This window comes from Arthrobacter sp. Soil_C_60 (assembly GCF_057656375.1).
This window is the reverse complement of the sequence record NZ_JBDGKM010000003.1, coordinates 336,411-449,007: the sequence shown is the minus strand read 5'-3', so window position 1 is coordinate 449,007 and position 112,597 is coordinate 336,411. Positions and strand designations below refer to the sequence as shown.

The 112,597-nt window shown below is 64.0% G+C and carries 106 protein-coding genes, 3 pseudogenes and 1 riboswitch (2 of these 110 only partly in view); of the genes and pseudogenes, 55 read left to right on the top strand and 54 right to left on the bottom strand.

All coding sequences use genetic code 11. The annotated features are described in order from the left end of the window. The 5 genes from AC3A4M_RS08900 to AC3A4M_RS08880 all read right to left on the bottom strand — a co-directional run. Positions 1-500: the 5' portion of a PaaX family transcriptional regulator gene (locus AC3A4M_RS08900; protein WP_498735336.1), read on the bottom strand. 376 nt of this gene lie to the left of the window's left edge; only the first 500 of its 876 coding nucleotides appear in the window; its start codon is at positions 498-500; its stop codon lies beyond the left edge, outside the window. Positions 501-571: 71 nt separating this feature from the next. Beyond that, positions 572-2,311 (bottom strand): thiamine pyrophosphate-binding protein, encoded by a 1,740-nt coding sequence (locus tag AC3A4M_RS08895; protein ID WP_498735334.1) that lies wholly within the window; start codon positions 2,309-2,311, stop codon positions 572-574. Between the two features lie 43 nt (positions 2,312-2,354). Further along, positions 2,355-2,807 (bottom strand): acyl-CoA thioesterase, encoded by a 453-nt coding sequence (locus tag AC3A4M_RS08890; protein WP_498735333.1) that lies wholly within the window; start codon positions 2,805-2,807, stop codon positions 2,355-2,357. Positions 2,808-2,971: 164 nt separating this feature from the next. Then, positions 2,972-4,432: an MFS transporter gene (locus tag AC3A4M_RS08885; RefSeq protein ID WP_498735332.1), complete on the bottom strand. Its 1,461-nt coding sequence runs from the start codon at positions 4,430-4,432 to the stop codon at positions 2,972-2,974. Then, positions 4,429-5,484, bottom strand: a complete 1,056-nt coding sequence (locus AC3A4M_RS08880; protein ID WP_498735330.1) for an MBL fold metallo-hydrolase — start codon at positions 5,482-5,484, stop codon at positions 4,429-4,431. Before AC3A4M_RS08880 ends, AC3A4M_RS08885 begins: the two co-directional genes overlap by 4 nt. A 206-nt stretch (positions 5,485-5,690) precedes the next feature. Between AC3A4M_RS08880 and AC3A4M_RS08875 the strand changes: the two genes are divergently transcribed. Continuing rightward, entirely contained in the window at positions 5,691-6,176 is a 486-nt protein-coding gene (locus AC3A4M_RS08875; protein WP_498735328.1) for a cupin domain-containing protein, read from the top strand. A gap of 69 nt (positions 6,177-6,245) precedes the next feature. Next, positions 6,246-7,019: an alpha/beta hydrolase family protein gene (locus AC3A4M_RS08870; RefSeq protein WP_498735326.1), complete on the top strand. Its 774-nt coding sequence runs from the start codon at positions 6,246-6,248 to the stop codon at positions 7,017-7,019. Here the strand turns inward: AC3A4M_RS08870 and AC3A4M_RS08865 are convergent. Continuing rightward, positions 6,983-7,840, bottom strand: coding sequence for a PaaX family transcriptional regulator (locus tag AC3A4M_RS08865; RefSeq protein WP_498735325.1), 858 nt, complete (start codon positions 7,838-7,840; stop codon positions 6,983-6,985). The two genes, AC3A4M_RS08870 and AC3A4M_RS08865, sit on opposite strands and share 37 nt — an antisense overlap. A gap of 157 nt (positions 7,841-7,997) precedes the next feature. Here AC3A4M_RS08865 and AC3A4M_RS08860 point away from each other — a divergent pair, with 157 nt between their 5' ends. Further along, positions 7,998-8,495: an FAD-dependent oxidoreductase gene (locus AC3A4M_RS08860; protein WP_498735323.1), complete on the top strand. Its 498-nt coding sequence runs from the start codon at positions 7,998-8,000 to the stop codon at positions 8,493-8,495. A 9-nt stretch (positions 8,496-8,504) separates the two neighbouring features. Here AC3A4M_RS08860 and AC3A4M_RS08855 read toward each other — a convergent pair whose 3' ends face one another. Continuing rightward, positions 8,505-8,834, bottom strand: a complete 330-nt coding sequence (locus AC3A4M_RS08855; protein WP_498735321.1) for a HepT-like ribonuclease domain-containing protein — start codon at positions 8,832-8,834, stop codon at positions 8,505-8,507. After that, positions 8,834-9,349, bottom strand: coding sequence for a nucleotidyltransferase family protein (locus AC3A4M_RS08850; RefSeq protein WP_498735320.1), 516 nt, complete (start codon positions 9,347-9,349; stop codon positions 8,834-8,836). The genes AC3A4M_RS08855 and AC3A4M_RS08850 overlap by 1 nt, the downstream gene beginning before the upstream one ends. Positions 9,350-9,548: 199 nt before the next feature. Between AC3A4M_RS08850 and AC3A4M_RS08845 the strand changes: the two genes are divergently transcribed. After that, positions 9,549-10,151: an NADPH-dependent FMN reductase gene (locus AC3A4M_RS08845; protein WP_498735319.1), complete on the top strand. Its 603-nt coding sequence runs from the start codon at positions 9,549-9,551 to the stop codon at positions 10,149-10,151. A 44-nt stretch (positions 10,152-10,195) separates the two neighbouring features. On the opposite strand, the pseudogene AC3A4M_RS08840 reads toward AC3A4M_RS08845, so the two are convergent. Next, positions 10,196-11,561 (bottom strand): annotated as a pseudogene (locus AC3A4M_RS08840) (FAD-binding oxidoreductase). Positions 11,562-11,676: 115 nt separating this feature from the next. Between AC3A4M_RS08840 and AC3A4M_RS08835 the strand changes: the two are divergent. Further along, on the top strand, positions 11,677-12,477 hold the full coding sequence (locus AC3A4M_RS08835; protein ID WP_498735317.1) for a polysaccharide deacetylase family protein: 801 nt from the start codon (positions 11,677-11,679) through the stop codon (positions 12,475-12,477). 34 nt (positions 12,478-12,511) lie between these two features. Here the strand turns inward: AC3A4M_RS08835 and curA are convergent, their stop codons facing one another. Both curA and AC3A4M_RS08825 read right to left on the bottom strand, forming a co-directional pair. Next, positions 12,512-13,546, bottom strand: coding sequence for an NADPH-dependent curcumin/dihydrocurcumin reductase (gene curA, locus AC3A4M_RS08830; protein ID WP_498735316.1), 1,035 nt, complete (start codon positions 13,544-13,546; stop codon positions 12,512-12,514). Between the two features lie 94 nt (positions 13,547-13,640). Then, positions 13,641-14,153, bottom strand: a complete 513-nt coding sequence (locus AC3A4M_RS08825; protein ID WP_498735315.1) for a nucleoside deaminase — start codon at positions 14,151-14,153, stop codon at positions 13,641-13,643. Between the two features lie 54 nt (positions 14,154-14,207). Here AC3A4M_RS08825 and AC3A4M_RS08820 point away from each other — a divergent pair, with 54 nt between their 5' ends. After that, positions 14,208-14,492, top strand: coding sequence for a DUF6221 family protein (locus tag AC3A4M_RS08820; protein WP_498732441.1), 285 nt, complete (start codon positions 14,208-14,210; stop codon positions 14,490-14,492). A gap of 90 nt (positions 14,493-14,582) precedes the next feature. Here AC3A4M_RS08820 and AC3A4M_RS08815 read toward each other — a convergent pair whose 3' ends face one another. The 4 genes from AC3A4M_RS08815 to treS form a co-directional block, all read right to left on the bottom strand. After that, on the bottom strand, positions 14,583-16,043 hold the full coding sequence (locus tag AC3A4M_RS08815) for an amino acid permease (protein ID WP_498735314.1): 1,461 nt from the start codon (positions 16,041-16,043) through the stop codon (positions 14,583-14,585). A 143-nt stretch (positions 16,044-16,186) separates the two neighbouring features. Next, on the bottom strand, positions 16,187-17,518 hold the full coding sequence (gene glyA / locus AC3A4M_RS08810) for a serine hydroxymethyltransferase (protein ID WP_498735313.1): 1,332 nt from the start codon (positions 17,516-17,518) through the stop codon (positions 16,187-16,189). A 147-nt stretch (positions 17,519-17,665) separates the two neighbouring features. Next, positions 17,666-17,763: riboswitch (glycine riboswitch) on the bottom strand. Positions 17,764-17,924: 161 nt separating this feature from the next. Beyond that, positions 17,925-18,827: a hypothetical protein gene (locus AC3A4M_RS08805; protein WP_498735311.1), complete on the bottom strand. Its 903-nt coding sequence runs from the start codon at positions 18,825-18,827 to the stop codon at positions 17,925-17,927. Between the two features lie 120 nt (positions 18,828-18,947). Then, on the bottom strand, positions 18,948-21,341 hold the full coding sequence (treS, locus tag AC3A4M_RS08800; protein ID WP_498735309.1) for a maltose alpha-D-glucosyltransferase: 2,394 nt from the start codon (positions 21,339-21,341) through the stop codon (positions 18,948-18,950). Between the two features lie 243 nt (positions 21,342-21,584). Here treS and AC3A4M_RS08795 point away from each other — a divergent pair, with 243 nt between their 5' ends. The 5 genes from AC3A4M_RS08795 (at position 21,585) to AC3A4M_RS08775 (ending at position 26,070) form a co-directional block, all read left to right on the top strand. Further along, a complete protein-coding gene (locus AC3A4M_RS08795; RefSeq protein WP_498735307.1) occupies positions 21,585-22,367 on the top strand; it encodes an SDR family oxidoreductase in 783 nt (260 codons plus the stop codon). A gap of 80 nt (positions 22,368-22,447) precedes the next feature. Then, entirely contained in the window at positions 22,448-22,861 is a 414-nt protein-coding gene (locus AC3A4M_RS08790; protein ID WP_498735305.1) for a DoxX family protein, read from the top strand. 193 nt (positions 22,862-23,054) lie between these two features. Beyond that, on the top strand, positions 23,055-24,278 hold the full coding sequence (locus AC3A4M_RS08785) for an amidohydrolase (protein ID WP_498735303.1): 1,224 nt from the start codon (positions 23,055-23,057) through the stop codon (positions 24,276-24,278). A gap of 24 nt (positions 24,279-24,302) precedes the next feature. Next, positions 24,303-24,932, top strand: coding sequence for a trimeric intracellular cation channel family protein (locus AC3A4M_RS08780; RefSeq protein ID WP_498735580.1), 630 nt, complete (start codon positions 24,303-24,305; stop codon positions 24,930-24,932). 76 nt (positions 24,933-25,008) lie between these two features. Then, the gene (locus AC3A4M_RS08775) at positions 25,009-26,070 is read left to right on the top strand and encodes a 2,3-butanediol dehydrogenase (RefSeq protein WP_498735301.1); all 1,062 of its coding nucleotides are present in this window, start codon (positions 25,009-25,011) and stop codon (positions 26,068-26,070) included. Positions 26,071-26,149: 79 nt separating this feature from the next. Here AC3A4M_RS08775 and AC3A4M_RS08770 read toward each other — a convergent pair whose 3' ends face one another. The 3 genes from AC3A4M_RS08770 to AC3A4M_RS08760 all read right to left on the bottom strand — a co-directional run bounded on the left by AC3A4M_RS08770 (position 26,150) and on the right by AC3A4M_RS08760 (position 30,151). Then, on the bottom strand, positions 26,150-27,736 hold the full coding sequence (locus AC3A4M_RS08770) for a GMC family oxidoreductase (RefSeq protein ID WP_498735300.1): 1,587 nt from the start codon (positions 27,734-27,736) through the stop codon (positions 26,150-26,152). Further along, entirely contained in the window at positions 27,733-29,172 is a 1,440-nt protein-coding gene (locus AC3A4M_RS08765; protein ID WP_498735298.1) for an aldehyde dehydrogenase family protein, read from the bottom strand. The genes AC3A4M_RS08770 and AC3A4M_RS08765 overlap by 4 nt, the downstream gene beginning before the upstream one ends. 223 nt (positions 29,173-29,395) lie before the next feature. Next, a complete protein-coding gene (locus AC3A4M_RS08760) occupies positions 29,396-30,151 on the bottom strand; it encodes a FadR/GntR family transcriptional regulator (RefSeq protein ID WP_498735296.1) in 756 nt (251 codons plus the stop codon). 65 nt (positions 30,152-30,216) lie between these two features. Between AC3A4M_RS08760 and AC3A4M_RS08755 the strand changes: the two genes are divergently transcribed. From AC3A4M_RS08755 to AC3A4M_RS08745, 3 genes are read left to right on the top strand one after another with little or no spacing between them, the layout of a single operon-like run. Then, on the top strand, positions 30,217-31,140 hold the full coding sequence (locus tag AC3A4M_RS08755) for a carbon-nitrogen hydrolase family protein (RefSeq protein WP_498735294.1): 924 nt from the start codon (positions 30,217-30,219) through the stop codon (positions 31,138-31,140). Beyond that, positions 31,137-32,495 carry an APC family permease gene (locus AC3A4M_RS08750; protein WP_498735292.1) on the top strand — a complete coding sequence of 453 codons (1,359 nt, stop codon included), beginning with the start codon at positions 31,137-31,139 and terminating at the stop codon, positions 32,493-32,495. Before AC3A4M_RS08755 ends, AC3A4M_RS08750 begins: the two co-directional genes overlap by 4 nt. A gap of 36 nt (positions 32,496-32,531) precedes the next feature. Next, positions 32,532-33,338 (top strand): carbon-nitrogen hydrolase family protein, encoded by an 807-nt coding sequence (locus AC3A4M_RS08745; RefSeq protein ID WP_498735290.1) that lies wholly within the window; start codon positions 32,532-32,534, stop codon positions 33,336-33,338. A 15-nt stretch (positions 33,339-33,353) separates the two neighbouring features. Here AC3A4M_RS08745 and AC3A4M_RS08740 read toward each other — a convergent pair whose 3' ends face one another. Further along, positions 33,354-34,343: an NAD(P)/FAD-dependent oxidoreductase gene (locus tag AC3A4M_RS08740; RefSeq protein ID WP_498735288.1), complete on the bottom strand. Its 990-nt coding sequence runs from the start codon at positions 34,341-34,343 to the stop codon at positions 33,354-33,356. Positions 34,344-34,462: 119 nt separating this feature from the next. On the opposite strand from AC3A4M_RS08740, the gene AC3A4M_RS08735 reads away from it, so the two are divergent. Further along, positions 34,463-35,050 (top strand): helix-turn-helix domain-containing protein, encoded by a 588-nt coding sequence (locus AC3A4M_RS08735; RefSeq protein ID WP_498735286.1) that lies wholly within the window; start codon positions 34,463-34,465, stop codon positions 35,048-35,050. Here AC3A4M_RS08735 and AC3A4M_RS08730 read toward each other — a convergent pair. Both AC3A4M_RS08730 and AC3A4M_RS08725 read right to left on the bottom strand, forming a co-directional pair. After that, entirely contained in the window at positions 35,047-35,763 is a 717-nt protein-coding gene (locus AC3A4M_RS08730) for an SOS response-associated peptidase (RefSeq protein WP_074699935.1), read from the bottom strand. The two genes, AC3A4M_RS08735 and AC3A4M_RS08730, sit on opposite strands and share 4 nt — an antisense overlap. A gap of 35 nt (positions 35,764-35,798) precedes the next feature. Beyond that, positions 35,799-37,115: a YjiH family protein gene (locus AC3A4M_RS08725; protein ID WP_498735285.1), complete on the bottom strand. Its 1,317-nt coding sequence runs from the start codon at positions 37,113-37,115 to the stop codon at positions 35,799-35,801. 145 nt (positions 37,116-37,260) lie between these two features. Between AC3A4M_RS08725 and AC3A4M_RS08720 the strand changes: the two genes are divergently transcribed. Beyond that, the gene (locus AC3A4M_RS08720) at positions 37,261-38,052 is read left to right on the top strand and encodes an IclR family transcriptional regulator (RefSeq protein WP_498735283.1); all 792 of its coding nucleotides are present in this window, start codon (positions 37,261-37,263) and stop codon (positions 38,050-38,052) included. Positions 38,053-38,127: 75 nt separating this feature from the next. Here AC3A4M_RS08720 and AC3A4M_RS08715 read toward each other — a convergent pair whose 3' ends face one another. Next, positions 38,128-38,325, bottom strand: coding sequence for a hypothetical protein (locus tag AC3A4M_RS08715; RefSeq protein WP_498735281.1), 198 nt, complete (start codon positions 38,323-38,325; stop codon positions 38,128-38,130). 170 nt (positions 38,326-38,495) lie between these two features. On the opposite strand from AC3A4M_RS08715, the gene AC3A4M_RS08710 reads away from it, so the two are divergent. Both AC3A4M_RS08710 and AC3A4M_RS08705 read left to right on the top strand, forming a co-directional pair. After that, entirely contained in the window at positions 38,496-39,737 is a 1,242-nt protein-coding gene (locus tag AC3A4M_RS08710) for a M14 family zinc carboxypeptidase (RefSeq protein ID WP_498735279.1), read from the top strand. A 156-nt stretch (positions 39,738-39,893) separates the two neighbouring features. Further along, on the top strand, positions 39,894-40,487 hold the full coding sequence (locus tag AC3A4M_RS08705; RefSeq protein ID WP_498735277.1) for a TMEM175 family protein: 594 nt from the start codon (positions 39,894-39,896) through the stop codon (positions 40,485-40,487). A 58-nt stretch (positions 40,488-40,545) separates the two neighbouring features. Here AC3A4M_RS08705 and AC3A4M_RS08700 read toward each other — a convergent pair whose 3' ends face one another. Then, positions 40,546-41,904, bottom strand: coding sequence for an MFS transporter (locus AC3A4M_RS08700; RefSeq protein WP_498735276.1), 1,359 nt, complete (start codon positions 41,902-41,904; stop codon positions 40,546-40,548). Positions 41,905-42,296: 392 nt separating this feature from the next. Here AC3A4M_RS08700 and AC3A4M_RS08695 point away from each other — a divergent pair, with 392 nt between their 5' ends. Beyond that, positions 42,297-43,076, top strand: coding sequence for a VOC family protein (locus tag AC3A4M_RS08695; protein WP_498735275.1), 780 nt, complete (start codon positions 42,297-42,299; stop codon positions 43,074-43,076). Positions 43,077-43,160: 84 nt separating this feature from the next. Here the strand turns inward: AC3A4M_RS08695 and AC3A4M_RS08690 are convergent, their stop codons facing one another. Together AC3A4M_RS08690 and AC3A4M_RS08685 are read right to left on the bottom strand one after the other, a co-directional pair. Next, entirely contained in the window at positions 43,161-44,324 is a 1,164-nt protein-coding gene (locus AC3A4M_RS08690; RefSeq protein ID WP_498735274.1) for a cytochrome P450, read from the bottom strand. A 164-nt stretch (positions 44,325-44,488) separates the two neighbouring features. Continuing rightward, positions 44,489-45,136: a DNA alkylation repair protein gene (locus AC3A4M_RS08685; protein WP_498735272.1), complete on the bottom strand. Its 648-nt coding sequence runs from the start codon at positions 45,134-45,136 to the stop codon at positions 44,489-44,491. 80 nt (positions 45,137-45,216) lie between these two features. Between AC3A4M_RS08685 and AC3A4M_RS08680 the strand changes: the two genes are divergently transcribed. Continuing rightward, on the top strand, positions 45,217-45,972 hold the full coding sequence (locus tag AC3A4M_RS08680; protein ID WP_498735270.1) for a DUF429 domain-containing protein: 756 nt from the start codon (positions 45,217-45,219) through the stop codon (positions 45,970-45,972). Positions 45,973-46,103: 131 nt separating this feature from the next. After that, positions 46,104-46,682: a dihydrofolate reductase family protein gene (locus tag AC3A4M_RS08675; protein WP_498735268.1), complete on the top strand. Its 579-nt coding sequence runs from the start codon at positions 46,104-46,106 to the stop codon at positions 46,680-46,682. 66 nt (positions 46,683-46,748) lie between these two features. Here AC3A4M_RS08675 and AC3A4M_RS08670 read toward each other — a convergent pair whose 3' ends face one another. Continuing rightward, positions 46,749-48,668, bottom strand: coding sequence for an FAD-binding monooxygenase (locus AC3A4M_RS08670; RefSeq protein WP_498735266.1), 1,920 nt, complete (start codon positions 48,666-48,668; stop codon positions 46,749-46,751). A 297-nt stretch (positions 48,669-48,965) separates the two neighbouring features. Here AC3A4M_RS08670 and AC3A4M_RS08665 point away from each other — a divergent pair, with 297 nt between their 5' ends. Further along, complete coding sequence (locus AC3A4M_RS08665) at positions 48,966-50,867, top strand: FAD-binding monooxygenase (RefSeq protein WP_498735265.1); 1,902 nt, start codon at positions 48,966-48,968, stop codon at positions 50,865-50,867. Between the two features lie 105 nt (positions 50,868-50,972). Here AC3A4M_RS08665 and AC3A4M_RS08660 read toward each other — a convergent pair whose 3' ends face one another. The 4 genes from AC3A4M_RS08660 to AC3A4M_RS08645 form a co-directional block, all read right to left on the bottom strand. Then, on the bottom strand, positions 50,973-51,632 hold the full coding sequence (locus AC3A4M_RS08660) for a GntR family transcriptional regulator (RefSeq protein WP_498735263.1): 660 nt from the start codon (positions 51,630-51,632) through the stop codon (positions 50,973-50,975). A gap of 95 nt (positions 51,633-51,727) precedes the next feature. After that, a complete protein-coding gene (locus AC3A4M_RS08655) occupies positions 51,728-52,684 on the bottom strand; it encodes a transketolase family protein (protein ID WP_498735579.1) in 957 nt (318 codons plus the stop codon). A gap of 47 nt (positions 52,685-52,731) precedes the next feature. Beyond that, complete coding sequence (locus AC3A4M_RS08650) at positions 52,732-53,616, bottom strand: transketolase (RefSeq protein ID WP_498735261.1); 885 nt, start codon at positions 53,614-53,616, stop codon at positions 52,732-52,734. Between the two features lie 38 nt (positions 53,617-53,654). Beyond that, positions 53,655-54,995, bottom strand: coding sequence for an MFS transporter (locus AC3A4M_RS08645; protein ID WP_498735260.1), 1,341 nt, complete (start codon positions 54,993-54,995; stop codon positions 53,655-53,657). A gap of 251 nt (positions 54,996-55,246) precedes the next feature. Here AC3A4M_RS08645 and AC3A4M_RS08640 point away from each other — a divergent pair, with 251 nt between their 5' ends. Genes AC3A4M_RS08640 through AC3A4M_RS08625 form a run of 4 tightly spaced genes read left to right on the top strand, consistent with a single transcriptional unit; the run spans position 55,247 to position 59,170 of the window. Beyond that, entirely contained in the window at positions 55,247-56,074 is an 828-nt protein-coding gene (locus AC3A4M_RS08640) for a sugar phosphate isomerase/epimerase family protein (RefSeq protein WP_498735258.1), read from the top strand. 28 nt (positions 56,075-56,102) lie between these two features. Beyond that, positions 56,103-56,876 carry an SDR family NAD(P)-dependent oxidoreductase gene (locus AC3A4M_RS08635; protein ID WP_498735256.1) on the top strand — a complete coding sequence of 258 codons (774 nt, stop codon included), beginning with the start codon at positions 56,103-56,105 and terminating at the stop codon, positions 56,874-56,876. A gap of 51 nt (positions 56,877-56,927) precedes the next feature. Next, on the top strand, positions 56,928-58,682 hold the full coding sequence (locus AC3A4M_RS08630) for a dihydroxyacetone kinase family protein (RefSeq protein ID WP_498735254.1): 1,755 nt from the start codon (positions 56,928-56,930) through the stop codon (positions 58,680-58,682). An 8-nt stretch (positions 58,683-58,690) separates the two neighbouring features. Then, the gene (locus tag AC3A4M_RS08625) at positions 58,691-59,170 is read left to right on the top strand and encodes a ribose-5-phosphate isomerase (RefSeq protein ID WP_498735252.1); all 480 of its coding nucleotides are present in this window, start codon (positions 58,691-58,693) and stop codon (positions 59,168-59,170) included. A 51-nt stretch (positions 59,171-59,221) separates the two neighbouring features. Here AC3A4M_RS08625 and AC3A4M_RS08620 read toward each other — a convergent pair whose 3' ends face one another. The 3 genes from AC3A4M_RS08620 to uriH are packed head-to-tail and all read right to left on the bottom strand — an operon-like array spanning position 59,222 to position 62,645. Continuing rightward, a complete protein-coding gene (locus AC3A4M_RS08620) occupies positions 59,222-60,181 on the bottom strand; it encodes a ribokinase (RefSeq protein WP_498735251.1) in 960 nt (319 codons plus the stop codon). Then, positions 60,178-61,602 (bottom strand): uridine transporter UriT, encoded by a 1,425-nt coding sequence (uriT, locus tag AC3A4M_RS08615; RefSeq protein WP_498735249.1) that lies wholly within the window; start codon positions 61,600-61,602, stop codon positions 60,178-60,180. Before uriT ends, AC3A4M_RS08620 begins: the two co-directional genes overlap by 4 nt. Continuing rightward, complete coding sequence (uriH, locus tag AC3A4M_RS08610; RefSeq protein WP_498735247.1) at positions 61,599-62,645, bottom strand: uridine-preferring nucleoside hydrolase UriH; 1,047 nt, start codon at positions 62,643-62,645, stop codon at positions 61,599-61,601. The genes uriT and uriH overlap by 4 nt, the downstream gene beginning before the upstream one ends. 208 nt (positions 62,646-62,853) lie before the next feature. On the opposite strand from uriH, the gene AC3A4M_RS08605 reads away from it, so the two are divergent. After that, the gene (locus tag AC3A4M_RS08605; protein ID WP_498735578.1) at positions 62,854-63,846 is read left to right on the top strand and encodes a LacI family DNA-binding transcriptional regulator; all 993 of its coding nucleotides are present in this window, start codon (positions 62,854-62,856) and stop codon (positions 63,844-63,846) included. A gap of 78 nt (positions 63,847-63,924) precedes the next feature. Here the strand turns inward: AC3A4M_RS08605 and AC3A4M_RS08600 are convergent, their stop codons facing one another. The 5 genes from AC3A4M_RS08600 to AC3A4M_RS08580 all read right to left on the bottom strand — a co-directional run bounded on the left by AC3A4M_RS08600 (position 63,925) and on the right by AC3A4M_RS08580 (position 68,375). Beyond that, a complete protein-coding gene (locus AC3A4M_RS08600) occupies positions 63,925-64,713 on the bottom strand; it encodes an ABC transporter ATP-binding protein (RefSeq protein WP_498735246.1) in 789 nt (262 codons plus the stop codon). A 5-nt stretch (positions 64,714-64,718) separates the two neighbouring features. After that, positions 64,719-65,495: an ABC transporter permease gene (locus AC3A4M_RS08595; protein WP_498735245.1), complete on the bottom strand. Its 777-nt coding sequence runs from the start codon at positions 65,493-65,495 to the stop codon at positions 64,719-64,721. Then, positions 65,495-66,322 carry an ABC transporter permease gene (locus AC3A4M_RS08590; RefSeq protein ID WP_498735577.1) on the bottom strand — a complete coding sequence of 276 codons (828 nt, stop codon included), beginning with the start codon at positions 66,320-66,322 and terminating at the stop codon, positions 65,495-65,497. Before AC3A4M_RS08590 ends, AC3A4M_RS08595 begins: the two co-directional genes overlap by 1 nt. 2 nt (positions 66,323-66,324) lie before the next feature. Further along, positions 66,325-67,302: an ABC transporter substrate-binding protein gene (locus tag AC3A4M_RS08585; RefSeq protein ID WP_498735243.1), complete on the bottom strand. Its 978-nt coding sequence runs from the start codon at positions 67,300-67,302 to the stop codon at positions 66,325-66,327. 176 nt (positions 67,303-67,478) lie between these two features. Beyond that, the gene (locus AC3A4M_RS08580; protein WP_498735242.1) at positions 67,479-68,375 is read right to left on the bottom strand and encodes a LysR family transcriptional regulator; all 897 of its coding nucleotides are present in this window, start codon (positions 68,373-68,375) and stop codon (positions 67,479-67,481) included. Positions 68,376-68,466: 91 nt separating this feature from the next. On the opposite strand from AC3A4M_RS08580, the gene AC3A4M_RS08575 reads away from it, so the two are divergent. Both AC3A4M_RS08575 and AC3A4M_RS08570 read left to right on the top strand, forming a co-directional pair. Beyond that, the gene (locus AC3A4M_RS08575; RefSeq protein ID WP_498735241.1) at positions 68,467-69,963 is read left to right on the top strand and encodes an aldehyde dehydrogenase family protein; all 1,497 of its coding nucleotides are present in this window, start codon (positions 68,467-68,469) and stop codon (positions 69,961-69,963) included. Between the two features lie 2 nt (positions 69,964-69,965). Next, on the top strand, positions 69,966-71,069 hold the full coding sequence (locus AC3A4M_RS08570; protein WP_498735240.1) for a zinc-binding dehydrogenase: 1,104 nt from the start codon (positions 69,966-69,968) through the stop codon (positions 71,067-71,069). Positions 71,070-71,138: 69 nt separating this feature from the next. On the opposite strand, the gene AC3A4M_RS08565 is transcribed toward AC3A4M_RS08570, so the two are convergent. From AC3A4M_RS08565 to AC3A4M_RS08555, 3 genes are all read right to left on the bottom strand, one after another. Then, positions 71,139-71,810, bottom strand: a complete 672-nt coding sequence (locus AC3A4M_RS08565; RefSeq protein WP_498735239.1) for a DNA alkylation repair protein — start codon at positions 71,808-71,810, stop codon at positions 71,139-71,141. A 116-nt stretch (positions 71,811-71,926) separates the two neighbouring features. Continuing rightward, complete coding sequence (locus AC3A4M_RS08560; protein ID WP_498735238.1) at positions 71,927-72,145, bottom strand: hypothetical protein; 219 nt, start codon at positions 72,143-72,145, stop codon at positions 71,927-71,929. A gap of 111 nt (positions 72,146-72,256) precedes the next feature. Further along, positions 72,257-73,138: a DNA-formamidopyrimidine glycosylase family protein gene (locus AC3A4M_RS08555; protein WP_498735237.1), complete on the bottom strand. Its 882-nt coding sequence runs from the start codon at positions 73,136-73,138 to the stop codon at positions 72,257-72,259. Between the two features lie 91 nt (positions 73,139-73,229). Here AC3A4M_RS08555 and AC3A4M_RS08550 point away from each other — a divergent pair, with 91 nt between their 5' ends. Further along, positions 73,230-74,063, top strand: a complete 834-nt coding sequence (locus AC3A4M_RS08550) for an SDR family NAD(P)-dependent oxidoreductase (RefSeq protein ID WP_498735235.1) — start codon at positions 73,230-73,232, stop codon at positions 74,061-74,063. 128 nt (positions 74,064-74,191) lie between these two features. Here AC3A4M_RS08550 and AC3A4M_RS08545 read toward each other — a convergent pair whose 3' ends face one another. Together AC3A4M_RS08545 and AC3A4M_RS08540 are read right to left on the bottom strand one after the other, a co-directional pair. Beyond that, positions 74,192-74,596 (bottom strand): VOC family protein, encoded by a 405-nt coding sequence (locus AC3A4M_RS08545; protein ID WP_074699991.1) that lies wholly within the window; start codon positions 74,594-74,596, stop codon positions 74,192-74,194. A 9-nt stretch (positions 74,597-74,605) separates the two neighbouring features. After that, positions 74,606-75,046 (bottom strand): helix-turn-helix transcriptional regulator, encoded by a 441-nt coding sequence (locus AC3A4M_RS08540; protein ID WP_498735233.1) that lies wholly within the window; start codon positions 75,044-75,046, stop codon positions 74,606-74,608. Positions 75,047-75,209: 163 nt separating this feature from the next. Here AC3A4M_RS08540 and AC3A4M_RS08535 point away from each other — a divergent pair, with 163 nt between their 5' ends. Beyond that, a complete protein-coding gene (locus AC3A4M_RS08535; RefSeq protein WP_498735576.1) occupies positions 75,210-76,418 on the top strand; it encodes an MFS transporter in 1,209 nt (402 codons plus the stop codon). Between the two features lie 76 nt (positions 76,419-76,494). Here the strand turns inward: AC3A4M_RS08535 and AC3A4M_RS08530 are convergent, their stop codons facing one another. Continuing rightward, positions 76,495-77,469, bottom strand: a complete 975-nt coding sequence (locus tag AC3A4M_RS08530) for a LysR family transcriptional regulator (RefSeq protein WP_498735231.1) — start codon at positions 77,467-77,469, stop codon at positions 76,495-76,497. Positions 77,470-77,615: 146 nt separating this feature from the next. Between AC3A4M_RS08530 and AC3A4M_RS08525 the strand changes: the two genes are divergently transcribed. From AC3A4M_RS08525 to AC3A4M_RS08510, 4 genes are all read left to right on the top strand, one after another. Then, positions 77,616-78,995: an MFS transporter gene (locus tag AC3A4M_RS08525; RefSeq protein ID WP_498735229.1), complete on the top strand. Its 1,380-nt coding sequence runs from the start codon at positions 77,616-77,618 to the stop codon at positions 78,993-78,995. 39 nt (positions 78,996-79,034) lie between these two features. After that, entirely contained in the window at positions 79,035-80,255 is a 1,221-nt protein-coding gene (locus tag AC3A4M_RS08520; RefSeq protein WP_498735227.1) for an FAD-dependent monooxygenase, read from the top strand. Next, positions 80,252-80,872, top strand: coding sequence for an NADPH-dependent F420 reductase (locus AC3A4M_RS08515; RefSeq protein ID WP_498735225.1), 621 nt, complete (start codon positions 80,252-80,254; stop codon positions 80,870-80,872). Before AC3A4M_RS08520 ends, AC3A4M_RS08515 begins: the two co-directional genes overlap by 4 nt. 475 nt (positions 80,873-81,347) lie before the next feature. Beyond that, on the top strand, positions 81,348-81,938 hold the full coding sequence (locus tag AC3A4M_RS08510) for a sunset domain-containing protein (RefSeq protein ID WP_498735223.1): 591 nt from the start codon (positions 81,348-81,350) through the stop codon (positions 81,936-81,938). 81 nt (positions 81,939-82,019) lie between these two features. On the opposite strand, the gene AC3A4M_RS08505 is transcribed toward AC3A4M_RS08510, so the two are convergent. The 3 genes from AC3A4M_RS08505 to AC3A4M_RS08495 all read right to left on the bottom strand — a co-directional run bounded on the left by AC3A4M_RS08505 (position 82,020) and on the right by AC3A4M_RS08495 (position 85,092). Then, the gene (locus AC3A4M_RS08505) at positions 82,020-83,714 is read right to left on the bottom strand and encodes a ribonuclease J (RefSeq protein ID WP_498637128.1); all 1,695 of its coding nucleotides are present in this window, start codon (positions 83,712-83,714) and stop codon (positions 82,020-82,022) included. 356 nt (positions 83,715-84,070) lie between these two features. Then, positions 84,071-84,643, bottom strand: coding sequence for a GIY-YIG nuclease family protein (locus AC3A4M_RS08500; protein WP_498735575.1), 573 nt, complete (start codon positions 84,641-84,643; stop codon positions 84,071-84,073). After that, entirely contained in the window at positions 84,640-85,092 is a 453-nt protein-coding gene (locus AC3A4M_RS08495) for a hypothetical protein (RefSeq protein ID WP_498735221.1), read from the bottom strand. The genes AC3A4M_RS08500 and AC3A4M_RS08495 overlap by 4 nt, the downstream gene beginning before the upstream one ends. Before the next feature lie 332 nt (positions 85,093-85,424). On the opposite strand from AC3A4M_RS08495, the gene AC3A4M_RS08490 reads away from it, so the two are divergent. Genes AC3A4M_RS08490 through AC3A4M_RS08480 form a run of 3 tightly spaced genes read left to right on the top strand, consistent with a single transcriptional unit; the run spans position 85,425 to position 86,690 of the window. Further along, entirely contained in the window at positions 85,425-85,697 is a 273-nt protein-coding gene (locus AC3A4M_RS08490) for a hypothetical protein (RefSeq protein WP_169992651.1), read from the top strand. Between the two features lie 23 nt (positions 85,698-85,720). Further along, positions 85,721-86,377, top strand: coding sequence for a dihydrofolate reductase family protein (locus AC3A4M_RS08485; protein WP_498735220.1), 657 nt, complete (start codon positions 85,721-85,723; stop codon positions 86,375-86,377). Positions 86,378-86,417: 40 nt separating this feature from the next. Beyond that, positions 86,418-86,690 carry an antibiotic biosynthesis monooxygenase family protein gene (locus AC3A4M_RS08480; RefSeq protein WP_498735218.1) on the top strand — a complete coding sequence of 91 codons (273 nt, stop codon included), beginning with the start codon at positions 86,418-86,420 and terminating at the stop codon, positions 86,688-86,690. A gap of 40 nt (positions 86,691-86,730) precedes the next feature. Here the strand turns inward: AC3A4M_RS08480 and AC3A4M_RS08475 are convergent, their stop codons facing one another. Beyond that, positions 86,731-87,390: a GyrI-like domain-containing protein gene (locus tag AC3A4M_RS08475; protein WP_498735217.1), complete on the bottom strand. Its 660-nt coding sequence runs from the start codon at positions 87,388-87,390 to the stop codon at positions 86,731-86,733. A 140-nt stretch (positions 87,391-87,530) separates the two neighbouring features. Between AC3A4M_RS08475 and AC3A4M_RS08470 the strand changes: the two genes are divergently transcribed. Genes AC3A4M_RS08470 through AC3A4M_RS08455 form a run of 4 tightly spaced genes read left to right on the top strand, consistent with a single transcriptional unit; the run spans position 87,531 to position 89,611 of the window. Beyond that, positions 87,531-87,854 carry an ArsR/SmtB family transcription factor gene (locus AC3A4M_RS08470; RefSeq protein ID WP_498735215.1) on the top strand — a complete coding sequence of 108 codons (324 nt, stop codon included), beginning with the start codon at positions 87,531-87,533 and terminating at the stop codon, positions 87,852-87,854. 2 nt (positions 87,855-87,856) lie between these two features. Continuing rightward, complete coding sequence (locus tag AC3A4M_RS08465; protein ID WP_498735214.1) at positions 87,857-88,837, top strand: TIGR03086 family metal-binding protein; 981 nt, start codon at positions 87,857-87,859, stop codon at positions 88,835-88,837. A gap of 20 nt (positions 88,838-88,857) precedes the next feature. Then, positions 88,858-89,229: a DUF1801 domain-containing protein gene (locus AC3A4M_RS08460; protein ID WP_498735213.1), complete on the top strand. Its 372-nt coding sequence runs from the start codon at positions 88,858-88,860 to the stop codon at positions 89,227-89,229. Between the two features lie 13 nt (positions 89,230-89,242). Then, the gene (locus AC3A4M_RS08455) at positions 89,243-89,611 is read left to right on the top strand and encodes a VOC family protein (protein ID WP_498735212.1); all 369 of its coding nucleotides are present in this window, start codon (positions 89,243-89,245) and stop codon (positions 89,609-89,611) included. Between the two features lie 97 nt (positions 89,612-89,708). On the opposite strand, the gene AC3A4M_RS08450 is transcribed toward AC3A4M_RS08455, so the two are convergent. After that, on the bottom strand, positions 89,709-89,837 hold the full coding sequence (locus tag AC3A4M_RS08450; protein WP_498735211.1) for a hypothetical protein: 129 nt from the start codon (positions 89,835-89,837) through the stop codon (positions 89,709-89,711). A 158-nt stretch (positions 89,838-89,995) separates the two neighbouring features. On the opposite strand from AC3A4M_RS08450, the gene AC3A4M_RS08445 reads away from it, so the two are divergent. The 4 genes from AC3A4M_RS08445 (at position 89,996) to AC3A4M_RS08430 (ending at position 96,401) form a co-directional block, all read left to right on the top strand. Continuing rightward, positions 89,996-90,580: a TetR/AcrR family transcriptional regulator gene (locus AC3A4M_RS08445; RefSeq protein ID WP_498735210.1), complete on the top strand. Its 585-nt coding sequence runs from the start codon at positions 89,996-89,998 to the stop codon at positions 90,578-90,580. A gap of 479 nt (positions 90,581-91,059) precedes the next feature. After that, the gene (gene betT / locus AC3A4M_RS08440; protein WP_498735209.1) at positions 91,060-93,267 is read left to right on the top strand and encodes a choline BCCT transporter BetT; all 2,208 of its coding nucleotides are present in this window, start codon (positions 91,060-91,062) and stop codon (positions 93,265-93,267) included. Beyond that, positions 93,264-94,760 (top strand): aldehyde dehydrogenase family protein, encoded by a 1,497-nt coding sequence (locus tag AC3A4M_RS08435; RefSeq protein ID WP_498735207.1) that lies wholly within the window; start codon positions 93,264-93,266, stop codon positions 94,758-94,760. Before betT ends, AC3A4M_RS08435 begins: the two co-directional genes overlap by 4 nt. Continuing rightward, positions 94,761-96,401: a GMC family oxidoreductase gene (locus AC3A4M_RS08430; RefSeq protein ID WP_498735205.1), complete on the top strand. Its 1,641-nt coding sequence runs from the start codon at positions 94,761-94,763 to the stop codon at positions 96,399-96,401. Positions 96,402-96,478: 77 nt separating this feature from the next. On the opposite strand, the gene AC3A4M_RS08425 is transcribed toward AC3A4M_RS08430, so the two are convergent. Further along, positions 96,479-97,255: a type 1 glutamine amidotransferase domain-containing protein gene (locus AC3A4M_RS08425; protein ID WP_498735203.1), complete on the bottom strand. Its 777-nt coding sequence runs from the start codon at positions 97,253-97,255 to the stop codon at positions 96,479-96,481. A gap of 415 nt (positions 97,256-97,670) precedes the next feature. On the opposite strand from AC3A4M_RS08425, the pseudogene AC3A4M_RS08420 reads away from it, so the two are divergent. The 6 genes and pseudogenes from AC3A4M_RS08420 to AC3A4M_RS08395 all read left to right on the top strand — a co-directional run. Next, a pseudogene (locus tag AC3A4M_RS08420) lies at positions 97,671-97,835 on the top strand (GMC oxidoreductase); the annotation flags it as partial. Positions 97,836-97,955: 120 nt separating this feature from the next. Beyond that, positions 97,956-98,738 carry an IclR family transcriptional regulator gene (locus tag AC3A4M_RS08415; protein ID WP_498735201.1) on the top strand — a complete coding sequence of 261 codons (783 nt, stop codon included), beginning with the start codon at positions 97,956-97,958 and terminating at the stop codon, positions 98,736-98,738. 128 nt (positions 98,739-98,866) lie between these two features. Continuing rightward, positions 98,867-100,138: a hydroxyacid-oxoacid transhydrogenase gene (locus AC3A4M_RS08410; RefSeq protein ID WP_498735199.1), complete on the top strand. Its 1,272-nt coding sequence runs from the start codon at positions 98,867-98,869 to the stop codon at positions 100,136-100,138. Then, positions 100,135-101,562: an MFS transporter gene (locus AC3A4M_RS08405; protein WP_498735198.1), complete on the top strand. Its 1,428-nt coding sequence runs from the start codon at positions 100,135-100,137 to the stop codon at positions 101,560-101,562. Before AC3A4M_RS08410 ends, AC3A4M_RS08405 begins: the two co-directional genes overlap by 4 nt. Further along, complete coding sequence (locus tag AC3A4M_RS08400) at positions 101,559-104,450, top strand: FAD-binding and (Fe-S)-binding domain-containing protein (RefSeq protein WP_498735196.1); 2,892 nt, start codon at positions 101,559-101,561, stop codon at positions 104,448-104,450. Before AC3A4M_RS08405 ends, AC3A4M_RS08400 begins: the two co-directional genes overlap by 4 nt. Positions 104,451-104,557: 107 nt before the next feature. After that, positions 104,558-104,871: pseudogene (locus AC3A4M_RS08395) on the top strand (GMC oxidoreductase); the annotation flags it as partial. Between the two features lie 144 nt (positions 104,872-105,015). Here the strand turns inward: AC3A4M_RS08395 and AC3A4M_RS08390 are convergent. Beyond that, entirely contained in the window at positions 105,016-105,717 is a 702-nt protein-coding gene (locus tag AC3A4M_RS08390; RefSeq protein WP_498735194.1) for a hypothetical protein, read from the bottom strand. A 372-nt stretch (positions 105,718-106,089) separates the two neighbouring features. Here AC3A4M_RS08390 and AC3A4M_RS08385 point away from each other — a divergent pair, with 372 nt between their 5' ends. Next, a complete protein-coding gene (locus AC3A4M_RS08385) occupies positions 106,090-106,854 on the top strand; it encodes a DUF6994 family protein (RefSeq protein WP_498735193.1) in 765 nt (254 codons plus the stop codon). Between the two features lie 241 nt (positions 106,855-107,095). Here AC3A4M_RS08385 and AC3A4M_RS08380 read toward each other — a convergent pair whose 3' ends face one another. Both AC3A4M_RS08380 and AC3A4M_RS08375 read right to left on the bottom strand, forming a co-directional pair. Continuing rightward, positions 107,096-107,245 (bottom strand): hypothetical protein, encoded by a 150-nt coding sequence (locus AC3A4M_RS08380; RefSeq protein WP_498735191.1) that lies wholly within the window; start codon positions 107,243-107,245, stop codon positions 107,096-107,098. A 443-nt stretch (positions 107,246-107,688) separates the two neighbouring features. Beyond that, positions 107,689-110,517 carry an FAD-binding and (Fe-S)-binding domain-containing protein gene (locus tag AC3A4M_RS08375; RefSeq protein ID WP_498735189.1) on the bottom strand — a complete coding sequence of 943 codons (2,829 nt, stop codon included), beginning with the start codon at positions 110,515-110,517 and terminating at the stop codon, positions 107,689-107,691. A gap of 171 nt (positions 110,518-110,688) precedes the next feature. Between AC3A4M_RS08375 and AC3A4M_RS08370 the strand changes: the two genes are divergently transcribed. Together AC3A4M_RS08370 and AC3A4M_RS08365 are read left to right on the top strand one after the other, a co-directional pair. Beyond that, positions 110,689-111,009, top strand: coding sequence for a putative quinol monooxygenase (locus AC3A4M_RS08370; protein WP_498735187.1), 321 nt, complete (start codon positions 110,689-110,691; stop codon positions 111,007-111,009). A gap of 127 nt (positions 111,010-111,136) precedes the next feature. Beyond that, the gene (locus AC3A4M_RS08365; RefSeq protein WP_498735185.1) at positions 111,137-111,925 is read left to right on the top strand and encodes an IclR family transcriptional regulator; all 789 of its coding nucleotides are present in this window, start codon (positions 111,137-111,139) and stop codon (positions 111,923-111,925) included. A gap of 58 nt (positions 111,926-111,983) precedes the next feature. Here AC3A4M_RS08365 and AC3A4M_RS08360 read toward each other — a convergent pair whose 3' ends face one another. After that, positions 111,984-112,597, bottom strand: the end of a protein-coding gene (locus tag AC3A4M_RS08360) for a GMC family oxidoreductase (RefSeq protein ID WP_498735183.1). Its footprint extends 973 nt past the window's final position; the window shows 614 of its 1,587 coding nt (coding positions 974-1,587); the start codon falls outside the window, past its right edge — the gene reads right to left on this strand; it ends in the stop codon at positions 111,984-111,986.

Sequence of the window (112,597 nt, the reverse complement as noted above, 5' to 3'; positions counted from 1 at the left end):
TAGTTCCCGGTGAAGAACTCCACGTACTCGGCCAAGTCCCGGGCTGCCAGCCGACGCTTGGCGCCCTCACATACACCGGACGGGGCAATCCACACGCCAGGAGCCATAGCGCCGAAGCCCAGCCTGGTCAGTTCGGTACGCAGCTGGTGCCGGCGATCACGCATCGATTCAGGAACCGAGAAAATCGCCAGCACCCAGTCGCCGTCCGGCGTCCCCCTGTAAGGCGCGAAAATGCGTTCGTCGCCCTCATTCACCATTTCCAGCGAGCGTGGTGACAACTCGTACTTAGCCACGCCGCCGGCTTTGACGCTGTTCAAGACGCCTTTGGCCTTTAGACGTGACACCGCTGAGCGCACGCCGGGAGCGTCATGGCCCAGATCCCCGAGCATGTCGATCAGCACCGAGATGGGCAGAGCCGCTCCGCCTCCCCTCCCGTAGAGGCCGTAAATGGTGAGGATAAGCTGCTGGTGCCGGAGCGGTGGCGCCGGAACGGCAATCATGTCCTGTGTTCTCGTTTCTTGCCTGGATGCCTGCATTTGGGCCTATCTTAAGGGTTGGCGACGGCTGACCGTCAGTGGCCTTTGAACGCTTCGGCAAGCCACCACGCGCCGCCGTCGGAAGCAATACGGGCATCGATGACCAGCGGAGTCTCTCGCCGTCCGGCCAGCCAACCGGAGACAGCCTCCAGATCCCCGACACCCTTCACTACGATTCCTTCGGCGCCGTACCCACGGGCGATCGACGCAATGTCTGTCAGTGGGAACCGCACCACTTCGAGGTCCTCGTCGCTGGCATCAAAATGGTGGACTTCAGCCCCGTAGGCGGAGTCGTTGTAAACGATGACCACCAATGGAATATGTTTCCTGACTGCCGTTTCCAGCTCGGCAATGGACATCAGGAATCCGCCGTCGCCGGTGCCGAGCACCGGCAGCCTGTCCGGCCGCGCGGCAGCAGCGCCGATAGCTGTGTACAACCCCAGGCCGATGGATTGGAACGCCTGAGTAAAGCAAAAACCGAATTCGTCGGGGACGTCCAAGTACGTGCTGGGGTATCCCATGAAATTGCCGGAATCGATGGCCACGATGCGTTCGGTGGGCAGCAGTTTGTCCAACTCCCGGCTCAGGGTCCGTGGGTCGATGGCTTCCGGGGTGGACAGGTCTTCGGTCGCTACCGAGGTCCAACGTGCTTCAGCGGCAATCCGTTGGGCCATCTCCTGGTTACGTTGACCGGGGGTGCTATATCCTGCTGCCTGCAGCTCTGCCTGCACCGCTGCCGCTGTTTCTGCGCAGTCGCCCAGCACACCTAGGTCGATCGTGCGATTAGCTCCAAGGGCGCAGTCTTCCACATCCACCTGGACGACCTTCGCGTCCGCCGAAATCAGTGACCCGTGCCGCATCGTCCACATATTCAAGGCGCAGCCCCAGCCGACAATCAGGTCAGCGCCTGAAATGGTTTCCGCCGTAAACGGCGAAGAGAACCCACCGGAGATGCCAAGGTTGAATGGATCATTCTTGAACAGGCCGTGCGCGACGGCCGAGGTCGCCACGAGCGCACCTGAGATCTCGGCCAGCGCTGCAATCTCCTGGCCTGCGCCGCGGCCGCCTCGACCGGCCACGAAGACCGGTCGCCGGGCCCGTCGGATCAGTTCGGCGAGCCTTGTAACGGCCGTCGCATTCGGCCTGACCGGCTGCGGCGGATCGAGCGGCGATACTTGCCCGCCCGCAGCGACATCGATTCGAACGGACTGGAGGTCGGTAGGCAGCGACAGAACTACAGTGCGCCGCTCATTCACCGCGGTGCGGTAAGCCCGTACCGTGTCTGCGACTGCGCTCTCCGGGGAGTGTATCCGTTCGGGCACGGCGCCAACACTACGAGCCAGGGCGTCCTGATCTATGTTGAAATTCGACCGAGTCGCCGACGCCGCAGTATCGGCTGTAAGCACGATCATCGGCGTGCGGCTTTTGGCCGCCTCCCCAATACCCGTCACCGCGTTGGTCAATCCGCACCCCTGGTGCGTGGAAACGACTCCGACCTTGCCGGACATCCGTCCGTACGCATCCGCCATAGTCGCAGCGCCACCTTCATGCCGCGCCGCTGTGAAGGGAACTCCTGAACGGCGCAGCGCATTCGTGACGACGAAATTGCCACTGCCGACCACCCCGAAGACATGTCCGGCACCGAGCCGGGCCAACGTGGAACCGACAAGTTCGGCCACATTTTCCGGCCGACGCGTCCCTACCTTTTCCTGAACATGTCCCGGCGTATTGCGCGTTACCGTGCCACCAAAATTTTCCTGCGTATGGACAGTCATTTGGTCTCTTTCTGAAGAACTAGAGTGCTTCTGAGGGCGACAATCAATTGGTTGCGGTTAATTGGGTGCGGTCAAAGTCCAACAGGGCGGCACGCATGTGTTCCGGCCACGGCTGCGCTCGCTCCGCCCCCTGAGGGACGAAAACGGTGGTGAACGTTCCATAAGCCGCCAGGCCGCCGTCGGACTTCTCGTGCGGATGGCCGTGCACCTCGAACGCGAACGTCATCGATGTACGGCCAATCCCTTCCAAAGCCAATGTCGCAGTAATGCGCTGGCCGAACCAGAGTTTGGACCGGTAGTTGATGATCTGCTGCACGCGCGGCGCACTCGGAAAGTAGTCTGGAACAGCGAGTTGACGAAACAATTCCGCCTCGGCGGCCTCCACCCAGCGCATCACCGCAGAGTTATGCTGATGCCCAGCGGCATCAGTGTCGACCCACTCCACTGTTCGGTCGATACTCGCGCTCACTACTGGAGTGACTTCTTCGTGGCCCACGGTTCCCTCTCCTGACCGACGTTTCTTTCTACCCACCCATCATATGTCGTAAATTTTACGATCGTCTAGAATAATCAAGAAATTTGGGATCAGAAAAGACTCCGGACATGGCATCGCTGCCCATCAGGCAACGACGCCGATGGGCAGCGACATTCCAATGACTATTAGCCGTTATAGGCGAAGCGCTCCTGGAGGCGCACAGCCGTATGGTCGGGGTTCAGCAACAGGATGCTGATGGCACCGACCACCACCAAGTAGATGCCGATCATCCAGAAGGACGAATTCATCCCCTCGGCCAGGCGGGCAGCCATCTCTGCTGAGTCCGCGACGCCCTTGGGCGCCGGGAGGTAGCCGGCATTGTCCATGAGCATGCCCACCATGGCGGGCGCCACGACGCCGCCCATCGAGGCAAAACCCGTCAGCGTCGCCATGACCGCTGCCCTCTGCTTTGAACACACGGAGAAAGCCAACGCGGTCGGGGCCAGCGGGTAAGTCATGGCAAGGCCGGCACCGACGGTTACTGCGACGACGGCAGCGGCACCGCCAAGATGTGGCAGCAGCAGGAAGCACGCTCCGGAGCACAGCAGAGTGGCGCCGAAGAGCGCTCCGAGAGCCCAACGGACCGTCACGCCCTTCCGCATCAGGAAGCGCGACCCGTACCCGAGCACCAGAAGTGCTACTGCGCCAAAGACCCAAGGGAACGTTGAGACGAGACCGATCATCTCGGGCGACAAAGAGACGACCGACGCCAGGTACTTCGGAGACCAAGTTGTCAGGAAGCCTTGTGCCCAGAAACAGCCGGCTCCGGCCAGAACGGCGGCCACGAACATGCGCGTTCCAAGGACACGGCGGATCGGCACGATCTTAAGCAGGTCCGCCTTATCCGCAATGCTTTCCCCGTGGCGGGGCCGCCCGACCGCTGATCCGGCCTCTTCCTGCTTTGCTTCTTCGACGGAATCGTCCGTTTCGGATTCCGCGGTTTGACGGGAGGTGTGGCTATAAGGTCCCTCACGTCCGATAAACAGCCAGCACAGTGACCACAGGAGGCCGACTATGCCAAGGAACCCAAAGGCCCAACGCCAGCCAAGGGCGGGGTTGGCAATAATCCATGCGAGGACAGGTGCCGCGACGATCGGCCCCAGTGTCGAGCCGATGGCGACCATGCTGCTGGGAAGGCCTCGCTCCTTAGCGGAGAACCAGCCGTGTACGTGCTGCAGGCTGATCGGAGTCGCCGGCCCCTCGGCCGCGCCGAGTAGAATGCGGGTGACCAGCAACACCGCTGCGCCACCTCCAAACAGCATGGGGAACTGCAGTACCGCCCAGGAAACGCCCATGACCAGGAGGATCCACCGGGTGGGCACCTTCCCGGCAAGGAATCCGACAGCGATGGCGGCGATGGCGAACAGGAAGAAAAACGCACTGCCAATGAATCCGAACTCACCGGCAGTGAGTCCGAGATCGCGCATGGCCGGGTCAGCCACCAACCCGATCACGGCCTTGTCGGCAAAGTTGATGATCTGAAAGACCACCAGGGCGCCGGTCACCAGCCAGGCACGGCGGTTCATTTTTCCGTACTTGACCGCGGCGCGAAGGGTATGCGGCGGGATCTGGCTCTGGGTAGTCATGCGGCTGCCTCGGCTTTCTCCAGCGGCGTTTCGTGTTCAGGCACGACCGGAACCAAAAAGCAGTCATTGTCTTCGGCCACATGGACAGGTCCGTCAAAGTCCAGGCTGGCCACCTCCTGCATCTTCTGGACGTCTGCCGCACCCGGCGTATTCGGCACAATATGATGCAGCACCAGTTGCCCGACGCCGGCGGCCTGGGCCACCTTGCCAACCTCATCAAACGACGTATGCGATTCACGCAGATGAATCTCGATCCCATCGCGAGTGGGACCATCCGGGAACGTTGCCAGGATCGCCTGCAGGTCCATGACTTCGTGCAGCAGAAGGTCCGCTCCGCGCGCCAGCCGGATGCAGTTTTCGGAGTATGCCGTATCGCCCGACACCACCACCGACCCGTAAGCGGAATCGATTCTGAAGGCGAAGGCGGGAAAGCAGAGCCGGTGGTCCACGAGGATTGCCGTCACGGTTACCAGCTCATCCCGGTACACCTCGAACGGATCCATCTGCGGATGCCGCGCCTCGACCGGATCCGCATTGGCAGCTGCCGGGATCTCAATATCGTGTGCAGTGACCCAGTGGTGCGGCTCCTCGCGCCCTTCGTCCGCCATTCGAATGCAGATGTCGGAAGCAAATACCTTATCCAACAGGGCATCAACTACTTCGGTTGTTGCGGTCATTGCCCGCCCACCAATCCGAGCGCCGATCTGAACTGCATGCTCAGCATCCAGGGCAGGAACCCGCGCTGGACGTCCGGGGCCAAAGACTTCGATTGGGCGGCTGAACGACTCGCCCGGCACCTGCCATCCTGTCACTAAGAACGAACCTAGATCGTAGATATGGTCTGAATGGTGGTGGGTGAGGAATATCCCCCTCAGGTCCGACCACGCACAACTGGAACGATAATTGCGTATGCTGCCCATGCCGCAGTCGATGACGTAAGCCGCGTCGTCTACCTTGACGACAGTGCTGGTGCCGGCGCGGCTGCCCGAGACAATGGGACCACCTCCGGTTCCCAAAGTGTGGACGGTCATTCCTCGTACTGACTTGCTCATATTTGCCCCTCGTTTCCTCGATGTCGGGCGGTGCCACAGCTGGTCGAAGGAGTGCTGTGGCTTGGCGGATGCTTTGACGTCGGAACTAGCCGACAAGAGCGTGACTCAAATCATATGTAGCGTTTTTTGCGATCGCAATAGCTATTGCATATTGATTTTTCGTCTGCCATGCTGGCGGCACCTCATATTCGACGAAAGGACCGATTGTGGAACTGCAGCAAGACCAGGAAATTATTCTCGGTGACCTGCCCAAGGGCATCACCCTGGCCAGCGAGGCCATGGGAAATAAGACGTGGAACGTACTCGGCCACACATACCTCGCCAAGGTCGAAAGCTCATCAAGCTTCGCGTGGCTGTCTCTCGATCCCTCGGGCACCGGAGTTCCCCCGCATGTCCATCCCACGCAGGATGAGCACATTTTCATCATGGAAGGCGTCTACACGCTATACCTCGACGGAGGGTGGACCACGGCGGGTCCCGGCGACACCGTTCGTATGCCGATGGGCCTGCCCCATGCTTACTACAACAAGGGCGAAACTCCCGGGAAGTCGCTATTCTGGGTCAGTCCGGCCGGCAAGCTGTCCGAGCTCTTCGACGAACTGCATGACCTAACAGATCCGGAAGAAGTAGTCCGCCGTTCCGCCCTCCACGACGTGAACTTCCTGCCGCCGGGCTCAGTTCCCGGTGCTTGATAGCCGAACAGTGTGCTGGCGCAGGGAGTCTCATTCTCCCGGCGCCAGCCCTACGATAAGGAATCTTGCATGTCATCAGGACTTGTTGCTCCTGCGTTGCAGCTGGCGTACGGGCCCCACAATCAACAGACCGTTGAGTGCTGGGATCCTGCCGGTGACGCGCCTCCCCAGGGTGTAGCCGTTCTCGTCCACGGCGGCTATTGGCGTGCGGCGTTCGACGCTTCGCTCATGGCTCCCCTGGCCCTTAACCTGACGCAGAGCGGTTGGGCCGTCGCCAATGTCGAGTACCGCCGGCACGGCAACGGGGGCGGCTGGCCGACGACTGGGGATGATGTCAGGGCTGCCGTTGCTGCCGTCGCCGCCACATCTTGGCGCGAACAATGTGAGGGGCCGGTAATCGGCGTCGGCCATTCTGTCGGCGGGCAATTGGCGTTGCTGGCGGCGGATTTGCTGGACGCAGTCGTCGCTCTGGCCCCGGTCACGGATGCCGCCCGCACTTACCGCGAACGGCTGGGCGAAGATGCCGCAGCAGAATTCTTCGGCGTTTCCCCGCAAGAGGACCCGGCTGTCTACGAATCGGCGTCGCCGCTCAGCCGGCTCCCACTATCAGCTCCGACACTCGTAGTGCACGGAGCCACGGACCAGCGGGTTCCCGTGGGCCACTCGATGGACTTCGTCGCGCGCGCCCAGGAGGCCGGAAGCCACATCGATTTTGAATCTCCGTACGATTTGGACCATTTGGCCGCGATCGACCCCTCCACCCGGTCATGGCGCTCCGTACGCGACTGGATGGCGCACGTCGGTTCTCAGTTTCCTCGCGTACGGACCAGCTCTCTGGCGTAAGCCGCTGCCGGTTCTTCAAGAATTCCGTGCAGTGTCAGGAACGCCTTCTTGGCGCGCGGTGCTTTCCAACCTTCCGGCAGGTATTCCAGAGGAAGGTTCGGATCCTGGTACGGAAACTTCCGCCACATCGTCAGCATGGGAACGTATGTGTGGAAGGCATCCAACCGGTCCTCGATAGAGAACCCTGCGGCGAGACTCACACGGCGCTGCCATTCTTGGACGAGACCCTCATATCGGTCGATGAACTCTGAATACTCCTGATCCAGCGTCTGCAGGTCCCACCATTGTGAAACGTGCTGCCGAATGTCTCCGCCCTTAAGATAGTCACCGGAGAAGTATTCGGTGTAGCCATCCAGCTTCCGGGACGCCAACCGCTCCATTGCCTGCTCCAGCCCAGTGCTTGGCGCGATCGCTACTCCCGCAGCGACAAATCCGAATCCCAGACTGGTCAGTTCGGCCCGCAGTTCATAGCGCCGGTTGCGTTCCGCCTCAGGAACCGAAAAGACCACAAGCGCCCAGGGATCGCCCGGTTTGGAGCGCTCCGGCGCGAAGATCCGCTGATCGTAGGCGTTAAAGATGTCTAGGATATCCCTGGACAGCGCATATCGAGCTACGCCGTCCTCTTTCTGGCTGAGCAGGATGCCCTTGGACTTGAGCCTGGATACTGTAGACCGGGCTGCCTGCTGGTCAATTCCCAATGCGGCGAGCATAGCAATCAAGGTGGAGACACGCAGCGAACCGCCGGCACCTTCAGCATAAAGCCCGTACAACGTCACAATGAGCTGCTGGTGTTGCATGCGTTGGGTGCGGGGCGGCGCCATGGAGAATCTGCTCTATTCACTGTCGATCGGGGACGTACCCATCCTATGAGTACTGCAGGCAAGGTCCCATGCATCTCCCATAGGCTCAGCGCGGATGTCACAAATCAGGACCCGCCGGCGCCCTATGTGTACATCGCCAACAGCAAGGGAGAGAGCGGTGTCTGCATATCAGCGAGTAGTCATTCTCGGAGCCGGTTATGCGGGGGTCACGGCGGCCAATCGCCTGGCCGGCAGTAAGAGCCGAGCCGGCAAGGCGCAGGTGACCGCGGTCAATCCGTACGCGGAGTTTATTGAACGGATCCGGCTGCTGGAGGTGGCTGCCGGAAGCCGGGAGTCGGCAGCAGTGCCGATGGCTTCTTTGCTGAACCCGGCCGCCGCCGTCGTTGTTGGAACAGCAACGCGGATCGATCCGCACGCCCGGCTGGTGCAGTTCGCGGATGGCCGCGAACCGCTGGCATACGATCTGCTGGTTTATGCCGTGGGCAGCGCCGCCACTCACTATGCCTACCGCCGGACCGACCATTACGGCGAAGTCATTGCCTCCCTCTCCACTCCGTGCCTTGAGCGCCCGGAAGAGCACCAGATGGTCCGCTCCGAGCTGGACCCTGAGTTCGGCCTGAGCAGCCAGTACTACACGGACGACGACGGCACGTAGCCCGGTTGTCTATTCCTCCACGTGGAGCCGCAACTCGGGAAAACTCACCGAAACGGTGACCCACAGTGCCTGCTCGTCCACACGATCGTAATGGTGCACCACGAAGTCCCGGTTTCTGGCCGCCTGACGCCAAAGGGGATGGGCGAATCTTGCCTCATCAGCTGCGATGAGCCTTTTCGCTAAGTCTCCAACACGGTTGCATAATGCTTCAAAGGCAAGACGCAGCGCAAGATCTGTATCGTAGGCCGCGCGCCCTCGCGCTACCAGTTCAGCCGCCTGGTCAAGGTTCACGGCCAGATCAGACAGCCACCGTTCCGTCCGGTCCTGGTTCGGGAGCATTACAGTTCCAAAGCTTCAGAAAGGATGTTTTCGTCGCGGACGGGATCCAGCCCTCGCCGCGAGATGACATCGACCGGATGGCCCAGCAGCTCCTCCATGTCCTCGGCGAACTGTGCCAGATCAAAAAGGCTCGCCTCAGGATTGGGCATGACGAGGAGGTCCACATCGCTGTCAGCTCGCTCCTCTCCACGAGCGACTGACCCGAATACCGCGACAGATTCGATACGGCTAATGTTCGCGAGCTTCTTGACCAGCCTCGTCCGCTGTCTCAAGAAGTCGAGGACTCCCAAGGATGCGGTTGCTTGACCAACGCACAGGCTACGGTACTGGCGGATCGGTACGATCGCGGCATCGGCCTTCCGATGTGAACCCACTAAAACGGGTTCAGCCTCGGGATCAAGTCGAAAATGCTTCAGCACTGTTGGGAGTCTCATTCGGGCCTCGGCAACAGTCAGAACTTCCGAAGCCGCCATGTCATCCGGTGTCCCGGCTGCATCTCTGGTTGCATTCGCCATAGCTCAAGAATAGAAGTTGCGGCGAAAGGTGTACATAAATTTGTACATCCACATCGCGTGGCTCTTGCACCAAAAGCTATGGACGATACACACGCGGTGTGTTGGACTGAGGCTGGCGCTCCGCTTTGCCGCCGCGCCGGGATTGTCCATCAGCCGCAACAGGCCGGCTCCGGCCGGCCGCCGTGGAAGGAATGTACTTATGCCCACCTACCAGATCGGTTATTTCGTCGGGAGCCTGGCCAGCGGCTCCATCAACCGCACTCTCTCGAAGGCTCTGATCAAGCTCGCTCCGAAGGACCTGGAATTCAACGAGATTCCCATCAAGGACCTGCCCCTTTACAGCTCGGATTACGACGCCGATTTCCCCGCCGAAGGCCGGGCACTGAAGGAAGCGGTTGAAGCCGCAGACGGAATCCTGTTCATCTCGCCCGAATACAACCGGTCCATCCCCGGTGCGTTGAAGAACGCGATCGACTGGGGCTCGCGTCCGTGGGGAACCAACTCCTTCGCCCGCAAGCCCACCGGCATCATCGGCGCTTCACCGGGCGGCATCGGCACGGCCGTCATGCAGTCAAGCATGCGGAGCGTGCTGAGCTTCCTCGACGCCCCGCAGCTCAACACCCCCGAGGCCTACATCAGTTTCAAGCCGGAAGCATACGGCGACGACGGCGAGGTCAAGGACGAGTCCACGCAGAAATTCCTGCGGCACTACATGGACGAGTACTGCGCCTTCGTCCAGCGTGTCCTCGATGCCAACGCGGCCGGACACATCGGTGACGAGGACGCCGCTTCGCGCAAGTAATGACGTCCAGCCCGCCGTCCCGCCGCGCCTTCGAATCGATTTACTTAGATCGCCTTGCCGGGGTTGAGGATGCCCTGCGGGTCCAGCGCACGACGGATGGCGTGCTGGACCTCAAGCGAGACATCGCCGAGTTCGTCCCGGAGCCAGTCGCGCTTGAGCAGGCCCACGCCGTGCTCGCCGGTCAGTGTTCCGCCCAGGCTTTGGGCCAGCCGGAACATTTCGCCCAGTGCCGCTTTCGGCGGCCCTTCAGTCACTGATTCATGCGGATCCACCACGATAATGGGGTGCAGGTTGCCGTCCGCGGCGTGGGCAATTGTAAAGATGCGCACCCCGGTCCGCCGAGAGATGTCCGCCAGCCCAATGACTGCTTCGGCCAACCGGCCCCGCGGTACACCGATGTCCCCGATGGATACCCGGCCCATCTTTTCGAGCGAAGGAATGGCTTCGCGCCTGGCCGTCAGGAGCGCCTCTGCCTCCGCCGAATCGGCCGCGCGCTCCAGTTCGGCGGCGAAGGGCTCGACGGCGTTGACCAGCACGTCCATCTCGAGGTGGGCGCCGAAGCCGTCCCAGCAGGAAAGCACCGCCGCGGCTGCGGTAGTTGGTTCCCAGCGCGGCGTCGATGGCGGCGAGGGTCGGGCCGTCCACTAGTTCCAGCACCGAAGGCTGGAGCCGCGCGGCGATCACCGCCGAAGCTGCCGCGGCTGCGGCGGCAACGTCGGGGAAGAAGGCGGCCACGGTCGCCGTCGCTATTGGTAGTGGACGCAAGCGGAGCGTCGCTTCAACGACCACGCCGAGAGTGCCCTCCGATCCGATCATCAGTGCGTTCAGGTCGTAGCCGGTGACGCCCTTGATAGTGTCGCGGCCCGTGCGCAGTTCGCGCCCGTCGGCCAGCACCACGCGCAGCCCGAGCACCGATTCGCGGGTCACGCCGTACTTAGCGCAGCGCATGCCGCCCGCGTTGGTGGCGATATTGCCGCCGATCGAACAGATTGCTGTACTGGCCGGGTCCGGCGCGTAGAACAGCCCGTGTTCGGCCACGGCCGTGTTGAGATGAGCGTTCAAGACGCCGGGTTCGACGACGGCGATCTGCTCGACCGGATCGACGCTGAGGATGCGGTTCATCCGCGAGAGATCCAGCACCACCTCCCCCGCGGACGCTGAGGATGCACCCGCCAAACCCGTTCCGGCACCCCGCGGCACCAGCGGAACCTTGTGCGCGGCCGCCAGTTCCACCGCCTGCACAACGTCCGCCACCGATTCGGCAAACACCACCCCGTCCGGCAAGGACGGCGGGACAAAGCCCGAGCGGTCCGTGTTGGCCGCGGCCCTGTCCCCATAGTCCACAGATGCCCTGTGGGCAGCATCCAGGACGGCGGCTGACGCCCCCAGGACCTCGGGAGAAACATCCATTCCCACGAAAACTCCTTCGTTTCCTCCGGCAAGTGATGCCGATCATACTGCATTGACCGCTGACGGGATTTTGCTCGGTTCAAAGTGTTGACCCGGACCGCACCCAGGCGGATACTTGCCTGATCCGGCTGGTCATTGGGGAACGCTGGCCCGGCGTTATGTGCCGCCGGTGGAAAGCGGGTGCGCCATGCAACGCCGCCATCGAATCGCCGCATTGCTGTCCATCGTGGCCTTGAGCCTCGCCGGGCAGATCCTCCCCGGCGCGGCGAACGCCGCTCCGGCATACAACATGCGCAATGGGCCGAATTACACCGAACGGGTGGTGCTGACGTTTGATGATTGCCCACGGACGTTGTCGGCCTACAGATCAGTGCTCAACTACGCGCGACGGGAGAACATCGGGCTGGTGCTGGCACCATCAGGCGATTGCATAACCAGTTTTAGGCGCGAGTACGGAACCGATATTGTGTCGCTGGCCAGGCGCCACGGCCAATACGTCATCAATCACAGCATTAGCCACAGGGATCTCCGGCAGTTCGACTGTGCCGGAGCGGCTGCCGAGCTGCGGGCCCCGGGGGTTGTCACCAACTTTGGCCGGCCGCCGCACGGCGGGCTCAACGAGGCCGTCCTCTGCGGCTACCGCAAAGTCGGCATGCTGCCCTGGCTCTGGACCGGCAGCACCAGGGACTGGACCGGCCTGTCCAGGAGCGAGGTGGTCGATTCCGTCGTCGCCCTTGGCCGAAAGGGCGGCACAATCCTCATGCACATGCAATGGCGGGGCTTCCATCCTAGGGCGCTGGACCGGATGAAGGAGGGATTGGAAGATAAGGGACTCCGAGTTTGCCGGGCCTATGGAGGCGCAACCGGGCGCATCACCACCAGCCCGGCGCTCCTACCGCTACGGTTACCTTGCTGATCGGGCCGAAATCGCTAAGACCAGCAGGGCGTCCTCAGACCCGGATCAGGAGCTTGCCGAAGTTGCGCCCCTCGAGCAGCCCGGCGAAGGCCGACGGCGCGTTCTCCAACCCGTCGACAATGTCCTCGCGGTACTTCATCCTGCCGTCCGCGACCAGCTCAGCCATGTCCCGCTGGAAGTTGTCCCAGTGCTTCGCCCGGAATTCCGTCTGGATGAAACCGCGCACGGTCAGGCTCTGGTTCAGGACGGTGCGCATGAAACCGGGTAGCCGGTCCGGCCCCTCCGGAGCGCCGGTCGCGTTGTACTGCGCAACCATTCCGCACACCGGCATCCGCCCGTACAGGTTCAGCAGCGGCAGCACGGCCTGGAGCACCTTGCCGCCCACATTCTCCCAGTAGACGTCGGTCCCGTCGGGGCAGGCAGCCTTCAGCTCGTCCGCGAAAGAATCCGAGCGGTGGTCCACGGCGGCGTCGAACCCCAGCTCATCAAGCAGGTAGGCGCACTTCTCCGGCCCGCCGGCGATGCCAACCGCACGCGCTCCCGCGGCACGGGCCAACTGCCCGACGGCGGAGCCTACCGGTCCGGCTGCCGCCGCGACCACAAGGGTCTCCCCTGCCCGGATGCGTCCGATTTCCGCCATGCCGGAATAGGCGGTGAAGCCCGGCATCCCCAGCACGCCCAGCGCGGTCGATTCCGGCTGCCCGTTGTCGCTGACCGGACGCGAGTATTTACCAGGAACGACGGCGGCGCTCTGCCAACCGCCGTACGTCGCCACCAGCTGGCCCGGCTTAAAGTCGGGGTCGCGGCTCTCGACGACCTCGGCAACCGTCTCGGCCGGAAGGACGTCGCCCAACGGCGTCGGCGTGGCATAGGACTTCGCCGCGCTCATCCGCCCGCGCATGTAGGGGTCCAGCGAGATGTACCGGTTGCGCACCAGTAACTGCCCGTCGGCGAGCGCGGGAAGCTCTGCGGTTTCCGTCCGGAAAGTCTGATCCGTCGGTACACCATGCGGCCGCTCGGCCAGCACGATTCGGGTGGTGTTCGTCGTGGAGTTCGCAGAAGTAGCCATCAGTTCAGGCTAGGCGGAAGCCGGCGGACTGTCACCACGGCCGATAACGCCCCCACCGCCGCTGCATCTCCTGCCGGCCGGAATGCATCCCCAGTCAGTCGTCAGATTCCGCGTCTGCTGATGCACCTTGCGGGAAGTGGAACTTCCGGTGCAGTGCCTGGACGTCGTCGGCCAGCTCCGTTGCCGGGCCGTCGACCTCCACTCCGGGTGCGACGGCTTGGACGGGCAATGGGTTGACCGGTCCCGGCGCCACATCCCACTCCTTCAGCCAGTTGCCAAGCTGCTCGGAGGAAGCGGCGTAGACAATCCGCCCCAGCCGGACCCAGGCGTGCGCGGCCGAGCACATCGGGCAGTGCTCGCCGGAGGTGTAGACGGTGGCCGCTGCGCGTTCCATGGGGCTCAGGTTGCCGGCGGCCCAGCGCGCAATCTCGAACTCCGGGTGCCGCGTCTGGTCGCCGTCCTTGACCCGGTTGCGATCCTCAAAAAGCACGTGGCCCCCGGCGTCGACGAGAACCGAGCCGAAGGGTTCGTCGCCGTCCTCGAGTGCTTCGCGTGCCAGGTCGACGCATCGACGCAGGTGTTCAAGATCGGTCTCGGTGATAGCCATGGTCTCGATTATGGCCCATGGCCTTTTGCCTATGGAATGGTCCAAGATGGCCACATGGGTGATCTTATCGATTTCCTGCTCGCGAGGATCCAGCAGGACGAGGCTCGGATACGGGCGCTGATGACAGACGTCGGCATGGTGGGACAAACGGTCCTGCGGCACCACCTCGCACAGAATCTGGCCGAGTGCGATGCCAAGCGGCGGATGATCGCCCATGTGAGGGACGTTGACTGGGACCACGAACCGGCCAGCGACTACGACTATATGCTGGCCTTTCTGCAGCACATGGCGCTTCCCTATCAAACCCACACCGGCTACCAGTCCGCCTGGCGGCTCTAGAGAACCGGAACGGCGGCCGGGCAGGTGGATTCACCATGCCCGACCGCCGTCCGATAGCCGCTTTCCGCCGTCGTCGGTTTCCCGCCGTCGTTAGCCGGAAACTGAGGCGGTTTCCTTCGCCTCGGCGTGGTCTGCGATGACGCCTGCCTTGAACGTTTCGTAGCGGGCTGCGTGGAGCGGGTTGCGGCGCAGGATCGCCCACGCTGCGCCCAGAACTGCGAACCAGATGGGCGTAATCAGCAGGGCCAGCAACGTATCCGGTTGTGTGGTCAGCGCCCACAGCACGAAGCCGAAGAATGCGAAGACCACCCACACCATCACCGGGCCGCCGGGCATCTTGAATTTGGAAGCCTGGTGCAGGCCGGGCCGGCGCTTGCGGAAGGCCAGGTAGCTGGCCAGGATGATGGACCAGACGAACATGAAGCATACGGCGGAAACCGTCGTCACCATGCCAAAGGCCTTGCCGACGTCGTCGCCTGCGTAGAGCAGGGCCACGGACGCGAACAGCAGCACGCAGGTCAGGAACAGCGCGTTGCGCGGCACCTTCTGCAACGACAGCTTGCTGAAGATTGACGGAGCATCTCCGTCCTGCGCGAGGCCAAATACCATGCGCGAAGTTGAGTAGATGCCGGAGTTGGCACTCGACATGGCGGAGGTCAGGACCACCAGGTTGATCACGGTCGCTGCCATGCCCAGCCCGGCCAGCGAGAACATTCCGATGAAGGGGCTGTGTCCGGCCTCGAACTGGGTCCAGGGAGTGACTGCCATGAGGATGATGAGTGCGCCTACGTAGAAGAGCAGGATGCGGATCGGAATCGAGTTGATGGCCTTGGGGAGGTTCTTCTCGGGATCTTTGGTCTCGGCAGCGGTGGTGCCCACCAGTTCAATGCCTACGAAGGCGAACACGGCGATCTGGAAGCCGGCCACGAAGCCCATGAACTCGTTGGGGAAGAAGCCGCCGTGGATCCACAGGTTTTCGACAGTGGCCGGGCCGGCCTCGGACTTGAAGCCCGAAAGGATCATGAACAGACCGGTAAGGATCAGTGCCACGATGGCGACGATCTTAATCAGCGCGAACCAGAACTCCGTCTCGCCGAAGGCCTTGACCGTAACCAGGTTCAGCACCAGCAGGATGCCGATGGTGACCACGCCCGGAATCCACAGCGGAATGCCCGGAACCAGTTCGTTGGCGTAGCCTGCGATGGCGATGACGTCGGCAATGCCGGTCACGACCCAGCAGAACCAGTAGGTCCAGCCGGTAAAGAATCCGGCCCAGGGGCCCAGCAGGTCACCCGCAAAATCGCTGAAGGACTTGTAATGCAGATTGGACAGCAGCAGCTCGCCCATCGCCCGCATCACGAAGAACAGCATGAAGCCGATGATCATGTAGACGAAGATGACGGAGGGTCCGGCCGCGGAGATGGTTTTCCCCGAGCCCATGAAGAGCCCCGTGCCGATGGCACCGCCGATCGCGATCAGCTGGATGTGGCGGTTGCTCAGCTGTCTTTCCAGATGGGGTGCCCCGGATGACTGCACTGTTGCATCTTTCATTTACTACTCCTTCAGAGCGAGGATATTTCGCATGGCTGCATGGCCCTGGGTGTGGGTTGCATGCAGGTTCAGACGGCCGGTCGCTTCCCCATGTCGGCGACCGGCCCCTGGGCAGGGGCCCCGCGGTCCCTGCCCAGTCCCGGTTAGGCGCCGGCTGTTGCCAGCGGTGCCACGTTCGGGTACAGCGGGTGCGCGGCGGCCAAGGCCTCCACACGGTGGCGCAGATCGGCGAGGCTTGCCTCGTCCTCAGCGATCAGCGCCTCAGCAATGATGTCAGCTACCTCGATGAAGGCTGCTTCGCCGAAGCCGCGGGTAGCCAGCGCGGGCGTTCCGATCCGCAGGCCGGAGGTGACCATCGGCGGGCGCGGGTCGAAGGGAACAGCGTTGCGGTTGACGGTGATGTCGATGGCCGCGAGGCGGTCCTCGGCTTCCTGGCCGTTCAGTTCGCAGTTGCGCAGGTCGACCAGCACCAGGTGCACGTCGGTGCCGCCGGAAACCACGGAAATCCCCTTGGCGGCGACATCGGGCTGCATCAGGCGTTCGGCCAGGATGCTTGCTCCGGCCAGCACGCGCTCCTGGCGTTCCTTGAACTCCGGCGATGCCGCGATCTTGAAGGCCACGGCCTTGCCGGCGATGACGTGCTCCAGCGGCCCGCCCTGCTGGCCCGGGAAGACTGCCGAGTTGATCTTCTTGGCGACGTCGGCGTCGTTGGTCAGGATGATGCCGCCGCGCGGGCCGGCCAGCGTCTTGTGCGTGGTGGAAGTGACAACGTGGGCGTGCGGCACCGGGCTGGGGTGCAGTCCGGCGGCCACCAGGCCGGCGAAGTGCGCCATATCCACCATGAGGTAGGCACCGACGGCGTCGGCGATCCGGCGGAATTCGGCGAAGTCCAGCTGGCGGGCGTAGGCGGACCAGCCGGCCACGATCAGCTGCGGCTTGTGCTCGTGGGCCAGGCGCTCCACTTCCACCATGTCGATCCGGTGGTCATCTTCGCGGACCTGGTACGGAACCACGTTGTACAGCTTGCCGGAGAAGTTGATCCGCATGCCATGGGTCAGGTGGCCGCCGTGGGCCAGGTTCAGCCCCATGATTGTGTCGCCGGGCTTGATCAGCGCGTGCATGACCGATGCGTTGGCCTGGGCACCGGAGTGCGGCTGGACGTTGGCGTAGGCCGCCCCGAACAGGTCCTTCACGCGGTCGATGGCCAGCTGCTCGATGACGTCGACGTGCTCGCAGCCGCCGTAGTAACGCCGGCCCGGGTAGCCTTCGGCGTACTTGTTGGTCAGCACGGAGCCCTGCGCCTGCATGACTGCGGCGGCGGTGTGGTTCTCCGAGGCGATCATTTCCAGGCCGTCACGCTGGCGGGTGAGTTCGTCGTCGATCTTGGCGGCGACCTCGGGGTCCAGCTCGGACAGCTGGCTATTCAGGCTCGGGGACACGACCTGCTGGAAAGTGGATGGTGACTGGATCGTCATAAGGAACTCCATATTTCAGGCAGCGCACAACACGCCACGATGATTCGGGTTCCTCCCCGCTCTGTCTGGGACCTGAGAGTTTCCGCCGCCCGTGGGGGCCGCTTGCACCGTCGGTGAGCCGGTTGCCCGGCTGCTTTCCAGAGTTGCCTAGCCGCGGCGGTACGTGGGCCTGAGAGATTCCTGGGGAGGAGTTGCTCCTACGGCGCCTGACGAACGTACCGGCAGGACTCTCCCGCCGCAGATCAAAAGCGTTGGGCCACAGCTTCGTGACCCGCCTCACACAGGTTAGCGGCAGGGCAGGAGCTAACGCAACATCATTTCTTAACTGCCTAGTCAGCGGCGGATCCGCTGCAGGCAACGTGCGACGCCGGCACTCACCTGAGTGCCGGCGCCGCCTGGGCAAGCCCTATTGCCCGGTGCCCGTCTGGTCGCCTTCGGTCACGCCGCCGTCCACCGGTGCCGGATCGACGGCGCCGCCGTCAGGGGCGGTTTCCTGCTGGCCCGTGTCCTGCTGGCCGGCGCCCGGGTCGGTGACGACCTCCGGCTCCGCCACTTCGCCGGTTTCGGAGCCTGGCGCCGGAACGGGTTCAGGCACGGTCTCCACCGGCGCAGTACCGTCGTTCTGGCCGGTGGCAGGATCCTCGACTCCCGTCGATCCGTCCGTACCGCCGGAAGTGCCGTCGGTGGTCCCGGTCTGGCCGGCGCCGTCGTCGACCTGCCCGGGCTCAGCATCGCCGGGCTCCGTGGTTTCGCTGCCATCCTCGGCCGGGGCCGCGGTGCCTGTCAGGACGCGGCCCAGGGTGGTCTGCTGCTCGGCGGCCGGGGCGCTGCTGGTCGACGATGCCACCAGCGCCGAAATGGGCTTGCTGGTTCCCAGTTCGACCATCGTGATGCCGGCCATGGCAATCAGGAAGGAGGCTGCGCTGACCACTCCAATCTTGGCCCAGGTCCGGGGCGTGAACCGGCGTGCGGTGAGCTTCGCCTTGAAGTCCGCGACGGCGCTGGAGACACCGGCACGCTCGGTTCCGTCGTCGCTCGCCGGCAGGCCGCCGTTGCGCAGGCCGCGCAGCCGCGGCACGGGCAGGGTCTTCTTGGCCGCGACGGCGGCAGAACTCAGCGTCCTGGCGTAGATGGCTGCCGCTACCGTGGCGATGACCGAACCGAGGGCAGCGCCGATCAGCGTTCCCGCGACACCGAGGAAGGAACCCGCAAAGGCCGAGGTCACGGCGGCCAAGGCGGAGGCAATAGTTTGGGCACCGTTGAGGCCGAGGAGTTTCGGCTTATCTTCGGCGGAGGAGTCTTCAGCCATATTTCACACACACTTCAGGTAGGTAAAGTTACGGAAAGGTAACGCCGGCTCCTCCGATCCGGTTCCCTGCCTACCGCGTTTCTATGTGAGATGCTGGTCACATCCGGTGCGCGTTGACCATCACCCCAGATCAGGGCGTGACAGCGTCCTCCGCGCCTGCGCCGCAGCTTCAGTACCAGCCGTGCCCGCGTCCTCGTCCTGGCCCGCTTCCACCTCAGCCGCAACCTCTGCGGCCGGCTCCTCTTCTTCGGGCAGGGTCACCAGCAGCGCGGTTCCCTGGTACGGCTCCAGCTGGATGTAGAAGCTGTGCAGGTCATCCACGCTCCCCACTTCTTCGCCGCTGAACAGATCGGTCACCAAGGCCCCGGTTTCCAACTGCTCGGAGCGCACCGTGCCGGCCATCTCCTGGTCCGAGAAGTTCAGGACGGTGACTTCGCAATCGCCCGATTCAAGCTGGTGCACCATGACCAGCATGCCCCGGTGCGAGACGTCCGGAACATCGAGCAGCGCACTCTTCGCGATGCCGTACTGCTCCCGGACGGCCAGGATTTTGGCCAGCTGCCGGGCAAACGATGACTCGTCCGCGAGCTGGTCCGGCAACGTCCCGTACAGGCTGACAGCCCTGGGCATGCCGGAGGTCGGGGCCTGCCCGGTATGGTTGACGCCCATCAGGTCATGGGCGCCCCGGTTGATCCAGCGGGTGTCGCCGCGGGACAGCAGCGGAGCTACCTGCGACCGGTCCAGGGTCAGCATGCCGCACAGGTCCCATCCGGAGAGCGCGAAGACGCCCGGCTGCAGCGCGTTGTACATGGCCAGCAGCAGGTGCACCTTGCGGACCTCGATGGTCTGCTCCGGCGTGATGGTGCTCAGGTCCTTGATGCCCAGCACCGCCGTGATCACGCTCGCCGTCGTACAGGCAATGCCGTTGGCCGTAAAGACCAAGTTATAGGGAGCGGCTTCCCCGGTGATGCCGTCCCGCAAGGTCTGCTGCACCTTATGGGCCAGTTCGGCGCCGGTCATTTCCTCGCCGTCGAGCTCATAGATATCGTCTTTATGCTTGGTGGTGAAGTGCACGAGTTCATAGGTCAGCTCGTCATGGTTCTGCAGCGCGTGGACCAGGGAGGCCTGGTCCACACCGATCTCCATGGCCAGGCGCAGGGTCAGCCGGAGGAATTCGGTATCGGCGGTGACCAGGGCGTGGTGGTAGCCGGGGCGGGTGACAAAGTCGTAGGACAGGTCGGGGCCGTTGGCGGACGTGGACTTGATGTCGTCGATGCTCAGGTTCAGTTCCTGGAACGTGAAGCCGCCGACCTTGCGGACCATGCTGCCGATGATCTGGTTCGCGGCCTCGGAAATCGGATGGCCCTCCGACCAGCCCGGCGTTTCCTCGGCACTCTTCTCCACGCCCAGGAAACCGTTGGCGTCCAGCCGCAGGGCGCCGGTACCCAGGTCCACCAGCGAGTGCAGGGCGTCGCCCATCACCAGGCGCATGCCGGAGAAGGTGGGATCCAGCCAGTTGATCGACGGCTGACCCGCCTTGAAGTAGTGCAGGTACACCCACCGCCGCATTTGGCCGGTGGTATCCAAAACCGGGCCGGTGGCGCTCCAGTTGGTCTCCTTGACCCCGGGCTCGTAGAAAATGACCCGCTGCAGCTCGCCGATGATGTAGCCGGCCTTCTGGAGGGCGCGTTCGGTTTCGGCGTCGATGTTGACCGCGTCTTCGCCGTCGGGCACGTCCGGCAGCAGGTGCCAGTCCGACTCGGGGATGTCGATCATGTGGTAAATGCCCGGGTAGTCCCGGAAGTTCATCTCGGCCAGCCGGAAATCCGCACCCTTGCCGGTGTGCCCGGGCACGATGTCATCCACAATCGTTCCGCCGTGGTCATTGGCGACCTGGCACATCTCGCGGAACTCGTCCTCGGTGCCGAACATCGGATCAATCGCCATGCTGATCCGGTCGAAGTGACCGTCCACACTCGGCGTCTGCTCCCAGCCCGAGAGCCCGCCGGCGAGTTTCACCGGCCCGGTATGGATGGCGCTGATTCCGATCTGCTCGAACGCCTCCCACAAGCCGGGGTCCCCCAATGCTCCGAGGAAGGACTGCCCGGGCTTGGTCATGAAGGACAGCGGGTAGGCGGTGAACCACACCGAGGCCCGCTCCACCGCGGCCCGCGGGTTCGGCCAGGCGAAGGGGTTCTGCCACATGCTGGCCTGGCCCGAGAGCTGGCGGCCCAGCACCTTGGCGTCGCCGAGCATGGACTGGTTGCGCAGCCACTCCACGTAAACAGTGTTGCGGGCGTCCGGCTCAAAGGGCGGCTGGCCCGGGTTAAAGTGCCGCCGCCGGGCCTTGGGGCGCAAAGCCCGCGGACGCGCCGGGTAGAACTGCTCATCGAAGTTGATCTCCGGGATGTGCGCCTCGAGCGCTTCCTCCTGCACGGCATCCAGGTCGGCAGCTTCGGAGCCGCCACCAGAGCCGTCGTCAAGGTGTTCCGTCGAAGAAAGCGAATCGACCATCGAGATATCTCCTTGATCATCCTGCAGGCACCGGCCAGTACTGACTTCTTCCACACTGCCAGACGCAGGGAAACCAGACCAGTGCACCTCCGCAATCAGGCGTGCAACGGATAAAACCGCGGCGTGGCGGCGTAATGTCCGCAGAGTCACATCCGGTTCTGGATGATTAGCCACTATTCATGCGTTTGCATAGATAGAAGCCGGCCAAACAGCCGGACCATCAAATGGGAAAGAAGGCAGAACATGCAACGGTTCTCAGGTAAATCCGTCATTATCACCGGCGCCGGATCAGGGCTCGGCCGTGCGGCGGCACTCCAAGTCGCCAAGGAAGAGGGCAAGCTGACCCTGGTGGATCTGAACGAGGCCGGCCTGAAGGAGACCGCGGAAGAGATCCGTCAGGTTGCCCCCGATGCCGAGGTGCTCAACGTTACCGCCAACGTCGCCAACGAGTCCGAGGTCGAGAACTACGTCGCCGAGGCCGTCAAGCGCTTCGGCAGGATCGACGGGTTCTTCAACAACGCCGGCATCGAAGGCAAGCAGAACGCCACCGAGGACTACGGCTCCGACGAGTTCTCCAAGGTCGTCAACATCAACCTCAACGGCGTCTTCTACGGCCTCAAGCACGTCCTGAAGGTCATGAAGGAACAGGGCTCCGGCTCCATCGTGAACACCGCCTCCGTCGGCGGCATCCGCGGCGTCGGCAACCAGTCCGGCTACGCCGCTTCCAAGCACGGCGTCGTTGGGCTCACCCGCAACTCGGGCGTCGAGTACGGCCAGTACGGCGTGCAGATCAACGCCATCGCCCCGGGCGCCATCATGACCCCGATGGTCGAGGGCTCGCTCAAGCAGATCGACCCGGAGAACTGGGAAGAGGTCGGCAAGGGATTCGTCGAGCCCAACCCGATGAAGCGCTTCGGCAAACCCGAAGAGGTAGGCCACCTGGTCGCCTTCCTGCTCTCCGGCGACGCGGCCTTCATCAACGCCGCCGTCATCCCGATTGACGGCGGCCAGTCCTACAAGTACTAACCCAAACCCAGCCGCCGCCGTCGTCGTTGTGAGGAAATAACGACGGCGGCGCCCGGCCGGGCTCAACGTACAGTGAGCAGATGACGCCAACTTCGAAGTCGATGGCGACCACCAAGCTCCCTGCCGGCACGCTCGGCCTGGCCGCGCTGCTTACCGCCAGCGCCGCGAACCACTTCGTCAGGCCCGGTTTCTACTACCCTGTCGTTCCAGCGGCCATCGCTACTGCCTCGGGGCCGCTCACCCGCGATGGCTGGGTTCAGATCAGCGGAGCGCTGGAATTCGCAGCCGCCGCCGGACTGCTGCTCCCGCAGACCAGGCGCATGGCGGGCATCTCCACCGCAGTGATGTTCGCCGGTTTCACCGTCGGACACCTCAGCGCCCTGAAGCACGCGTTCGGGCCGACGGGCACCAAGCGGGCACGCATCATCCATAGCCTCCGGCTGCCGTTGCAGGTTCCACTCGTGGTTTGGGCGTGGCGCACGCGGCAGGTCTGATCCAACGGTGGAAGGCCTCAGGCTCTGTGGCTGCTAGCCACGGTCGACCATCCTAAACGTGAACGGGCGAGTAATGGTGCCGCCATTCTCCGGGCCATTGTTACGATAAGTCGAACCGCGCCCTCCGCTTGGGTGCAGGCACCTTGTGCAGCCGCCAACTGCCGTGGAAACGCCTGGAGAAACCGAGGAAACAATGCCAGCATCCGTCCTGCTGACCGACGAGCAGCGCACCCGCATGCATGATCTCTACCGCCAACTGCACGAGCATCCCGAGCTCTCCATGCAGGAGCACCGGACCGCCGCACTGGTTCAGGCGGAGCTGGAGCAATACGGGATCGACGCCTTCCCGTGCGGCGGCACCGGCGTCGTCGGCGTCCTGCGCAACGGCGAAGGACCGGTGGTGGCGTTCCGCGCCGATATCGACGCGCTGCCGATTAAAGAAGACACCGGCCTGCCCTATGCCAGCACGGCCACCGGAACTCTGGCGGACGGCACGGAAGTTCCCGTCATGCACGGCTGCGGCCACGATGCCCACGCCGCCGCCCTCTTGACGGCCGCGCAGCTCCTGGCCGGCATCAAGGACCAGTGGGCAGGAACCGTCGTGTTCATTTTCCAGCCCGGCGAGGAAACCGGGGCGGGCGCCAAGGCGATGGTGGAGGACGGCCTGTGGGAGAAGGCGCCGAAGCCTGAGCTGGTCTTCGGCCAGCATGTCATGCCGGGGCTCGCGGGCACCGTTCAGTACGTGCACGGGCACCCGATGACCCAGGCGGATTCGTGGAAGGTCGCCCTGCATGGCCGGCAGTCCCACGGGTCGCAGCCGCAGGACTCCATCGATCCCATCGTGCTCGGCGCCCACATCATCACCCGCATTCAGACCATCGTGTCCCGCGAGGTGGATCCCCGCCGCTCTGCCGTGGTCACCGTCGGCACCTTCCACGGCGGGCTGAAAGAAAACATCATTCCCTCCAGCGCCGAATTCACCCTCAATGTCCGCACCTTCGACGAGACTGTGCGCGCCACCGTGCTCGGCGCGCTGCGGCGGATCATCAAGGCGGAGGCCGATGCGTCCAACGCGCCCGAACCCACCATCGAGGTGCTCTCCTCCTTCCCTCCGAATTCCAACGACCAGCAGGCAACCGACGACGTCGTCAATGCCTTGCGGCAGGAACTCGGCGAAGCCGACGTCATCGAGGGCGAACCCGTGATGGCCTCGGAAGACTTCGGCAACCTGGTTGAGCCCATCGGCGTTCCTTCCGTCTACTGGTTCTTCGGCGGCCATCCGGCGGAAGCCCTGGCCGCCGACCGCATCCCGGTCAACCATTCGCCGCTCTTCGCTCCGGTAATGGAACCGACTCTCTCCACCGGTGCCCGCGCCGCCGTTGCCGCAATCCTGTCCAAGGTCGGCCTTGAGCGCTAGGCAGCAAGGGACGCGGCCGTGGACATCCTGCTGATACTGGATCTTTTCGGTACGTTCTTCTTCGCCATGTCCGGCTGCCTCCTGGCCGCCCGCCGGAACTTCGACATCGTCGGCTCCCTCCTGCTCGGATCCCTGGTGGGGCTCGGCGGCGGCGTCATCCGCGACCTGATCATCTCCCAGTCCGTCCCGACCGCCTTCGTCGAACCGATCTACCTGGTTGCCCCGGTCCTGGCAGCCGCCGTGGTGTACTTCCATGTGCTCGGTGTCCAACGGTTCCGGCGGACCCTGCTCATTTTCGACGCCGGCGGGCTGGCCCTGTTTTGCGTCACCGGCACGCTGAAGGCCCTGGATTCCGGCATGGGCCCAGTGACTTCGGCTGTGCTCGGAATTACGACGGCGGTGGGCGGCGGCGTGCTGCGCGATGTGGTGGCCAACGAGGTGCCCCAGATCTTCAACCCCCGCGGCGTCTACGCCGTCCCGGCCATGCTCGGCGCTTCGCTGGTCACCCTGCTCTCCCAGCTGGGCTGGTTCAACGCCTACACCGGCACCGCGATTGCCGCCGTCGTTTTCTTGTTGCGCGTGCTGTCCCTGCGGTTCGGCTGGCGCGTGCCGCTCGCGGGCGGAGCGAAGAACCCGAGCTCGGCCACGGACTAAGCGCCTCTCCGCCATTCAAAACCCCGCCGATCATCCGTAGGCTGAAGTTTCCGACGTCGTGAGAAAGAGGTCTGCCATGAAGGCTGCACGCTACTACGATCAGAGAGATATCCGGATCGAGGACATTCCGGAACCGGAGCTCAAGCCCGGAACCGTCGCCATTGACGTGGCTTGGTGCGGCATCTGCGGCACCGACCTGCACGAGTACCTCGAGGGGCCCATCTTCATTCCGCCCAAGGGCTCTCCACATCCCATCTCCGGTGAAGAGGCGCCGGTGACTATGGGACATGAATTCTCCGGCACCATCACCGCCCTTGGGGACGGCGTGACCGATCTCGAAGTGGGCCAGAACGTCGTCGTCGAGCCTTACATCATCCACGACGACGTCGATACCGGGCCCGGCGCGGAGTACCAGCTGTCCAAGGACATGAACTTCATCGGGCTCGGCGGCCGCGGCGGCGGTCTGTCCGAGAAGATCGTGGTCGAGCGGCGCTGGGTCCACGCCATCGGGGACATTCCCTTGGATCAGGCTGCTCTGATCGAACCGCTGTCGGTTGGCCACCACGCCTTTGTCCGCAGCCAGGCGAAGTCCGGCGACACCGCCATTGTCGGCGGTGCGGGTCCCATCGGTTTGCTGACCGCCGCCGTTCTCAAAGCCTCCGGCCTGACCGTCTACATCTCGGAACTCAGCGAGGCCCGCAAGAAGATGGCCCGGGACACCGGCGTGGCGGATCAGGTGTTCGACCCGCGGGAAGGCGACGTCGCGGCAAAGGTCCGCGAACTGACCGGCGGTAAGGGCGCTGATGTCGGCTTCGAGTGCAGTTCCGTTCCGGTGGTCCTGGACATGCTGATGGACGCGGTCCGGCCCGGCGGCGTCATCGTCAACGTCTCGATCTGGGGCCACAAGCCAGAGGTGGACATGCCGTCCCTCGTGCTCAAGGAGATCGACCTGCGTGGCACCATCGGCTACGCCAATGACCACGCCAGCACCATCAAGCTGGTCCAGGAGGGCAAGCTCGATCTGGCCCCGTTCATCACCGCCAAGATTCCGCTGGACGAACTCATCAGCGGCGGCTTCGAGCAGCTCATCAACAACAACGAGGAACACGTGAAGATTCTGGTGAACCCGAACGAATAACCGCGACGCAAGCAACCCTCCGCTGAGTAACGACGGCGGAGGGTTGCGTTGCGTCTGGCGGCCGGACTGCTGCGCCGGCTTAGACCGTAACCGCCCCGCTTGGTACAGTCGCAGCCTCGTCGGTCACGGTGGCAGCTTCGTTCACCAGCAGTGCTGCGGCGCGTTCACCGATCATGATCGTTGGAGCGTTGGTGTTCCCGGTGGGCACCAGCGGCATGATGGAGGCGTCGGCGATCCGCACGCCCTCGAGTCCATGGACCTTGAGCGTGCGCGGATCCACCACCGCGTCCTGGTCCAGCCCCATCCGGCAGGTGCCGACCTGGTGGTGGTAGGTGACCACGGAATCGCGCACGTACTGCTCCAGGTCCTCGTCGCTGTCCGAGACCTCCGCGCCGGGGTAGAGCTCCTCCGCGCCCCAGTCCGCCAGCGCCGAACTGCGTCCGATCTCCCGGCACTGCCGAACCGACGCCACCAGGGCGTCGACGTCGGCCTGTTCCGACAGGGCGCCGAGGTCGATGGTGATCGGATCGCTGGCTTTCGGCCCGGTGAGCCGGATTTCGCCGCGGCTCTGCGGCCGCACCAGCCCGCCGAGCATCGAGAAGCCGTTCTCCGGACCGGTCATCTCGCCCTTCGCGTAGCCCTGGGAGTACATCGGAACCGAGAAGAAGATCGGCTGGGTGTCCGGCACGGCCAGATCCGGGCTGCTCTTCGCGAAGAAGTGCACCTCTGCCGGGGCCACTTCCGAAGCCGGCACATGCTTGCTCGTGCTGAAGACCACCGGGGAGAGCAGATGGTCCTGCAGGTTCTTCCCCACGCCGGGCAGGTCATGCACCGGACGGACGCCGGCCTCACGCAGTTCGTCGGCCGGCCCGATCCCCGAGCGCAGCAGGAGCTCCGCTGAGTTGATGGCACCGGCGGACAGGATGGTCTCCGGTGCCCGCAGAGTCTTGGTTTCGCCGTCGTGCTCAAACTCGACGCCGGCCACCGTACCGTCCTCGACAATTAGCCGGCGGACGTGCGCGCCGGTGAGCAGGGTGAGGTTGGCGTTGTCGACTACGGGCTTGAGGTAGGCGTGCCAGGTGTTGAAGCGTTTCCCGTCGCGGACGTTGAGCTGCATCCGGGACACACCCTCGACGTCGCCCGAGTTGTAGTCCTCGTTGAGCTTGATACCCGTTTCCACAGCCCCTTCCAGCATGGCTTCCTGGATGGGATTGCGCGGGAAGTCCTGGGCGACATCAAGCAGACCCGAATCGCCGCGCGTATCGGAGGCCCCGCCGTCGTACTTTTCAATGGTTTTGAAGACCGGCAGGACGTCTTCCCAGGACCAGCCGGGGCAGCCCAGGTAGGCCCAGGTGTCGTAGTCCTGCTTGGCGCCGCGCACCCAGATGGTGGCGTTCAGGGCGTGCGAGCCGCCCATCACCTTGCCGCGCGGCAGGTGGAGCGTGCGGCCGGAACACCACTGCTGCTCGGTGGTCTGGTAGTCCCAGTCCTGCGGGCTGTGCCAGAGGGCGCCGAGGTTGTAGAGGTGCGCAATGTTGGGGTTGGTGTCGTCATCGCCGGCCTCGAGGACGGCGATGCGCTTGCCCGCATCGAGCAGGCGGCGGGCGATAACGTTGCCCGCCGAGCCTGCACCGACAACGATGTAGTCGAAGTCCTGCGCGGTCACTGGCTGATCACCTGCGGGGTGCCCAGGGCCTTGAGGCCGGCGATGCCGAATTCGAGGCCGTAGCCGGATTGCTTGGCGCCGCCGAACGGGACGCGCGGGTCGACGGCGCCGTGCTTGTTGATCCAGACCGTGCCGGCCTCGATCCGTGCGGCGACTTCGCGGGCCTTGGCCGGGTCGGAGGACCAGACCGAGGCGCCGAGTCCGACGTCGAGACCGTTGGCCATGCTGACTGCTTCGTCGACGGTGTTGTAGCGGATGATCGGCAGGGCCGGGCCGAACTGTTCCTGGGCCACCAGCGGATTGTCGTTGTCGATTTCCGCGACGAGGGTGGTCGGGTAGAAGTAGCCGGGCTGGCCGGGCTCGGGGTTGCCGCCGGTGAGCACCTTGGCGCCGCTGTCCTTCGCCTTCTGCACCAGGTCCGCGACAATGTCGAACTGGGCCTTGTTCTGCAGCGGGCCGAGCACGTTGTTTTCGTCCAGCCCCACACCCATGGGCATGTTCCGGGCGACCTCGACCAGTTCCTCGCAGACCTGGTCGTAGAGCGAGTCGTGGACGTAGAGGCGCTTGAGCGCGGCACAGGTCTGGCCGGTGTTGATAAAGGCGCCCCAGAACAGGTCCTGCGCGATGGCCTTCGGGTCCGCGTCCTCGAGCACAATGCCCGCGTCGTTGCCGCCGAGCTCCAGGGTCAGCCGCTTCACGGTGTCCGCGGAGGAGCGGATGATGGCCTTGCCCGTGGCGGTGGAGCCGGTGAACATCACCTTGTCGATCTCCGGGTGGGAGGCCAGTGCTTCGCCGACCTCGCGGCCGCCGGAGACCACGTGCAGCAGGTCCGCCGGCAGGACCTGGTTGATCACCGCGGCCAGTGCCAGCACGCTCAGCGGCGTGTATTCGGAGGGCTTCATCACTACCGTGTTGCCCATCCGCAGCGAGGGCGCGAGCTGCCAGACGCTGATCATCATCGGCCAGTTCCACGGGCCGATCGCGCCGACGACGCCGAGCGGGCGGTAGTGCACCTCGGCATGGCTTTCGCCGTCGTCCACCACGACCTCGGGCTCCAAAGCGAACGACGCCGTGGCGCGCAGCCAGGCGGCGCAGGCACCGACCTCGAAGCGGGCGTTCGGGCCGTTCAGCGGCTTGCCCTGTTCGCGCGAGAGCAGCTCGGCGAGCGCCTCGGCACTGGCTTCAATAGCGTCCGCTGCCTGATTCAGGTACTCGCTGCGCTTCTCGTGACCCAGCGCAGCCCACTCCGGCTGCGCGGCCTTGGCGGCGTTGACGGCCGCATCCAGATCAGCCGCAGTGTGGACGGGCGCTTCGGCGACAACTTCACCCGTGGCCGGATCCTTGATCGGCCGGGACTCCCCCGCAGGCGCAATGGCAGCCAGCAGGTCCTGGTAGGTCTGGAAGGCGGTGCTTTGGGTCTCGGTCTGTGCCGACATCGACGTCTCCTGTTCATTCGGCGCCGGTCTGACTCCGACGCGCTGGATCGCTCCCTCCCTACTGTGCCTTGGACCACAGTGCACCGTCTTGTGTTTCCCGGCAGGCCCCTTGTCTACCAGCGCCGACATTCTGTTGGCCAAAAGCTTCCGGCCTCACTTTTGTGCACCATCGCCTTGTCGAATCGACTGCCAGCTATTGAACAATCCAGCTGTTGTAGGAACGTTAGGTAGTGGTCTGGTGCCGCTCCTCCAGCAGGCCCATGAACATGGTCCGATGCAGGATGCCAACATGCTTCCGCGAAACTTCGACGGCGGAGCAAACGTCCCTCCCCCGCAATGCTTCGACAAGGCGGATATGGTCGCGGTTCGAAGCGTGTAGATGCTCGATGGGATAAGGCAAAAAGTAGGCGTACAGCTCTGCCAGCGCGTGGTTGTACTCGTCAACGGCGCTGCCCAGCCCGGATGCACTCGCAACCAGGCGGTGGAACTCGTCGTCGGCCTGGTGGTACTCAGACCATCCTGTTGCCGCGGCCATCGTAGCGGTCAACCTCTCCAGCTCATCCAACTGCCGGGGACTCGCATTGAGAGCGGCGAAGTGGGAAATCGAGCATTCGAAGAGCAGCCTCTTGTCCACCAGCTTGTGAATGGCCGCGAGTTCAGTAGGTGCCGCGGCGATCTCCTGCAGAATTTCGCGTGGAGGTTCATCAGCCACAAAGGTGCCGCCACCCCGCCCTCGGCGCCGCACCACAATGCCCTGTTCGGCCAAGGAAGTCAGTGCACGGCGGGCCGTGATCGGGCTGACCGAGAGGCCGAGCGCTACATCCTTCTGGTCCGGCAACCGCTCCCCGGGCTTGAGCAACCCAAGCAGGATCGCCATACCGATGCGCAGCCTGACTGCATCGATTGCACTCCTGCGATCAATACCGGCCAGCGGGCCCTCCTCGATGGGGGACGCAAGCAAGTCAACTGTGGCGCTCATAGACACCACCTTACGAGCTGCACCTGCACCACTTCCTTTATTGGTTCAACTTGATCTATTATGTCATGAGTCACAACAACCGACAGGAAGCCCGCACCATGCAACGCATCCTCCCCCTGGTCGCCGCGCAGGCACCGCCCCGCCTCATCGGCGAACCGATCTCCGCTTTCGCCGAGGAAGCCAGCAAAGCCCTCGCGCATCATCCGTCCGCAAAGCTTGTGGTCTTCCCCGAACTGCACCTGTTTGGCGACGGCGACCCCGACCTGCAGCGCACCGAGGCCTTGCAGAATAGTGCCGAGCCGTTGGACGGGCCGCGGGTTTCCGAACTCAAGCAGGTGGCCGGGGACCTCGGCATCTGGCTCGTCCCGGGCAGCGTGTGCGAGCGCGGCCCCCAAGGCCAGCTGTTCAACACCCAACTGGTCCTCTCACCCGAGGGCGAGCTGGCCGGCTACTACCGCAAGATCTTTCCGTGGCGTCCCCACGAGCCCTACGATCCGGGAGACCGGTTCGCCGTCGTCGACCTGGGCGGCACTACACGGGTAGGCCTGAACATCTGCTACGACGCCTGGTTCCCGGAGACCACCCGCCAGTTGGCCTGGATGGGGGCAGAAGTGATTCTGAACGTTGTGAAGACCACTTCGCCGGACCGCAAGCAGGAAGTAGTCCTCGCGCGTGCCAACGCCATTGTGAACCAGGTATTTGTGGTGAGCGTCAACTGCGCTGGACCCACCGGCCAAGGGCGCAGTCTGATTGTTGACCCGGAAGGCAACGCAATCGCCGAGGCGGCCGACGCGGATCCGACCCTGCTGGCAGCGGACCTGGACTTGGCCGCCGTCGACCGCGTCAGGACGCACGGCACCGAGGGCGTCAACCGGATGTGGTCGCAGTTCAACTCCGGCGAGCCAGCCATCGACTTCCCTGTCTATCAAGGCCGCATCGATCCAGCCACCTGGACTCCGCAATCCCCCGCACTGAGGAACAAATCATGAGCGCTCCAACCTCAACGCCATCGACCACACTGACCCGCACGCTCAAGCTACCCTCGCTGGTGCTCTTCGGCTTGGCCTACCTCACGCCACTGATCGTGCTGGGCATTTTCGGCGTCATCGCCGAGGCCACAGGCGGCGCATCACCGTCGGCCTACCTCGTGGCCCTGATCGCCATGCTCTTCACCGCACACAGCTACGGCCGCATGGCTATCACCTACCCCGTGGCGGGTTCGGCCTATACCTACGTCCGCAAGTCGATCGATTCACGCGCGGGCTTCCTGGTCGGCTGGGCCATCCTGCTGGACTACCTGTTTCTGCCGATGGTGATCTGGTTGATCGGCGGGGCGTACCTGTCTGCCCAGTTCCCCGGCGTGCCGTTTGCGTTGTGGATCGTCGGGTTCATTCTGATTACGACGGCGTTGAACGTCCTCGGGATCAAGGTGGCGGACAAAGCGAACTACCTGCTGATGGCGTTCCAGCTGCTGGTCATCGTCTTTTTCGTGGCGCTGTCAATCGGGCATGTGGTCGGCAATTCCGGTGCCGGTGCCCTCGTCAGTCCGGAGCCGTTCATTAATCCTGATTCTGGCTTCGGTGCGATCACGGCCGGCGCAGCGATCGCCGCCTATTCCTTCCTCGGCTTCGACGCGGTCACCACTCTGACCGAGGAGACCGTTGAGCCGCGGAAGAACATGCCCCGCGCCATTATGCTGATCGCGCTGATCGGTGGCGGCATTTTCATCGTCGTCTCGTACTTCACCCAACTGGTCCACCCTGGCGGTGTTTTCGAAGACTCCGCCTCCGCGGCCAGCGAGATCGCGGTGCAGATCGGCGGCCAGCTCTTCGGCGCCGTCTTCCTCGCCGGCTTGGTGGTTGCCCAGTTCGCCTCCGGGCTGGCGGCACAGGCCAGCGCCTCGCGGCTGCTCTACGCCATGGGTCGGGATTCGGTGCTCCCCAAGGTCGTGTTCGGGCGGCTCAATCCGCGCTTCCACACGCCGGTGATTAACCTGATTATTACCGGCACGGTGGGCCTCATCGCGATCTTCCTCGATGTTGCAACCTCGACGTCGTTCATCAACTTCGGCGCCTTCACGGCATTTACCCTGGTCAACCTTTCGGTGGTCTTCCACTTTGTCAGGCAACGTCGCGCCGGGAACACTCTGAACCCGCTCAGCTACGTGGTGATTCCCGCCATCGGCGCTATTGTCTGCGCCTACCTGCTCTCCCGGCTGGACAGCAACGCCATTACGCTGGGTCTGTCCTGGCTGGCGGTCGGCGTCATCGTCCTGGCCATTATCACCCGCGGCTTCCGCAAGGCGCCGCCGGAGATGAAGGCGACCGAAGAAGTCGCCGCCTAGCCTGCCACTTGCATAATGACGGAAGGAACGCGGACCGTGCACATCGCTCTAGGACAGCTGGCCTCAGGGACGGACATCAATGCAAACCTCGCTGCCATCGCAGGTTTTGCCCGGCAGGCTGCTGACGCCGGGGCCCGGGTCCTGGTTCTGCCGGAGTACGCGACGTACGAGAAGAAGGTGCTGGATGCTTCCTTCCCGGAGGTAGCCGAACCGCTGGACGGGCCGATCTGCTCCGAATTGTCGCGCGTTGCCTGGGCTCATGGCATCGTTCTCGTCGCCGGTGTCGTCGAAACCAGCGACGAGAGCGGCCGCGCCTACAACACGCTGGTGGCCTTCGGACCGGACGGCGGACGGCTGGCCGCGTACCGGAAGATCCATCTCTTCGATGCGCAGGGCTATGCCGAGTCCACGTACATCAAGCCGGCGCCCTTAGCGGAGCCGACGTTTTTCGATTTCGACGGCGTCCGGTTCGGCCTGATGACCTGCTACGACCTGCGGTTCCCTGAATTGGCCAGATCATTGTCCGACGCCGGCGCTGAAGTCCTGCTCGCCTGCGCCGCCTGGGTTCCCGGCCGGCATAAGACCAACCAATGGCTCTCACTCGCTGCCGCCCGCGCAATAGAGAACGGCGTCTACCTGGCCGGAGCCTGCCAGGCACCGCCCGTCTCCATTGGGCACAGCCTCCTGCTGGATCCCATGGGTGCCGTCATCGAGGAGCTCGGGCTGGATCCTGCCCTCGTCGTCGCGGATATGCCGCTGGATGCTGTCACGAGCGTCCGGAACGAATTCCCCGTGTCCCGTCAACGGCGCCTTCTGTCAAAGTACGAAAGCCACTCGGGATAATCGGCATCGCACAAACTAGACAGACACCGCCCGGGCTTCCACCGCCAGCCGCGTGTCTTCGAGCATCAGGTCGGCATTGATCATGGCACCCGTGTTGACGCCGGCGGCCGCGGCCACAATCACCTGGGCCGCAAGGTTGGTGACGTTGCCGGCAACGTAGACGCCCGGTACCGATGTAGCCCCTGTCGGTTCGGACGGGACAAAGGTTCCCATGACGAAATCGCCGAAGTTCTGCTCTGCCACTTCCAGTCCCAGATCGTCAAGGAAGCCCGCCCGCGCATCCATCCGGGTCGCGACCGCAACCGCCTGCCGGGCGAAGACTTCCCCGCTTGCCAGTCGGACACCTGACAGCACGTCCGACTCCGTCTCCACCGCGGCGACCTCGCCGGTAACCACTGTGATGCCGCGTGCTTCTAACTGCTCGGCTTGCTCGGGCGAAGGCGCCTCGGCAGCGTGCAGGAACAGTGTCACGTCATCGGTCCACTGGCGCCACAGCAGCGCTTGGTGCATGGCCAGCCCGATGTTCACAGCGATGACGCCGATGGCCTGGTCGCGGACTTCCCAGCCGTGGCAGTACGGGCAGTGCAGCACGTCGCGTCCCCACCGATCCGCCAGACCCTCGATGGCAGGCAGACCATCAACCAAACCGGTTGTCACCAGCAGGCGCCGGCTCCGCACGGAACGCCCGCCGTCGATCCCGACCCGGAATCCGCCGTCGTTCTCCTTGTGTGCGGTGGTCACGGTTCCCGAGACAATCTCCGCGCCGTAGCCGAGAACTTCTTCGCGGCCGATGGCGTACAGCTCGCCCGGCGGCGTGCCCTCGCGGCCAAGGTAGTTGTGCACATGGCCGGCCGGGGCGTTCCGCGCCTCGCCCGAATCGATGATCAGCAGCGAGCGGCGTGCCCGCGCCAGGGTCAGCGCGGCGCCCAGCCCCGCGGCACCACCACCCACAATAACGACGTCGTACAGCTCCTTGGCCGGCACAGTTGCCGTTGTTTCAGTCATGTCTTTGTCCTCCATGTTCAAACCGTCCCGCCGATCCTTGAGATGCGGCGGTCCCTTAAGTCTTCGTCCTCGGGGCAGAAAGTGGCAAGTAAGTTTGCTGGAATGGCAAAATGGAGTGCATGACGAAAAATTTGGGTTCGATGCTCGACGCCGTTGGCCCCCGGCTGAAGTCCCTGCGGCAGGAAAGGGAGACCACGCTGTCTGAGCTGTCCGCGGCAACAGGCATCTCCGTCAGCACGCTGTCCCGGCTCGAGTCCGGGCAGCGGCGGCCCACGCTGGAGCTGCTGCTGCCGCTGGCGCAGACCTACGCGGTGCCGATCGACGAGCTGGTCGGGGCCCCGCCAACCGGCGATCCGCGGGTCCACCTTCGCCCCATCAAGCACCACGGTGCCACCATCCTGCCCCTCACCCAGCGGCCGGGCGGGCTGCAGGCTTACAAGTACGTCCTGCCCGCCGTCACCCGTCCGGCCGAGCCCGATCCGCGGTCGCACGAGGGCTACGAGTGGCTCTACATCTTGAGCGGGCGGCTGCGCCTGGTGCTGGGCGACAAGGAACTGGTGCTGGTGCCCGGCGAGGCCGCGGAGTTTGATACCCGGCTCCCCCATTGGATGGGCAACGCGGATACAGAGCCAGTCGAATTTCTCGCGCTCTTCGGGCCGCAGGGAGAACGTGCTCATCTTCGGGCCCGCCCCAAGCGCGCTACTTAACCGGCGTCGGGATCTTCCTCGATGAGGTCGGGCCCGTTGTTGCGGACGCTGTTGACCTTGCTGCTGACGCGGCGCGGGACCAGATGCGGTTCCGGTATCGACTCGAGCAGTCCCTGCACGTCCGCCTTGTCAGTCAGCTGCGGGTTCAGCCAGTCTTCCTGCAGGTCCCGCGGCACAATCAGCGGCGTCCGGTCATGGATGTGCCCGAGGGCGTCCGCGGCAGCAGTGGTGATGATGGTGCAGGACATCAGCCACTTTTCCGGATGGTCCTCGGGCAGGGCCGGGTCGGGCCACCATTCGTACAGCCCGGCGAACGCGATCAGCGGCTCCGACTCGGAGAACAGATACGTGGGGATTTTCCCGCCGTCGTCCTTCTTCTCCCATTCGTAGTAGCCGGCGGCCGGAACCAACGCCCGCCGCTTGACGGCGGCCTTGCGGAACGACGGCTTCTCGGTGACCGTCTCCATCCGCGCGTTGATCAGCTTGGCGCCGGATTTCGGGTCCTTGGCCCACGCCGGGACCAGACCCCATTTCGCCGTGGCGAGCCGCCGGGACAACTCGCCGTCGTGATTCAGCCGCTCGGTCACGATCCGCACCCCGTCGGTCGGCGCGACGTTCCACGACGGCGGCACATCGTCCCCCACCGTCTCATCGGTCCGGAAGGAGGCAACCAGATCGGCCGTGGCTTTGGCCATTACGTAGCGTCCGCACATGCGTCCATTGTGCCGCAGCCGGGCGCCTGCTCACATCAGAACAGGAGAAACGCAATCGGCGTAACCAGGATCAGTGTCAGCACGACCCGCTGGAACCAGATGACCACCAGCTTCCACAGCGGAATCGGGATGTCCGTGGCCATGATGCAGGGCACCAGGGCCGAGAAGAAGATGATGCCGGAAACGGAAACCACCCCGATGACGAACTTCGCCACGACGGCGGACTTCGCCACGATCAAGGCCGGCAGGAACATCTCGGCAATGCCGACGGCGCTGGCCTTGGCCACGAGCATCGGTTCCGGAATCTGCAGCGCCCAGGTGAAGGGGTAAAACACGTAGCCGAGCCAGTCAAAGACGGGTGTGTAGGTGGCAAGCACCAGCCCCAGCAGGCCGATCGAGAGAATCGAGGGCAGGATGGCCATGGTCATGAGCACGCCATCGCGGACGTTGATCCAGATGTTCGCGCCCAGCGAGGGTGCCGCGGCCACCGTTTCCTGCGCTTCGCGCCAGGCGAAGGACAGGCGGCTGCCGCTGACTTCCTCCTCCGGCTGCGGCTTCGCGTCCGGGTGGTAGGTGTCCGGCACCGCGTTCAACGGCCAGATCCGGACGGTGATGGCCGTGACCAGGAACGTGACGAGGAAGGTGACCCAGAAGTACGTGTTCCACTGGCCCATCAGGTCCAGCGTCTTGGCGACGACGACCATAAATGTCGCCGAGACCGTGGAGAAGCCGGTGGCGATGATGGCGGCCTCCCGGGCCGTGTACTTGCCTTCCTTGTAGACCCGGTTGGTAATCAGCAGGCCGAGCGAGTAGCTCCCGACGAAGGAAGCCACGGCATCAATCGCGGAACGGCCCGGCGTCTTCCAGATCGGCCGCATGACCCGCTGGACCATGACCCCTACGAACTCCAGCAGCCCGTAGCTGACCAGCAGCGCAAGGAAGACGGCTCCGATGGGAACCAGCAGGCTGACCGGGATCACCAGTTTGTCGAACAGGAACGGGCCCATGTCCTTCTCGAACAGCCAGGCCGGACCAACCTTGAAGACCATCATGAAGCCGACGACCATGCCAGCGACTTTGAAGCACGAGAACACCGTCTCGACGACGGATTTTTTCCAGGTCCCCGTGACGAAGGGGTACACCGCACCCGCGACGATGACCGCCAGCGCGTAGTACGGCAGCGCCGGCCCGATGGTGGCTTGAAGGAAGCTGACGATATGGTCGAGCATGATCGTGTTCTTGCCGCCGATGGTGAGCGGAACGAAGAACATGAATGCGCCGATGCCGCTGTACACAAACAGCTTCCACATCTGGCGCTGTTTGGTCTGCGGGGCCGTCGACGTGATGGCCATGGTGGACTCCTAACGCTGGGCCGCGGGATCATGCGACTCGTTTTCTGTTAGATCCATGGGACCCTTTGGCCGGTTGCGGGGACAATGGAATACCGGCAGAAGCAGTCTCATATATGAGATCCTGATTACATTCGAGGGGAGCGCCATGCCAGAGGACCCGGCCAGTTCCCTGCGGGCGCTGCGGATCTTGAGCTTTCTGGCCACCCAGGCCAACCCGGTCTCCGCGGTGCGCATAGCGGATGCGATTGATGCTCCGAGGTCTTCAACCTTCCGGCTGCTGCGGGGAATGCAGTCGCTGGGGTTCGTGACACATCTTCCGGAACTGCAGGCCTACGCGTTGGGCATCGCCGCCCTTGAGATCGGCCAGGCCTTCGGCATCCAGGTCCCGTTGGCGAGATTCGGGCGTCCGGTGCTGGAACGGCTCGTGCACCGGCTCGGGGAAACGGCGCATCTGGCCGTCCTGCACGGACACGAAACGCTCTACATCCACGAGGAAACTTCGCCATTCCGGCCCGCACTGGTGACGGCCAAGAACGTCCGGCTACCGGCGCACCTCACTGCGTCCGGCCGGGTCATTCTCGCGGGCCTTGAACATGAGCAGCTCAAGGCACTCTTCCCGCCTGACTACGCCTTTATCCTCAGGACAGGGAAGGGCCCGACGACGCACGCGGAATTTCTGCAGCAGCTGGCTTCCACGAGAAGGCAGGGATTCGCCCGTGAATTCGGGGAAGTCACCGAAGGCCTGGCATCTATTGCCAAACCCGTCCGCGACCGCACCGGCCGCATTGTCGCCTCCATTGCCGTCACCCATTCCTACAGCACACAACCGGCCGACTTGCCTCCCGGCTCAGGTGACGTTCCCGCCCAAGACGTAATTCTGGCCGCCTTGGACCGCGCCACGCGGGAACTAAGCCGCCGGTTGGGCTGGGAGCCCTAGAAGCGCCCTGCCCTGCAATGGGTCCCCTGGAGAATGGTTTCCGGATCGGCAGCATCGCTCTCGTGCCGATTCGGCTCAGGCGCCTTCCCGGCGCGCATCTGCCCAGTTCTCGGCAGCAGCCAGATGCCTGCGTGCCGCAGCGACGACGGCGTCCGGTTGCGGATTTCTCCACGCGTGCTCAAGTTCTGAAAGCGACCCCGCGGCGGCACGGCGGGCAGACGCTACCACCGCCGACTCTTCCATCCGAATACCGACAACTGGTGTTGTGCTCATGCAATGTATTCGCAGCCGCTGGCGGTTCGGGATTGGACCGGGCGGTGGCAAATGGAACAGCACGGAACAACTTCACTGATTTTCGAGCCGATTCAACGAGTAACCCTTGACCCTGGAGCAGGCTCTGGCAACGCTTGGTTTGTCCCAATCACTCGCACGAGGAGAAACTAGTGAGCAATTTCGCCAGAAGTCCCCGCAGATTACTCGGCGCCATTGGTGCAGCGACGATGCTGTGCACCATGGTTACCGCTGTCCCGGCTGGAGCCGCTCCGGGAGAGTCCAGCGCGCCAGGCGCGGGTATCTGCAAGACGTCCGATGATCCTCAGTTCAGCGGCTGGACCACGTATGAGGAGCTCGGTCCGCGGCTCGAGCGCATTGAGAAGAACAGCAGTGGCCGTGTAGAAGTCGAAGTCGTGGGCCAATCCGCGCTCGGCCGTGACCTCTACACAGCCAGGGTCGGAACGGGTGACCGCGTGCTGCTCGTCCAAAGCGCCATCCACGGCAACGAACGGACCGGCACCGAGGCCCTCCTCGGGATCCTCCAGAAGCTGGGCTCCAGCAGTGATGCGGAAACCCGGCGTGCACTCGAAGGCGTCACGTTGGTCGCGATGCCGATGGTGAATCCCGACGGCGGCGAACTCAACCGCCGCACGAATGTCATGTCCTGGGACGACGTCGAGAGTCTGTACCCGCAACTCGAAGGGTCGCAGCCGGCCTGGTACCACCGTCCGGGCAACGGCGGGATCAACCTGCCCGGCTTCGACCTGAACCGCGATTTCAACGCAGACCTGGACTACGTGCCGCAGCCCGGAGATCTACCAGGGCTGCAGGAGGACGCCGGATTCTTCCTCGCGCCGGAATCCCGCACCATCAGGGATGTCTACGTAGACCTGCAACAAGAATTCGGCGAGGTGGACGCCGTCGTCGATCTGCACCACATGGGACCGTGCGACCAGCAGACGGGAGGCGAACAGGACGGCAAGCACATCTCCGTCGCCCTGGACTACCCGCCGCTGGGCGTCAACGACGGCGCCGCCTATCAAGAGGACTGGCCGCTACTCGACCAGGTCAAGTCCCGCCGGTACGCGCTGGCAGTAGCCGATGGAATCAAGGACAGCTACGGCTCGCAGTCCCCGCTTGCCGCCGTCGGACGTTATTTCCATCCGGAGGAGCGGGAGTATGCAGGGCAGGGCCGCTCCGCCTTTGCGCTGAACGGCTCGGCCACCGTGCTTTTTGAAGTGCGGGGCCAGTCCGATGACTTCGGCCAGAAGATGAAGGGCATGCTGGTCCAGACCGTCCAGACAGGGCTGGAGTCGCTGGTGGATTCGATGGCCACTGGGGAAGTTGATTCGCTCGACGGCGACGACTTCTTCGCCTACCCCGACTACGGCTGGGACCAGTCCGGGGACTGAGTATACGCCGGACGCGGAACTCGCGGCGCAGGAGCCATCGTCTATCCGGATGGTGGCTCCTGCCAATTCGCCGCGCAGAACATGCGCTGGGCCCGTCCCCCAGGTCTTCCCATCCGGGCCCGGATCAACAATGATTTCGTGCATGAAAGTCCGATCATGAACAAGAACCGGCTGGAAGCCTTCAGCGACGGAGTCCTCGCGATCATCATCACCATCATGGTGCTGGAACTCCATGTCCCGGAGGAGCCCACCTGGCAGGCGTTGTTCGAGCAGGCCCCTGCCTTCTTCAGCTACCTGCTGAGCTTTGTCTACCTGGGAATCTACTGGAACAACCACCACCACATGCTTCACCTGGCAGGGAAGATCAACGGCACGATTCTCTGGGCCAACCTGCACCTGCTCTTCTGGCTTTCGCTGTTTCCATTCACCACGCACTGGATGGACCTAACGGGCTTCGTCAACGTCCCGGTCCTGGTCTACGGAGCGAATCTTCTCCTGGCTGCCATCGCGTACGACATCCTCGAAAACTGTCTGGTCCGGAACCAGGGCAAAGACGGCGCGCTGGCACAGGCGCTGGGCCGGGATTGGAAGGGGAAGATCTCCCCGGTCATCTACATCCTGGGCATGGGTGCTGCGTTTGTGCAGCCGCTGATCAGCATCGCTGCCTATACCGTTGTTGCCGCGTTGTGGCTGATCCCCGACCGGCGGGTGGAGCGCTTCCTGGCCCACCAAAACAGCCCCAAGGGCTGACGGTGGAGACGATCTCAGTGATTGTTGAAGGGTTGCCTGCCATTGGGCGGACAGGAGTCTAGACGTCTAGTCCCAGCCGCTTGCGGTCGCGCTGCTGGTTGATGAAAAGTACGGACAACAGCCCGATGCCGAACATCATCGCGCCCGTCAGAACGAATGCGTTTTCATAACCGACGGCGGCGCTGGAGGCCGATCCGATCAGCACGCCTACCCCTGCGGGCGCGAGCAGCCCTGCGCTGGTCAGGATCGCGTTGCTGTACTGCAGCATGGCACCCCGCTGGCTGATGGTGGTGGTTTCGGCGACCACCAGGTATGTCAGTGCGAAGATGGATGGAGCCGTGCCGAAGCCGAACGTGAAGCACACGATCGCCAGAGCAGGCTCTTCCGTATTGGTTCCGGCGAGGATCATGGCACCGGAGAACAGTGCCGTTGAACCGAGCACGAGTCCCCGCGAGTAGCGGGATCGCAAACCCCGGGCGGCCAGGCGCCCGGCGAGCCAGCTCAAGCCGACAGTTGCTGCTGTCCCCCACACGGCCGGCAACGCAATTAGGGAACCCGCCTGCTGGGTACTCATGCCCATGACGTTCTCGAAATAGGCCGGCAGCCACGTCATTGCCACTGTAAAAGTCCAGTAGGCGAGGAACGCTGCGAGAACGGCAAGCAGCCAGCTGAGGGTCGCGATCGAGCGCCAGTAGGACACCTTCCGGTCCGCCGCATGCAGTGCTTGTTCTGCGGCTTGGTCAGGCATGGTGCCCTCGATACTGTGCTCGGCACGGATTGACGTGTAGGGGCCATCCTTACCAACGAAGACCCAGGAAGCTGCCCAGGCCACACCAATCAGTGCCAGGAAAATGAAGGTCGACATCCAACCGAAGTCCGCCGTGATCCAAGCCAGCACCGGCGCGAAGATCACGATGCCGAGTGTTACGCCTGAAGCGGCGACGGCAGCCGGGGTGGCGCCTTTGGCGCTGGGGAACCATTTGTAAACGGCGTGCATGGTGATCGGCGCCAGCGGTCCTTCTCCGGCGCCGAGCAGGATGCGGCTGAACCACAGAGCCGGAAGCGAGGCGAAGACAAAGATAGGCACCTGTGCGATGGACCAGACCAGGCAGAGGGCCAGCAGGATCCATTTGGAACTGACACGGTTGGCGATGGGCGCCGCTGCCAGCTGCGCCACTCCAAAGAGGATGAAGACCGCGCTGCCCAGCAGGCCAAAGGTCTCGGGGCTGATGTCCAGGTCACGCATCAAGGGAACCGCGACTATGCCGAGGATGGCTTTGTCCGCCCAGCTGATCATCATCAGGACCAGGAGGAACACGGTGATCGTCCAGCCGCGGCGGGAGCGGCGCCTGGTATCCCAGAATGCCGGGTCGTCCGGCTCCGCAGCTACCTCAGATGCACTCCGGGAAACATGCATCGCGCTGGAAAACTCTGCCTGCCGTGACGGTTGTACACGGCGGTGGTGGCGCGGAATGCGCCTATTAGATGGTTGATGGCCCACAACATGGCCTCTGTGTCGTCTTCCGGTAAAAGCAGGTCAGAGCCCTATCTCGTCCGGGTCCGACCCGATGACCAGCTTGCCGCTGAAGCCGTTCTCGCGGCTGCAAGCCCGCCGAGCATCGCCCGTCGGGACAGAGCGGGTTTGTCTGATGATGGCATGACGCACTCCGAAATCGATGTGACGTATGCCTCAAAGCGTAGTCCGTGCGCTTTCCCAAGCCAATGGAGCTTAGATACCATTGCCGCCCTCCGCCGTCCCGCATAGACTCCACCTGTTGCCATCTCCACACCACCGATAGGAGAACCGCTATGCCCAAGCCCGACATCACCTCCGGAGCACCGTGCTGGATCGATCTGATGACCTCGGACCCGGAAAAGGCCAAGAACTTCTACACCGAACTGTTCGGCTGGACCTACGAGACCGGCGATGAGGAGAAGTACGGCGGCTACATCATGGCCTTCAAGAACGGCCAATCCGTCGCCGGCCTGATGAAGAACGACGGCCAGTCCGGCTACCCGGATGTCTGGACTACCTACCTGCGCGTGGACGACATCGACGCCACCACCCAGGCCGCGGCCAGCAGCGGCGGCCAGATCTTCATGCCGCCGATGGAGGTTCCCGAGCAGGGCAAAATGGCGATGATCGGCGACGCCGGAGGGGCCGCCGTCGGCGTTTGGGAATTCGGCGGCCACACCGGCTTCCAGCTCGCAGCCGAACCCGGTTCGCCGGCGTGGCACGAAATCTTCACGCGAGACTACCCCTCCACGGTGAAGTTCTATCAGGACGTCTTCGGCTGGGACACGGATGTCATGAGTGACACCGATGAGTTCAAATACACCACCCTCGGCGCGGGCGAGAACGCCAAGGCCGGCATCATGGACGTCAGCTCGTTCCTGCCCGAAAGCATCCCCGCCCACTGGCGCATCTACTTCGCCGTCGAAAACGCCGACGCCGCGATCGAGAAGACAACCTCGCTCGGCGGCCAGGTCGTGCAGCCGGCAGAAGACACCCCCTTCGGCCGCGTCGCCACCTTGACCGACCCGACGGGCGCCATGTTCCTCATCGTCCAGGAACTGCCGCAGCAGTAGCGCTCAAAACCCAAGCAGCCGGGCACCGTTTTCCGTCAAACAACGACGGCGGTGCCCGGCTTGTGCTCTTGGCTCACCCTGTACTCACGCCAGCTGCCAGGAGACCGGGAGTTGCTTGGGGCCGTAGATGATCGTGCTGTCCACCCGTTCCAGCGGCGGCTCCGGCACGACTGTGAGTCCGGGTAGGCGGGAGAGCACAGCCTGCAGCGCGATCCTGGCCTCCAGCCGGGCCAGCGGCGCCCCGAGGCAAAAGTGGACGCCTTGGCCGAAGGCGAGGTGGTGGAATGGCGGGCGATCGACGTCGTACTTTTCAGCCCGTTCGAACTGCAACGGGTCGCGGTTGGCCGAACCGATCCAGGCGATGAGCACGGAGCCGGCCGGAATGGGCTGGTCCCCCAGCATGGTGTCGGCGGCAGCTGTCCGGTACATGGCCTGGACCGGGGAACGGTAGCGCAGAACCTCCTCGATCGCATGCGGCAGCAGTTCCGGCTCGGCCAGCAGGCGCTCGACCGTGCCGGGATGCTCGGTGAAGGTCAGCACTGCGTTGCCGATCAGATTGGTAGTCGTTTCGTTGCCGGCCACGAGGAGCAGCGCGCAGAAGCCCAGCAGTTCGGGAACGGTCAGCTGCTGCCCGTCGATCTCGGCCGCCAGCAAAGCGCTGATCAGGTCGTGTCCCGGGGTTCGCCGTCGTTGTTCGATCATGCTCAGGAAATATTCGATCATTTCCCCGAAGAGCGCGTGATCGGCTTCACCGTCGCCGGCCGTGGTTTGGCTGACGATGGAATCGGACCAGAGTTTGAAACGGTCGCGGTCTTCGGGCGGTATGCCCATCAGTTCCGCGATCACGATCACCGGCAGCGGGTAGGCGAGCTCCTTGACTAGGTCTGCCGTTCCCGCCGAGGCGAACCGGTCCAGCAGTTCCTCAGTGATGCCCGTGATGCGGGGGCCCAGCGCCTCAACTGCCCTTGGCGTGAATGCCTGGCTGACCAGCGAGCGCAGCTGCCGGTGCCGCGGCGGATCGGTGTTGATCAGGCTGGCCGCGAACAACTGGCCGGTCTCCGACTGCTCGCCAGGCGGCATCTGGGAGGAAAACGTGGTGTGCTCGGACAGGACGCGGTGGACGTCGTCGTACTTGAAAACGTGCCAGATGCCGGTTTGCTCATCGTGGAAAACCGGCGCGGTTTCCCGCATCGCTTCGTAGTGGGGGTAGGGATTCATCGACTGCTCGAGGGCCCGAACGTGCTCCATGGCTGGCCTTCCTGCTCAGCCCGGCAAACTTTCGGCCTGTTCCCGGCCGAAGCGCCAGGACGGACCGGCCTTTCGGCCCGATGAGGCCTGATCTTATACCCGCTGCCGCTTCGGTTCCATCAAGGATCTGCCACGGCCATATCTGGAGGACCCGTCCCGGGGCCTTACGGCGGCAGCTGCAGCTCCGGCCTGGTTTTCGCCACCTCGGCGAGCACCAGGGCTACCGCTTCGCGAACGACTTCGCCCTCCGCACCGGCATTCCGGGACTGCTCGAGCAGGATCTTGGCGCGCCGGGCGAATCTGTCCCAGTCCCCTCCTCCTTTCCGGAGAGCCCGCAACGGCGAGAGCACGACGGCGCGACGCAGCCACACGTCGTCGTCCTCCGCCCAACGGTCCAACACCGCATCCGCGCGGACACGTAGCGGTGCGTCCAGCCCCTCGATCATGGGGCCGATGACGTCCGCGGCAAGCGGATCGACCAGGGCTCGCAGTCGCGCCGAGCGCACAAAGCCCTCCAACCGCGTCAGGTCGGAATTGTCCAGCAGGCGGAGGTTGGATTGCAGCAGAACGACGGCGGCAAGGCGGCGCTCAAACACAGGCACCGCCCACAGCTCGGAGCTCAGCGCGGTGATGCCGTTGTGCGACAGCTTGGGGTAACGCCGTCCGGCGTCGCGAATGGTCCCGCGCACCGCCCCGACCGATGCTCCGTAGTAACTCAGACTGTTTCCCAGCTGCGCTTCCCAGGACTCGGCCCGTTCCCAGGACGACTCACGCTGGAGAGCGGCATCCACGAATTCAGCGGCGTCACTCACTCAAGCGCCCTTCCCCTGGTGGTGGATCCATCATTTGCCCGGCCAGCGCTGCTTCAACCGGCCACCAATAGAGTAGGCGCATGAAGACCCTCGGTATCGATCTTGCCGCTGATCCGAAGAAAACCGCTGCGGCCGTCCTCGACTGGGTACCGGATGCTGCACGGCTGACCCATCTGCAGCTCGACGTCGCCGACGAGGATATCGTCGACCTCTTCACCGATGCCGATGCCACCGGCATTGACTGCCCGGTCGGCTGGCCGCAAGCGTTGCTGCCTTTTCTCAGCGGCCACCTGAACCGTGACGCGGGTGCCGTGCTCCAGCACGATGGCATTGCTGGCCGGCGCCTCCTTGCTTATCGGCACTGCGACCGCTTCGTCACGAGTATCACCGGTTTGATTCCTCTGAGTGTTTCGGCCGATCGACTGGCCCATCCAGCCATGCGCTGCGCCGTTATCCAGGCCAAGATTGCCAAGGAACATGGATACCAACCTCTTGATGGATCGGGCCGGCTCATGGAGGTTTACCCCGCGGCTTCGCTCAAGCTGTGGCACGTCGAAGCGCGGAAGTACAAGGGCAAGGGAGTGTCCGAATCGGAGATTCGCAACCTCATTCTAAAACAGCTGGAAGAAGGTGCGCCCTGGCTGGATCTCGGACCGCATCGGGATGCGTTGGTTGCGTCGGATGACCTGCTGGACTCCCTCATCGCATCGCTGACAACCCGCGCCACACTCATTGGAGCAACGCTTCAACCGGGCGACGAACACCTCGAAGCAGCCCGCCAGGAAGGATGGATCCATCTTCCCAACGGCCCGCTCGGCGATCTGCTGGCCCGCTGAAGGCAGGGCAGTACGACGGCGAGCGCTCACCAGAGTGGGCCCTCGCCGTCGTCGTTCGCTCGCCTACGTGGAACCTGTCCTGAGCACAATTTTGGACCACAATAAGAAGCAACCGACTCGAGGAGAACATCATGACCGCTAGCTACACCTTCGACGTCTTTTCCAGCCTCGATGGCTTCGGCGCCGCCAGCGGCAACTGGACCGGTTACTGGGGCAAGCAGGGCCCGGAGCTGCTCGACCACCGCCTCGCCGTGTATGACGCGGAGCAACGGATGGTCTTCGGAGCCAACACGTACCGGGCGTTCGCGCGGATGCTGGCCTCGAGCACCGAGGAGTCCGAGGTGCGCGACCCCTGGGTCACACGGATGAGGAGCCTGCCGGCAACCGTGGTGTCGACGACACTGGAGGAGCCCCTCGACTGGCCGAACGCCTCCGTCGTGAGCGGTGACGCCGTCGACGTCGTCGCCCGGCTCAAGGAAGAGTCCAAGGTGGCGTTGCGCTCCCACGGCAGCTTGTCGATGAACCGGGCGCTGATGGCCGCCGGCTTGGTCGACCGTGTCCAGGTGACGCTCTTCCCTGTGATCACCGGTCGGACCGGACTGGAGCCAATCTTCCAAGGTGCGGCCGACTTCGACCTCGAACTGATCGAGACCAGGACGCTCGACGGCAACATCCAGGAGCTCATCTACCGGCCCGCCCTGCATGTCTGAGTCCGTCCGTGTAGCCTCGTTCCACTTATCCGCCACCAGTCCAAAGCAGCAGGCCCGTCCGCTACGTTATCCGCGCATGACTCCAGCGAAGAAGGACGCCAGTTCCTGATGCGCGTCCAGCGGCAGGACATGCGCGACGTACTGGTCAGGACGGACCACCACCACGGCCCCCTGCTGGCGGTCGATGCCGCGCAGTTCGAAGATGTCCTCGCCGGACTTCAGGTCCGGGGTAAAGACCTTTTCGTAGTCGGTCAGCCCGAACGGACCCTTCTTCGGCAGCAGCAACCCGGGCACCACGCTGACGTCGAGCTCCCGGTGGCCCTGCTGGAAGACGGCGCGGATGTCGAACACGGCATCGGGGTCCGCTCCCTCAGGTGTGAAGCGGCGGACCGGTGAGTCCTCCGACTCGGCGAGGAACTTGAACAGCCCGGCGAAGCGGGAATCCGGATGCTGCGGAGCGGCGGAGTCCGCGAAGGCGTAAATCCGCCAGCGGCCATCGGCCTGCGCCACGTGTCCCAGCCCCAGCGGTTTGGCATCGGCGAGTCGGATGACGGGGGCCGAGTGGAACCGCTCGCCGATCGGGAAGCCCTTGGCCAGGTACTCGTAGGAGTCCTCGCCGGTGATTATGGACGGTTGGTAGTCGGTGGCGAAGCCGGCTGTGAAGCGGCCGCCCTCCGTGAAGATCCGCTGCACCTCGGCCGGGTCCATCCCTTCGTCGGCGGGATTGTCCGGGTCCTTCGGCTTGGCACCCATGGCCGAGGACCATAGCAGGTCGAAGTCGATGAGTTCCTGCGCCACGGCCTGGCGCTCCTCGGTGTAGGTGTCCAGCAGCGACTCCGGGCTGCGCCCCTCGAGAACCGCGGCAAGCTTCCAGCCCAGGTTGAAGCCGTCCTGCATGGACACGTTCATGCCCTGGCCGGCCTTGGCGCTGTGTGTGTGGCAGGCATCCCCGGCGATGAAGACGCGCGGGCTGCGTGTGCCGCGCTCCTCCGGCAGCACGTCGTCGAACCGGTCGGCGATCCGCTGGCCCACCTCGTACACGGACCACCACGCGGTGTCCTTCACCTCCAGGGTGTAAGGGTGCAGGACGTTCTGCGCGGTCTCAATGATTTTTTCCTGGGTGAAGCGCTTGCGGGCCTCGCGGTCCCCCGGCTCCAGGTCGCCCAGGTCCACATACAGCCGGACCAGGTAGCCGCCCTCGCGCGGGATCAGCAGGATGTTGCCGCCGCTGGCGGACTGGATGGCGGCCTTGAACCGGACATCCGGGAAGTCCGTGACGGCGAGGACGTCCATCACGCCCCACGCGTGGTTCCGAGCATCGCCCTTGAGCTCCACGCCGATCGACTTCCGCACGGCACTGCGTGCGCCGTCGCAGCCAACCACGTACTTGGCGCGGACCGTGACCTCCTGGGTCCCGCCGTCGTTGTTAGTCCGAAGCATCGTCGCTTGCACCGGGTACTCACCGTCAGGACTAACGACGACGTCGGTCACCTCCAGGCCGTAGTGCGGTTCCAGCCGGCTGGGCGACTTGGCCATGTGCTCGAGCAGGTAGTCCTGCATGCGGGTCTGGTTGACGATGACGTGCGGGTACTCGGAGAGCCCGTCGGCCACATCCTGCACCCGGCCGCTGCGGACAATCCGGTTCCGGTCCTGCTCGCCGGGCCGCCAGAACACCGTTTCGTTGACCCAGTACGCCTCGCGGACCAGCTTCTCGGCCAGGCCGAACGCGTTGAACATTTCCACCGTCCGGCAGGCAACGCCGTCGGCCTGCCCGAGCTCGAGCGGACCGCCGCGGCGCTCAACCACCAGTGTCTTGACACCCGGGAACTCCGACAGCTGGGCGGCCAGCACGGCTCCGGCCGGGCCGGTTCCCACGACCAGAACGTCCACTTCCTCCGGCAGTTGGCCGTTGCGGCCTTCGTTGTCTGGGGCCGCTGGCCGGAATTCGGGGTCGCCGGGACGGTAGCCGTCTAGGTAAAACTGCATGGTGCTCCTGCGTCGTCGTAAGGGTATTGCCTGCCCTTGAACGTAAGACGTGCACCATTGCCTGGCCCAGCAATTTCTGCCCTGCAGAATGCCGCGGCTGCCTCCCCAGGCGTACTCGCCGAGCCAGGCGAGCTGCGAACATACCCCACGTTCCCCCTTACGACGAAACAGTAGTTGTTACCTGCGTCATGTTTGCCTTAGAGTATTTACACCGAAAGCTATTCGATTATCGAGCGCTACGTTCTATTATCGAACACAAACCAGGCCGACAACGGCACAACGAAGTGAGGAAAGCCCGTGCAGTTCCACCACCACGGTTACGTTTCAGGTGACCCGAAAGTCCAGCCGGCTGCCGGCGTCGGCATCGATCGCCCCGCCGAACTCCCCGACGAGGTCGACGTCCTCATCGTGGGTTCCGGGCCGGCAGGCATGCTCACTGCCGCCCAGCTCGCCCAGTTCCCTAACATCAACACGCGCCTGGTCGAACGGCGCGGCGGACGGCTGGAGCTCGGCCAGGCGGACGGTATCCAGGCCCGCAGCGTCGAGACTTTCCAGGCCTTCGGCTTCGCCGAGGAAATCACCGCCGAGGCTTACTGGCTCACGGAGATGAACTTCTGGCGCCCGGACACGGAGAACCCCAAGCACATCGTCCGCGGCGGCCGCGCCCTCGACGACGAGCATGGCGTCAGCGAATTCCGGCACCTGATCGTCAACCAGGCCCGCGTGCTGGACTACTTCGCCGAGTTTGCCCACAACTCCCCGGCACGCCTGAAGCCCGACTTCGGCTGGGAGTTCAGCTCCCTGGAGGTCACCGACGAGGGCGACTACCCCGTTAAGGTCACCCTGGTACGCAGCGCCGGATCGGATGAAGGCCAGCAGCGCGTCGTGCACGCCAAGTACGTTGTCGGCTGCGACGGCGCCCGCAGCAAGGTCCGCGCCTCCATCGGCTGCACCCTCGCCGGTGACGCGGCCAACCACGCCTGGGGCGTCATGGACGTCCTGGCGAACACGGATTTCCCGGACATCCGCACCAAGTGCGCCATCCAGTCGCATGACGGCGGTTCCATCCTGCTGATCCCGCGCGAAGGCGGCTACCTCTTCCGCATGTACGTTGATCTCGGCGTCGTGCCCGAGAATGACAAGGGCGCGGTCCGCAAGACCTCCATCGAGCAGATCATTGCGAAGGCCAACGAGATCCTGACTCCCTACACGCTCGACGTGAAGAACGTCGCCTGGCACAGCGTTTACGAAGTCGGCCACCGCCTCACCGACAGGTTCGACGACGTGCACCTTGAGGACCTCGGCACCCGCACCCCGCGCGTCTTCATCACCGGCGACGCCTGCCACACCCACAGTGCCAAGGCCGGCCAAGGCATGAATGTGTCCATGCAGGACGGCTTCAACCTCGCGTGGAAGCTCGGGCATGTGCTGGAAGGCCGCGCTCCGGAGAGCCTGCTGTCCACCTACTCGGCCGAGCGCCAGGTTGTGGCGAAGAACCTCATCGACTTCGACAAGGAATGGTCGACGTTGATGGCGAAGAAGCCCGAGGAGTTCAGTTCCCCCTCCGAGCTTGAGGACTTCTACGTCCGCACCGCCGAGTTCCCCGCAGGCTTCATGACCGAGTACGCACCCTCGATCCTCACCGGCGAGCGGGTCCACCAGGACCTCGCCACCGGGTTCCCCGTCGGCAAGCGCTTCAAGTCCGCCAAGGTCTCGCGCGTCTGCGACACCAACCCGCTCCACCTCGGACACCTGGCTACCGCCGATGGCCGCTGGCGCATCTACGTCTTCGCCGACCAGGCGCAGGCCGGCGCTGCCTCGCCGGTCGCCGACTTCGCCGAGTGGCTGAAGAACGCCCCGGACTCGCCGCTCGCGGCCACCCCGGAGGGCGCGGACCTCGACGCGTGGTTCGACGTGAAGGTCATCTACCAGCAGAAGCACGAAAACGTCGATATCAATGCGGTGCCTGACGTGTTCAAGCCCCAGGTCGGACCGTTCCAGCTGACCAACCTCGAGAAGGTCTTCGGCGTTGCCAAGGACGAGGACATCTTCGAAGCGCGCGGCCTCGACCGCGGCGGCGTCGTCGTGGTGGTCCGCCCGGACCAGTACGTGGCCAACATCCTGCCGCTGACGGCGACTGCAGAGCTGGCCGAGTTCTTCGCCCCGCTCCTGCGGGCCCGCCAGCTCAAGAAGGCCTAGGCCAGGGCGCCTTCAGGCGCAGCGCAAAAAAGACGCCGGCCGTTCGGCTCCGTAAGTACGGAACTGAACGGCCGGCGTCGCGCGTTGGAAAGAGTTCTGGCGGGACTAGCCAACCAGGACGCTGGCTGCGCCTTCCATATGCGCGCCGATCGTCTCGGTGGCCTTCACAGCGTCCCCGGTTTCGAGGGCGTCGACGATGTCGCTGTGCCGTTTGACGTCCATGTTCCGTACGGCGCGTTCCAGGCCGGCGAACATGATGGACATGCGGATGTTCCCCTCCAGAGAGCGCCAAGAGTGCAAAAGCGTTTCGTTGCCCGTGAGCCGGCACATGGTCCGGTGGAAGTTCAGGTCCGCTTCAATCCGCCCTTCCAGCCCGTCTTCGGCAGCCGCCGCCATTCCATCGACCGCGGCACGGAGTTCCTTGATGACGTTGGCGCGGTCCTCCAGCGCACAGAGCTCGCGGGCGGCGAGGGACTCAAGCGCGGCGCGGACCGAGAAGATGTCGCGGATCTCTTTAGCGTCGAGGTGGCGGACCGAGAGCCGCCCGCGCGCCCCGGCGGAGATCAGGCCTTCCTGCTGCAGCTCGCGCATCGCCTCGCGGAGGGTGCCGCGGCTGATCTGCAGCGTCTCCGACAACTCGGTCTCCACCAGATGGGTGCCCGGAGCCAGCTCGCCGGTGGTGATGGCACGGCGCAGTGCGGCCAGGGCCTGCTGCCGGAGGCTGGTTTTTTCCAGCCCGAGCAGCGACATCGATTCTGCAGCCATGGTGTTCAACTTCCTCAGGTGCGGCCGGGAACGACTGTTGACAGTTGTTCTGTTAACAGTCGATCTTACGGCCGTCCCGGGGCTTACCGCACTCATCACACCTCAAGTTCGGCCAGCACCGTGGCAATGATGCGGTCCACGGAGAGTCCGTAACGCTCGTGCAGGGTGGGCAGGGCGCCGGCGTGCAGGAACTCGTCCGGCAGCGCAACGGGGACAATCCGCTTGCCCAGTCCGGCCTTCACCACCTCGGCCGCAACGGTTTCGAACAGTCCGCCGATGACGGTGTGGTTCTCCAGTGTCACCACCAGCCGGTCGGTATTGACCTCGGCCAGAACCGTTTCGGCGTCGAACGGTTTGATGGTCGGCGTATGCACCACGGCAACGTCCACGTTGTGCGCGGCCAGGTCCTTCGCGGCCTGCAGCGCTCGCATGGTCATCAGCCCGCTGGAAACAAAAACGACGTCGGCGCCGCCGCGCAGGACCTTGGCCTTGCCCAGTTCGAAGGTGTAGCCGTACTCATCAAGTACGGTGGGCACGTTGCCGCGCAGCAGGCGCAGATAGGTGGGGCCCTCGCTGGCGGCCAACTGCGGTACGGCCTGCTCGATGTCCACGGAGTCGCACGGGTCCACGATGGTCAGATTGGGCATGCCGCGGAAAATCGCCATGTCCTCGGTGGCCTGGTGCGACGGGCCGTAGCCGGTAGTCAGCCCGGGCAGGCCGCCCACGATGTTCACGTTCAGGTTCGGTTCGGCCGCATCCAGACAGAGGAAGTCGTAGGCCCTGCGCGCGGCGAAGACCGAGTAAGTGGACGCGAACGGGACCAGCCCGGTCTGGGCCATGCCGGCGGCGGCGCCGAAGAGCAGCTGCTCGGCCATGCCCATCTGGAAGAACCGTTCCGGGTAGGCCTGGGCAAAGATGTACATGTCCGTGTACTTGCCTAGATCCGCGGTCAGACCGACGATCTTGTCGTTCTCCTGTGCCGCCTTCACCAGCGCGTGGCCGAACGGGGCGGGCGCGGTCTTCTGGCCGGGATCGGCGAAGGAGGCGATCATCGCCGAGGTCTTCAGCCGCGGCTTGGCGGGGGTTGCGGCGGTGGTGCTCACTTGGTTTCTCCTTCGTACCCGGCGGTAAGCTGCTCGCGGCAGAGCTGCCATTCGTGTTCCTCGATGCGCATAAAGTGCGCCTTTTCGCGGTACTCCAGCAGCGGCACCCCCCGGCCAACCTTGGTGTCGCACAGGATGACCGAGGGCTTGCCCTCGGGCGCGGCCTGCGCGGCGGCGGCGTCGAAAGCCGCCAGCAGGGCGCCCATGTCATTGCCGTCCACCCGCTGTACGAACCAGCCGCAGGCAGCCCACTTGTCCGCCACCGGCTCGGTCCGCAGCACGCTGTCGGTCTTGCCGTCCGCCTGCAGTGCGTTGATGTCCACCATCGCCGTTAGGTTGCCCAGCTGGTGGTGGGACGCGCCCATCGCGGCTTCCCAGGTGGAGCCTTCGTCCAGTTCGCCGTCGGAAAGGAAGTTGAAAACCCGCGCTTCCGACCCCTGGTAGCGCAGGCCCAGAGCGGTGCCGACGGCGATCGTCAGCCCGTGTCCGAGCGATCCGCCCGAGATCTCCATACCGGGTGTGTAGGTGGACATGCCGGACATCGGCAGACGCGAATCGTCGGATCCGTAAGTGTCCAGTTCCTCGACCGGAACGATCCCGGCCTCGGCCAGGGCCGCGTAGTGGCCGATTGCGTAGTGCCCCGTGGAGAGCAGGAACCGGTCGCGGCCCTCCCACTCCGGATCCTCGGGGCGGTGGCGCAGCTGGTCCGCATACACCACGGCGAACATGTCGGCGGCGCCCAGGGCCTGGCCTACGTAGCCCTGGCCCTGCACCTCCCCCATGTTCAGGGCGTAGTGCCGGATCCGGTAGGCGGCGGCCTCGGCCCGTCCCCGCCGGGACCCGGTGGTCTCCGGGCTGTGGATGCTGGTTATCAGTGTCAACGTGGATTCCTTAGGTGAAAAGTACGACGGCGAAAAGATCAGACGCTTACTTTGGCCGGACTGGCAGTAGCTTCGGCCTCGTCCGCCAATTGGCGCTCCCGCTTGCCCCAGGTCTCCCGGGTAATCAGCGCGGCCCAGAGGCCGATGGCGCCATACGCACTGAACAGCAGTGCCGGTCCCATCCAGCCCAGGGCCATGAACAGCAGGGTGGTGATGAACGGGGTGAAGCCGGAGACCATGGCGGAGATCTGATAAGCCAACGAGGCACCGGAGGCACGGGTCTTGGCCTGGAACAGCTCCGGGAACCAAGCCCCCTGGGCGCCGGCCAGCGAGTTCTGGCAAACAGCGTAGGAAAGCACAATCGTGGCGATGACGAACAGGAACATGCCGGTATTGACCATCAGGAACATCGGGATGCCGAACAGGACAGCGAAGGCGCAGGAGAAGATGTAGAGCGGGCGCCGGCCGACCTTATCGGTGAGACGTCCCCACGCCATGGTGGCGAAGATTCCGATGCCGGACGCGATGCAGAGGGCAGTCAAGGTCTCGGTATTGTTTGCCAGTTCCTCGGTGTGCAGGTAGGAAATCATGTAGGTAACGGAGACGGCATAGCCGGCCGTCTCGGCGATCCGCAGGGCAATGCCCCGGAGAATGGTCCGCCAGTCCGTACGGATAACTTCGACGATCGGGGACTTGACGATCTGGCCGTGTTCCTTGACGTCGTCGAACACCGGGGACTCCGGAACCTTGGACCGGATAATCAATCCGACAGCCACCAGCACAATGCTGGCCAGGAACGGCACGCGCCAGGCCCACTCGTTGCCCAACTGGACACTGAAGAGGAAGACCAGGTTGGCCAGCAGCAGACCGACAGGGAAACCTGCCTGGACGATGCCGGTGTACTTGCCCTTCTGTTTCCACGGGGCGTGTTCGTAACTCATCAGGATGGCTCCGCCCCATTCGGCTCCGAACGCCAGGCCCTGGATGATACGCACGAAAACCAGCAAGGCGGGCGCCAGCAGTCCAACCTGCTCGTATGTAGGCAGCAGGCCGATGGCGAAGGTGGCCAGGCCCATCAGGATCAGCGAGGCGACCAGGACCGGTTTGCGTCCGAGCTTGTCACCCAGGTGGCCGCCGACAATACCGCCGAGCGGACGGGCCGCGAAACCCACCCCCAGGGTTGCGAAGGCAGCCAGTGTTCCGGTCAGCGGATCGGCGCCGGGGAAGAACGCCGTGCCGAAGTAGAGGGCCGCGGCGGTGCCGAAGCCGATGAAGTCGTAGGTCTCGATTACCGCACCGACACCTGAGCCGATGGCGACGCGCTTGGCGTCTTTGGTGCCGTGAACGGGTCCACGCATTGTCAGAGCTTCGTTGCCCATGGAATTACCTTTCGAAGCGATGCCGGAGGCGGGGGGACTCCGCTTCCGTCACTGTTGACAGTCAACAGGATATGTCAACCAGTGTGAGTCGCGCCACTCGCCAATGTCAACAGTCAACACAAACTTCTTTCTAAGGTTGACTGTTGACAGTCAACTCATCTAGCGTGGTTCGCATCACAACTCCTCTGACGGCACGGGGTGCATTGGCAACCGACCGCGAGAGGCGTTCCGACTTTCACAAGGGACCAAGAATGACGTTCCATCCCCGTTTAGGCTGCTCCACCATCAGCTTCCGGCACTTGGACCTGCCGGCTGCGCTGGAGACCATCGCCGGGCTCGGGTTCACGGAGATTGATCTCGGCGCGCTCCCCGGTGTCTGCGACCATGTGCCCTACATACTCGACGAGCCAGCGGTAGCTGCCGTGGCCAAGACCGTGGCGGAATTCGGCCTGCAGGTTCGCTCGGTCAACGGCGACGTCGGCGACCTCAACCGGCCGCTCGGCCTTCAGAAGCGGGTGGAGCGGACGCGGCATCTGGACATGTTGCTCTCCCTCGCCGAGCAGACCGAGGCACGGGCCCTTGTACTACCCTGCGGCGCGCTCGATCATGCACCCGTAGGCACCCTCGACGATGACCTGGACCTGGTGGCGGCGGAACTTACCGCAGCCGCCGCACGGGCGGCGGGCACCCGCGTCGAAATTTGGACTGAATCCCTGCACTTCTTCCGGCTCTGCTTCAATACCGAACGGGCGCAGCAGCTGACCGGCCGGCTGGTGGGCAGTGACGTGCGGCTGGTCATGGACTTCAGCCACATCGTCGCGTCCGGCGGCAGCCCGGAAGACTTCATCAATCGTTTCCATGAGCGGATCGCCCACGTCCATCTGCGCGATGCGGTGCCCGGGGACATCAACCTGAGCATCGGCAATGGTCAGGCGGACTTCGCCGCCGGGCTGAAGGCGCTGGCGGACAAGGGCTACACCGGCCACTTTTCACTTGAACTCGAGACCCGCGACGTCACCAACGATCAACGCCCTGCCGCCGCAGCCCGCGCCGCGGCAACCATCACCAACCTCATCTAACCTGCATCACAGCACTCAAGGAGACATCATGACCACCATTCAGCGCACTGCCGTCATCACCGGAGCTACCTCGGACCGCGGCATCGGCATGGCCACCGCGCGCCGCTACGCCCGCCTAGGCTGGGCCGTCGTCGTTCTGGACCTCGACGGCGAAAAATCCGCCAAGGTGGCCCGCGAGATCGGCAACGAGCTCAACGTGCCTTCCTTCGGTTACGAGATCGACGTGACCAGCGAAGACTCGGTAGCCGCAGCGCAGGCCGCGGTGGAAGCGGAAGTCCGCGCAGGCAACCTGCCCGCGGTGGGCGCCCTGGCCAACATCGCCGGCATCACCTCCCCCGTCCCGTTCCTGGAGACCAGCCTCGAACTGTGGAACAAGGTCATGGCTGTGAACGCCACCGGCACGTACCTGGTCACCAGGGCTTTCCTCCCCGGAATGCTGGAGCACAAGTGGGGCCGGATTGTGAACATGTCCTCGGTCTCCGCCCAGCGCGGCGGCGGCGTCTTCGGCAAGGTTCCCTACTCCTCGGCCAAGGCCGCAATCCTCGGCTTCACCAAGGCCCTGGCCCGCGAGCTCGGCGACAGCGGCGTGACCATCAACGCCGTTACCCCCGGAGCCGTGGACACCAACATCCGCGTCGGCACCACCCCTGAGCTGGAAGCGGCGATCGCCCGCGACATCCCGCTGGGCCGCACTGGCAGCACCGAGGAAGTCGCCGCGGTCATCACGTTCCTCTCCAGCGAGGATGCTTCTTACCTGACCGGCTCCACCTTCGACATCAACGGCGGAAGCCACATGTACTAGGCCGCACAGCGCCGGCCCCAGTTCCATCCGTCCCGCCCTGAGGAAACCATCATGACCAGAATCTTCAATGACCCGGCTGTCTTCGCCGAAGAGGCGCTGCAAGGCTTCTGCGATCTCCACGCCGACCTGGTCCGCCAGGTCGACGGCGGAGTTGTCCGCCGTCGACGTCCCGCCCAGCCGAAGGTTGCAGTCATTGCCGGCGGCGGCTCCGGCCATTACCCCGCCTTCGCAGGTCTGGTGGGCCGTGGCTTTGCCGACGGCGCCGTGGTGGGCAACATTTTCACCTCGCCATCGGCGCAGCAGGCGTATTCGGTGGCCCGTGCCGCAACGTCGGGCGCTGGCGTGGTTTTTACTTACGGCAACTACGCCGGGGACGTGATGAACTTCGGACTCGCCAGCGAAAGATTGGCGGCCGAGGGTATCCCGGTCGCCAATGTCGTAGTCACGGATGACATTGCCTCGGCGGTCCCCTCCGAAGCGGACAAGCGCCGCGGTATCGCTGGCGACTTCACGGTTTTCAAAATCATGGGCGCAGCCGCAGAAGCCGGCGCTCAGTTCGACGACGTGGTCCGGCTGGGCCGCAAGGCCAACAGCCTGACCCGCACTATCGGCACCGCCTTCGCCGGCTGCACCTTTCCCGGCGCCGACACCCCGCTGTTCGCCATCCCGGACCGGCAAATGGGACTCGGACTCGGCATCCATGGCGAGCCCGGCCTGTTGGATACCGCATTGCCTTCCGCCGTCGAACTCGGACAGGAACTTGTGGCACGGGTCCTCGCCGAAAAGCCCGGCGGCGCCGGGAACCGGATCGCCGTCATCCTCAACGGCCTAGGGTCCACCAAACATGAGGAGCTCTTTGTCCTCTGGCATACCGTTGCCGCGCAGTTGCGGGAGGCCGGTTGCACGCTGGTGCTTCCGGAGGTGGGCGAACTGGTCACGTCACTGGACATGGCAGGGGTTTCGCTGACCGTCACCTGGCTGGACGAAGAGCTTGAGCCGCTGTGGGCCGCTCCGGCCGAAACCGCGGCCTACCGCCGCGGCGTACTTTCCGCAGCCGTGGACGGCGCCGACGCTGACGCTCCTGCCGAATCCGAAGAATCGTTGCGCACCGTGGTTCCGGACTCCACGACCGAATCCCGGGAGTTTGCGCAGCTTTGCGTTGCAGCTTTGGAAACCTCCCGGCTGACGTTGCACGAGGCCGAAACCAGGCTGGGCGATATGGACGCCGTGGCCGGCGACGGTGATCACGGACGGGGCATGGTCCGCGGGATCGATGCCGCGTTCAACGCCGCCGTTTTGGCGGCAGACAATGGTGCGGGCGCCGGAACTGTGCTCGCCGCTGCGGGAGATGCCTGGGCCGCGAAGGCCGGCGGCACCTCCGGCGTCCTCTGGGGTGCCGGACTCCGCGCCTTCGGCGAGACGATCGGCGACACCTCGGTCCCTTCTTCCACAGCGCTCGTGACGGCGGTGCAGTCCTTCACCGACCGCATCCTCACGCTCGGCAAGGCGGAACCGGGCGACAAGACCATGGTGGATGCCCTCCTGCCCTTCCACCGGACCTTGACAGAAGCGGCTGCACGCGGCACCGGCGCGTTCTCCGCTTGGGAGCAGGCTTGCCGCGCCGCGGCCGGGGCGGCCGAAGCGACTGCTGCCTTGTCACCCCGGAAGGGCCGTGCCCGGCCGCTGGCCGAAAAAAGCATTGGTACCCCGGATCCGGGTGCCACCTCGCTCGCCATGGTGAGTGCCGCCGTCGTACGCCGATTTACTGCACCCGCCCCATCAACTGCTCATTCCACAGCTAGCTAAGGAAAACCATGACACTGCGAGTGATTCTCGGCTCGGACGAAGCCGGCGTCGACTATAAGGACCAGGTTCTGGCGGACCTGCGGCAGGACCCGCGCGTGGGCGAGGTCGTCGACATCGGCGTCAACCGCGCCGACGAAGACTTCGCCAAGGCGTACCCGTACATCGGCATCGCTGCAGGTGAGATGATCCGCGACGGCCTGGCCGACCGCGCTATCCTCTTCTGCGGCACCGGACTCGGCGTGGCCATCTCCGCCAACAAGGTCGAGGGAATTCGCGCCGCCACCGCCCATGACTCGTTCTCGGTGGAGCGTTCCGTCCTCTCTAACGACTGCCAGATCCTGACCATGGGGCAGCGGGTCATCGGGCTGGAGCTGGCGCGGCGGCTGGCCAAGGAATGGATCGGTTACAAGTTCGACCCGACATCGGCCTCCGCCGCCAAGGTCCAGGTGCTGGCCGAGTTCGAGGGTGCGGCCGCCGCGCGCGGCTAAGTCCTTACTTCAGGCCGCCGCCTCTGGAGGTCAGGCGCCGGCCTCCGGACGTCAGACGCGGGACTGCAGGTGCGCCACTTCTTCGAGCCGCGGATACGCGGCCTGGGTTCCCTTCTTCGTGGCGGCGAGCGCCGCGGCGACCGAGGCGAAGGCGGAAGCCTCGGCCAGGGTCCCCCCGGCGGCAAGCCGTGCGGCGAGGGATCCGGTGAAGGCATCGCCGGCTCCGGTGGTGTCGACGGCGAGGACCTTGGTGGGGGCAATCCTTGTGATCCGGTTGCCTTCGTCGGCGCGCGAGTCCAGCACCACGGAGCCATGGGCGCCGAGCGTGACCACGGCCCGCTCCAGCCCATGCTCCGCGAACTTCAGCCGTACGGGCTCCCACTCGGCCGGTTCCGCGCCGGTGCCGGGCATTTCGGCGCCGCCGAGGAACAGCGAGGCTTCGTGCGCGTTGACCAGCAGGACGTCACTGAGTTCGGCCAGGCTCTGCGGTACCGGCGCATAAGGCGAGAGGTTGAGCAGCACTGTTGCGCCGGCGTCGTGCCCTGCTTGGGCGGCAGCTTCCACGGTCTCCAGACCGGCCTCGAGGCAGAGGCAGACCACAGCGGCGCCGTCGAACGCGTCCTGCGCTGCCGTAATGTCAGCCGGCGCGACCGTGCCGTTGGCGCCGGCGGAGTAGATGATGGTGTTCTCGCCCTGCGCATCCACGGTGATGACGGCGACGCCGGTCTCCGCATCGGCCGTACGCCGCACGCGGGAAACGTCCACGCCCGCTCCTGCCACGGAGGCCAACAGCATGTCCCCGTTGGAGTCCTCGCCCACGGCACCGATCAGGGCAACGTTGCCGCCCAACCGACCCGCGGCCACCGCCTGATTGGCGCTCTTGCCGCCCGGGTTCACGGCGAAGCCCTCGCCATGAAGGGTCTCGCCCGGGTTGGGCAGCCGCTCGGTGTAGATGGTCAGGTCCGCGTTCAGCGAACCAACGACGACGATGCGTCCGGCTTCCGGGTTCACTTTTCCACCTCGGCGTCGACGGGCTTGGGGATCAGCAGCGAGGCCGCGAAGGCCGCGACCGTGATGACCAGGCCGACCACCACCACCGTGAGGTAGGAGCCGCGGTCGCCGAGCGCCGAGGTGCCCACGAGCACCGCTGGCAGCACCAGGAAGCTCAGCCCGGCGCCGAGGTTGAAGGCGCCGGCGTTCATGCCGGGCAGGAAGCCGGGGTTGCCCGGGGGCGAGAGCACCACGCCGAGCCCGTTGAGCATAATGTTCGCGGTGCCGGCGTACATGATGCCGAGCAGCGCGGTGCCGGCGACCATCAGCGGCAGGCTGTCCAGCCCGAACAGCACGATGATGAGCAGCGAGACGATGCTGCCGATCATGCCGACGCGCAGCACATTGGTGTAGCCCAGGACCGGCGCGAGGCGTCCGCTGATCGGGCCGAAGACCCAGCCCAGCAGCGCGTACGGGGTCAGGATAAGCAGGGCGGTTTCAGTCGGGCCGATGCCGAACCCGGGGGCGGCGGCCTGCACGTAGGCGGGGACAATCCCGTTGATGACGGCGAAGATGCCGGTCATGGTCAGGACCGTGGTCAGCAGCGGGGCCCAGGTGGAGCGCTGGCGCAGGTGGACAATCTCGACCATCGGCTGCTTGGTGCGCTTTTCGGTGGCCCAAAAGGCGGCGAACGCGGCGGCGGCCACTGCGATCAGGACCAGCGAGAGGACCAGCGTGCCCATCGAGAACGCGCCCACCAGCTTGGCGGCCTCGTTCAGGGCGGTCAACAGGGCGCCGACGGCGACCACGATGAAGACGACACCGGTCCAGTCCATCCGGGTTCCGGCCTGCGGCTTGCTCTCGGGCGTCAGCACGGCGACGAGGACCGCGGCGATCACGCCGAGGAGCACCATGAACCAGAAGATGCTGCGGAAGCCATAGTGCTCGGCCATGTAGCCGCCGAGGAAGGAATCGACGCCGGCCACACCGCCGTTGACCGCGAGGATGACGCCCATCAGCGTGCCGTAAGTCTTCAGGTTGGGCACGGCGGTGCGCAGCATGATCAGGCACAGCGGCACGGTGGGGCCGCTGACGCCCTGGATGATCCGGCCTACGAAGAGCCAAGTGACGTCTGGGGCGAGCGCGGCGATTACGGAGCCGGCGGCGGTCAGCAGCATCATCCCGACGAGGATGCGTTTGCGGCCGACGATGTCGCTCAGCCGGGGCAGGAACAACGAGAACAGCGCGGCGGTGGTGAAGAACCAGGTCTGGGACAGGCCGATGGCGGCCTGGTCGGTCTGCAGCTCCTCGCCCATGGTGACCAGGGCGGGGCTGAGCATGGAGGCGTTGAGCTGGAAGGCCACGCAGGCGGTCAGCAGCGCGACCATCAGGGCGGTGGTGCCGCCGCGGGTGGTCTTGGTTTCGGTGAGAACGGCGCTCATTTCGCGGCCATCCCGGTGGTGACGGGCGCTGCGGAGGCGTGTGCCGCCGTCGTACTCGTGTTGACGGGTGTGCCGAGATCCACCTCGCCGATCCGGACCAGCGCATCGGTGACCAGGTTCCAGAACTTCGTGCGGTCCAGGTCAACGGCCACGGACGTGTGGCAGTCCGCCGGGGCAGGGGCGCGGAAGTCGGCGACGGTCATGCCGAGGGTCAGCTTGCCCTGCAGCTCGATGTCCACCGGGACCTTCCGGGTGGTCATGACGCTGGGATCGATGACATATGCGACGGCGCACGGGTCGTGGACCGGCGGGAAGTCGAAGCCCTGCGCGTCCTTGTAGGTCTGCGCGAAGAAGTCCATCAGCTCGCGGACAAAGCGGGCCGGGCCGGTGCCGACGGCTTCGATCTGCGCGACGACCTCGGGGGTGGCCAGCGCCTGGTGCGTCAGATCCAGCCCCACCATGACCACGGGCCACTTCTCGTTGAAGACGATGTGCGCGGCCTCGGGGTCGATGATGATGTTGAATTCGGCCACGGCGGACCAGTTGCCCACGTGGTAGCCGCCGCCCATCAGGACAACTTCCTTGACCCGCTCCACGATGCGCGGCTCCTTGCGGGCGGCCATCGCGATGTTGGTGAGGCCGCCGGTCGGGACCAGGGTCACGGTGCCGGGCTCGTGCGTCATGATCGTGTCGATGATGAGATCGACGGCGTGGCGCGGGTCCAGCTCGATGCTGGACTCGGGCTGCGCGGGGCCGTCCATGCCGGACTCGCCGTGGATGTCCGGCGCGGTTTCGATGGTGCGCACCAACGGGCGGTCGCAGCCGGCGGCGAACGGGACACCGGTGATGCCGGCGATGGTGCCTACGGCCAGGGCGTTCTTGGTGACTTTGGCCAGGGTCTGGTTGCCGACCACGGTGGTCACGGCGAGCAGCTCGATGTCCGGGTTGCCGTGCGCCAGGAGCAGCGCCACGGCGTCGTCGTGCCCGGGATCGCAGTCCAGGATGATCTTCTTCGGTCCAGGGTTCACGGAAGTGGCGTCCATGTTTTCTCTCCACGTCATCGGGGCCCGCCGCAGCGGGATTCAGTCACAGGAAGTGTGACACCTCTCCTCCGTTCACGTCAAACGCTTGACGTGAACCACGTCAAGCGCTTGATGCCTTGCGGTGCTTGGACGTGCTTATCATGGGCTCATGGATTCCTCGCGCCCTCCCCAGCAGCCGCCGCCTCCGGGTCGTCGGGTGACCGCGGCGATGGTGGCAGCACGCGCGGGGGTCTCGCCGGCGACGGTTTCCTTGGTGGCAAACGGCAAGACGCGCGGCCGGGTCTCCGAGGACAACATCTCACGGGTCCGGCAGGTCATCGCGGAGCTCGGCTATGTGGTGGACAGCGTCGGCAGTTCCCTGGCGAGAGGTGTCAGCTCCATCGTGGTCCTGGTGGCGCCGGACATTTCCAACCCGTTCTTCGCCAAGGTCATCGCCGGGGTCCGCGAGTCGCTCGGCGCGGACTTCCAGCTGCTGCTCTCCGTCACCGAGGCCGGCGAATTCCCGCGCGCCGACGACATCCGGCGGATCCTCGCCCTGCGCCCGGCCGGTCTGCTGGTCGATGCCCCCGACGCCGCGTTCCTCGAAGACCTCTCCACCACCGGCCCCATGGTGCTGCTCGACGCGCCCGGGATGGAGGCCTACGCCCCCTCCGTCAACCTCGACGTGGCCCACGGCGCCCGCGAGCTCGCGGCACACCTGGCCGCTTCCGGCCACCAGCGCGTGGCGTATCTGGACAGCGTGACCGGAACGGCCACGTTCGCCATCCGCCGGACCGCCTTCCTTGAGGAGGCGGCCGCGCGCGGGATGACCGTAGACCCGGCCCACCAAATCAGCACAACGATCGACGTCGGCGCGTCGGCCGAGGCGTTTGCCGCTGCCTGGCCGCAGTGGCAGCAGGCCGGCGTCACCGCCGTCGTCTGCGCCACCGACACCCACGCCTACGGCGTTCTGCAGGAAGCCCGCGTTGCCGGCGTGCGGATCCCGGATGAACTCGCCGTGGCCGGCTTCGACGACCTGCCGTACTCCGCCACCAGCAACCCCGGCCTCACCAGCGTCCATCTTCCCGCCGCGCGCCTGGGTCTCAAGGCCGGCGAACAGCTGCGCGGCCTGATCGAGGGCCGCGACCTTGAGCAGCCCCAGCTCACGTTGGAGAGCTCGCTGATCGTGCGCGGCTCAACCGAGCGGGCCACCGCCAACTGACTAACGACGGCGGCACTTCGGTTCATTTGCGGGGATGGCAAGCGCCTCGGGCTATGTGAGCTTCCGCTGCCGAACCATTCAGATGGAAGCGTGCGACTTCGCCGCCTGGATCAGGCCCAGGACCCGGGCTCGGACCTCGGCATATCGCTCTAGCCGCTTCGTCTCAACCTGGTGACGGGGAGTCGGCAGACCGGTCTCAATATTTTCGGTGACGCTGGTCGGTGCACCGGAGAGCACCAGGACCCGGTCGGCAAGGTAAACGGCTTCGTCGATGTCATGGGTGACGAAGAGGACCGTCGTGTTGTACTCATCGCGCAGGCGCAGGACAAGGTCTTCAAGCTCCACCCGCGTCTGCGCATCGACTGCCGCGAAGGGCTCGTCCATCAGCAGGACGTCGGGGTTGTATGCGAGGCCACGGGCGATCGCAGCACGCTGCTGCATACCCCCGGACATCTGCCAGGGGTAAAGTTGCCCCTTGCCAGCGAGACCTACCGATGTGAGTGCCTTTTCCACACGCCCTTTCAGCTCGTCCTTCGAGAACCGCCCCTTGATGGGCAGGAGGACGTTATCGCAGACGGTCATCCACGGCAGCAAGGAGCGGCTGTAATCCTGGAATACGACGGCGAGTTTAGCCGGAGGCTCGTTAACTTCAGTGCCTTCGAAGACAGTGCGCCCGCCGGTTGGTTCAAGCAGACCCGCGATACATCTCAGCAGCGTGGTTTTACCTGAACCGGAGGGTCCTACGATGCAGACGAACTCCCCCTTACCCACTGAGAAGTCGATACCGTCCAGAATCCTGGTCTTGCCATAGCTCTTGCGCAGTCCCTCAACGGACATGACGGTTTCTGTGGTGGTGTGGATGGTCATGGTGCTCACGCTTTCTCGAGGGAGTTGAACAGGCCGTGGTGCCAGGCCAGGACGTGGCGCTCGACGAGGACGAAGGCCATTGTGGCGACGTAGCCGAGCATCCCCAACAGGATCGTACCCGCCCACGTTTCGGGGATCGCGAATAGCTGCTGGGAGTTCAGCACATAGAAGCCGATTCCGGCAGTGGAGGCGAACATTTCGGCCACGACAATCAGGATGATGGACAGCTGCAAAGTCACGCGGAGGCCGGCGAAGATTTGTGGTGACGCCGCGGGGAGAAGAACCTGAAAAATCCGCTTTCGGGTCGAGAGCCGGTAGGAGCGCGCCATATCCTGCAGCTGCGGATCGAGGGATCTCACGCCGTCGATCGTATTCAACAGCGTCGGCCAGATGGCGCCGATGACGATGACTGCAATGTTCATCGGGGCGCCGATCCCGAACAGAAGCAAAGCCACGGGCAGGAGTGCCGGCGGGGGGATGGCCCGGAAGAATTGGATGAGGGGATCCAGTGCCGCGCCGAGCCTTCGGGAAAGTCCGATCATCGTGCCCAGCAGGATGCCTCCGGCTGCGGCGATACAAAAGCCGGTCAGGAACTTGCCGATGCTTGGCAGTGCGTCGGTAAGGAACCTCTCCCCCAGCCAATCGCGCGCGAACGTTTCAAGGATTATCTGCAGGGACGGTACGTAGATGTTGGTGGAGTTGGCGGTGCCGAACCACCAGGCCAGCAGGACCACAGCGGGCAGCCAGAGCAGCAGCCCGGCGTCGCGCAGAAGGAAACGCATCAGTGATTCTCCTTCATTCGTTGGGAGGGGTGCCAGAACAGCAGCGGCTTGCCAGCCAAGGTAAACATCGCGTTGACGGTCAATCCGAGGATTCCCGTCGCGATGATGTAGCCGTACATAGTGGGCAGGTCAGCAGCGTTTTGGGCCATCGCGATTTCCTGCCCCATGCCGGGTGCGCCACCTATGAGCTCAGCCACCACAGCAACGACGACGGCGATGCTCGCCGATACTCGAAGGCCGGTGAGGCCGAACGGCAGCAGCGTCGGGATCAGAATGTGCCGGATCATTCGCCGGTGTCCCAGACGGTACGATCGCGCAAAGTCCTGCTGGGTCCTGTCGAGACCACGCGCGCCGTAGGCCACTTGAACCATGAGCGGCCAGAGAGCACCCATGACCACCAGGAAGACTTTCATGGTCAGCGACGGCCCCCAGAACAACAGCGCTAATGGCAACAATGCAACGGGCGGAATTGGTTTGAGGAACTCGATCACCAGCAGGGTGGAACGGTCGATCCAACGGCTCCGGCCAATGGCCATCCCGAGCGGGACCGCGATGATTGAGACGATCAGCAGCCCGGCTCCGGCCCCGAGGACCGTCTGTCCAACCGCGGACCAGAAAGTGGCTGCGGCCAAGAGGCTACCTAATCTGGCCAGGACTTCGCTCGCCGCAGGGAACGCGATGGCAGGTAGGATGCCGGTCCGGGACAGTGATTCCCAGAGCACCAGGACGGCAAGTACGGCGCCCAGCCCCAACACTCCGTCACTGGTTCTCGTACGGCGGCGGCCGCCTTGGTCCGCCTTTCCTACCCGGATTCCCACACTGCCCATGCTCACGCAAGCACCAGTTTCTCAGCGGGGACTGCCTCCGGCAGGAACCCGGTCTCAACCATGACCTCTGAAATTTCGACAAGAGTATCGGCTTTCAGATCTGTCCCGAAGGTCGGGACCACCATCTTTTTCGCCAGCCCTTCCTCCATTTCCAACTTATTGAGCAGAACCTCCAGCAGCACCGCACTGTCCTCGTTCGCCAACTGATTAGCTTTGACGAGGGCTCGGTTGAATGCGTCGACCTCTTCTCGCCGCGAGTCAATGAAGTTCTGCGAGGCGAAGTACACCGACTCCATTCCTGTGTTCTTGAAGGCGAGGGAATACAGCGGTGACAGGAGGCGGGCACCCTGCTCCTGTCCGAGGGTCACGAACGGTTCAGCCATAGCCGCGGACTTCACTGTTCCCTGTTTCAGGGCTGCGAGCGAATCGGCCATCGGCATGCTGACAACCCGAACGGAGCTTGGGTCCACCCCAGCATCCATGAGGACTTTTGCTGCCGCGATATGCGGCTGGGATCCCTGCGCGTTGACAGCCATTGTTTGACCCGCCAGCTCGGCGAGTGACTTCGGCCCATCCGACGCTACGAGGATGCCGATCGTGTCTTCTTCGGGCGCACCAGGATTTGCACCAGCAGGCGCGACTGCCCGTATCGGCAGTCGTTTGGCGACCGCGTTGATGAAAGGAGTTCCAGCAGACGTACCGAAGCTCAGCTGGCCGTTGACGACCGACGGAACGATGGAAGCTGCGCTCTGGATGGGCTGCGTGGCAACCTCGAGACCTTCAGCCTTGAAGAATCCCTCCTGCTGGGCGATGTACACCGGAGCGAAGTGGGCCACCGGGATCATCCCAATAGTCAGTTTTCCGGAGCCTGCCGCCGCGCCCGCGGAACTACCCGCGGCCCCTCCGGGTGCAGCTTGGGCACCGCAGGCCGCTAGCAGCGGGACTGCGGCCAATGCCCCAAGGAACGAACGACGCTTCATTGGAATCCTCCTGATGCAGCGGCGCAAAGACGGCCGCCGCGAGTGGGTGTGATTTGGCTAACTCAAACCCTGTCAGGCTCCCGGCCATACGGCAAGAATGTTTTACTTGGGTACCTCATAGGTTGAACCTATAGCTGATGTACGCCCGGCACTAGGTGATATCTTCCGGAAACCGCCTATGCCATTGCCATCGCCAGGAAACGTCGCATGGCCGCGGTGGGCTCCTGCTTCCGGCTCCAGACAACCGTTGACTCAAGTGGAGGCAGGTCCTGCGCCAGGGACCGCAGCAGGACTGCCTGACCAGGCATGCTGCGCACCGGGTCGGGCACTAGCGCCACCCCGAGGTCCGCAGCGATCAATGGCATAGCCGTGCCCACGGATTCGACGATACGTTCGCGCCGGGGCCGCACGCGGTGATCCCGCCAGGCGTCCCGAACAATCTCCGGAAGACTTGCAACACCGAGGGTGGATCTTGCCATAATCCAGGTCTCGCCATCCAAGCTGGTCAAATCGAATGGGTCAGGCGCGCCGGCAAACCGGGGCGGAAGTGCAGCAAGGAGCGCAAAGCTCCCGGCGCGCGCCATATGCAGCTCTGTTCCGTAGCGCTCACGTAATTCCGAGGTCTCCGTCACTGACACGACCCCGAGGTCGGCTTTCCCGGAGCGGACAGCCTCAAGCACCTCCAAGGGAGCCGGCGCACTTACCGAAACGTCCACATCAGGTGCTGCAACGACAAACCGGCGCAGCAGGTCCGGCAGCGGCCCCCAAAGGAACGGAGGCACGACGGCGAGACTCAAGTCCCCCGTTCTACCTTCGTCGATGCGCCGCAACCGTTCCCGTACATCATCCATGGAAGCCAGCAGTTCATACCCGTACTTCGTCAGGGCCAGACCTGCCGCGCTCGGCACGATCCCTCTGGCCGTCCGCTTCACCAACCCGACGCCGAGGTCCTTTTCCAACTGAATCAATGCGGCGCTCAGCGGGGGCTGTGTCATGTGCAAACGACTGGCTGCACGGGATATCGACCCTTCCTCCACGATGGCGAGAAAGTACCGAAGCAGTCTTGTATCCATATGCAGAGACTATACCTAGGGCTACTCTTTGGTATTTGAACTATGGCTAAAGCGCTGGAATCCTCGAAGAAACCCCGAAGGAGTATGTGCCATGAACCTATTAGAAGAAGTCAGCATCAAGTCCCAGCTTCGCGCCAACATCGGCGGACTGGGCCGCCATCACATTGGTGGAGAGTGGGTGGAGCCCGCCTCCGGGCCGGTCTATGCCTCCGTCAACCCGGCGACAGGCGAGCAGATTGCTGAAATCGCTGCCGCTGGCAGCGCTGAGGTGGACGCGGCAGTCAACGCGGCCCGCGCCGCCCTGTCTTCCCGCGATTGGGCCGGCATGCTGCCCGCAGCGCGCGGTGAACTGCTGTGGCGTTTGGCAGAGCTCATTGACTTCCACCGCGATGAACTGGCTCGCCTCGAAGCGCTGGACCAGGGTCAGCCCGTAGGCCTGGCGGCGAACATGTCAGCCGCCGGCGCGGCGGCCCACTTCCGCTATTTCGCCGGTTGGACCACCAAGCTCGATGGCCGTGTCCCCTCCGTGTCCCGTTCGGACGCCATGGCTTATACCCAACGCGTCCCTGTGGGAGTGTGCGGGCTAATTACGCCGTGGAACTTTCCGCTTCTCATCGCCGCGTGGAAGCTCGCGCCAGCCCTTGCCACGGGGAACACCGTAGTCCTCAAACCAGCCGAGCAAACGTCGCTGACCACGCTGCGGCTGATGGAAATCATCGAGGACGCAGGTTTCCCCCGGGGCGTGGTCAATATCGTGACCGGCGGCGGTGAGACCGGGCGGCTAATGGTCGAGCATGCAGGGATTGACAAGGTTTCCTTCACCGGGTCAACGGCGGTGGGCCGCTCCATCGTCCGGGGCGCGGCAGGCAATCTCAAACGGGTTTCCCTGGAACTCGGCGGCAAAGCCGCCTCAGTTATATGTCCCGATGTGGACTTGGAGAAGTCCGTGCCGAAGAACATCGCCAACGTCACGAATAATGCTGGCCAGGTATGCGGTGCACTCTCCCGCTTCTACGTCCATGAGTCCCGCTACGACGAATTCGTCGAGCGCGCTACTGCCTCGCTGTCCCAGCTCAAGGTAGGTCCGGGCCTGGCAGCAGGAACCCAAATGGGTCCGCTGAACAGTGAGGAACATCTGTCGCGCGTTGATGCGTTGGTCCGCTCCGCTCTGGATGCCGGTGCGGAGGCCGTAACCGGCGGCGGAAGACTGGCTGGTGAGCTTGCAGCCGGCAGCTTCTACGCTCCTACGCTGCTCACCTCGGTCGATGAGTCCATGGCGGTTGCACGCGAGGAGATCTTCGGACCGGTCATGCCTGTTATGAGCTACTCAGACGAAGACGAGGTCGTCGCACGAGTCAACGATTCGGAATATGGTCTGTCCGCTTCTGTGTGGACGGAAAATCTGGGCCGCGGGCACCGGCTGGCACAAGAGATCTCCGCCGGCGCCGTGCGAATCAATACGGTGTCTGGATTGGACCCTGCTGCACCGTGGGGAGGCATGCGTGCCTCCGGTTGGGGTCGGGAAATGGGCGAGGAAGCACTGGATGCCTATACCGAAGTGAAGACTACTTGGATCGGATTGGATTAGAAATGAAAATCAAAGCAGCCGTCGTCGACGAAATTGGCGGCGAGTGGGAAGTGCGCGAGATCGAACTGCGGGAAGAGGAAATCCGGCCCGGCGAAGTGCTCGTCCGTATGGGCGCGGCGGGCCTCTGCCACACTGACGAACACATCCGCCAAGGAGAGCTCCCTGCGAAGTTCCCATTCGTCGGAGGTCATGAAGGAGCAGGCATCGCGGTCGCGGTGGGCGAAGGTGTCCAAGGAATTGAGTCAGGCGACCACTTGGTGTTCACGTTCCGGCCCAGCTGCGGCCTCTGCCGGTACTGTCTCGACGATAAGGCGAACTTGTGCGAGGAGATCGCGAACGTTCAGGCGGGAGACCGCCAGCCTCGATTCCATGAGAACGGCACACCGTTGAACGCGCAGAGCCTTGTCGGAACTTTCGCCGAGTATTCAATCGTCCCCGCTACCTCCTGCGTAGTGATCCCCAAGGATATTCCCATGGAGGTCGCCGCCCTGCTCGGCTGCGCAATCCCCACGGGATACGGTGCCGCCGTCCACGCCGGCAAGGTGAAGGCCGGAGACCACGTCGTCGTTGTGGGAATGGGAGGCGTAGGCACCAATGCCCTGCAGGGAGCCCGCATTGCCGGTGCGGCAACGATTGTCGCCGTCGATCTCTCCGAGCAGAAGCTGGGCCGCGCCGAGGACTTCGGAGCCGACGCCGCGTTCACTTCGATCGAGGACGCCTCGGCCTTCATCCGTGATGCGACCGGCGGCCGCCAGGCAACCGTCGTGATTATTACTGTCCCGGCGTCGCCCTTGATCGCGCAGGCTTTGGCCGCACTGGACAAGGGCGGGCGTTTGGTTCTAGCTGCGTTGGGTGACCCAACCCGCTTCCGGCTCGACCTTCCGGTCAATCAACTCGTCATGAACGAGATAACGGTCCGTGGGACTGTGATGGGCTCGGCCTCGCTGCGGCGTGATGTACCCACTATTCTGAATCTCTACCGGCAGGGCAAGTTCAAGCTCGACGAGCTGATCAGCCATCGGTATCGGCTGGACGAAATCCGCGAAGGTTATGCGGAACTCAACCGGGGCGACGTTATCCGCGCTGTTGTGGAGTACGCCTCCTAGACAAGCGCGAATTCGGATCAGACGGGGAAGTGATAAACCTTGTGCTTCCCCGTCACGGCGGACGTCGCGTTAGACGAGGGCCTGCCGACGCACTATCTCGTTGATCCAGCTCGGCGCGAACGGCGAGGTGCAGTTCGGCGGCGTCGGGTAGTCCTTGAGCACCTCCAGGCGTTCGCCGATGTCGAGCGCCCGGGCCCGGTGCTCGGCATGCTCGATCCCGATCTGCGCCAGCGTGTGATTCATTGCCCACTGGAGGCGGTCCGGAGCGTCCTTCATTTCCGCCTCGATCGTGTCGAGCAGCCCCGCGAGGTCAAGTCCCTCGGGCTTCTTCGCCACCCGCTCGGTGGTCAGTGCCCAGCCGGCACTCGCGACCACGGGATCCGCATCCGCGGTCCACTTCACGCGTAATTCCTCGGCGTGCGGGCTCTTCTTGACCACATAATTCACCAGCCAGTCGTGCACCTTGGGGGCGCGCGACTCGCGCAGCATGGCGTCCAGCTCGTCCTGCTCGAAGGCCTTTGGCCGGCAAACCAGCAGGGCCAGCAGCCGCGCCGCGGTGTTGTCCGTCGCCCAGAGCTCGCGCGCGACGTCCTGCTGCGTCTTCAGCCGCTTCGCGACCGCCCGAAGCTTGCTGAGGTTCACGCCGTGGTCGTCGCCGCGCTTCTCATTCGCCTCGCGCATCTTCGGATCCTCCAGCGCGGCCAGCTCGGCCATCACCTCGGCCACCGTCGTCTCTGACATTCCACCCTCCCGGTTACTCACGTCTCGGGTTCCAGCCTACGGCCGTGAGTCGCTCGAACGCGGCCGGGCGTTAGGGAACGTGCAGTGACAGTACGAATGATCGCGGCCGAACTGCCTCACGCCGTTGTGAGCTTCTTGTCCGCAACCGCGATAATCCGTTCGGTCTCCTCCAAAATTCGCGCAGTCGTGTAGTCCCCGACTTGTACGACCTCATTATTTCGGGAAGGGAGTGTCACGAGGAAGCTCCCGTCTTCCTTGGCTTCGATCAACTCGAGATTTGCAGCTCTCAGGATGTCGTCTCTGCGTCTGCGCTTCCGGCTGAAAACTCTAGCCATCGGAACCTCCTTCGACTTCATTGTCTCGCCCTCCGCATGGGAGACCAAGGAGTTGACGAGCACCCACCTTCCGCCTCTACCGGAACGGTCATGGCTTATTAGAGGGACTTCTTATTTCAGGAACTTCGACGTCCTTCGGTCCGCCAACAGCTTGCCACCGGTCTGACAGGTAGGACAGTATTGCAGCGAGGAATCCGCGAAGGACACTTCCCGGATCCTGTCCCCGCACACCGGACAGGCTTCGCCTGTGCGGGCGTGCACCTGCATCGCTTTCCGTTTCGAGTCCTTCAGCTCGGCCGCGGGGCGGCCCGAAGCGCTGGCAATCGCGTGTGCCAGCACAGCGTGCATGGCCTCGAACAGCCTTGTCACCTCGTCAGGATCAAGCTTGGCGGCGTTGGCGAACGGTGACAGGTGCGCTGCGTGCAGGATCTCGTCGCTGTACGCGTTGCCGATGCCGGCGATCGCCGACTGGTCCCGCAGCAGTCCCTTGATCTGGCCACGATGCGAGATGACGATCTCCGCAAAAGCCGCATAGTCGACGTCGAGCGCGTCCGGTCCCAGCCGTGCGATACCGGACACGTCGAGGGGATCCTTGACCACGTAGACAGCCAGCGACTTCTTCGTGCCGGCTTCCGTCAAGTCGAACCCTGGTTTTTCCTCTCCCTCGGCCGCGAACCGCACGCGCAGCGCCATCGGCCCCTTGCCCGGCCGCAGCGGCCCCGGTTTCAGCGCGTCCGACCAGCGGAGCCACCCGGCCTTGGCCAGATGCATCACCAGGTGCACGCCACCGGCGGTGAGCACAATGAACTTGCCGCGGCGCTCGACGCCGGACAGCGGCTCCGCGCTGAGCGCATCCAGCGGGACATCCGCGGTTTTCAGCACCGAGAAGGACAGCACCTCCACCTGCGCGATCGTGGCCGGCGGGGCGTCAGGCGGGATGAGTTTCAGCCGCAGGAAATCAACGAGTCCCTGCACTTCAGGCATCTCGGGCATGCACCAACCTTATTGCAGGAATTACGACGGCGGTGCTTGGCTTTACGGTTAAGGAGGGAATTCCCTGCCACCTCTGCCAAGGAGAACGCGCATGACCGCATCGAAGACCATCGTGATCACCGGCGCGAGCGACGGGATCGGCGCGGCCGCCGCCCAGATCCTGCATGCCCAAGGCGACAAGGTAGTCCTCGTCGGGCGCTCCCCGGAGAAGACCGAGCGCGTGGCCAAGCCGCTGGGCGCCGACTGGTTCACCGCCGACTTCCAGGACCTCCACCAGGTCCGCACCCTCGCGAAAAACCTGAAGTCCGCCTACCCGTGCATCGACGTCCTGGCCAACAACGCCGGCGGCCTCTTCGCCGGCCCCGAACGCACCGGCGACGGGTTCGAGAAGACGTTCCAGGTCAACCACCTCGCGCCGTTCCTGCTCACGCACGAGCTCCTCGATGTCCTGCTTGACAGCCGCGCCAGCATCGTCAACACCTCAAGCGTCGCGGCCAAGCTCTTCGGCCGGATCAACATCGACGATCCGAACACCTGGAACGGTTTCACGCCGAACAAGGCCTACGGCAACAGCAAGCTCGCCAACATCCTCTTCACCCGCGGCCTGCATCAGCGCTACAGCGCCCAGGGCCTCGCCGCGGTGGCGTTCCATCCCGGAAACGTCGCCACAAACTTCGCCGCGGAAACCACCAGCTACCTCCGCCACGTTTACCGGACCGCGCTCAGCCGCTTCCTCATCACGCCCGAGCGCGGCGGCGCCAACCTTGCCTACTTCTGCACCGGCACGCCCGGCACGGACTGGGAATCCGGCCGCTACTACAGCGACCGCCGCCGGATCAGCCGCACCAACCCGCAGGCCGCCGATGACAACCTCGTCCGCCGGCATTGGGAAGCAAGCGCCCACATGCTCGGCCTCCCCGCCTGACTTTGCGTGTGAAACCGGCAGCGTCCGGCCCGCCCTCGTCGTCGTCGTCGTCGTCGTCGTCGTCGTAAGAAAAGTACGACGGCGGCCGCCCACCTTGTGTGGACAGCCGCCGGTTTCGGATGGGAAGGTTACGCGTTCTGTGTGATCCGTACGGTGTTGCCGGACGGATCCCGAAACGCGCAGTCGCGTGGTCCCCACTGCTGTTCCATCGGCTCCTGCAGGACCTCGGCTCCGGCGGCCACCAGCTTCTCGAAGGCGGCGTCCAGATTGTCGGTCCGGAACACGATGATCGGCAGGACGCCCTTGACCAGCAGTTCCTGGAGGATGTCGCCGTCGGCCTGCGAGCGGCCGGCATGCGGTGCGGACAGCACAATCTCGGCGGCGGGCTCCGCGCCGCTGCCGAGGGTGACCCAGCGGAAGCCGTTGCCGGACACATCGTTGCGGACTTCCAGTCCCAGGCCATCGCGGTAGAACGGGAGGGACTCCTCGGGATCGTTGACAGTGATTTGGCAGTACTGCAGTGAAATAGTCATGTAGCCAAGCTACGTCCGCGCCGAGGCGGCCGCTTCTTCGATCCTGCTCGATCCGAACCGCGGGGGCCGGGTCAGCAGTTTTGCGATGCACTGCGGCATCGCCTCCATCGCATCATGCTCGCGGCCGCGGTAGGTGCTCGGGGCCTCCCCCACCATTTCGGTGAAGCGCGTGCTGAACGAGCCCAGCGATGTACAGCCCACCGTCATGCACGCATCGGTGACGCTCATGCCGGAGCGCAGCAACGCCATGGCCCGCTCGATCCGCCGGGTCATCAGGTAGTTGTAGGGCGTCTCCCCGTACGCGGCCTTGAACCGGCGGGAGAAATGGGCCGGCGACATCAGCGCCCTGGCCGCCATTGTCGGCACATCGAGCGGACGCGCGTAGTCCCGGTCGATCAGGTCGCGCGCACGGCGCAGATGCGCCAGGTCGGCCAGTTCATCAGGGGTCACAACTCGAGGCTAGCGCCACCCGCGGCGGCAGGGAAGACGTTCCCGGTCCCACGTGGCATATGGTTTTGATGGACCCGGACAGCCCCGCCCGCGGCGCCGACGCCCACGCCCCACCAACGCCAAGGAGGCTCCTACGCACCGCCCATCAGCCGCTCGCCCCGCCCTGCCCTGGGTGATCACCGGGATTGTGGTCCTGGCCCTGAGCCTGCGCGCCCCGATCATCGCGCCGACGGCGGTGATCGGCGAGATCCAGGCCGGCACCGGCCTCAACGCCATCGGCGCCGGCCTGCTCACCGGGCTGCCGGTGCTGCTCTTCGCCCTGGCCACCCCGCTGGCCACCCGCACCATCCGCCGCTTCGGCCCGGAGGCAACGGTCGTCCTCTGTCTGGTCGGCGTGCTTGCCGGAACGATCATCCGCTCGGCCGGCCCCGCCGTCGTCGTACTCGCGGGGACGGCGCTCATCGGCATCGCCATGACGCTGGGCAATATCGTGGTGCCGGTCATCATCCGGCGCGACGTGTCCTGGCGGCAGGTCTCCACGGTCACCGGCGCGTACTCGGCCGCGATGAACGTCGGCTCGATGGCCACCCTGCTCGGCACCGCGCCGCTCGCGGCACTCTTCGGCTGGCGGTGGGCGATCGCCTCGTGGGGCGTGGTCATCGCGGCGGGCCTTGCCTACTGGCTGGTGTGGGGACGGCGGCAGCTAGGTACCCGCGCGGATGCCGCGAAGTCCGTGCCCGAGGGGACGCGAACCAAGCGAACGACGGCGGAGCCCGCTTCGGACGGCCCCGGGGCTGCGATTGCTGGAAACCGCAACCGGCGGATCGTCGGCTTGCTGATCCTGGCGTTCTGCGGTCAGTCCGCCGCCTACTATGCCACCACCGCCTGGCTGCCGCTGTTGCTGTCCGAGACACGGGGACTGGGCCTGACCGCCTCAGGTGCCACGGCCTCGCTGTTCCAAGTTGCCGCCATCGCGGGCGCGTTCGGCGTGCCGCTGCTGGCGGCCCGGACCCGCACATGGATTCCGGTCGCCGTGATCGGACTCTGCTGGGTCACGCTGCCGATCGGACTGCTCATCGCGCCGGAGGCCTACGTACTCTGGTCGATCATCGGCGGCATCGCCCAAGGCGGCGGCTTCACCGCGATTTTTTCCCTCATCCCGCGCATCGCCCGCAGCGACAAGGAGGCGGCCTCGGCCTCTGCACGCATCCAGTCCGGCGGGTACCTGGCCGCTACTTGCGCGCCGCCGCTTGCCGGATGGCTCAACTCGGTCACCGGCGGCTGGTCCGCGCCGCTGCTCCTTGTCCTCGCCGCGACCCTGGCCTTCGGCGTCGGCGGGCTGCTGGCCGTGCGCCTCTCCGAACGGCGCTAGGTGGAAAACGGCCCTAGGCCGTGTTGATCAAGGATTCCTGTTCGCCTGGGTGACCACGCGCGCTCCTCGATGGGGGTTAGGAGTACGGGATCCCTGCGGATGCCGACGTGCCGTCGGCCCCGGCTGGATTCGAGACGAGATCGGCGCGGCCGTAGCCGCCGAGTTTCTCCACCGCGAAGTCAAGAAGAGCCGAGGCGCGCGGCGTGAGGTTCATGTCCTCAGGCCAGATCCCGACCACGTGTGAGACCGTGACGGGTGGGTCGAGGGGCCGGATGACAACCTGCCGCCCCTCGGTGCTCATCGGGAGCCTGTTGGGCCGCGACATGAGCAGGCCATAGCCCACGCCGCGGCCCACGAGCGCCTCGACGAGGCCGATCTGGCTGACACGGGCTTCGATCCTGGGTTCGAGACCGCGCGCGGTGAATGCATCGGTGACGTTGACGGTACCAGGGGTCGCGTCATATTGGATGTAGGGCTCACTGGCGAGATCCGCGAGGTCGACGGCGCTGGTCGCCGCGAGCGGATGGCTCGGATGCAGGTGGACCTCGAGTTCAGTCGCGTAGATCTTGCGGCGATGGTACCCGACAGGCAGAGACACGTTGTACACGAGTGCCACGTCGAGACGCCCCGCCTCGAGTGCGGAGAGCAGCTCTTCGTTGGTGCCCACCATGATCTCGATGTGCACTCCGGGATGCCTCCTCGGGAAGCCATCGAGAAGCTCGGGGACCACATTTGTGGCGAAGCTCGTATAGCAGCCGAGCTTCACGGGACCCCGCAGTTCCTGTCCCCGACGGGCGCCCAGAACAAGCTCCTGCGTGTCAGCGACGATCTGGCGAGCCTGCTTGGCGAATTGCTGGCCAGTCGTAGTCAGAGTGAGGCCCCGCGCCTTGCGGCGCACGCACAACTGTTCCCCCACCGCCTTCTCGAGACTCGTGATGGCATGCGACAGCGCTGACTCCGAAATATGCAGATGGGCTGCGGCGGCGCTGAGGGTAGTGAAGTTCGGCAAGGCCGCGAACAGTTCAAGCTGCCTCAGGCTCACCTCGGCCATAACACCCCTTCCCGACTTCTTCGACTCGATCGAACTATATCCTCATATTACTGTGATTTACATGCAGAGGAAAGCGTCCCACTATTGGAGCAACAGCTTCCCGATCCCCTCTTGATGGAGGGGCAACAATGACGTTAGGGACGACGATGAACTCCTCTATTGCCGCCGGCAATCCCACCTCCCAGCGCCGAATCGCCTTCGCGACGATCATCGGCACCACTATCGAGTGGTACGACTTCTTCATTTACGCGACGAGCGCAGGGCTCGTGTTCGCCCAGCTCTTCTTCCAGCCCGCTGACAAGGAGATCGGTGTGCTGCTCTCCTTTGCCACGGTCGGCATCTCCTTTCTCTTCCGCCCGCTCGGCGCGTTCCTGGCAGGGCACTTCGGTGATGTGATCGGACGGCGCGCCATGCTGGTCGTTACGCTCGTGCTCATGGGCGCTGCGACGACGCTCATCGGCTTGCTGCCCACCTACGCCCAGATCGGCATCGCCGCGCCCGTCCTCCTGCTCATCCTTCGCATCCTCCAGGGTCTCTCCGCCGGCGGCGAGTGGGGCGGAGCGGTGCTCATGGCCGTCGAGCACGCCCCCGCGAATCGCCGCGGCCGCGCTGGTTCCTGGCCGCAGCTCGGAGTCCCCCTCGGCTTCCTTCTCGCGTCGGGCATGACGGCCCTCATGACCGGCGTCATCTCGCCGGGCGATGCCTACCTCGAGTGGGGTTGGCGTGTGCCGTTCCTCGTGAGCATCGTGCTCATCGTTGTGGGCTTCGTGATCCGCAGTTCGGTCGAGGAGAGCCCGGTGTTCGCGGAGATCGCCGTGCGCGGCAAGCAGAAGAGTGTCCCGATAGTGGCGCTGTTCAAGCGCCACTGGCACCTCGTGATCCTCGCTGCGCTCGTGTTTGCGGGCAACGGCACGCTCGGCTACATGACCACGGGCGGGTTCCTCAACAGGTACGCGATCAACGTGCAGAGCCTCGACACCACGTCGGTGCTCGTTGCGGCATCAGTCGCGGCGGTAGTCTGGTTCTTCTCGACGCTCATCGCGGGCTACCTGGCCGATGTGATCGGCCGGCGGAACACCTTCCTCATCGGCTTCGCTCTGCAGGCCGCCGTCGTCTTCCCTATCTTCTGGCTCGTCGACCACGGCGGGCTGCCCGGGCTCTACGCCGCGCTCGTCCTCATCTCGACCGGCCTCGGTCTCACCTACGGCCCGCTGGCCGCGTGGTACTCCGAAATCTTCCCGGCGTCGATCCGTTTCTCGGGCGTCTCGATCACCTATGCGATCGGATCGGTCCTCGGTGGGGCTTTCGCACCTATGATCGCGCAGATGCTGCTCGATGCCACGGGCACGACCGCTGCAGTCTCCGGGTACCTCCTCACCGCTTCCCTCCTCGGGGGCGTGGCGACGCTGTGCCTGCGGGATCGCTCCGGCATCCGACTCGGGCCCGACCATGAGATCGAGCAAGCAAGCGGAGCCACGATGTTCACGCGGAGCGAGGCCGCCAGTGTGCTCGCAGGGAAGCCGTAAGGCGGCGCACGTGTCGCGCAGATCAATGAAGGAGAAGAAATGGTAAGTGATACCACCAGAATCGCGGTCATCGGGGGAGGGATGGGCGGGCTCACCGCAGCGATCGCTCTGACGCGGATCGCCGGCGTCCAGGTCACGGTGTTCGAGCAGGCCAGCAAGCTGGGCGAGGTGGGCGCAGGCGTCACGGTTGCACCGAATGCCCAGCGCGTGCTCGACACGCTCGGTGTGCTTGAGCCGGTCAAACGTGCAGGAGCGATTCCGGACGGACACGGTGTCTACCAGGATGCCATGGGCAACCTTGTCACCGACGCGGCCTGGGAAGATTCGGCGCAGCAATATCAAAACATCGGGATGTATCGGCCAGACCTCATCAATGTACTGGCTCAAGAAGTCGATCCCGAGATAATCCGTCTTGGCCATCGATTGGCGTCGGTTCAGATGCTGGACTCGGGCGTTCGCGTCGAATTCGAGAACGGTGCACACGAGGATTTCGATGCCGTGGTCGGAGCGGACGGTATCCACTCGGTGGTGCGGAAATCCGTGATGCAGTTCCCAGATCCCGTCTACTCCGGATACATCGTCTACCGCGGAGTCGTTGACGCGTCCCTTCTCCCCGATGACTGGCCCATGATCAGCCAGGTTTGGATGGGCAATCAGAGGCATTTCATGTGCTACCCGCTGCAGCAGCGCAAGCTGTTCAACTTCGTCGCCGGCGTTCCCAACGACAGGCCTCTAAAGGGGCCCTGGTCTGGCCCGGCGGAGGTGAGTGAACTCGCCGCCGAGTTCGCGGGCGAGAACTGGGACCCGAAGCTCCATCACTTCATCGGGGCCATCGAGAAGACCTTCTGGTGGGGCCTGTTCGACCATGAACCCCTCACCAATTGGTCGCGCGGGCCGATCACGCTCCTCGGCGACGCAGCGCACACGATGCTGCCGCACCAGGGTCAGGGGGTGAACCAGGCGATCGAAGACAGCATGGCCCTTGCCATCTTCCTGAAAGATGCCGACTGCCCCGCTGACATCCCCGAAGCGTTCAGGCGCTACACCTCGGTTCGCATGCAGCGCACGGCGATCCTGCAGCACGGTTCCCGGAGAGCTGGTGCCATGTTCGATGCGCAGTATGAATTCGCGGACCTCAATAAGCGTGACGCAGACCTGCGCGTTGGGCGAGATTTCCGCCGAAGCGCGGTATTCGACTACGACGCGCTGAAAGTAGCCGAGAAGGCGCTCAAACAATTTAGGAGGGTCCAGTTCGCATGACATCGATCAGCATTATTGGCAGCGGCAAGATGAGTTCGGCGATTGCTGAAGTCTCAGCACGGGCCGGAGCGAGTATCCAGATCATCAGGCGCAGTACGGCGAGCTCGTCCCGGGAGCGTTCGGATGTCACGTACGGTGCTATTGGCGACGAGCTCACCGGCGACCTCGTCGTGCTTGCAGTTCCGTATGGGGCATATCCGAGCATTCTTGAGCATTATCGGGAGCAGCTCAGCGATAAGGTCGTGATCGATATCAGCAACCCCATCGATTTCACCACGTACGATGAGTTGAAGGTGCCGGCCGATTCCTCCACTGCCGCCGAGCTCGCCAGACAGCTCCCCGAAGGCGCGGCAGTCGTGAAAGCGTTCAACGTCAATCTCGGTGACACGCTTACCACCGGCACGAACGGCACAACGCCAACGGCCGTCCTGTTCGCCGGAGACTACGCCGAGGCGAAAATCGCAGTTGCGGCCCTCATCGAGGCGGCAGGGCTACGGGCGGTTGACGTCGGGCCCCTTTCGCGCGCGAGGGAACTCGAGGCGATGGGTTTTCTCCAGATCGTATTGGCGGCACTTGGGAAGACACGTAATGAATCAGGATTCACTCTGCTGGAGTGAGCAGAGGGCGGTCATTCCGGACGTCTGCCCGCCGCGCGACCGGCTGCGGTCAGAGGGGTCTCTTGCGGGCAGGGCGATCACGTCGAACACGACGGATGCCGAGTCCACGTACCCCAGGCGATCGCCTGCGCCAGTTCAGTTCCACCAGCGAGCGCGGGTCCGCTCTCGGGCTCGCGCAGCGGGCTGGCCATGGAGGGCCGGCCGGACAGATGCCACAAAGAAAGAGCAACCACGAGAGGCCGGCGGCCTGCCGCCGGTGGGTGCTGGGTCGTGCGGCACAGCTGAGACCGGCCTAGGCCGTGGTGATCAAGACTGTCTTGAGCCAAGTCAGGGTGGCGGCCGGTGCAGTGCAGGTGCGCACATTGCGCCAGAACAGATACGGGCAAGCGGAGCTCTTGGTCGAGTTAGCCCATTCAGGGCCAGCTGCCGCTATCCTTTGATTGTTCGTTACATCAAACTTTCCGTTGGGGGAAAAATGAATAAGTTCAGGCGCCTCTGTGCGCTCTTTGTGGCAATGGCAGTGACCTTCGGCGGGGTCAGCCTCGTTGCCACGCCAGCCGAAGCTGCGACAAAGGCCGCAACCCGGGTCGTCAGCTTCACTGCCCCTACCTCCGTTTACAAGAGCCAGAACTTCACGCTCAAGGGAAGTGTGCAGCGCAAGGCGGGTACCAAGTGGACCGCGTATACGAAGCCGAGGGTGGAGATCTATTTCGATCCCGCGGGCGCGGCCAAGGCGTACAAGGTCAAAACGGTCGCCGGCAACGACAAGGGGCAGTTCTCGACGAAGGTCCGGACCTCGCGCTCAGGACTTTGGTGGGCCAAAGTCACGCCGACCAGCAAATACAACGCTGTAAATTCCTACAAGAAATCCGTCCGCGTCAAGCAGCGGACCTCGATGATTCCCTCGGGTAACACCTGCCCATCCTGGGCTCCGATCAAGGGCAACGAGTCCAGCGGTATCTATCACGTCCCAGGCGGGGCGTTCTACAGCAGGACGAGCCCCGAGATCTGCTTCTCCACACAGTCGGCGGCGCAAAAGGCCGGCTACCGGGCTTCCAAGAGGTAGTCCAAACCGGCGGCCTTCCCATCACGCGAAAACGCCCGGCCAGATTACCCCGGCCGGGCGTTTTCACGTGTTCAAGCCAAATCAGGCCTCGACGATCACCACGGTGACCACGGGCTTGCGCCGCAACTGGCGGTCGGACCAGCGCAGCAGCGCCTCGGCGATCGCCTTTTCGGCACCCGGGCCGGTCCTGTCGCCCTTGATTCCGGCAAGGGTCTTCTCGATGATGCCGGTGGCCTTCTCGAGCTCGCCGTCCGCCGGGGCAAACCCAACCGGGAAGAACTCGGGGTCCTCCTCCAGCTTCCCGGTGTCCGGGTTAACGATCGCCAGCACGGTCACAGCGCCGTCCTCGGCCAGCCGGATGCGGTCCTGCAGCGACTCCTCGGTCGCGGCACCGGCAATCATGTTCTCCACGTACACGTAGTCCGCCTTGACCTGACCGGAAACGCGGGCCACGCCATCCTTCAGGTCAATGGTCGTGCCGTCCTCGACCACCAGGGCGTTCTTCGGGTCCACACCCGTGCGGACAGCCAGCTCGGCGTTGGCCTTCAGGTGGCGGTGCTCGCCGTGCACCGGCATCACGTTGCGCGGGCGCACCAGGTTGTAGCAGTAGACCAGCTCGCCGGCACTGGCGTGGCCGGAAACGTGGACCTTGGCGTTGCCCTTGTGCACCACGTTGGCGCCGAGCTTCGTCAGGTCGTTGATCAGCCGGTAGATGGAGGTCTCGTTGCCCGGGATCAACGAGCTGGCCAGCAGGACGGTGTCGCCCTCGGTCAGGTCGATCATGTGGTCCTGGCTCGCCATGCGTGCCAGCGCCGCCATCGGTTCGCCCTGCGAGCCGGTGCAGATCAGCACGGCCTTCGTGGGCGCCATCTTGTCCAGTTCCTTGAAGTCCACCAGCATGCCGCGCGGCACGTTCAGGTAGCCCAGCTCCCGGGCGGTCTTCATATTGCGGACCATCGAGCGGCCCACAAAGGCCACCTTCCGCCCGTACAGGTGGGCGGCGTCGATAACCTGCTGGATGCGGTGGATGTGGCTGGCGAAGCTGGAGACGATGATCCGGCGCGGTGCGGTGCGGAACACCTCGTCGATCGCCGGCGCCAGGTCCTGCTCGGAGATCTGGAAACCGGGGACGTCGGCATTCGTGGAGTCCGGCAGGAACAGGTCCACGCCCTCCTCGCCCAGCCGTGCGAAACCGGCAAGGTCGGTGATCCGGCCGTCCAGCGGGAACTGGTCCATCTTGAAGTCGCCCGTCGCCAGCACCAGCCCGGCGCCGGTGCGGATGGCCACGGCCATACCGTCCGGGATCGAGTGGTTCACGGCCAGGAACTCCAGGTCGAACGGCCCGAACTTCTTCCGGTCGCCCTCCTTGACCTGCACGGTCTTGGCGGTGATGCGGTGTTCCTGCAGCTTGGTCTTGATGAAGGCCAGCGTGAGCTTCGCGGAGATCAGCGGGATGTCCGAGCGTTCCTTCAGCAGGTACGGAACGCCGCCGATGTGGTCCTCGTGCCCGTGCGTGAGCACAACGCCGACAATGTCGTTCAGCCGGTCGCGTAGGTAGGAGAAGTCGGGCAGGATCAGGTCCACGCCCGGGTGGTGCTCCTCCGGGAACAGCACGCCGCAGTCGACAATCAGCAGCTTGCCGCCGTATTCGAACACGGTCATGTTGCGACCGATCTCCTCCAGCCCGCCCAGCGACACGATGCGCATGGCGCCCTTGTCGAGCTTCGGCGGGGTCTGCTTTCCAGCGGGCGCGGAGTGGCGTGAAGTCCTAGTCATGGGATCCGATCTCTATGTGATTCTGCAATGGCGGGACGGCAACGCCCCAAGCCGGCTTACCGGCAGTGAAATTCTGGGGCCGAGACGCCCTGCGACGGATCGGCGGCCAGCCCCGCAGCAGCAACGGCGGAACGGCATACTTGTCTCTGACTTTATCACCGCACGCCAGAGCCCAACACCGCCATCCGCCGCGAAACGTACGGCTTTGAATACCAAAGCACAAACAACGACGCCGGCCGCTCACCTAATTCACAAAGGTAGCGACAGCTGGCATAAGTCATTTGCAACAATCCAATATCCGAATCCGACTCTCCATGAGCCCTCCTTGGGACAAGCTTGGAAGGGAGTATTGAAAATTAGCGCAGTTCCCTTGCTCCAATGGCCACTCGCTGCATGACTCCTGTTGCAGCACTTACATGCTGCTGTTCAGGCGTCAATCCATCTCGATTAAGAGGTGCCCGCAGTTCCATTCGTAAGTTCTCTTCCACTGACTTGAGCGGCATAGGTTCAGGAACTTCCGCGAACGTCATCGTGAGGTTGTTTCGCATCCACTCGCTGAGCACCTCTTCGTGCTGCGGAACTAGACGCGGGTGCGCCGACTTTCCGGACCATTCAGCTTGTAATCCCATTAGCGCGGCCAAGGCACGGCGAAAAGTAGATTTCGAAGTCTGTAATTTATGGTGCTTGGCACGGGTTCTGAGGTTGGTTGCTTTACCGACGTATAAGAGGTCACCTTCAGTAATTACCCGAAGGTGATCAGCCCATTCGAAACGCTCCGGAAGTGAGCCGCGCAGGAACCACTTGTATACGCCCTGCCTGGCTGAAGTTGCACTCCATGCCTCCTCCGCCAGTTTTGGGACACTCCAGGTCAGCTCAACCGATGACCTTACGGGTGACGCCGCATGTGGGCCTGATGTCGGTTCCATCATGCGTTCCACAAAGCTGCGTCCGTATCACCGTGACGCCATTGCCTGATGTCGGCCGCGGCCCGAATAACAGCCTGAACGTGACTATAAGAAAGATTGGAAATGCCCGCCGAACGCATGTGCTGACGTATCCGCACGTCAATGGCCGTTCCGGTTTCAAGGCCGACCAAGATATCGATGTAGTCGATCGTCTTTGGGCCCACGTGCTTCACATCGCGCAGAGCTTTCCGTAGCATGGGCCGCTGGGCCTCATCGCCAAGCTGACTGCGGAGATCCTCTACGGTCTCAACACGAAAGCTGTCACGTTCGAAGACTTTGACGATGTCGTCTATCTGATCGAGCCGCTCCTGTCCCCTCCATCGGATGACAGTCGAAAGCTGGCCCCGATCCAGCCGATTGCGAAAACCGGAAGTCGTCTCGGCATCCGGCCATTCCGCGATCATCGCCTTCACACGCGGCAACACCGTTCCTTTATAGAGAGACCTTTGGCATCCATATAGGCGAGTAGTTTCTCTGCATCAAGGGTGATCATGTCTGCATCTTGCCATGGCTGTCTGACTCTTTAGCGGTGTGACATGACCGTAAGCTCGTTGCCAGCAATCCGTGCATTGAACAGCAAAAAGCAAAGGTGGGACGCCCCCTTTCGCCCATAGCCCTTAGCGCCAGTAACGTCTGGATCATTAGGGAGGCCGATTTGGCTGGGAATTTGCCGATTCCTCCCATCACCCGGTGCTGAAGTGGTTAGCTGGAACCGGGCGTACCCTGCCCTGGACGAAGGAGAACCATGAGTCAGGAACGGAAAGAGAACTCGGACGACGCAGGCCGCGTGTCACGGGACGAAGAAGTGCTTTCGCCCGGCGAAGTCACTCCCGACGCAAAGGGCCTCGCCCAGGTCTACGGCGATGCCGACCGTACCAACACGGATGACCCCGTCACACCTCCAGGTCCGGTTGATGCCGCGGCCATGGAGTACATGGAAGAGAAATTCACCGTGCGCGATGCCGGCCACGGCGAGCGCTACCTGGAAGAGACCCCGGAGTCCGAAGCGACCGAGTAACGGGCTGCAACGAAGGAAACATGATGTCCAAGCTGCGCGTAGCTCCTTTCTGCATATCCCTCGACGGCTACGGTGCCGGCCCGGACCAGAGCATGGATAACCCGCTCGGTGTGGGTGGCGAACGTCTGCATGAATGGGTGTTGCCCACCCGGGCGTTCCGGAGCAAACACGGCATGGGCGACGACGGCGAAACGGGCGTGGACAACGACATTGCCGAGCGTTCAGATGCCGGCATCGGGGCCACGATCATGGGCCGGAACATGTTCGGACCGGTGCGGGGTTCGTGGGAGGACAGTGACGCGTGGACTGGCTGGTGGGGCGACAATCCGCCCTTCCATCACCCCGTGTTCGTCCTCACCCATCACGAACGCGCCCCGATCGAGATGGACGGCGGAACCACCTTCCACTTCGTCACGGGCGGCATCCAGGCCGCGCGCGAGCAGGCGATCGACGCCGCCGGTGGCCTCGACGTGAAGCTCGGCGGAGGAGTCTCGACCATCCGGCAGTACCTGCAGGCCGGGCTCGTCGACGAACTGCAGCTCAGCATCGTGCCAATCCTGCTCGGTTCGGGCGAACGGCTGCTCACCGACCTTGGCGATCAGATACAGCACTACCGGCGCGCGGACATCACCAGCTCGGTGTCCGCCGCCCACTTCACGCTGGTCCGCGACGAAGCGTAACCCCCGATCCGCCGTAGGCTCCTTGATTGGGAGAAGAGCCATGATCGTCACCATAGCCAACGTCGCCGACTTCGATCATTTCCTAAAGACTTTCTCGACCAGGGGCGTGGAGAAGAGAAGGGAGTACGGGTGTAAGGGCTCCTACGTGTTCCGGGATCCCAATGACCTCAACCGGGTGTGGGTTTTCTTCGACTGGAAAATTGAGGACTACGAGAGGTTCTTGTCCGATCCCGAAATCCCTGAGATCGCACAGGAGCTTGCCCTCCGAGAGCCTCCGGTGAAGGCTGACGCCGTCGCTCACTACGACTCCTGACGGTTCATCTGCCAGCGCGCTCTAGGGAATCTTGCTGCTGTCAGATGCGCGCTACGGGCTGGCGAAGGATGGTCTTGAGCTTGTCGGGGGCTGTGCGGCGGGGGTCGCTGAGATAGACCTCGTGGTGCTTGCCGGCCATCCAGAAGCCGTTGTCGGGGATGAACCGATTGTGCATCTCGTCGAGCACAGGTGCTTCGTCGTCGTAAGAGCCGACATGGAGAATCTGCACGCTCGAGCCTTCGACGAGCTGCTCGAGGCGAGCGGCGTCGAGTGACGGGGCGCCGCTCTTGGAAGCCACCGTCTCCCGCGCTGCTTCGAAGTGTTCGGGCGTAATCCAGTCGGGGACCATGATCATCAGCGTCCAGTCCCACTGCGACTTGTCCCGGGCACTTGTGAAGGCCGCCATGTCTTCAGCCCACCAGAGGCCTTCGAGCGGCATGACCGCGTAGTCTCGGTCCAGTTCGGCCTTGCTGAAGAACTTCAACTTGTAGGCGACGGGGTAGATGGTCTTCAATGCGTCGTCGTACGCCTGTGATGTGTTCGGGTCGCCGTGGCCGTCGATCATGAGGAATTGCATCACCGGGACTGTGACGACCGAGAACCTGCCCCGGAATGCGGTGTAGCTCTCGATCTGCTTCTTGAAGTCGATCTTCACTATGCCTCCCCCTGTCTCGGCGGTCGTCAGCTGGTCACGTTCCAACCCGGCTCCCTAGATTACCGGCGTGCGGACACCGCCTGTTCGGCTTCGGCCGGTGTTTTCTGGCATCACGGCGAACGGCCGGCCAGATGCCATCTCCAACCTCTTGCCAGATACGTTAGCAACGACTAACGTATTCGGTGATGGATCCGTTGGAAGTAGCCGCAGAGCCGAGCCGGCGCCGCCTGCTGCACCTGTTGGCAGGCGGCGAACAATCGGTGGGTGAACTCACTGCCCATTTCGCCGTGAGCCGTTCGGCCATTTCGCAACATCTATTGGCTTTGGAACGGGCCGGCTTGGTGACTGCACGCAAGGAAGGACGCAGCAGGTTCTATCGGCTCGACGCAGCAGGCATGGGTCGGCTTCGGGAGCTGGTGGAGCAATTCTGGACCCGCGAATTGGATCTGCTCGCTTCGGACGCCGAAGCCTTGGCCGATAAAGCATTCCTGGATAGGAAAGAGAAGTAGCCATGAAATTCGATAAGACCATCCACCTACCGGTTAGCGCCGATGAGGCCTTCGCCCTAGTGACTGATCCGGAGCGGCTGCGCCGTTGGCAAACCGTCGCGGCCAGAGTGGACCTGCGGGTCGGCGGCGAGTACCGCTGGACCGTCACCCCGGGCCACCACGCCTCCGGAACCTTCCAGGAGATCGAGCCCGGCAAGCGCGTGGTCTTCACGTGGGGCTGGGAATCCGGAATGGATCTCGCCCCCGGCGCATCAACCGTGACCATCACTCTCGAGCCCAACGAGACCGGCACCTCGCTCCGGCTTGAGCACGAGGGACTCACCGATGAACAAGCCGCCGCCCACGCCGAAGGCTGGAACCACTACCTGGACCGGCTCACCGCCGAGACATCTTCCGCCGCCGGAGCCGGCCCGGACGACTGGGCTGCGGCGCCGGATCCCATCGATCATTTCAGCGCAGCCGACGCCTCGCTGGCTGTGCTGCTCCGCGTGCTGCGGAACATCACCAGTGAGGACTATGGCAAGCCCACTCCGTGCCAGGACTTCAACATCGGACAACTGCTGGACCATCTGGCCGGATCCCTGAAAAGCGTCGGCACCGCGCTTGGCGCCGACCCGACCGACCGCACCGACGCCTCAACAGAGGTGCGCATCGCCGGTCTCGCCCAGCCAACGCTGGAGGCCTTCACCCGCAGGGGCGCCGAGGGCACCATCGACATGGGCTTCGCCGAACTTCCCGCAACGGTCGTGGCCGGCATCGTAAATCTGGAGCTGCTCGTGCACGCCTGGGACTTTGCAAAGGCCATCGGGCAGGAACTCCACGTTTCCGACGTCGTTAGTGACCACGTGACGCGCCTTGCCGAAGAAACCATCTCCGATCAGGTCCGGGCCAGCGGCAGCTTCGCTGCAGCCCAGCCAGTGGCAGAGACGGCCGGAAGCCTGGAACGGCTCCTGGCGTTCACCGGTCGGAGCGTTTCGGCCTGATCAACGGACAGGAGCATCATTTGAGTAAGCGTCCGGAGGTCGACGCCTGGTTTGCAGAGCGCGCCCATCCCTTGGAAGAGACCATGCAGCTGGCCCGGGAGCTCATCCTGAGTGCCGATGACCGCGTTACCGAGTCGGTTAAGTGGAAGACTCCGACCTTTTCTTTCAAGGGTGACATCGTCAGCTTCAACCCGGCCAAAAAGTTTGTCAGCCTGATGTTCCACTGCGGAGCGGAAATCAGCGGGCATCATCCACGGCTGACCGGTGACGCACGGCTGGTGCGCGTGATGCGGTTCAAGGACACTGCGGAAGTCAGGGAAGCTGCAGATGAATTGCAGGCCGTCATCACGGCCTGGTGTGCAGACCACGATGACAATGGCCCGGCCAGTTGAAAGGGAGGTAGCGTTGTCCAACTCGCCCGAGAAGGAAGTCATGGACCTAGATCTTTTCGCCGGAATCCCCGTCCGCGATTACGCCGAAGCGACAGCTTGGTATGAGCGGCTCCTGGGAACCCAGCCATCGTTCCTCCCGAACGACACCGAGGCGGTTTGGGAGCTCGCCGAGCACCGGTATCTGTTCATCGAAGTGCGGCCTGTGCACGCCGGGCACGCCATGCACACCATCTTCCTCGGTGACTTTGACGCCCGCATCTCACAAATCGCCGAACGGGGGCTTGAGCCGGCTGTGCGTGAAACCTACGGCAACGGCGTCCGCAAGGCGACTTTCCGCGACCCGGATGGCAATGAGATCGGCTTCGGCGGCGGACCAGTCTGACAGAACCGGCGCCGGTTCGCGCCTCTCCAGGGTGGCTCCAGCGCAATTGAAGCCCCGCAGAACCCTGCGGGGCTTCAATGCTCTGTACGGTATTCGGCTATGTAGCCCGGTCGCTGGCCGGCTCTTCGGACTTGTCGAGGAAAGCCTTCACGTCGGAGTCATCGGACTTCGTCCAGGTCTCGCCTCCGGCGTCCTGGTCTCCCTGGCGGGTTTCCGGCGTGCGCACGCTTTCCTTTCTGAAGCCCCAACCGAAATCCTTATTCGAGGCGTAGCACATCACGAACCTCCTCTGTCTCGATCCTTTAATCGTCCTCCGGTCGACGGCGGAAGCCAAGTGTCCGACATGCAATTCACTCCGCGCGAGTTGCCCAATAGTCTGGTCAAATGAACCCAAGCACCGTGAACTCTGACCAGCAGGTTGATAGGCAGTCCCGCATTCTGGAAGCGGCACTGGACCTGCTGTCGCGGCATGGCATCTCTGGGGTCAACATGCGCGCCGTAGCGCGCGAAGCCGGCGTCGCCTTGGGGCTTGTGAACTATTACTACGAAGACAAGTCGAGTCTGATCCGTGCGGCTTTGCACCGGATCGACGAGGACGACCTTATGCTGGTCGCGCCCGACTCGGCGATGACGCCGGACGAACAACTGCGCAAAGCCCTCAGACGGGTTGCCGGCCCGGAATTCCTGAACACGCCATACTTGTCGCTGCGCCTCCACCTTTGGGCGCTCGCGAAAGCCGATAAAGAGTTCGCACTGATTAACGCGGCTGCCTTCGATCGGTATATCGATGGGCTCGCGACGTTGATTGCGAATGCCAAGCCAGAGCTTTCGCCCGATAAATGCAGGGAGCGGGCCGCCGACATTGTCGTCATACAAAACGGCATGTGGCTAACGGCGCTCCTCGCCCTGGACGAGGCATCCATCCAAAGGAGCCTCGCCCGCACAGAGGAGATCGCCTTCGCCGCATAGCAGGGCTGCCCTCTTGTAACGGCTGTTTCGCGCCATTATGCACCTTGAACACTTGTTCAAACAAGGTCTTGAACAGATGTTCAACCTCCGCTACTGTGCTACATATGAGTTGGATCACAGTACAAGAAACATTCGAACAAGATGCTGCCGCTACCGCTGCCCCGGGAACTTCCCGGCAGGGACGCGTCATCGGATGGAATTCCGCAAGCATGCCTGCAGCGCTCTGGTGCCAAGCGGTAAGTAGCACGCCGTCGTGCTTCGGACTCTCGGTCTAGAGCGAGAACTCCACCCTTGCAGAAAACGTACGTACAAGTGATGCCGCTCTATCAAGCAGGTATTTTGACCCCTTTTTGGATGTGCTAGGGGCGCGCCGGAGCTGATTCCTACTGTTGCCAGCGTCAGGATTCCGACCCTGATGGGTGATAGCTATCGGCGTGACGCGACCAGCACCAGCTACCGATGCGAGGTACGAGACCAATATGAGCACGCCTCCCGAAATTATCGAGTCCCAGCAGGACGACGCAGACAACAAGCGCCCATCGCCGGACACCCTCCTGCCTTCGTACAAAACCCCGCCTGATCCCACACCGCGGACACGGGTAAACAAGACCGTCTTTATCGGCTCGGCGGCGGGTGTCCTCGGCATCGCGCTGTGGGCCATTTTGGACCGCGCGTCAGCAGATGCCGTGATCGGCACCGCCGTCACCTGGGTGGGCGAGACGTTCGGCTGGTGGTACTCGCTGATCGTCGTCGCGGTGCTCGCGTTCGTCCTCTTTGTGGCCGTTTCCAGAGTGGGAAAAACCCGCCTCGGGCCGGATCACTCGCGCCCGACGTTCAACATGTTCACGTGGACGGCGATGCTCTTCGCCGCCGGCATCGGGATCGACCTCATGTTCTTCTCGGTGTCGGAGCCCGTGACACAGTTCTTGGCCCCGCCGGGAGGCGAAGGTTCCACTGTTGAGGCCGCCCGGCAGGCCATGGTCTGGACATTGTTCCACTACGGCATCCTGGGCTGGGGCCTCTACGCCCTGATGGGACTGGCACTCGGCTACTTCGCTTACCGGCACAACCTGCCGCTCAGCATCCGCTCCGCGCTGTACCCCATCCTCGGCAAGCGGATCCACGGGCCGCTGGGGCACGCCGTCGATATTGCTGCCTTGCTGGGCGCGATCTTCGGCATCGCTACCAGCCTGGGAATCGGCGTCGCCCAACTCAACTACGGACTGAGCTTCCAGTTCGGCATCCCCGAGAACACCCTCGTGCAGATCGCACTGATCGCCGTGGCCGTGGTGATGGCGACCGTTTCGGTGCTCACCGGAGTGGAGAAGGGCATCCGCCGACTGTCGGAGCTCAACATCATCCTGGCCATCGCGCTGATGATCTTCATCCTCGTCACCGGGTCCACGCGCTTCCTCTTCGACGGCATCGTGAACAACATCGGCGATACGCTGTCCCGCTTCCCGTCAATGGCGCTCAATACGTTCGCCTACGACCGGCCGGACGAGTGGCTCAACGGCTGGACGCTGTTCTTCTGGGCCTGGTGGATCGCCTGGGCTCCCTTCGTGGGGCTGTTCCTGGCGCGCATTTCCCGCGGCCGCACGCTGCGCGAGTTCGTTTTCGGAGTGCTGGTGGTGCCGTTCGGCTTCATCCTGCTGTGGATCTCGATCTTCGGTAACAGTGCCCTCGAGATCGTGATGGGCGGCAACGCCGGGTTCGGGGAAATGGCCATGAGCAACCCGGAGCGCGCCTTCTACGGCCTGCTCGAGCAGTACCCGCTGGCTCCGCTCAGCGCGGCCGTGGCCACCTTCACCGGTCTGCTGTTCTACGTCACGAGTGCAGATTCCGGCGCCCTCGTGATGGCCAACTTCAGCTCGCACCTGAAGGACGCAGACTCGGACAGCCCCAAGTGGCTGCGTGTCTTCTGGGCCGTAGCCACAGGCCTCCTGACATTAGGAATGCTCCTGGTGGGCGGTGTCCCCACGCTGCAGAGTGCCACCGTGATCATGGGGCTGCCGTTCTCCGTGGTGCTGGTCTTCATCATGTTGGGCCTCTACAAGGCGCTGCGGCTGGAAACCGCACTAGTGGACAGCTACCAGACCGGACTGCACTCCGTGCTCAATTCGCGCACGAACGTCCCGGGAGGCGCGGACAGCCGCCGCGGCTGGCGCCAGCGTTTGGCCCGGGCCATGAACTATCCCCGGCACCCTCAGGTCCAGAACTTCGTCTCCACGGTCGCAGTTCCCGCGCTCAACGAGGTGTGTGAGGACCTGCGTGCCCGCGGGCTGAAGGCAACGCTGGAGACCAGCACCGTGGAGGCTTTCGGAATCGATACCGCGGACTTGTGCGTGGAGCTCGACGGCGAGCGCACCTTCAAGTACCAGATCTACCCGGTCCAGCGGAACGTCCCGTCCCACGCCCTGTCCAGCGCCGCCGGCGGGAGGTACTACCGGATCGAGGTGTTCTCGCTCGAAGGCAGCCACGGCTACGACCTCATGGGCTACAGCAAGGACGAGGTCATAGCCGACGTACTGGACCACTACGAAGTGCACCTCGAGTTCCTGCACCAGCACTGCGACACCCTGACCTACAGCACCGTCGCCGAAAATGTCCCGCCCAAGGCGGACTGGGAAACCGACTACAACACGGTCGACGAATCCGTCGCCGTACCTACAAAGGAGACAACATGACCGATACCGCCTCCACCTTATTCATCAACGGGACTTGGGAACCGGCCGCTTCCGGCGCCGTGCGGGAGATCCGCAACCCGGCCGACGGCGAACTGGTCGCGACGGTGTCCGAGGCTGGCCGGCAAGACGCCGAGCGCGCCATCGCCGCGGCCCGCGCCGCCTTCGATTCCGGCGTCTGGGCCTCCGTTCCTGCCCCCGAGCGCGGCGCGTTCCTGCTCAAGGTCGCAGCCGGCCTGCGCGAAAGCCGCGAGAAGTTTGCCCGCGCCGAATCGCTGGACACCGGCAAGCGCATGGTCGAGAGCCGCATCGACATGGACGACATTGCCGCCTGCTTCGAGTATTTCGGCAGGCTGGCCGGTCAGGACGCGGGCCGTGTGGTCGACGCCGGGGATGCCGCCGTCGTTAGCCGTATTGTCCACGAGCCGGTGGGCGTTTGCGGCCTGATCACGCCGTGGAACTACCCGCTGCTGCAGGCCGCGTGGAAGATTGCGCCCGCGTTGGCCGCCGGCTGCACGTTTGTGCTCAAGCCCTCCGAGCTCACCCCGTCCACGGCCATCCTGACCATGCAGCTGCTCCAGGACCTCGGCCTGCCCGACGGCGTGGCCAACCTCGTAACCGGCGCCGGTGCGGAGGCGGGCGCACCGCTTTCGGAGCATCCCGACATCGACCTTGTCTCCTTCACCGGCGGCCTGGAGACCGGCAAGCGCATCGCCGCGGCCGCGGCCGGCACGGTCAAGAAGGTGGCGCTGGAACTCGGCGGCAAGAACCCCAACGTGGTGTTCGCCGATGCGGACTTCGATGCCGCCGTCGATAATGCGCTGAACGGCGCCTTTGTGCACTCCGGGCAGGTCTGCTCGGCCGGGGCCCGGCTGGTGGTCGAGGAATCGATCGCCGAGCGCTTCGTCGACGAGCTGGTCCGCCGCGCCGAGGGCATCCGCCTTGGCGGCCCCTTCGACGACGCCGCGGAGACCGGACCGCTGATTTCCGCGGCCCACCGCGAGAAGGTGGACGCGTACGTCCAGCGCGGAGTGCAGGAGGGCGCACGGCTGCGCTGCGGCGGCGCTGCCCCGGACGGCGACAAGTACGACGGCGGGTTCTACTACCAGCCGACCGTCCTGGACCGCGTGGAAAGGGGAATGTCCGTCGTCGTCGACGAAGCCTTCGGCCCGGTGGTGACGGTGGAGACCTTCCGCACCGAGGACGAGGCCGTTGCCACCGCCAACGACACGATCTACGGCCTGGCCGGCGCGGTCTGGACGCAGGACGCCGGCAAGGCGCAGCGCGTGGCCGGCCGGTTGCGTCACGGCACCGTCTGGATCAACGACTTCCACCCCTACCTCCCGCAGGCCGAGTGGGGCGGCTTTGGCCAGTCCGGCGTCGGCCGCGAGCTGGGCCCCACCGGTCTGGCCGAGTACCAGGAAGCCAAGCACATCTACCAGAACACCAGCCCGCAGGTGACCGGCTGGTTCGCTGACCACGGCAAGGAGAGCTAAATGCACCTCGACAACATCGACAACCTGATCGACCGGGAGTTCGACTACATCGTGATCGGCGGCGGATCCGCCGGCGCCGCCGTCGCCGCCCGACTGAGCGAAGACCCCGAAGTGACCGTAGCGCTGGTCGAGGCCGGCCCCGACGACCGCAGCATCCCCGAGGTCCTGCAGCTGGACCGCTGGATGGAGCTGCTCGAATCCGGCTATGACTGGGACTATCCCATCGAGCCGCAGGAGAACGGCAACTCCTTCATGCGGCACTCCCGAGCGAAGGTCATGGGCGGCTGCTCCAGCCACAACTCCTGCATCGCCTTCTGGGCCCCGCGCGAGGACCTGGACGAATGGGAAGCCAAGTACGGCGCCACCGGCTGGAACGCGGAGAACGCCTGGCCCCTGTACCGGCGGCTGGAAACCAACGAGGACGCCGGACCGGCTGCCCCGCACCACGGAGACTCCGGCCCCGTGCACGTCATGAATGTCCCGCCAGCTGACCCGGCCGGTATCGCACTGCTGGACGCCTGCGAACAGGCCGGCATTCCGCGGGCAAAGTTCAATGACGGCACCACCGTGGTCAACGGCGCCAACTTCTTCCAGATCAACCGCCGCGCGGACGGCACCCGCTCCTCCAGCTCCGTCTCCTACATCCACCCGATTATGGAGCGCGGAAACTTCACCCTGCTGACCGGCCTGCGCGCACGCCAGCTGGTGTTCGACGTCGAGAAGCGCTGCACCGGCGTCGATGTTGTGGACTCCGCCTTCGGCCGCACGCACCGGCTGGCTGCCCGGCAGGAAGTCGTCGTGTCCACCGGCGCCATCGACACGCCGAAACTGCTGATGCTCTCCGGCATCGGCCCCGCCGCCCACCTCGCGGAGCACGGTATCGAGGTGCTGGTCGACTCCCCCGGCGTCGGCGAGCACCTGCAGGACCACCCCGAAGGCGTCGTCCAGTTCGAGGCCAAGCAGCCCATGGTCCAAACCTCCACCCAGTGGTGGGAGATCGGCATCTTCACGCCCACGGAGGAGGGCCTGGACCGCCCGGACCTGATGATGCACTACGGCGCCGTGCCCTTCGACATGAACACCCTGCGGCACGGCTACCCCACCACGGAGAACGGCTTCAGCCTCACCCCGAACGTCACGCACGCCCGCTCCCGCGGCACCGTCCGGCTGCGCAGCCGCGACTTCCGCGACAAGCCCATGGTGGACCCGCGCTACTTCACCGATCCCGAAGGCCACGACATGCGCGTCATGGTTGCCGGCATCCGCAAGGCCCGCGAAATCGCCGCCCAGCCAGCCATGGCCGGATGGGCCGGCCGCGAGCTGTCCCCGGGCGTCGAGGCACAAACCGACGAGGAACTGCAGGACTACATCCGCAAGACACACAACACCGTCTACCACCCCGTCGGCACCGTCCGCATGGGCCCGCCCGAGGACGCAATGTCGCCGCTCGACCCCGAGCTGCGCGTCAAGGGCGTCACCGGCCTGCGCGTCGCCGACGCCTCGGTCATGCCCGAGCACGTCACGGTCAACCCCAACCTCACCGTCATGATGATCGGAGAGCGCTGCGGCGACCTCATCCGCACCAGCCAAACCCTTCAAACAACGACGGCGGACGCCAACCTCAGCGCGTCCCTCGTCTAAAAAGTTCCCGGCCTGCACGCCAACTGGCGGCCGCCTCCGTCGTCGGAGTGGCCGCCAGTTTCAGTGCGCTGTGGGCGTTAGTGCTCCGCTTCTGCGGCAGCCTTCTTGGCGTTTTTCTCGGCGTTCTTCTCGGCGCGCAGAGTCTCCGTCTCGTGCTGTTCCTCGGCTTTTTCCTGGTGGATGACCTCCGCAAGGAGCTTCTCCATCTCCTTGGCCACGCCGGCGGCTGAAGCCGGGTTCTGGCCGGTCACCAACCGATCGTCGACCACGACCTTCTCCTCAAAGACATCAGCGGAGACGTGAGTGGCCCCCTGTTCCTCAAGTCGGTCTGCCAAAAAGAACGGGATTACCTGGTCCTTCCCTGCGGCAACCTCCTCCTCGTTGGTGAAGGCCGCCACCCTCCGGCCCTCGACGAGGCGAAGCCCGTTCTCCAATTCCACGTTCAGCAGGCCGGCCGGCCCGTGGCAGACCGCACCCACCACGCCGCCGGAGTCGTAGACGCTGGCCACCAGATTCTGCAAGCCTTCGCTATCCGGGAAATCCCACATGGTGCCGTGACCTCCCACGAGGAAGACGGCGTCGTACTGACCTGGATCGACGACGTCAACGCGGGCAGTGTTGTAAAGCCCAGCGCGCGTGACCTCGTCCTTCGTGAAGGCAACCTGGATAGGATCTTCCGAGTCCACCTCATCACGCGGGGGCTGGCCGCCCTGGATGGACGCGAAGTCGACGAAATGCCCGGAATCCTTGAAGACCTTCCAGGGATGTGCAGCCTCGGCCACGTTGTAGCCGGTCTTCTCGCCCGTATCGCCGATCTCGGAAACGCTGGTCAGTACCATGAGGATTTTCTTCATGAAGTGCTCCTATCGTCTAAATTCCACCCTACGCCTAGCCCAGATTCCGATCCTCCCCGTTTCCTGGAATAGTACGAATTCGTCCGAGTGGAAGCCCACGGCTGGTAGCTGCACTCGTTGCTCGCGACGGCGGGGAGAGCTCTCCCCGCTCCCGGTTCGAGGCGGGCAAGAAGGTGGCGCAACGACGGCCACGTGGTGCGCCGTTTCCTCGTATGGGTATTGGCGCAAAGCCGGACTTCGGGCTCGGCGAGCAGAATGAATACGACGCCGGTGGCTTCCTTTCCCCGGGCAGCAGGCCGACTCCCAAGCCGGCAAGGATGAGGTCTTCGACGAGATCGAGACTGTCGGATTCGTGGCGCAGGCGGGGTTCGAAGCCGGTGAGGGAGCCGATGGACCCCAACACAACCTCGTCAGCACCGACCTGCGCGTCGCCGACGCCTCGGTCACGCCCGAGCACATGACGGCCAACCCTAACCTCACCGTCATGATGATCGGCGAGCGCTGCGCCGACCTCATCCGCACCAGCCAAACCATCCAAACAACTACGGCGGACGCGAACCTCAGCGCGTCCCTCGTCTAAGGGCATAAGGGACTGCCTCATCGCGGTCAATAGCTCTTCGGCGTGTAGTCCGCAATGACCCATGGTGGCGGGAGCAATCATGCTTCCGCCACCAAGACCAAGGGCCCCTAGTATTGAATGATGAGCGAAGCACCTCCCCCCGGCACCCAGGCGATCGGACGGGCACTGAGCGTGCTGCAGGCCATTGCCGCCTCGTCCGGAGAGATGAGCAGCGGCGCAATCGCGGTCGCAGTGGGGCTCTCCTCAGGCACAACCAATCGAATACTACGAGCGCTCATGGCAGAACGGTTCGTCTCCCGCAACCCTAAGACAGACAGCTATTACCTTGGCACCGGCACTGTGTTGCTGGGCCAGGCTGCACAACGCGGCTTCGGCGTCGACAAAATGATCCCCATTCTAGAGGGAGTAAACGCAGCCACCGGAGAATCCGTCAACTTGGCCATCCGGCAAGGAGACGAATCCGTAGTGCTCACCAGGGTCCAGTCACAGCTGCCGCTCCGCTTCGAACAGCGCGCGGGAGCACGGTTCCCTCTGTATGCAACAGCTTCGGGAAAATCGATCATGGCCTTCTCCCCTGACCGCCATGAATTCACGGCAGCCCTTCCCGATGATCTACCACCGCTCACTCCCTACACCATCCGCAACCGCGACGAGTTTGCCCGTCAAGTCGAGGCGACACGAGAACGTGGATACAGCATCGACGAGCAAGAAAATGTTGAAGGTGTCCGTTGCGTCGGGGCTCCCATATTGGACACCGAGGGCAAAGCCCAAGCCGCGCTGGTCATCCAGGTTCCGACGGTCAGGCTTCCTGTCACGCGGGTCCCCGAACTGGCGGCACTCATTGTCGCCGCGGCCAAGGAGGCCCAAATGTTTGTTCCCGTCGACCGGCCCCTATCCCCCTGACCTCACATCGTTTACAAGAAACTCACTTCGGAAAAATTCTGTGAGCCACTTCACAACATCCACATGTGCCTATACATTGGATTCACAATGTGGGCAGGGTGCCCACATACGAGAGGTGGTAACCAAGCATGTATACGGCGAACTCCAACGAAAGTGTTTTTACATGGGCCGCTCCCCCGCTTAAGTTCGGGCTAGGCGCCTTAGACGAGATCCATTCCGAAGTAGCAGCCCTTGAAGCCAAATCCTGTCTCATCATTACCGACCCGGGCGTACGGAATACCGGGACACCCGACCGCATCCACGAGCGGTTGGTTGCAAATGGAGTCAAGACCGAAATTTTCGACGGCGTGGCAGTCGAGCCCACCGACGACAGCATCAACGAAGCCGTCGCTTGGGCGCGCGAACAGGACTGGGACTGTTTTATCGCCGTAGGCGGAGGCTCCGCCATCGACACAGCCAAGGCTGTCAATCTCTTGACCACCCATCCAGGAGAACTGCTGGACTTCGTCACACCACCTATCGGCGGCGGGAAGGCCCCGTGGCTGCCGCTCAAGCCGCTCATCGCAGTGCCGACGACCGCTGGTACAGGCTCCGAGTCGACCACGATCTGCGTCATTGATTTTCTTGGCCTCCACCTCAAGGCCGGCGTTAGCCACCCCAAGCTGCGGCCCACACTCGCCGTCGTTGATCCGCTGACTACTCTGACAATGCCTACGGAGGTAACAGCAGCAAGCGGAATGGACGTCCTCTCGCATGCGTTGGAGAGCTACACCAGCGTCAAGTTCGACGCCAAGCCCGCGCCTGAGGATCCCACGAAGCGTCCCGCATTCTGCGGTTCCAACCCGATCAGCGATGTGTGGTGCGAGCAGGCGCTGCGGCTCGTCGGAAAGTACCTGCGGCGGGCCGTAATGAACGGCCGGGACTTGGAAGCCAGGTACCAGATGGCTCTGGCCTCGACATCGGCAGGCACAGGCTTTGGAAACGCAGGAACACATCTCCCCCATGCCAATGCCTACCCGATCGCAGGGGCGGTAAAGAATTACCAGGCAACCGGATATCCGCAGATGCCAATGGTTCCTCACGGCCAGGCCGTCTCCTCCACTGCCTCAGCTGTTTTCCGGTGGACATACCCCAGCGACCCGGGCCGCCACCTGCGTGCCGCGGAGCTGCTGAGCGGTCGGACTTTCACGGCAACCGACGGCGCGGACGCACTGGCGCACGTGCTGACGGAGCTGATGACCGACATTGGGATGCCGGCAGGCCTGAGAAGTTTCGGCTACCACGAAGATCATTTGGATGAACTAGTCGCGGGAACAATGAAGCAGACCCGCCAGCTGGCGGTCGTTCCGAGGCCAGTCTCGGAGGACGCGCTCAGGAGCATCTTCAAGGAGTCACTGTGAGTGCCGAAGCGGAAGTCCGCGTCTCTAAAGCCGAGCTGCGGACTGTCGTCGTATCAACAGTCATCGGGACAACGGTCGAATGGTACGACTTTTTCCTCTACGGCATGGCCGCTGGCCTGGTCTTCGATGTCCTCTTCTTCCCCAGTGAAGACCCGCTCATCGGAACGCTGCTGGCGTTCGGGTCCTTCGCGGTCGGATTTGTCGCCCGCCCTCTGGGCGGCCTCATCTTCGGTCACATCGGCGACAAGATCGGCCGAAAGAAGACCCTCGTCACCACGATGATCATTATGGGTGTGGCCACCTTCCTGATCGGCGTTGTACCTGCCTATGGAACCATCGGCATTCTGGCACCCATTCTCCTCGTGATTCTCCGGCTCGCTCAGGGCATCGCGGTCGGCGGCGAATGGGGCGGCGCCGTCCTCATGGCGGTCGAATATGCGCCCAAGGGGAAGCGCGGCCTCTACGGAAGCCTGCCGCAGGTAGGCCTCGCGCTGGGCCTTGTCCTGGGGACGGGCGTCTTCGCGCTTCTGGGCGCGGTCCTCTCTGACGAAGCGTTCCTCAGCTGGGGGTGGCGGATCGCGTTCATCATGAGCGCCGTTCTTGTCGGCGTCGGCCTCTTCATTCGGTTGAAGGTCATGGAGACTCCCGCCTTCAGGAAGCTTGAGGAGACCGAGGCGAAGGCAACCATTCCGGCCCTGGAACTGGCGAGGGACCGCAAGAACCGCCGACATATCCTGCTGGGGATGGGCAGCCGCTGGATCGAAGGCGTAGCTTTCAATACCTGGGCGGTGTTCGCCATCGCTTATGGCACCGACCTCCTGGAGTTGAGCCAGCAAACGATGCTCATCGCGGTCATGTGCGCCGCTGTCACCATGGTAATTTTCATCCCCGTCTTTGGCCGTCTCTCCGACCGGATCGACCGGCGGCATTTGTACACCTGGGGCTCGGTTTTGCTCGGCGTAGTTGCATATCCTGCGTTCCTCCTTCTGGGAACAGGCAGCGCACTGGTCATCTCTGCAACGATCGTGGTTGTGCTCGGAATCATCTATCCGATGGTCTACGCGCCCGAAGCATCCCTGTTCGCGGAACTCTTCCCCATACGTGTCCGGTACAGCGGCATCTCCGTTGTCTATCAGCTCTCCGGCATCGTTGCTTCGGGCATGACTCCGCTTATTCTCACTTTCCTGCTCAGCCGGTCGAATGGCAGCATTGGGCCGATCATCGGTTACATCGCCGTCGTTTGCATCATCAGCGCGGCCTGCACGATGGCGATTCGCTCCCGCGACCTGTACACGGAGGCGGTGGATGCAGCAACAATGTCTGCGGCAGCCGGCGGGCCGGGCCGCGATGAAGTACAGGCAGATACCCTCGACTCCGGTTTCGGAGACGGCGCAGCCGTGGGACTTGAACGGAACCGGACATGAGTCCAAAAGTGCAGTCCTTGGCTGCTCCTTCCACGTTGGCCGCGGCCCTCCGCGCCGGAGGCATTCAGGACGTGCGGGACGATGGCACGACCCGGGCTGCATACTCCTCCGACGCCTCCTTGTACCGAGCGACGCCCGCTGCTGTAGCCTTTCCACGCAACGCCGACGACGTGATTGCCGCTCTGGCCATCTGCAAGGAGCGCGGAGTTCCGATTACGTCGCGGGGTGCCGGGACATCGGTCGCGGGAAATGCCCTCGGCACGGGTGTCGTTCTGGACTTCAGCCGGCACATGAACCGGGTCTTGTCGATCGATCCGGAGAGTAAAACGGCGATCGTCCAGCCCGGCACTGTACACGCGAGCCTGCAGAAAGCGGCGGTCCTGCACGGTCTTCGGTTCGGGCCCGATCCTTCCACCCATACGCGCTGCACCATCGGAGGGATGATCGGCAATAACGCGTGCGGTTCCCGTACTCTGGCGTACGGCCGCACGGCCGAGAATATAACGTCGCTCGATGTGTTGCTTGGCACTGGCCAGCGCCTGCATCTGGACGAACGAGAATGCGCGGAAACGCCCGAGACCGCGCAGCTCAAGGCCTTGGTCCGTTCCAATCTCGGAATGATCCGGACTGAACTTGGCCAGTTCGGCCGCCAAGTTTCCGGATACGCCCTCGAGCATCTCCTGCCCGAGCGAGGGTTTGATCTCAAGAAGATGCTGGTCGGCAGCGAAGGAACCTTGGCGGTCATTTTGGAGGCGGGTGTCCGGCTGGTGCGGGACGTCCCCTTCAAGACCTTGGTCGTCCTGGGTTTTGACGACATCGGCGCTGCCGGCGATGCAGTCATGGACGTGCTCTCGTTCTCTCCGACGGCCTGCGAGGGACTCGATTCACGGATAGTCGACGTCGTGCGAACGCGCAAAGGAGCCGCGGCGGTCCCGCACCTTCCCGCGGGGAGCGCCTGGCTGTTTGTGGAAATCTCGGGAGACGACGCTATGGAGGTCCGGCAACGGGCGCGCCTGCTGGAAACTTCCCGCATCGCCAAGGATGCACTGCTCGTGTCCGACAGCGGGCAAGCGTCAGCGCTCTGGAGAATCCGTGAAGACGGTGCGGGGCTTGCCGGCCGTTCACCTGCCGGCAAGCCGGCGCACTCAGGCTGGGAGGACGCGGCAGTCCCCCCGCAGCATCTTGGGAACTATCTGCGCGACTTCGACGAGTTGATCAAGCAGCACGATTTGTCCGGCTATCCCTACGGCCATTTCGGCGATGGCTGCGTTCATGTTCGGCTCGACATGCCGTTCGACGTGCCGGAGGGTTCCGCATTGTTCCGGGCATTCATGTTCGACGCCGCGCGCCTGGTCGCGCGTTATGGCGGTTCCCTTTCCGGGGAGCATGGTGACGGACGCGCCAGAAGCGAACTCCTTCCCGAGATGTATTCTGGCGAAGCTATCGATGCCTTTGGGAAGGCCAAAGGCATCTTTGATCCCGCCAACCTGCTCAATCCAGGCATCATTGTTGATCCTGTGCCGCTTGATGCCGATATACGCGTTGCCCGCGCGAAGCCTCTGCGTGAGGGGCTGGCATTGAGATTCGGCAGTGACGACGGAGACTTCAGCCAGGCTGTACATAGGTGTACTGGGGTAGGCAAGTGCAGAGCCGAAACCCGCCATAGCCAGACGGTCATGTGCCCGTCCTACCAGGCCACCAAGGAAGAAAAGGATTCCACTCGCGGCAGGGCTCGCGTGCTTCAGGAAATGATCGCCTCCGGCGCCCCGCCGCAATGGCGTTCTAAAGAAGTTCACGATGCCCTCGATCTATGCCTGTCCTGCAAAGGCTGCCTGTCGGACTGCCCCACGGGTATTGACATGGCGTCCTACAAATCCGAAGTTCTGCATCAGACTTACAAGGGGAGAGTCAGGCCGCGTTCGCACTATTCACTCGGATGGCTGCCGGTGTGGGCCAAATTGGCGGCAGCAACGCCGCAGCTTGCTAATGCTATAACGAAAGTGCCGGGTATTCGCAGCATCGCTCTATGGGCCGCAGGCATAGATGCGCGCCGCCGGATACCCGAAATCCCCTCTCGGACCTTCCGCAGGTGGTTCATGCAGAGACCGCCCGCCTCGGAGGCAACCGGCAGGCCCCCCGTCCTTCTATGGATCGACTCGTTCACCAACTATTTCAATCCCGATGTTGGGGCTGCTGCCGTTCGCGTACTTGAAAGTGCCGGCTATTCGGTGCGTATTCCTGAAACACAAACCTGCTGCGGTTTGACTCTCATTTCGACGGGCCAGTTGGATAAAGCGAAAACAGTGCTGCGTCAAACCGTAGACACTTTGGCCGCCAGCGCGGAGGCAGGAATTCCCATTGTCGGTCTGGAACCATCCTGCACGGCTGTTCTACGTTCAGATGCCGTGGAACTCCTTGGTGATGACGTCGCTGGGTCCGTCGCTGACTCGACCCGGACCCTCGCTGAGCTACTGGCTATGACGGCCGGGTACGAACCACCAGCGCTGAACGGAACAAACGTTGTGGCTCAACCGCACTGCCATCACAATTCAGTCATGGGGTGGGAAGCTGATGAAGCGCTCCTAAAGCGTGCTGGGGCGGAGGTCCAGCGACTTGGGGGCTGTTGTGGATTGGCTGGAAACTTTGGCGTAGAGAAGGGCCACTACGACGTTTCCTTGGCTGTCGCCGAGCAACAGTTGCTCCCGGCCGTCAAGGCAGCAGCGGCCGAGAGCCTTTTCGTCGCCGACGGCTACTCCTGCCGTACACAACTGGAGGACTTAAGCGACAGGCGGGGAATCCACCTCGCAAAGCTGCTAGACGACGCAGCCAACAACGAAGCCAACCAACTCCCCCTCGTGCCAGAGATCGGCGTCAACGAACTCGGGTAGCGACCCAACTCACCAACCGAAGTAGACAGTATTTGTACAAACGGTTGAGGGGGAGCCGTGGCTGCCCCTCAACCCCGTCCTGGCCAATGGACCGCCATTAGCTGTAGCCGGGCATCGAGGCGCAGACCGACGAGGAATGCAGGACTACATCCGCAAGACGCACAACACCGTCTACCACCCCGTCGGCACCGTACGCATGGGCCCGCCTGAGGACGCGATGTCGCCGCTCGACCACGAACTACGCGTCAAGGGCGTCACCGGCCTGCGCGTCGCCGACGCCTCGGTCATGCCCGAGCACGTGACGGTCAACCCCAACCTCACCGTCATGATGATCGGCGAGCGCTGCGCCGACCTCATCCGCACCAGCCAAACCATTCAAACAACGACGGCGGACGCGGACCTCAGCGCGTCCCTCGTGTAATCCTTGGTGGCGGAAGCAGTCATGCTTCCGCCACCAACCCCATCGCTGGTCTTCAGATCGCCGGGGGACTTGAGCCGGCTGTGCATAAGCCTGTTTACGGGCAGAGTCTTCATGCTGGTCGTAGCACGGCGGCGATTGCCTCGGCTACAGGAGTGTCTGCACGGACAGGGCCCTTAGCCAGCCATCCGTGGTCTCACCGTTGATCGTAGCCTCAACCGCTTCCACAATCATCTGGACCTTTGTCCCGTCCTGCCACCCGGCCGCATCTGACTCGTCCGCGAACACGGACAGGTCCTGGTCTCCCCCTTGGGCCTTTAGCATAACGGTGAATTCGCCGGCCGCTCCGGTCATCCACAGCTCGGACATGAATAGTTCGCCAGTCAGCCGAAACTGGTCCCCAGTCTTGATTCCACCCATCTGGGCGGAATTGAGCTTGTCTAGCAATTCATCGACGGTGATAGCTGTGACCACAGGATCATCAGGCGCAGGCTCGGCTGAAGGCGTGCTTGCTTCAGTTAGCGCGATCTGGGGCTCCGTTGGTGCAATCTGCGACGCAGTCGGCGACGGGAAGGCCTCGGCGCTGTTACTTGTACTATCCCCGCCCCCGACCCCATTGATGATGAGCAGCCCGATGATGAGGAGTGCGAACAGGCCGCCGGTCCCGATCAGTTTCCACTGAATCTTTCGTTTCGGGCGCCGGAAGGTTAGCTCCGACCGCACTGTCCCTTGGGTTTGAGAGACGAACTCCCAGCCCTCTTTCTCTAATTTGGCTCTAGTCCTGGCCTCCATGCCGCGAACTGTCTTCACGGACCTCACCTCGTAGTTCACACTCGTTGCTGTCGTCATGCTGCTCCCCCTCGGCCCCGGACATTAAAGACTCGCTGTTCGAGAGCTTAGAGTGGCGCGGCGATGTCTCCAAGCTGGCCTCGACGCGGCATACGTCGCAGGGCTGACTGAGCAGAATGCATACCCGCTGCCAAACCGGCTTTGGTCGATGGTGCCGCCGCTTAGCGTTGCATTCGCAGAGTGCCTGACAGTCCGTAGTGCTGTCTCAGTGAAGGTTCCTTTGTGAGACAGGTTGCCGGTCAGGTTGGGTGGATGCAGAACTGGATAGCGGAGCCATCTTGGTCGAAGCAGTAGCAAGTGCCTGCGACGACTGCGGTTGTTTCAGCTGTAGGTTCCGCGGTTCGCAATAGGCGGGCACATAGACTCGCTTCCATGCGCGTCTTCGACATCACCTTCAACTACAAGGTCGACACCCCTCCAGGAAAGGACCCGGACTCCCATAGTCCGCGGCTCAAGGCTGACCATCAGCTGCTCTGGACCAAGTGGCTATGCGAAGCGGAACTGTTCAAAGTGCAGGTCCCGGCAGAGCCAAAGGAGCGTCGTAAGAACCACCTAATGTTCGAGCAGACCCCCGACAAAAGGTTCACGTTCGGCAGTGACGCCATCACGAACTCCTACACCAGATGGGGGAAGCCGAGGAACTTGGTCGAGGCTAAGGCCGAGTTGAGCGAGGAGCAGAAGCGCCGCTATTTCAACCCGCCGTACACGATCGGCAGTGCCATGATCTGGCCAGTCAGGAAAATACACCGGCCCACCCTAAACACCGCCAGAGGAATGCGACTACGGATCGCGGACCGGATGGACCTAACTCTGGAATGCATCCGTCGCCACTACGCTGAAGAGCCAGGCAGTCCCCTCGCCGATGTCACCACTAACTACGCGGACTTCTTCAAACTCTTCTGCACGTTCAAGCAGTTCGTGGAGTTCTTCCACCTCCAGGACCTCGTGACACCGGAGGGAAAGATCGACTTCTTCCTAGAGGAGGACGAGAACTTCAAGCGCCCCGGCGTCCCGACCACGAAGGACGAGTACATCAGGGTTCGGGAAGCCTCGCTGAAGTTCATAACGCTGCGGGGCAACCGGATGGCCGACTGGGTCGAGAAGAACCACCCCGACATTCAGGTCCGCCGGCAATAAACAGCGTTTACATCAGCCCCTGGCGACATTGTGAGGAAGAGGCGCCTCACCCTCCGGACACTCAGGCGATCCCACTAACGGGACGATGCGGCACCTCGACGTTGCATCGTGTCTAGAACCTCGCCCAATCGTGTTGCGGAAGCCGGAAAAGAACCCTATGAATCGCAGCGGTAAAGGCGTGGTTTCCGCAGCGCTTTGTGGCCGACGAACACACGTAAGCGGATCCCCGACCGGACATGACTTAGGTATGGCCATTGGCCGCCTCGATAAGCGAAGCGACCTCCTGCACTCTCTTCTTCAAGTCGAAAGGCGATTCATTTCCCCAATTCTGAATTGCAACTTTTGAGATCACGACTTTGCTCGGCTGCTTGATACCGAGCCGGTCGGTCATCAGAGGATTCAACCAACGATCCTGTGGAGCAGATTACGTGTTTGAGTTGAGGGGTGCGCGTTGCATATTGCATTGGTGAGCACCAATGCTCGTTAGCGGGTCTTCACCTGACGTTTCAGTGTAGAGCTCGTCTTCCACCTGCCGGAACCGGGCATAGCCCCTTCGTCTACATCACCGCCGTTGACGAGACACTTCGGAGCAGCCTATGGAGAAAATGATCGGTCTTGGCCCACGTTTTGACCTGGATCGTATGGCCGCCGGCGTCCGCGGCGATGATCTCTACAGCATCACGGTGTGATCAGAATCGAAGTTTGGCCCTATTGGTCGAAGGCGGCGAGCGCTACGTGGGCTGCCCGGTTTCACCAGTCGCGACTCATCTCCTTCTCGACACCAAGACTCGCCGAACGCACCAAGGAGCGATCAAATCCACACGCAAGGCAACATCACGTGCGGGTAACTTCCTCCAGCAGTTCAAGTACATGCTTGTAGTCCTGGCCGGTGGCGCGGGTCATGCCGAGCTCGCAGGTTCGGTTACAGGAGGCGTGGGCGGAGGCTCCGAGGGCGACTGCTTCAGCTGCCTGTTTGTCGGTGGCGGATGCGGTCAACTCGGGGTGGAGCATGCCTCGGTCACCGGCGAAGGCGCAGCAGCCCCAGTTCTCGGGAATGTCGACGCGCTCGGCGACTGCTTCCGCCACCGCCGTCAGCGCCGGGTTCATTCCCAGCCGTGTGGAGGAACAGGTGGGATGCAAGGCGAGAGAGGCGAGCTTGGCGTGCTCCGGGAGTCCCGGCAGGATGTGCTCAGCGGCGAAATCGACCACGTCCACGATCCGCAGCGGCTGCTGCCCGACCAGCGGTTCATCGGATTCGACGGCCTGGCGCAGACCTTCCGTGCAGGATGAGGCGTCGCAGATGATGGGCAGTTCCCCGTTCCGGGTTGCTTGCCTCAGCGCTGCTACGGTCTTCTCCTGCATGGTGTTCTGGCCCGCCGTCATGCCCTTGGAGGACCACGGCGTACCGCAGCAGAGGCCGTCTATCCCCTCCGGCACCAGCAGCTCGATGCCCGCACGCTGCGCAAGCTGCTCGAAGCTGAACTGTACCCCTGCGCCCGACGACGCACCGTCGTCGTTGTTTGCGGATCCGGCCGGACCGAACATGGTTCCCACACACGCCGGGAAGTAGACGGCTGCGGGCTTGCCGTTGGGGGCGGGACGCTTGCGCGGGGATCCGCCGCCGGGCAGTTCCGGCGAGTACAGCGGCACCCGGTCCTTGCCCGCGACCAGCCGCGCGGCCTTGTTGGCCGGCAGCACCGCGCCGGCCGGAAGCTTCGCCACGGCGTCGAGGGCCAGCCCCGCACCGCGGGTCACGGGACCCCAGTTCTTGGCGACAAGGTTCCAAACGGCGTTCTCGGCGGCACCGGCATCGGCACGGCGCAGCCGCTTCACCAGCAGCCCGGTGTTGATGTCGACTGGGCAAGCCGTCTGGCACATTCCGTCCACGGCACAGGTCTGGACTGACTCGTAGTCGTAGTCTTTCTCCAGCTCCGCAACCAGCTTCGTGTTGCCAGCCAGACGCGCCGATTCGATCTCGCGGAGCGTTACGATGCGTTGCCGCGGGGTCAGCGTGATGTCCTTGCTGGGGCACACCGGCTCGCAGTAGCCGCAGGAGACGCAGCGGTCCACTTCCTCGGCGACCGGCGGGGCGGTCTTGATGTGGCGCAGATGCGCCTGCGGGTCGTCATCGAGCAGCACGCCCGGGTTGAGCACGCCGGCCGGGTCGAACAGTTCCTTGAGCTGGCGCATCACGTCGTAGAGCTCGTCGCCGTACTGGCGCCGCACGTAGGGCGCCATGACTCTGCCGGTTCCGTGCTCGGCCTTCAGCGATCCGCCCTCGCCCAGCACCAGGTCGACCATATCCTCCGTGAAGGCGCTGTAGCGTTCCAGCTCGGCGCCGCTGGTGAACCCGTCCGTCAGCATGAAGTGCACATTGCCGTCCTTGGCATGGCCGAAGATCACGCTGTTCTCGTAGCTGTACTTGTCGAAGAGCCGGATGAGTTCGCGGCAGGTTCGTCCGAGCACCGGCACGGGAACCACAATGTCTTCCAGCAGCGCTGTGGTGCCCTGCGGCCGGGCGCCGGCCACCGAGGCATAGAGGCCCTTGCGCAGGTGCCACAGCGCGGCGCGGGTGGCTGCATCCGAGGTAAAGCCCGACGGCGACGCGAGCCCCATTCCGGTCAGTGCGGCGGCGCCCCGGTGCTGGAGGTGCTCCAGCCGCTCTGGATCCTGGGCGGAGTACTCCACCAGCAGGGCCGTATGGTCACGAACCGCCAGATCACTTACGACGGCGGGGCTCCCCTTCAGGGTTTGGCCCACCTTGAGCGACAGGGAGTCCAGCAGTTCAACGGTTGCCGCACCGGATTCCACGATGGCGGGCAGGGCCGCGTTCGCGGCTTCCAGGTCCGTGAAGACCAGCAGGCCGGTGGCGGTGTGCGTGGGACGCTCGACGGTGCGGAAGACCGCTTCGGCGACGAAGCCCAGCGTTCCCTCGCTGCCGATGATCAGGTGGGCCAGCATGTCCACCGGCCGGTCGAAGTCCAGCAGCGAGTTCAGTCCGTAGCCCATGGTGTTCTTCATCGAGAACTGGCGGCGGACGGTCTCCGCCGAGGCCCGGTTCTCCCGGATCCGCCGGGCCAGCCGGTCGAGGCCTTCGTAGAGCGCCGGCTCCAACTGGCGCAGCCTCTCGTTTGCGTCGCGGGCACCGGTATCGACGACCGTGCCGGACGGCAGCACCACGGTGAGAGACTCGAGGGTCTGGTAGGCGTTCTCCGTGGTTCCGCAGTGCATTCCGGAGGAGTTATTGGCCACCACGCCGCCGATGGTGCAGGCGGACTCACTCGCCGGATCCGGCCCGAACTTCCGCCCGTAGCGGGCAAGCCGGGCGTTCAAAGCGCGGACGGTGACGCCCGGCTGCACGCGGACCCGGCGGCCGTCGTCCAGCACCTCGACGTTCCGGAAGTTGCGGCGCACGTCCACCAGGACGCCGTCCGTCACGGCCTGCCCGCTCAGGCTGGTACCTCCGGATCGGAAGGTCAGCGGCATGCCCTGCGCGGCACTCGCGCTCATCAACGCGCCGACCTCCCCCGCGTTGCCGGCGACAACCACGGCCTGCGGGATGAGCAGGAAATGCGAGGCATCGTGTGCGTTGGCATGGAGGTCGATGGCGCGGGTTTTCACCTGGGTGGGATCAGCTACTGCAGCGCGCAAGGTGGCCAGCATGACCAACCGCCTTTCTCAAAGACAATTTCGGAACGGCCCCCAGCGTACGGTGCCCGGACGGGGAAAATCTGCCGTTGTTATCACCAAGCGATAAAGCCCTTTGGCTGCCGGTGTAGGGACAGGCCAGACTCGAAGAACAGGCAAAAACGCAACCCTGAAAGGACAAATCCCATGATCTTCATCGTCGTCAAATTCCACGTCAAGCCCGACTTCTCCGACCGCTGGCTGGACATGACCCGCGAGTATACCGAGGCCACCCGCCGCGAGCCCGGCAACCTGTGGTTCGACTGGTCCCGCAGCGTCGACAACCCCAACGAGTTCGTGCTGGTGGAAGCATTCGAGGACGACGCCGCCGGCGACCATGTGAACAGCGAGCACTTCAAGCAGGCGATGAAGGAAATGCCCGAGGCACTGGTAGAGACGCCCAGGATCATCAGCCGCCAGATCGAAGGTAGCGACTGGGACCGGATGGGCGAGCTCACCGTGGTCTAGCGGCCGCTGCCCGACAGTACTTTTTCGCAAACGACGACGGCGATCGGTTCCCTTCTCCCGGAAGGCAGCGGATCGCCGTCGTTCTTAGTATTTGGATTGTCCCGCAGGCGTGGGACAAACTCGTGACATGGGACGCAATGATGTACTGGCCGGAATGGCCTCGGTCCGGAAGGCCTTCGCGCTGCTTGATGTGGTCGCGTCCAACAACCGGGGCATGTCTGCCAAGGAAATTGCGGCGGCCCTGGACATGCCGCTGCCCACGGTCTACCGGCTGCTGAAGACGCTTGTGGTCTCCGAGCATCTGGTCCATCTCAAGGATGAGAGCCGCTACGGGCTCGGCTACAAACTGCACACGCTGGACACCTCGCTGCGGCGCCAGGTCGGCACGCCGCCGTCCGTGGCGCGGCTGGTCCGGGAGCTGCACGTCCGCGCCGAGGCCGCCGCCTACTATGCCGTGCACCGCGGCGACGATATCGTCGTCGCACACGTGGTCGACTCCCCCGCCCGCCCGCGCATCACTCCCATGGGTTTTGGCTTCAACGACGCCGCCCATGCCACGGCATTCGGCAAGGTCCTGCTGGCGGCCATGGACCCGGACCAGCGGTGCGTCTACCTGGAGCGACACGGCCTGCCGGAAATGACCGACCAGACCATCTGCAGCATGAGCGAGCTTGAAACCGAACTGCGGGCCGTGAGCGAGGACGGGATTGCCGTGGAGCGGGAAGAATTCATCCGCGGCGCCTCCTGCATGGCCGCTCCGGTCACCAACGCCGCCGGCCAGACCATCGGATCGGTGGCGGTCTCGATAGATCCTGCAGATTTCGCCGCACGCTTTGGAAAGACCGGACCGCTGCTGCGCGATACGGCGGACAAAGTGAGCCGTGCGCTGCGCGGAACCCCGATGCTGCAGCGCTAGAACCTTAACGCCCAGGAGGGGCAGGCATCGTTAGCCCGCCCCTCCCCTGTGGCTGTGTTTACAGCGCCGCTGAGGCCATCTGCTCGGCGATGTACTCGGCCTGCCGGATGGCCAGCGCCACGATAGTCAGCGTGGGATTGGCCGCCGCGCCGGTGGTGAACTGCGAACCGTCCGAGATGAAGAGGTTGGCGACGTCGTGGGTTTGGCCGAAGGCGTTGACCACGCCGTCTTCCGGACGTTCACTCATCCGCGCGGTCCCCAGGTTGTGCGTCGAGGGATAGGGCGGCGTGTGGTGCGTGGACAGGGCGCCGACTGCTTCGTACAGCAGCGATCCCTGCTGGTAGCCGTGCTCGCGCATGGCCACATCGTTCGCATGGTCGCTGAAGTGGACGTTCGGAACCGGCAGTCCTGCCTTGTCCTGCACGGTGGTGTTCAGCGTGATCCGGTTGTCCGACTGCGGCATATCCTCGCCGACAATCCACAGACCCGCCGTGTTGGCATAGCCGTCCAGCAGGGCAGTGAAGCCGGGTCCCCACGCACCGGGATCGATAAAGCTGGCCAGGAACGCCGGGCCCAGCGAGATGGTCTCCAGGTAGTAGCCGCCGGCGAAGCCCCGGTCCACGTCATGGCGTGATTCGTCGGCGATCAGGCCGGCCATGGTTTCCCCGCGGT

Bases quoted from the DNA above. Each gene is read 5' to 3' on its own strand.
- AC3A4M_RS08895 (WP_498735334.1), bottom strand. From the start codon at position 2,311: ATGACTGTCCATACGCAGGAAAATTTTGGTGGCACGGTAACGCGCAAT.
- AC3A4M_RS08885 (WP_498735332.1), bottom strand. From the start codon at position 4,432: ATGACTACCCAGAGCCAGATCCCGCCGCATACCCTTCGCGCCGCGGTC.
- AC3A4M_RS08880 (WP_498735330.1), bottom strand. From the start codon at position 5,484: ATGAGCAAGTCAGTACGAGGAATGACCGTCCACACTTTGGGAACCGGA.
- AC3A4M_RS08870 (WP_498735326.1), top strand. From the start codon at position 6,246: ATGTCATCAGGACTTGTTGCTCCTGCGTTGCAGCTGGCGTACGGGCCC.
- AC3A4M_RS08865 (WP_498735325.1), bottom strand. From the start codon at position 7,840: ATGGCGCCGCCCCGCACCCAACGCATGCAACACCAGCAGCTCATTGTG.
- AC3A4M_RS08855 (WP_498735321.1), bottom strand. From the start codon at position 8,834: ATGCTCCCGAACCAGGACCGGACGGAACGGTGGCTGTCTGATCTGGCC.
- AC3A4M_RS08850 (WP_498735320.1), bottom strand. From the start codon at position 9,349: ATGGCGAATGCAACCAGAGATGCAGCCGGGACACCGGATGACATGGCG.
- AC3A4M_RS08845 (WP_498735319.1), top strand. From the start codon at position 9,549: ATGCCCACCTACCAGATCGGTTATTTCGTCGGGAGCCTGGCCAGCGGC.
- curA (WP_498735316.1), bottom strand. From the start codon at position 13,546: ATGGCTACTTCTGCGAACTCCACGACGAACACCACCCGAATCGTGCTG.
- AC3A4M_RS08825 (WP_498735315.1), bottom strand. From the start codon at position 14,153: ATGGCTATCACCGAGACCGATCTTGAACACCTGCGTCGATGCGTCGAC.
- AC3A4M_RS08820 (WP_498732441.1), top strand. From the start codon at position 14,208: ATGGGTGATCTTATCGATTTCCTGCTCGCGAGGATCCAGCAGGACGAG.
- AC3A4M_RS08815 (WP_498735314.1), bottom strand. From the start codon at position 16,043: ATGAAAGATGCAACAGTGCAGTCATCCGGGGCACCCCATCTGGAAAGA.
- glyA (WP_498735313.1), bottom strand. From the start codon at position 17,518: ATGACGATCCAGTCACCATCCACTTTCCAGCAGGTCGTGTCCCCGAGC.
- AC3A4M_RS08805 (WP_498735311.1), bottom strand. From the start codon at position 18,827: ATGGCTGAAGACTCCTCCGCCGAAGATAAGCCGAAACTCCTCGGCCTC.
- treS (WP_498735309.1), bottom strand. From the start codon at position 21,341: ATGGTCGATTCGCTTTCTTCGACGGAACACCTTGACGACGGCTCTGGT.
- AC3A4M_RS08795 (WP_498735307.1), top strand. From the start codon at position 21,585: ATGCAACGGTTCTCAGGTAAATCCGTCATTATCACCGGCGCCGGATCA.
- AC3A4M_RS08790 (WP_498735305.1), top strand. From the start codon at position 22,448: ATGACGCCAACTTCGAAGTCGATGGCGACCACCAAGCTCCCTGCCGGC.
- AC3A4M_RS08785 (WP_498735303.1), top strand. From the start codon at position 23,055: ATGCCAGCATCCGTCCTGCTGACCGACGAGCAGCGCACCCGCATGCAT.
- AC3A4M_RS08775 (WP_498735301.1), top strand. From the start codon at position 25,009: ATGAAGGCTGCACGCTACTACGATCAGAGAGATATCCGGATCGAGGAC.
- AC3A4M_RS08765 (WP_498735298.1), bottom strand. From the start codon at position 29,172: ATGTCGGCACAGACCGAGACCCAAAGCACCGCCTTCCAGACCTACCAG.
- AC3A4M_RS08760 (WP_498735296.1), bottom strand. From the start codon at position 30,151: ATGAGCGCCACAGTTGACTTGCTTGCGTCCCCCATCGAGGAGGGCCCG.
- AC3A4M_RS08755 (WP_498735294.1), top strand. From the start codon at position 30,217: ATGAGTCACAACAACCGACAGGAAGCCCGCACCATGCAACGCATCCTC.
- AC3A4M_RS08750 (WP_498735292.1), top strand. From the start codon at position 31,137: ATGAGCGCTCCAACCTCAACGCCATCGACCACACTGACCCGCACGCTC.
- AC3A4M_RS08740 (WP_498735288.1), bottom strand. From the start codon at position 34,343: ATGACTGAAACAACGGCAACTGTGCCGGCCAAGGAGCTGTACGACGTC.
- AC3A4M_RS08735 (WP_498735286.1), top strand. From the start codon at position 34,463: ATGACGAAAAATTTGGGTTCGATGCTCGACGCCGTTGGCCCCCGGCTG.
- AC3A4M_RS08730 (WP_074699935.1), bottom strand. From the start codon at position 35,763: ATGTGCGGACGCTACGTAATGGCCAAAGCCACGGCCGATCTGGTTGCC.
- AC3A4M_RS08725 (WP_498735285.1), bottom strand. From the start codon at position 37,115: ATGGCCATCACGTCGACGGCCCCGCAGACCAAACAGCGCCAGATGTGG.
- AC3A4M_RS08720 (WP_498735283.1), top strand. From the start codon at position 37,261: ATGCCAGAGGACCCGGCCAGTTCCCTGCGGGCGCTGCGGATCTTGAGC.
- AC3A4M_RS08715 (WP_498735281.1), bottom strand. From the start codon at position 38,325: ATGAGCACAACACCAGTTGTCGGTATTCGGATGGAAGAGTCGGCGGTG.
- AC3A4M_RS08705 (WP_498735277.1), top strand. From the start codon at position 39,894: ATGAACAAGAACCGGCTGGAAGCCTTCAGCGACGGAGTCCTCGCGATC.
- AC3A4M_RS08700 (WP_498735276.1), bottom strand. From the start codon at position 41,904: ATGCATGTTTCCCGGAGTGCATCTGAGGTAGCTGCGGAGCCGGACGAC.
- AC3A4M_RS08695 (WP_498735275.1), top strand. From the start codon at position 42,297: ATGCCCAAGCCCGACATCACCTCCGGAGCACCGTGCTGGATCGATCTG.
- AC3A4M_RS08690 (WP_498735274.1), bottom strand. From the start codon at position 44,324: ATGGAGCACGTTCGGGCCCTCGAGCAGTCGATGAATCCCTACCCCCAC.
- AC3A4M_RS08680 (WP_498735270.1), top strand. From the start codon at position 45,217: ATGAAGACCCTCGGTATCGATCTTGCCGCTGATCCGAAGAAAACCGCT.
- AC3A4M_RS08675 (WP_498735268.1), top strand. From the start codon at position 46,104: ATGACCGCTAGCTACACCTTCGACGTCTTTTCCAGCCTCGATGGCTTC.
- AC3A4M_RS08670 (WP_498735266.1), bottom strand. From the start codon at position 48,668: ATGCAGTTTTACCTAGACGGCTACCGTCCCGGCGACCCCGAATTCCGG.
- AC3A4M_RS08660 (WP_498735263.1), bottom strand. From the start codon at position 51,632: ATGGCTGCAGAATCGATGTCGCTGCTCGGGCTGGAAAAAACCAGCCTC.
- AC3A4M_RS08655 (WP_498735579.1), bottom strand. From the start codon at position 52,684: ATGATCGCCTCCTTCGCCGATCCCGGCCAGAAGACCGCGCCCGCCCCG.
- AC3A4M_RS08645 (WP_498735260.1), bottom strand. From the start codon at position 54,995: ATGGGCAACGAAGCTCTGACAATGCGTGGACCCGTTCACGGCACCAAA.
- AC3A4M_RS08640 (WP_498735258.1), top strand. From the start codon at position 55,247: ATGACGTTCCATCCCCGTTTAGGCTGCTCCACCATCAGCTTCCGGCAC.
- AC3A4M_RS08635 (WP_498735256.1), top strand. From the start codon at position 56,103: ATGACCACCATTCAGCGCACTGCCGTCATCACCGGAGCTACCTCGGAC.
- AC3A4M_RS08630 (WP_498735254.1), top strand. From the start codon at position 56,928: ATGACCAGAATCTTCAATGACCCGGCTGTCTTCGCCGAAGAGGCGCTG.
- AC3A4M_RS08625 (WP_498735252.1), top strand. From the start codon at position 58,691: ATGACACTGCGAGTGATTCTCGGCTCGGACGAAGCCGGCGTCGACTAT.
- uriT (WP_498735249.1), bottom strand. From the start codon at position 61,602: ATGAGCGCCGTTCTCACCGAAACCAAGACCACCCGCGGCGGCACCACC.
- uriH (WP_498735247.1), bottom strand. From the start codon at position 62,645: ATGGACGCCACTTCCGTGAACCCTGGACCGAAGAAGATCATCCTGGAC.
- AC3A4M_RS08605 (WP_498735578.1), top strand. From the start codon at position 62,854: ATGGTGGCAGCACGCGCGGGGGTCTCGCCGGCGACGGTTTCCTTGGTG.
- AC3A4M_RS08600 (WP_498735246.1), bottom strand. From the start codon at position 64,713: ATGACCATCCACACCACCACAGAAACCGTCATGTCCGTTGAGGGACTG.
- AC3A4M_RS08595 (WP_498735245.1), bottom strand. From the start codon at position 65,495: ATGCGTTTCCTTCTGCGCGACGCCGGGCTGCTGCTCTGGCTGCCCGCT.
- AC3A4M_RS08590 (WP_498735577.1), bottom strand. From the start codon at position 66,322: ATGGGCAGTGTGGGAATCCGGGTAGGAAAGGCGGACCAAGGCGGCCGC.
- AC3A4M_RS08585 (WP_498735243.1), bottom strand. From the start codon at position 67,302: ATGAAGCGTCGTTCGTTCCTTGGGGCATTGGCCGCAGTCCCGCTGCTA.
- AC3A4M_RS08580 (WP_498735242.1), bottom strand. From the start codon at position 68,375: ATGGATACAAGACTGCTTCGGTACTTTCTCGCCATCGTGGAGGAAGGG.
- AC3A4M_RS08575 (WP_498735241.1), top strand. From the start codon at position 68,467: ATGAACCTATTAGAAGAAGTCAGCATCAAGTCCCAGCTTCGCGCCAAC.
- AC3A4M_RS08570 (WP_498735240.1), top strand. From the start codon at position 69,966: ATGAAAATCAAAGCAGCCGTCGTCGACGAAATTGGCGGCGAGTGGGAA.
- AC3A4M_RS08565 (WP_498735239.1), bottom strand. From the start codon at position 71,810: ATGTCAGAGACGACGGTGGCCGAGGTGATGGCCGAGCTGGCCGCGCTG.
- AC3A4M_RS08560 (WP_498735238.1), bottom strand. From the start codon at position 72,145: ATGGCTAGAGTTTTCAGCCGGAAGCGCAGACGCAGAGACGACATCCTG.
- AC3A4M_RS08555 (WP_498735237.1), bottom strand. From the start codon at position 73,138: ATGCCCGAGATGCCTGAAGTGCAGGGACTCGTTGATTTCCTGCGGCTG.
- AC3A4M_RS08550 (WP_498735235.1), top strand. From the start codon at position 73,230: ATGACCGCATCGAAGACCATCGTGATCACCGGCGCGAGCGACGGGATC.
- AC3A4M_RS08545 (WP_074699991.1), bottom strand. From the start codon at position 74,596: ATGACTATTTCACTGCAGTACTGCCAAATCACTGTCAACGATCCCGAG.
- AC3A4M_RS08530 (WP_498735231.1), bottom strand. From the start codon at position 77,469: ATGGCCGAGGTGAGCCTGAGGCAGCTTGAACTGTTCGCGGCCTTGCCG.
- AC3A4M_RS08525 (WP_498735229.1), top strand. From the start codon at position 77,616: ATGAACTCCTCTATTGCCGCCGGCAATCCCACCTCCCAGCGCCGAATC.
- AC3A4M_RS08520 (WP_498735227.1), top strand. From the start codon at position 79,035: ATGGTAAGTGATACCACCAGAATCGCGGTCATCGGGGGAGGGATGGGC.
- AC3A4M_RS08515 (WP_498735225.1), top strand. From the start codon at position 80,252: ATGACATCGATCAGCATTATTGGCAGCGGCAAGATGAGTTCGGCGATT.
- AC3A4M_RS08510 (WP_498735223.1), top strand. From the start codon at position 81,348: ATGAATAAGTTCAGGCGCCTCTGTGCGCTCTTTGTGGCAATGGCAGTG.
- AC3A4M_RS08505 (WP_498637128.1), bottom strand. From the start codon at position 83,714: ATGACTAGGACTTCACGCCACTCCGCGCCCGCTGGAAAGCAGACCCCG.
- AC3A4M_RS08500 (WP_498735575.1), bottom strand. From the start codon at position 84,643: ATGATGGAACCGACATCAGGCCCACATGCGGCGTCACCCGTAAGGTCA.
- AC3A4M_RS08490 (WP_169992651.1), top strand. From the start codon at position 85,425: ATGAGTCAGGAACGGAAAGAGAACTCGGACGACGCAGGCCGCGTGTCA.
- AC3A4M_RS08485 (WP_498735220.1), top strand. From the start codon at position 85,721: ATGTCCAAGCTGCGCGTAGCTCCTTTCTGCATATCCCTCGACGGCTAC.
- AC3A4M_RS08480 (WP_498735218.1), top strand. From the start codon at position 86,418: ATGATCGTCACCATAGCCAACGTCGCCGACTTCGATCATTTCCTAAAG.
- AC3A4M_RS08470 (WP_498735215.1), top strand. From the start codon at position 87,531: ATGGATCCGTTGGAAGTAGCCGCAGAGCCGAGCCGGCGCCGCCTGCTG.
- AC3A4M_RS08465 (WP_498735214.1), top strand. From the start codon at position 87,857: ATGAAATTCGATAAGACCATCCACCTACCGGTTAGCGCCGATGAGGCC.
- AC3A4M_RS08445 (WP_498735210.1), top strand. From the start codon at position 89,996: ATGAACCCAAGCACCGTGAACTCTGACCAGCAGGTTGATAGGCAGTCC.
- betT (WP_498735209.1), top strand. From the start codon at position 91,060: ATGAGCACGCCTCCCGAAATTATCGAGTCCCAGCAGGACGACGCAGAC.
- AC3A4M_RS08435 (WP_498735207.1), top strand. From the start codon at position 93,264: ATGACCGATACCGCCTCCACCTTATTCATCAACGGGACTTGGGAACCG.
- AC3A4M_RS08430 (WP_498735205.1), top strand. From the start codon at position 94,761: ATGCACCTCGACAACATCGACAACCTGATCGACCGGGAGTTCGACTAC.
- AC3A4M_RS08425 (WP_498735203.1), bottom strand. From the start codon at position 97,255: ATGAAGAAAATCCTCATGGTACTGACCAGCGTTTCCGAGATCGGCGAT.
- AC3A4M_RS08415 (WP_498735201.1), top strand. From the start codon at position 97,956: ATGAGCGAAGCACCTCCCCCCGGCACCCAGGCGATCGGACGGGCACTG.
- AC3A4M_RS08410 (WP_498735199.1), top strand. From the start codon at position 98,867: ATGTATACGGCGAACTCCAACGAAAGTGTTTTTACATGGGCCGCTCCC.
- AC3A4M_RS08400 (WP_498735196.1), top strand. From the start codon at position 101,559: ATGAGTCCAAAAGTGCAGTCCTTGGCTGCTCCTTCCACGTTGGCCGCG.
- AC3A4M_RS08390 (WP_498735194.1), bottom strand. From the start codon at position 105,717: ATGACGACAGCAACGAGTGTGAACTACGAGGTGAGGTCCGTGAAGACA.
- AC3A4M_RS08385 (WP_498735193.1), top strand. From the start codon at position 106,090: ATGCGCGTCTTCGACATCACCTTCAACTACAAGGTCGACACCCCTCCA.
- AC3A4M_RS08380 (WP_498735191.1), bottom strand. From the start codon at position 107,245: ATGACCGACCGGCTCGGTATCAAGCAGCCGAGCAAAGTCGTGATCTCA.
- AC3A4M_RS08375 (WP_498735189.1), bottom strand. From the start codon at position 110,517: ATGCTGGCCACCTTGCGCGCTGCAGTAGCTGATCCCACCCAGGTGAAA.
- AC3A4M_RS08370 (WP_498735187.1), top strand. From the start codon at position 110,689: ATGATCTTCATCGTCGTCAAATTCCACGTCAAGCCCGACTTCTCCGAC.
- AC3A4M_RS08365 (WP_498735185.1), top strand. From the start codon at position 111,137: ATGGGACGCAATGATGTACTGGCCGGAATGGCCTCGGTCCGGAAGGCC.